The organism is Kribbella speibonae (assembly GCF_004331375.1).
GTDB lineage: Bacteria > Actinomycetota > Actinomycetes > Propionibacteriales > Kribbellaceae > Kribbella > Kribbella sindirgiensis.
The window spans coordinates 1-112,467 of the sequence record NZ_SJKC01000007.1; the positions used below are offsets into that span (position 1 = coordinate 1).

The window sequence follows — 112,467 nt, forward strand, 5'->3', positions numbered from 1 at the left end:
GATCCACACCGCCCGACCGGACCTGACAACAACCCAGCAGCAACGCCAAACGTCGAGCACCGATGATTGGCGACAGTCGAATAGGACTGGCTACCGGTCTTCTGTCGCCATTTGCAACGGGTACTCGGCTCTGTCGGGGCACGCACGTTGAGCCTATATGAACGATCTCCCACCTCCGTTCGGGCGGGATCTGAGTGCGCGCCAACACGTCTGCGAGTACTGTGCCGACACCTACACGGCGTCCAGATCCGACCAGCGCTTCTGCTCGGATCACTGCCGTCTTCGCAACTGGCGCAGCCGAAAACGCGTGCGTTCAGCAGAGGCAATCGAGACCGAACACGTCACCGTGGTACTCGCGGAAGTCGACCGACTGCAGCACCAGGTCACCGAACTTCAGCGTGCCAATGCGGCCCTCCGCGACGCCCTAAGCCGCGCGCAAGCGCGCCTGATAGCAGCTCGAAACCCGTGCCGCCGTTGGGATCAGATGTAGACACACAGCGCGCATTCTGTGTTCGAGGTCCGGCGTAGGCGGAGCTCAGGTGACCGCTTTTGCTGGATTGGTCCGCGAGAGATGCACCGGTTCGGTCGGCGCTGACAGATGTCAGCACCAACCGAACCGGGCTCAGACCCTCGACCGCGATCCGTGAGGAAGATCCGGCGGTCAGGCTCTGATGGAGGGCGGAACGGGCGCGGAGTGCAGGGCCATCGAGGAGGACAAACCTTGTCAGCACACTCGCCCCGACGACCACGATGACGGTCATCGCATAGGTACGCTCACGCTCCGTCGCAGTCGACCGCTCCAAGTCACGGCGGCGCGCACGCAGGCTCTTGTACGGGTTGTGCCGCGTGTAAAGCGCTCGCGTCGAGGAACTCCGGCTGCCCCGTGAGCCGTTCGAGAACCATCAGCAACATCAAACCGGGCCAGCAACCGGTCGAGCGCCGGTGGACCCGATTGCTCCGAGGTTCTCGAGACGTACGGCGCCCCACGCCGGCGCGTCAGGATCCTCCAGCTTCTCGCAGGCGCCCACGAGCTGGACCTCGCGCATGCCGGCGATGAACATCGGGATGAAGCTCGCGCTGGTCGTCGAGACCGACTGCCAGGTCGCTATCAACGCCGATGCCCCGGGCCAACTCGACTGGCAACCTTCGGCTGCGAACACGCCGAGGAATGCGGCGTCGCCCCGAAACGTCATCAACATCCGGGACGTGAATGTCAGGCTGGAGTGGACGGCAGCTAGCCGGCTTCCAGGGTGCGCAGGACACCGCGAGCGAGCCGGTCGTTCTGGCGGAATGATCGGCCGTTCGTTCCCGGGCTCGTGAACGTCGAGAACTGGCGGGTGCTGGTGAACGGACCGATCGCATAACGGTGGCGGTGGGCGGCCCCTCGCCGGTCGATCATCTCGAATGTCTCCCCCGAAACCTGGATCAAGCCGGTCCGGTAGGCAAATCCATCGGCGTCGGACCTGACGAATTCGGTCGCCTCGCCGGCCGCGATTAGCCTAGTCAGGAGCTTGTCGGTCGTGAGGCGGAGATCGAAACGCGGGATCCAGCCGTCGACTAAGGCCGTGAAGCGCAACGCTGACGGCATCGTGGCCGACGTGGCGCTAAAGACGCGCTCGGTTTCGTCGGCGACGACCGACACCTTCGAGCCCAGGAACTTCAACACTCCAGCTTCGGACAGTGCAAGAAGCTGGCGGGTCCGCAACGGCGGAGGCCCGCTGCAGAAATGCTCGTACAGCCGACGCCACCGGGCACCGATTGCTGCTTCCGACCGAGCAGTCAGTCGATCATTGCCGAGAAGCTCCGAAATCTGATGGGCGGCTGAGCGAAAACCCAGGAAGGCGCCCAACTCCGCACTCTGCCCAGAGCTGGTACGGCGGGTCAGATCGGCTCGCAGCAGCGATCGGACATACGGCTGCAACCTTTCTAGGGACGCTCGTCCGGCGCGTGCGAGCGGATCACGCACGGAGTCGAGGTCCCACCGGTCCGCAGGGTTCGGTACGGCGGCAGCGATGTGTCGGGACAGAGTCTCGGATCCCCACGGATCAGCACTGTAGAGGCGGGCGAAATCGTTCCAACCTGTCCGGACCCGTTTGGGGTGTGCACGGAAGAACTCGTGGTAGTAGGACCAGCCAATCTCCTTCGCCACCGCAGGCCATACGTCGTGGACGAAGTCCACGGCCCATGAAGTCGAGCCGGTGTAGTTCTCGGCGTCCAGGAACCGTGGCAGTGCCGCAGGGTCGTCCAGCACATAGGTGAACTTGGTCCGGTGCGGTACGCCGCGTCTCGAGGTGGCGTAAATGGTTGGCTCGGCGCCACTTCGGACATAGCGAAGGCCGCCCGCGGTCGTCTGGTAACGGCCACCGCGGCCCTCGGTGAGCAGAACGGTCAGGTCGACGAAGGCAAGACCCATCCCACGGATCAGGACGTCTTCCGCGGGCCGAACCATTCCCAGGTCCAGGTCTGCGGAGTATCCACTCGGGATGTAGCTCAGTCGATGACGGCTCGCGAACTCGGCGAAGCCGAACGCCTGGTGGTCGGGCAACACGTCCAGGTGGCCCATAGCAAGGATCACCGCGTCGGCTGTCACGTCCGGCTCGCCGTTCGCGAGGCGGACCTGCTGTCGGCCGCCGTGGTGGTCCAGGAGCTCCACCGCCCGCGTGGTGTGCACAACAACGGTCACGGTGGTGGGCCGTTGCGCCACGACACTCTCGAAAAACCACTCCAGATAGCGCCCCTGGGTCAAGCGACTGACGAATCCGTCATGGCTGTGTACATCTCCCCCGTGGCGTGCCGTCCAGCTGTGCAAGGACAGGCCGGGACGGATCGCGCCGTCGCAGTCCACGCTGGAGTCGGTGAACATGGTGACGCTCTGGAGAGGGACGTTGAGCCACATCAGCGCCGATTGGTTCTGCCGCCAGATCCGCCCGGATCCCGGGGAGTACGGGTCAACAACATGAATCTCCAGAGTTCGTCCACCCAGCAGCTCGGCCACGTTCGCGATCAGTCGCTCCACGATCCCGGCGCCTCGAGGGCCGGCGCCGACGACAACGATCACGGCCGGTCGCACACCGGCCGCCCGAACTGGTTCTCAATCTGCCAGACGAGATCGAGCAGGTCCCGGTCGGTTCCCATCGCCGACAGTTGCTCGTGGCTGTAGCAGTAGCGCGGCCTGTCGATCCTTGAACGAACCGCGGCGAGCTCGGTGCGGAGATCCGAGCTGCCGTCTGAGAGGGCGACGGCGAAGATGTCGATCAGGTCATCGATCTCTCGGGCGGTGCCGCCCCTGCGAGTCGTCTCCGCCAGGGAGATCCTGAAGGCCGGTCCGGTGACCCCGGGGAGCTCGTTGAACAGGTTCGCCATGATTCCGAGGTCGTACAACCGACGGTTGACGGTTATGGCGTCGACGCCGGGGACCGGCTGTACCCAGGTCTGATGACACCCGGTGAACCCTTCAGCGGTTCGGATGACCGGGATACCTCGGTCGAACAGTCCGGCCGCGAACCGGGCGGTGTTGGTCAGGACCAGCTTCGCGTAGCGCTCACCGCCGCAGTCCCGCATCTCCAGCAATGTGATGGCCAGAGAGATCACCGACGCCAACTGGCTCTGGCTGACGAAGTGATACGCGACCGCATCGACGCGGTCCCGAAGGTCCGAACTATTCGTTGCCACGAATCCCTTGTGTGGCCCGGGCAGCGTCTTGTGGGTTGATCCGCCGAAGATGTGCGCGCCGCGATCCAGCGGGTTGGGCAGCGCACCGCCCAGGATGAGTCCGTTCGTGTGGCTGGCATCGAGGTGGAGAACGGTTTTGGGTGATCGAGCGTCGATGATCCGGCGAATCGGCAGCGGGTCGATCGGAAAGAGCAGACTCGACTGATCGAGGTAGATCAGATCCGGCATCTGTGCTGCGACGATCTCGTCGAGCTGGTCCAGATCGACGAAATGTGTGTCACGCATGGGGACGGGGGTCAGCCGCAACCCCAAGCGGGCGGCGATGGCATCGGTACTAGTGTGGCCGCCGCCGTCGACGGGGATGGTCATCGCCGTACCGCCGGCCGGGCACAGTGCCGCCATCACGATGGCGGCACAATGCATCCCGGACAGCGGCCGCACGTCGACGTACTCCGCACGAGCCATCTGCCGCAGTATCGGTTCCAAGACCTCCAACTGAATCCGCCCGGCGTCCAGGGCACTGGCGAAGGATTGTCGGAACCAGTCGAAGAAATAGCGGGCATGAAGGTCCGACGTGAAGGGCACCCGAGCAAGCGGTGAGAGGACATTTTCGCTGGGCGTGAAATTGATCGAGGCGTGGGCCTTGGCTTCGTGGCTGCCGATCAATTTCAGTACCGTCGAAATTTCCAGACCATCGACAACGGGCAAGCTGCACCCCCGGGCTTCGTGATCGATTGTTTGATTCGCTGGGACTGCGGGCGAGCCAGAACAGACTAGCGGCCGACTGGCGCTTTCGACAGAGGTTCGATGGGATGAACTGGGAACAAGCCCTCGGTGGGGTTGCCGGCGCGCGGACGATCTGGGACATTCCAGTTTATCGGTCGTCAAGTGTCTGGACATGTCGTGCTGAACAAACCGGCGGAACTCGACGAACGCAACCTTCAAGCGATGCTGCGCGAGCGCTGGGGCATCGCTGGACAAGACCTGAACTATGTGCCGCTCGGCGCCGGCAGCCATCACTGGAGCCTTAGTGCGGACAGCGGGCAGAAGTGGTTCGTGACGGTCGATGACCTCGGTGCGGATCCAACGGAGCGCGACGCTCGCTACTCGCGTCTGAGGCGAGCCTTCGAGGCGGCAGTGCTGCTACGCCGCGAAGCCGATCTCGGGTTCGTGCTCTGCCCTGCGCCGGACTGCACCGGACAAATCGTGCACCGTCTTGGCGACAGGTTCGCCATATCGGTGCGGCTCATGCTCGAGGGCAGAGCGGGAGCCTTCGGTCCGTATCGAGCTGCAGAAGCGGCACCGGTGATCGACATGCTGCGGCGACTGCACCGGGCCACCTCGACAGTGGCGACTGTGGCCGATGCAGACGACCTCGCCCTGCCTGGTGAGGACCGGCTGCGCTGTCATCTCGCCGAGAGTGGCGAACGATGGCGCGACGGCCCACTGTCAGACCCCGCACGAGCGATGCTGACAAGCTGCGCCGAGCAGGTGGATCGTCTCCTGATTAGCAGGGCGCAATTGGTGGAGCAGGTCGGCGACCTGCCGTTCGTCGTCACTCATGGCGAGCCTCACCCCGGCAACGTTCTGCAGGGCCTAGAGCGTTTGTGGCTGCTCGACTGGGACACCTGTCTGCTGGCGCCGCTCGAGCGAGACCTTTGGATGGTAGGTGATGGCGGGTTCGAGGCCTACCGTCGCTACGAAGCCGCCGGCGGGTACCGGATCAGCCAACCTGCGTTGAAGTTCTACCGGTTGTCCTGGAGTTTGAAGAACATCTCCGTCAGTCTGACGGCGCTTCGCCGGCCGCACTCGAGGACAGCTGAGGCGAGCCGCTCCTGGAACGTCCTCAAGCACTACCTACACGGACTCGAGAGTTTTTCGGCCTTCTGGCGCTGACGTTCGCTGAGTGAGGGCAGATCGATCAGTCGGGGAAGCAGGTCACGGTCTCCGGTCAAGGCGCGGAACGCCACTGCGGACGTTATGCCGTGCGTGGGCCGGTGAATCACCTCGATGCGGTCCCCAGCCGTGATTTCGCCAGGCGTGATCACCCGCAGGTAGGCCCCGGGCAATCCCTGGTGGGTGAACCGCTTGACCCACTCCGCCTCTCCGATCCACTCGGCGAAGCCCCTGCACGGCATGCGGGTCGCACTGATCTCCAGGACCAGCAGATCGCCGATCCGCCAGCGTTCGCCGATCAGAGCGTCGCTCACCGCGAGACCTTCGATCGTCAGGTTCTCGCCGAAGCTCCCGTTCGGAAGGGTACGGCCGAGTTGTCGCTGCCAGAGATCGAGATCCTCCCGGCCGTAGGCGCAGATGGCTTGGTCGGGGCCTCCGTGATTTCGCAGGTCGGCGGTCCAGTCGCCGGCAAGTCCGCTCCCCGAACTGCCGGGCGCTCCTCTGGGGGCAGGCGGCGTAACCGCCAACCGGTGTGCTACCGGGCGTTTTCCGATCGCGGTTCGCCGAGCATTCGTTTGTTTCGGAGACCTTGGATCCGCGATGTTGAGCGACAGCAATTTTCCCATCTCGGAACAATACCGGACTCTTGCCAACTCGGCACGTTGCGCTGAAGATGGTGCGGGGGCCTGCTCGCCGCGCAGGTATTCGTTCAGATCGACCTGGGGGTTCATATGTTCATGATTCCGATACCGCCCGGTGAAGAGGTGGTGAAAACGATCGGCGCCGCCCTGAATTCCGCTGGAGTGGAAAACGGTGCTGTGGTCTCGCTGATCGGGATGGTGCTCGACTGCACCATTTCGACGATGGAACCCGATGACCCCACCAACGACATTCCGTCCACCCATACCCAAGCGCTTGAGCTGTCCGGGAACGGTGAAATCAGGAATGGTGTCGTTCATCTTCATGTCGTACTCGGTGCCACTGACGGCCAGGCCATCTCCGGCCATCTGATCTCGGCAACGACTGGGAATGCGACCACCAATGCCTATGTGCTGCCCCTCGACCGGATCACACCGCTGTGAGCTCGGGCCCGGCGGGAAGCCCGGCAGCGGAGGATCCGCTGATGACGTCCGGCGCATCGCTACCGAGCTGCGTACCGCTGAACAACGGCACACAAATGCCGCGGATCGGGCTGGGCACCTGGCGGCTCGATGGCCGAGCCGGCGAGAAGGCGGTCGAGCAGGCCCTCGACATCGGCTACCGCTCGATCGACACCGCAGCCCAGTACGGCAACGAGGAGGCTGTCGGACGGGCCGCACGCAGATCTGGCGTGCCACGTGAGGACCTCTTCGTCACGACAAAACTGGGCAACGGGGAGCACCGATTCGCCGACGCTCTTCGCGCGTTCGACGCCAGCCTGCAACGGTTACAGATGGACTACGTGGATCTCTACCTGATCCACTGGCCGCTGCCGGCCCAGGGACGCACGTCCGAAGCGTGGCATGCGCTGGAGGACATTCATGGGACTGGACGGGCTCGGGCAATCGGGGTGTCGAACTTCACGATTGACCTGCTGGACCGACTGCTGACCTCTGCACAGATTGTTCCGGCGATCAACCAGGTCGAACTCCATCCCGGGTTCCAGCAAGGCGGCATGCGGTCGTTCGCTGCCGCCCGAGGGATCGTCGTCGAGGCTTGGCGACCGCTTGGCGAGCGGGACAGGCTCTTCCAGACTCCCGCGGTGCAAGAGCTGGCCCGCAAACATTCCCGCACGCCGGCCCAGATCGTACTCCGATGGCATCTGCAACTGGGGCACCTGGTGATTCCGAAGACCGTCCACCCCGAGCGGATGAGATCGAACCTAGACGTGTTCGACTTCCGACTCGACGACAACGATCTGAAGATCCTCGGAGCCTTCGAATCCGGCCGTCGTCTGGGGGAGGATCCTGATGTCGTCAACGAATGAGCCGACCTCCGAGGCCGAGGACAGGCCGCCGACCAAGGACGCGGCACGGTGGGTCCCGCCGGTCGTGGTGTTGCCGGAGTCGCCGAGGGTTGGCTCCGCGTTGCAGTCTGACCACGCCCGGCTCGCGGGTTGCGCCATGACGGAGCTGGACCGGCTCGCAGCGTTCAGTGGACCGTGGCGCCGTACTCAGCAGCTCGCCGCGATCTTCCGGCTGCTCGATGCGATCGATAGCGCATTGGGATTCGTCGGCCGCACCGGCGACGAGCCCGCACCGCGATCGCCGGTCCAGGAGTATTTCAGGATCCGGACAGCCGATGTCAGCGTGGAGGTCGGCACGGCGCACATGATTGGTGTCCTGACCCAATCGGTAGGCGATCTGCGTGACGCGCCGGTGTCGGGAGCAATGTTGCTGCGCGAAGCCGCAGCGATCCGACAGGTCCTTGCAGACCTTGGTGGCGAACCTGCCGTGGGGGTTGCCGAGGCGGACATCGCTGACATCTTTCTGGAACGGCCGAACGATGTGGACCGTCGCCGATGGTACGGCCGATGGATCATCGCTCACCAGTTGCATGCACTGCTTAATTTGTCGGCTGCCGGAGCGGTCGAATCTGCTGTGGATGCTCTCGACGAAGGGGACTGCGCGGCATCCGTCGGGCATCTGCGTCGCGCGGTTGTCTACGTGGAGGGCTTCACACCAGCCCGCGCTCACGCTCTAGCCGTCCCCGCGTGGTTCTACAACGACGTGCTTCGTCCGTCGATGGCTCCGCCGTTGTCCACAGCCCCGCTCAGTGGCGCGATGCATCTGGAGTACAAGTCGTACCGTAGGCAGGTGTCGAGGCTGCTGGCCGCACTTCCGGAGGACATCCGCGAGCTGGCGAAGGACGAACCCGAGCTGGCGCTGATGCGGGAAGCGTTGCTGGAGGCTGACCTGATGGATGCCGAGAACCACGTCTGTCTGATCGAGCCGGTCGTCGGAAGCACCAAATCGTTGGTCCAGAGTGCGAAGAGCAGCGGTAGTGCCGTGACGATGCTGCGCCGGATCCGCGATCGCAGAGCTGCTTCCTTCGAGCCCTATCTGCGCGGCGACAACCGCGGACGCTTGACGGGCACCGCTTCGCATCCTTCGCGATGAAGACGGACACCAGCTTCTGAGCCGACCGCATCGATCGACGCCTCGTTCGGCTCCTTCGAGGGCGCGTCGTGCTGAGACCCCGAAGAGCGTCTGCGGTGAGGGGCGAGAACGACCGTGGATCCTGAATCCATTCCGTCGAGCTCAGCCGTCGCACGCCGCAGACGCAACATCACCGAGTCCGCGAACGACCAGCACGACACACAGGCACCGAATGGCGCGGCCGCGCGGCGCCCACGAGCACCGGGTCCGCGATCGTCACCTCAGTCTTCCACCGCAATGACGAGGCCTTCGCCGAACCCGCCATTTGGCTCGAGGCCCGCGCGAACGGCCCGTGGCCGATCATCCCGTTCAGCGCCGACCGGGCCGAGCGCCCCGGCCGCAACGTAGTCCTCCAGCCACACTCCTTCGACGTTATCTGGAAGCTCGTCTCACCCGCCGGATCCCCGCTAGCAGCAAGTCGCCCGAGTTCGGCAACGTCGACAACTGTGGAGTTTCGCCGGCGCGTAGAACCTCGATCGGGAGCTGGCTCAGCGCCCATCGCACACCTCGAGTTACTCGCTTCGCCCGTCGTCTCGCTGGTCTGATGAGACTCGAGCGGCGTTCATCCGCGGTAAACGCTCATCTCGGGGCCGACGCACAGCCGAGGGCTAGAGCATGGAGGCCATGCTCATGCGATGGACCTGGATGCCGCTAAGCTTGTAATACAGGGCGAGACAATGCTGATCCGTGAACCCACATATGTAGTCGAGGATGGCGCGGTTCGCATCGCCACGTGGACCTGATGAGTCGCCTCCATATCCGAGTCTGAGCTTGCGAGAGCCGAGCTCCTCGGCAATCTGGACTTCACGGCGGAGCCGTGGCGGCAGACGATCACGGTCTTTTCGGACCCAGTCGTGCAGCATCTGCACCAGGTTCTCGATCACGGTCTGCTGCCCACGTTGGAGTAGAGCGATGTCTGGCCGCTGCACTACGTACGAGCGGGTAATCTCCTTGAGGATCTGGACCTCGTGCCACTCAGCTGGCTTGAGGCCGATGTGTGGCCCACCTGGCCAAAGAGGCTCGGCGGCCTGCATAGTGACCGCCGCGATGTAGGACCCGATGAGATCCGAGCCCTTCCCTCGAGCGCGGGCTTCGACTTCGCTCAGGTCCGCGCGGTGCCGCTCGAATCCGATCTTCAACGAGCCCTCCACTTTGCCGGCGGCTTCCTTCAGCGCCTCGCGAGAGAACCACCCCGGATAGTCGATCGCCAGGCGATCACCGAGACTCTTAAACGGTGTCGATGCGGCGTCCCGATCGCCGAATTCATCGAGATCCTCTCGGATCGCCGACACGTCCAACACGCCGGCGATGTAGAAGTCTTCAAGGTCATGCACCGCGTATGTAATGTCGTCCGCCACGTCCATGACGGACGCTTCCAATGTCTGGATCTCCGCGCCGATACCATCAGCGAAATCTCGACAGGTTGCGAGCAACTCACCTTGGGGCTCGTACGCGCTGAACTTGTTCCAGTGCCTGCGGTAGTCGGAGTCTGCCTTTAAGCCATCTTCGTGATCGGCGCCAGAGCGTCGGGAAACACGCATCCAAGGATACTTTGCTGTTGCTGCGAGTGTTGCGTACGTCTGATCGAGCCCCTCGTACTTCAGGCTTCGAACCTTGCCAATCGTCAGCAGACGGAACGTCTGGGCGTTCCCCTCGAAACCATCGGGGAGGCGGAGAATCTCTCGGGCGACTTCGTCGAGTATCTGCTCGCCGATGTGGCCGAACGGAGGATGTCCAAGATCGTGCGCCAATGCTGCAGCCTCGCAAACCTCAACATCGAATCCGCCAAGCTTCTCCATCGCGGCCCAGTTGTCCCGATTCTGGACAAGTCGCTCCGCAATACTCCGCGCAACCTGTGCGACCTTCTCCGAGTGCGTCAAGCGATTGTGCATCAGTGGGAGATCGTCAAAGGGTGTGATCACCTGCGTCACGCCGGTCAAGCGACGCCATGCAGCTGAATAGAGAATCCGATCTCGATCACGCTGCGCCTGCGAACGGACGTCCGGTTCCTCCGGCCTCCGCGATCGCCCACTCGGACGGGTTATCCGCCCAGCAGCAGTCGAGTTGACGCCATAGACTCGCTCATCCGCGCGAGGCTTCGGAGGCAACGTCAGTCCCGCACGATGCGTAGCGAGTCGTCGCCTCGCACCTCAACGTCGAGCCTGGACAATGCGAGGTACACGTCCTGCGGCGTGCAGTGCATCGTCTGCGAGAGTTCATCGACCAACTCATCCAGCTTGACCCTGCTTTCGTTCCGTCCAATCACCTGGACGATCCGCTCGACTAGAGTCGCGAGCACACGCTCGCCCTCGGCCGGTCGCATCTCAAGAGCTGACGCTGTCATCGTTCCCCACTCCCCACGCTTCGCATCGTTCATGGAACCTCCGGTCACCCCTACGCATCAGGCACCACTGCGGCCGATTGGCAATTGGGTCCTCTGCAATGGTGCAACAGATGCGGCCTCGCGGCGCGGCAAGCACGCCATGCGTGTTGCTCCGGCCTGGAGACGGTGTCTTGGAGGGGGATGACTCAAATGCGTTGGAACGCGAGACCGTGCAAGTCAAGCGATTGTTCATGCCTTCAGCAAGCACGGGCAGAGCGAGCTGCACCACGGTGTGGGCCCGCAGGTTGCCAGTTCGCTCGCTGTCCAGTTCGGTTGCGATCCCGAACTCACTACAGGCAGACAGCCTCCGTTGCCGAAACGGCCGACGCGGGCTGCTCACATGTGCAACGGCCAACGAGCTAAGCCAGTGCTCCCCCAGGTGCATCTTGAATCCCCCCAGCCCAGGACTATGCCGCAATTCCTACCCGTTGCCAAGATGGTGGTTGCAGATTGTGAGCAATGGGTCCCTCGCGGGAGAGGTCCGGCGAAGAGAGGCGAGCCCGAGCCAGGAAAGTTGGGTTGCGTTTCGCGGGTATCGCCCACCTGGCTCTCCACACAAATTACCGATCTGGCATCCGGCCGGCTGCGTCAGAGGCGAGTTCGAGGCGTGTGGTTAAGGTGCGTGTTCGTCCGCAGTCGCCGAATTACCTAACATCGGTCGGGTGGAGAAGCTGGACGATGTTGGTACCTTCTGGCTCGCGACCGAGCCTGAGAGAAAGGTCCACGGTGCGCTCACCTACGACTCGGCCACGATCGGACGTCTGCGGCTGGACGGTGTCCTCGGCCTTACCCGCAGACCCTCGGGATACGTCAGACTCTTGGGCCAGTCGCAGGAGCGGGCATATACGCTTGAGCGATGCTTCGAGAAGAGCCGGAAGGGCTCAGTCTTCGGACCAGCCGGCCCCGGGACGTCGATCTGGAGTGTCGGCGAGGTCTTTACGAACGTGCACTTCTCGGCGGACGAGGATCTCGTCTTCGACCGGATGATGTTCGAGCTGGAGGATCTCGCCTCCTGGCTTGGCAGAAGCGGGATCTCCACCGATGGGATGGAGGCCGTGGATGGGGCCCTCGTCGCCCAGATCGAGCATCGCTGGCTCCGTCGAGACGCACTGGCCACGGACTTCGGCGAGCTGGAGATCGTACACAACCTCGGTCAGCGGAACTACCTTCCCCGCGAGCTGACGCTGTGGCAGTCGTTCGGCATGCGGATCAAGCTCAGCAGCACGGTGCCGAAGTCTGAACTTCTCGACATCGCCAGCGATCTGCAGGACATCGTGTCGATCGGCATCGATCGGCCGAGCGCCTACACCCAGGTTCAGTTCAGCCACCCCGATGCAGTTCAGGACCCCGACGACCCGCAGGCGGAGCGTGTTGATATCGAGCACTATGGCCGCTGGATCGTGAAGGAAGGTGCATACGACCGGCCCCCAGCAGATGTCGCGTTCAGCTACGCCGACATCGGCGATGCTCCGGGACTGCGTGCGTGGCTGGCGCTGGCAGCCGATCACAGGAGCACGTTGGCGAGAATCATGGCGGCCCGGCGTCCGACCGGTATGTACTCCGAGGATCGGCTGCTCAATGCGGTCGCAGCGGCCGAAGGCTTACACCGCGACCTGACCGGCAACCGCGCCGAGGTACTGAAGGCTCGACTCATTCAGCTCGCTCAGCTTGCCGGCCCCCGTTTCGAGGCCGCAGTGGTCGACGTCGACAAGTGGAGCGAGTTCCTGAAAGAGGAACGGCACGGGCATGCTCACAACCGCAGCCAGCGACCCTCGTCGAATGTGGATCACTACCGGCAGATGGCTGACTCCGTGTACTGGCTGATCGTGCTCTGCATGCTCTCGCAGATCCCGACGGCATGGGCCGCGATCGAACATGCCGAGCGGAGCTCAGGCTTCGAGGCCATGGCTGACGCAATAGGCGAGATCATGGCGCGCCTTTGAGCGCTCACCTCGTATGGACCATGGCGCAGTCGCGACACGGAGCACCGGCGTGGTCCCGAACGGCCCGGTAGATGAGGCAGCAGCTGCGGCCGCCGGTTTGGCGGTGTGAGCCTCGCGCACGGCGGGGACGCGGAGGACGTGCACGCAGCCAGGCAGTGAGTGGGTTCGGCGAGGTGTCGCGAGGCGCTCACTCCTCATTCAGGCCGCAGCAGCACCACCGGCCTACTTGCGATCTCTCTTGACCGCCCACTCCTCGATTTCGTGACAGATCGCACCATCGAACTCCCAGGAGTCAATGCTGCGGACAGCTTCCGGGTTGGCCAGCTGTCCGACTCGATCCTCCCTCCGTAGGCTGTTCCTATGCTCAATGAAAGACCACCGCTGCGGCTGGCCTACGAGCCCGACGACTACCTCTGTACATGGTCGGTGCCAGATCACGCCGGAGGGTGGGTCGAGCTGCCCGGGAATCTTGAGGCCAAGGCCAACAGGCCACCGCAGGGATCGATCTATGGTTCCGTCCCGCTACGGATCAACACCGGGCCGGCCGGAGGCTACTCGGCGTCGTTTCCACAGACAGTGCGCCTACCAGTCCTCCGCGGCTTATTGGCCAACGGAGGAACCGTCTTCCTGCTCGACGCCACACTCCGGTACGTATCGAGTGGAGAGGGGCATCTTTCCGGCAGTGCGGCACTCGCCGGCCATGGAGACGCGTTCTCGGGCTTCTTGGGCCGGCGCAAGACGGCCCAGCCGAACCGGGAGAACGAGAAGGCCCCGCTCATCTCGTCGGTGAGGTTTCAGATCGACGGTCTCGATGCGGTCCTTGGCGCCTCTCCCATCAAGCAGATAAAGGCACCTTTCATCAATCCTGACAATCCGCGAGACGAGTGGGCCGCCTACCTGGACCCCGACGCAAGTGGCGACTGGAACTCGAACTCCGTATCGCTGTCGCTCCGCTACGACGCTCGGATGCGCGCAGCGGACGCCTACGAGTTCCGCCTGGCATTCAGCCCAGTGGCCAGCTTCATCTTCAACGAGAGCGTGACTCTGCGCACAGCCGTTGACGATTTCGTTGAGCCTCTCAGGCGAATCATCTCGATCTCGACCGGAGCATCGTGCGACCTCACCTACGCTTCGGTCGAACTCGAGGGCAGACAGGGCCAATTTCAGGTCTTCGGCTCGGGCATCACACAGGCGCCGTTCGGCAGCTCGTACGAGCGGCTGAGAAGGCAGAAGAGCGCGATCCACGCGAAGCCCGACCAACTGTCGATGCTCGACTTGGTCCTAAAATGGCGGGACTTCGCCGCCGAGCACCACCCGTTGGTCGAGACGTATGGCTCGATGCTGCACGCGCGGGACCAGCACCCCAGGTCGCGGTTCTTGCTCCTGATCCAGGCACTGGAAGGAATGTATGGGTACGAGACTCGGGAGGAGTACGAAACTCGACGAGCAGCACACATTGAAGAGCGAACGCGGATCTTGGATCTCGTTCTTGCAGACGACCTCGATTCTGCAGCCAGGAAGTTCCTCAAGGCGTTCCTCCTCAAGAATCCGCCGTCCAGCCTCGAAGCGGCGTTGACCTCCATGGTTCAGAAGCTTCCGGTGAACATGATGGACCGCCTGGCTGCAACGTCCTTGGTCCAACAGGTCGTCGCTGCCGCGAATCCGGGTACGACGACACCGAACGCTCTTCGCATCGTCCGCAACGATCTGGCGCACGGCAAGCGCGGATATGACGCCAACGCGCTGGACGACACCGTCGATGTACTCGAACTGATCGTGCGCGGACACGCTCTGCGAATCCTCGGATGTCCTGACGCGGTCGTCGAGAGAATCCTCGACACCGACTGAGTCCTCTGCCCTGCCCCGAGGGGCGCGGGATTCCGCCGCGCGCGCTTTGCAGAGCGAAGGGAGTACTGAGACTGTGCGGCCCGCGTAACTCATGCCCAGGTTCCGGAGGTGGCCCGCGCTGGTCCTCGACTCCACCGCCATCGACATCGAGAGAGGTACCACCATCCCCGACAGAGTCGATCTGATATCGCCCCGATCACTCGCCAAAATGCCACTGATGGCCGACTGGCCCTCATCTCCAGCACCCCAAACGACGTTTCGCGTACCACGTCCGGACACAGCCAGTGGGCAGGTCACGCGGCGCCGGCGCTTGTGAGCCCGGCCGCAGCGCGCCCAAGCGTCGGGAACTGCCGTGCCCTACAGAACGGTCACAGCCGACGATGGACAGCGGCACCACCGACTATTGTTCCGCCCGGCAGCATCCTGTAACGATGTTGGTCCCAAGCCGACGAGCGCGGGACGCCGAGCTACGGCACTCGACCTGATTGACCCAGCTCAAGCTCCAGGCGTGTGGTTAAGGTGCGTGTCCCGCCTCGGACACGCAACTTATCCACACGGTCCCCTATCGGGTCGACCTCCACATCGACGATCTGCTCGGTGTGGTTGTACGTCAGCGACAATCTGAAGGACGCGTACAGCTCAGCGAGGTCCTCCGGCTCGGCTCTGTCCAGGGCCGTCATGTCGCCCAGCTGGTCGAGGTAGGCCTCCAGTTCGGCGCGACTGATGCCTGTCTGGTCCCGCGCTGCAGCGAGCGCCGACTCCGCCGCCCGTTTGTCGGACGCAGCCGAGTTGTACTGCTCGCGCAACTCCACCGGATCCCAGCCGGCTTCCAATGCCTTCCGCAACTTCTTCATAACGGTCTCAGCTGCGGCGACCCTGTCGCGGAGCCTCTCGCTCTGCTCTCGGGCCCGCTCGGCAGAATCATCCGCTTCCAGCAAAGTCTGAACGGTCTGCGCCCGATGGATCGGATCGAACAGACTGCCGATCCAGCGATTGATCTTCGGTGCCATCAGATCTTCACGCAGATAGATCTGCTGCGGGTGCGCCAGCGCCGTCGCAGACCCGGGCAAGCCCCGACGAGCAGCGCCTTCCATCTTCCGTACACAGATCGCACACCTGATCCGGCCCCGGAAACGCGTACACACGCTTCTTCCACACACGTCGCCGGTCCACCAACGACCAGGCGGCCTTCCCGCCGGCCCTCCGCCTGCGCTGCTCGAGCTGAACTGCCGTGAACATCTCCACCGGGACGATCGCCGGGTGAGCGGGCTGCCTCGACCGCACGATCTTCGCCTGCGGCGACCGGCGGAACTTCACCACGTAACCCGCGGCCACATCGTCGGGATCCAGCAACTCCTCGACCTTCTGCCAACGACCGTAAACGGCATAGCCGGTGTATCGCGGATTGTCCAAGATCGTCACGATCGTCGAGTGCTGCCAACCATCCATCTTGCGATGCCGGTTCTGCTGCGGCGCGTGCGCCGACGGGCACGGCACACCTTCACGATTCAGCAACTCTGCAATCGCCTTCTTCCCCCCGCCTCGAGGTACAGCTCGAAGATCCGGCGGACAACTCCCGCAGCGAACTCGTCGATCGCCAGGCACCGCAGCCGGTGCCCTTCCTGCGCCTTCCGAGGATGCGGATGCGGCCCGTGACCCGATGGTGGTATCGCACGTTCAAGGCACGTTCGCGTTGTTCATGCGAGAACATGGTCCTCGCCGAGGAGGACTGGCTGTATCTGCCGGCGTTCGAACGTCTATCTCAAGCCACCATCCGCGACCATGTCCGACACCATTCTCCTGCCGAGCATGCTGCACTTCACGGTCCATCAAAGCCCGCGGAGGAGGAAGGTCTGCATGGGGCCCTTTCCCTTGATGTCGATGGTGCCGCGAGGAAGTACGGCGAACTCTGGTCCGAGGGCGGCTGCCACCCGGGCAGTTACCTGAATCGCGCCGGGTACGCCGTGGGACTCCATCCGGCTGGCGGTGTTCACAGTGTCGCCCCAGAGGTCGTAGATGAACTTGCGCCGGCCGATCACGCCGGCCACCACTGGCCCCGAGTCGATCCCGATCCGGACCGCGAGCCATTCCTGACCGGGCAACGCGGCGAGACGGTCGACCTCGTCGCGCAGCGCGAGCGCCGTACGGGCGACTGCTGCTAGATGGTCCGGCCGCGGCGTCGGCAGTCCGCCGACAAGCATGTAGGCGTCGCCGATCGTCTTGATCTTCTCGACTCCCTCGGCGTCGGCGATGCGGTCGAACGCGGAGAACACCTGGTCCAGCAGGGTCACAACGTCCGCCGCGGCCATCACTGCCGACCGGGCCGTGAAACCGACCAGATCGGCGAAGAGGACGCTGACCGCGTCGTAGTGCTCGGCGATGACTCCCGGCTCTGTCTTGAGGCGCTCCGCGATCGGCCCCGGCAGGACATTCAGCAGGAGCCGCTCCGAACGTTCCCGTTCGGTTTCGAGGGCCCGATGGGCCCGCTCTCGCTGTTCAACGAAGTAGCTGAGCATCACGTACGCGCTCACCATGACTCCCGCGATATTCAGCACCAGGAACGTGACCACGAAGCCGGGCGGCAGCGCCGATGGGGGTTGCGGGAGCGAGGAATCGACCAGCGCGAGCACGAACAACTCGACGAAGAACGCCGCCAGCCACGGGAGAGAACGCCGGATTCCGAGCAACGCGAGCGCGGCCAGTGGTGTGAACGTCGCCCAGAGGATCATTGCGCTTGATGCGACGAACCCGCCGAGCGAGACCTGCAGCAACGCCGGCAGGACCATGAACGCCAGGAGTTGCGTGGTGCGGAAGATCGCGAACCGTCGCGTCCGGGACAGTACGGCCAGGCCGATGATGTTGACGACCTGGTAGAACGCCGGGATCGCCGCCGAGACCGGGTCGCCGTACGCCAGGTACGTCGTCACCCAGATCGTGGACAGCACCGTGATCAGCAAGGAGGAGAAGATCAGCGTGCCTTGGCGGAGCCGCTCGTCGCGGGTGTCCTCCGGCCGGCCACCGAGCTCGGCCAGCCGCTCCAGCCAGCGGGCGACACCCCGCCCAGGCCGACGCCCCCGGGCACCAACCTCACGAGACGGCCCAGTCACCTCACGATCGTAGGCTCGCAATCCGTCGCTGACATCCCCTGAGACAGCCCGGTCCAGGAAATTGCCTATAGCAACTTCGCGCCGGAGATCAGCCGGGCCGTGCCCTGGCGTTCGAAGACGGCGCTGCGCATCATGAGGCCATGGACAGACAGTCGGTGCACGACGAGCTCGAGCGTGCCCGCGCGGACTTCCGGCAGTTGGTCGAGTCGGCCGACGACACGGTACTGCGGAAGCCCTCGAGCGGCACGCGCTGGAACAACCGGCAACTGCTATTTCACATGCTTCTCGGCTACCTCATCATTCGCGCTCTGCTACGGCTTGTGCGGCTGTTCGGCCGGCTGCCGCGCGGTGCCAGTCGCGGGTACGCACGGCTCCTCAACGCGGCTACGCGGCCGTTCGACGAGGTGAATTTCCTTGGTTCGTACGCCGCGGGCCACACGGTCAGCCCGGCCCGCATGGTTGTCATGTTCGACCGCGTCATCGACAAGCTCCACCGGCGGCTCGACGCTGAGACCGAAGCGAGTCTCGCCCGCGGCATGCACTATCCAACGCGTTGGGATCCGTTCTTCAAGGAGTACATGACCTTGGCTGACGTCTACCGCTTCCCGACGCAGCACTACGACTTTCATCGTCGTCAGCTGACCCTGGACGGATGAGTCAGCAGCAGGTCTTGAGGTACGCCTGGAGGTCAGCCAGGGCGGCCGCGGCGCCGTCGCGGTCGGCGCGGTAGAGGGTGTTCTTGCCTTCGCGGCGGGCGGTCAGGATGCCTCCGCGACGCAGCAGGTCGAGCTGCTGGGATGCCGTGGACTGGCCGATGCCGGCCTGTTCGGCGACTTCGTTGACCGAGAGTTCGGCGCCGCGGGCGAACAGGAGCATGATCCGCTGCCGGGTCGGGCTGGACAGCGCCTTGAGGAAGTCGTGCGTGGCCGCGCGGAGCTCCACCAGATCACCCACGAGCCGAGGGTCTGCCTGCTCCGCCATGAAGTCCAGACTAGCCAATATCGTCGTTTCGTCATATCGGGATATTGCGATATGTTGATGGGCATGACTTCCACAGATGTCGTGATCATCGGCGGTGGCCAGTCAGGGCTGGCCGGAGCCTTCGCGGCGCGCGACGCCGGCTTGCGCCCAGTGCTGCTCGAAGCCGGCGACCGAACGGTCGGATCCTGGACCAAGTACTACGACACCCTCACGCTGTTCTCCCCCGCCCGCTACAGCGGCTTCCCAGGCGCGCCATTCCCCGGCGACCCGGATCACTACCCCACCAGGGACGAGGTCGTCGCCTACCTCGAACGGCTCTCACTCGGCCTCGACGCCGAAATCCACACCAACACCCGCGCAACGACTGTCGCCCAACAGGGCGCGGGCTACGTCGTCCGCACCGGCACCGGCGAGGAGTTCCCAGCAGCCAGCGTCATCTGCGCCAGCGGATCCTTCACGAACCCGTACATCCCCAAGATCCCCGGGACCTTCACCGGACAGCTCCTGCATGTGGCGGACTACCGCAGCCCCAAGCCGTACGCCGATCAGCGCGTCGTCGTGGTCGGCGCCGGGAACTCAGCGATCCAAATCGCCTACGAGCTGGCCGAGGTCGCACAGGTGACCATGGCCGTACGGCGCCCCGTACAGTTCGTACCGCAGATCCGCGGCGGCCGTGACATGCACTACTGGCTGCACGCCCTCCGAATAGACCTCCTGCCGCCGGCCGTCCTCCGCAGACTCATCCACGGCACCCCTGTCTTCGACACGGGCATCTACAGCAACGCACTGAAGGCCGGTCAACTCGACCAGCGCCCCATGTTCACCCGCTTCGACGGCGACCGCGTGCAATGGCCGGACGGCAACGAGGAGCACGTCGACACGGTCATTTTCGCGACCGGCTACCGCCCCAATCTCCCCTACCTGGATAGCCTCGGAGCACTGGACAACACCGGAATGCCCCTCCACAGACGCGGCATCTCACTGACCCACCCAGGCTTGGCCTACCTCGGGGTGGAGTTCCAGCGATCCTTCTCGTCGAACACGCTCCGTGGCGTTTCGCGCGACGCCCGGTACGTCGTCAAAGGTAGCGCTCGTTCTGCGGGAAGGTAGGACCGGGATCAGGAATATCGGGCGGCAGGAACTTCTCCGTCTGCGGCATCCCGTACCACCTGTCCGGCGAGGTGGCCGACCGGCGCGATCTGGCCCAGATCGTACGGCGGACGACACATCGCGGCGGCCAGGATCGACGTACGCACCAACCACATCGCCACCGCGATCGACCCACCAGTCATTCTCCTGGAACGCCTCCCCGGCGTCCTCCCCCCCGACACTCGACCAGCAACTCGCCGATGAGATCAGCGCCGAGCTCGAGGCACACGATGTCGAGGTCAGATGCACCACGACCGTGGCCGAGGTAGGTCGAGACGCCGACGCCGTCCTGGTCGTCAGCGGTGTCGCGCCGGACAGCAGGCTCGCCGCCGCGACCGGACTGCGCGACGCAGAGGCGCAGAGCTGGCTCACAGCACAACTTACAGCGCGGTAACGGCCCTGGGAGGGGTCCCGCGCATCGTCGACATCGGCACTCTTCCCGGTCAGGGGCCAGATGCCGGCCGCTCCGTAGGCAGCCGCTGCACAAGCAGCAGAAGTACGCCGGCCAGTACGCACACCGCGGCTACCAGCGTGACCAGCACCCGGTACCCAGCGGCGGCTGCCAGCACCGCACCGCCGAGCGGCGCCGATGCCTTGGCAACGAGCACCGGCGCCGCCAATGTGCCCGCGATCGTGCCGTACCCGTTCGCGCCGTACCGGTCGAGCAGGATCGCGGGTGTCGCGATGGACGCGATGCCGAAGCCCAGGCCGAACACCACCAGACATCCCACCGCACCAGCGACACTCCGGCCAACCACCGGCAGCAGCGACAGCGCCGCTCCTTGCGCGACGAAGATCACCGCGGCGATGGTGGCCATCGGCAACCATCGCGATGACAGCGTGCTGACGACCCGGCCGGTGACCGACAACAATCCGAGGAGGCCGGCCAGGGTCGCGGCGAGTGCCGCAGGGTGACCGAGGCTGATCAGATACAGCACCAGGTGTACGGCGATCACCGCGAGCGCCGCCCCGTGCAGGACGAACGTTGCGGCGAGCAACCAGAACGCCGGATCCCGAAGCACTCGGCCCGGTGAACGCGCCCTGCTCCGCCGATCATGGCGACCCGAGGACCCTGCGTGCCTCAGCGCCACACCGTGCAGTGGGATTGTTACTCCCGCGAGGAGGACCGCGAGTACGACGAGCGCCGTCCGCCAGCCCAGACGCGCGACCAGTTGCCCGGTCAGCGGAATGAAGATCGAGCTGGCGAACCCGGCCACCAATGTGATCCCCAACAGTGCCTTTCGGCGCCGCTGCGGATCGGTCACCGCCACGACGACGGCGAACGCCGGCTCGTACAGAACCATCGCCGACGCCACGCCCATCAGCACAAACACCACGTACAACTGCGCAGGACTCCGGACCTGAGACCAGCCCAGCACGGCCACGGCACCCAGCACCGACCCAGTGGTCATCAATCCGTGGCCACCGCGGGCGTCCAGCCAGCGGCCGACCGGGATCGACAGCACGCCTGAGATCAGGACCGCGGCGGTGAGCGCACCCGCCGCGGTCACAGTCGCAATCCCCAACTCACGGCTCATCGGCCCGAGGATCACGCTGAACGCGTAGTACAGAACGCCGTACCCGACCGTCTGCGTGACCGCGAGCGCGCTGACCAGCCGACGCGGTCCGGGTCTGACCGCCGTCGCCGAAGGACGAACGATCAGACCCGGATCGGTTGGCATCAGCCGCAGCAGCTGGACTGCGTGCTGGGCTTGGCTTCCACGACCGTCAGCAGACCGCCACTGATGCCCGTAGCCAGCCCACGGCCGGCCTCGACAGCCTGCGGCGCCGGGCCGCAGCAGCCGCCGGCGGATTCGTCGGCCGAGTCGCCGTACGCGAGGTTCGACGAGCACACCCCGGTCTCGGGCAGGTTGAGCTGAACGTCGCGTGCGGCCTCCCAATCACCTGCAAGCGCGGCGACGACCGAACGGGCCTGCTCGTATCCGGTCGCCAGCAGGAACGTCGGCGCCCGGCCGTACGACTTCGCACCAACCGCGTAGTACCCCGGCTCCGGGTGCGTCAACTCGTCGACACCGTGCGGCGGGACGGTCCCACACGAGTGCTGGTTCGGGTCGATCAACGGCGCCAGCGCCCGCGTCGAGCCCAGGATCGGGTCCAGGTCAAGGCGCAGCTCCCCGACCATCTCGTGGTCCGGACGGAAGCCCGTCGAGTTGACCACTGTGTCCGCGACGACCCGACGGTCTCCCGCGGCAAGCTCGACCCGGCCGTCCGCCGTGCGCGAGATCGCCTCGATCCGGAAGCTGCTCACCAGCTCGACGTGCCCCGACTGCACCAGCTTCTTCAGCCGGGCACCCAGCGCACCACGCGCGGGCAGTTCGTCGGCCTCACCGCCGCCGTACGTTCGGGCCTGGTCGGTGCCCCTCACGACCCACAGCACCTCGGTCCCCGGCACCTGCTCGGCCAGCTCGCCGAGCTCCAGCAGAGTCGTGGCCGAGGAGTGACCGGCGCCGACAACCGCCGTACGACGACCCGCGAAGCGCTCACGGTCACGCCCGAGTACGTCGGGCAGAGCGTGCGCGATCCCGCCGGCCTCTGCCTCGCCACGCGCCGGGATGCCCGAACCGCCGAGCACGTTCGGCCGCCGCCAGGTACCGGCTGCGTCGATCACCGCGCTCGCCAGGATCTCCGTGCCGTCGCTGAGCCGTACCAGGAACGGCGCGTCCTCGCGGCCCGCCGTACGGATCCGGTCGAAGCCGACCCGAGTCACCGCGGTCACAGCCGCGTTGTAGCGAATGCGGTCGTTGAGCTGCGGCGTCTTCGCCAGCGGAGCAAGGTAGGCGTCGATCAGGTCCCCGCCCGTCGGCAACAGGTCGAGGTCCGGCTCTTCCCAGCCCGCCGTCTCGAGCAGACGGCGCGCTGCGCCGTCGATGTCGTACCGCCACGGGCTGAACAACTTCACATGGCGCCACTCGTCGATCGCCGCAGCCACACTCGGCCCCGATTCCAGCACCAGGAACTCGATCCCACGCTCGGCCAGGTGTGCCGACGCGGCCAGCCCGACCGGCCCCGCACCGATGACGACGACGGGCAGTTCAGAGGATGTGACACTCACGATTCTTCTCCAGGTCCCTAAGTTGATGTTCATCTAATCAACGATGCCCACCTTGCCTCTTGATTCGACATAAGTCAAGATAGACACATGTCGAAACAGGAGCTCACTGTCCTCACCGGGTGCTGCACGCCGATCTCCGAGGCTGCGCTCCAGCCTGCTCAGGCCGCAGACGGGGCTGCCGTGTTCAAGGCGCTGGCCGATCCGGTCCGGTTGCGGCTCATGTCGATCATCGCGTCGGCCGGCGACGAGGTATGCGTCTGCGACATCACGCCCCACTTCGAGGTCAGCGGGCCGACCATCTCCCACCACCTGAAGGTCCTTCGCGAAGCCGGCCTCGTCGACTGCGAGCGCCGCGGCACCTGGGTCTACTACTGGGCGCTCCCCGAGCGCCTGGCTTGGCTGTCAACGCTGCTTGCCGCCCCGACACGCACCGCGGTATGACCCAGCCGCGCTCCCCCACGGTGTCCGGCCGATGACGTCGCAACACGCTGCGAGGATGGTGGTGATCGGCGGCGGACAGGCTGGACTCGCGACAGGGTTCTACCTGCGCCGCTCGGGTCTGGTCCCAGGCGCGGACTTCGTGATTCTCGATGCGGCCGACCGGCCCGGCGGCGCCTGGGCGCAGATGTGGCCGACGCTGCGGACCTTCTCCCCCACGCAGTACTCCTCGCTACCAGGCTGGATGATGCCGCCGTGGACCGGCGACAGCGGCTATCCCCTGGCAGCTCATGTCGTCGACTACCTGACCCGGTACGAGCAGCGCTACGAACTCGACGTACGGCGCTCCACCGCGGTCACCGCCGTCAGCCGCGGAGATCACCAACGGCTCGTCGTCCACACCGACGACGGCGATTGGTCGGCCGAACAGGTCATCTCGGCGACCGGAACGTGGTCCCGGCCGTTCGTCCCGACGTACCCGGGCTCGTTCGCGGGACGTCAGCTGCACACTGCCGACTATCGGCAGGCATCCGCCTTCACCGGCCAACGGGTGCTGATCGTCGGCGGTGGCAACTCCGCCGCGCAGATTCTCGCCGAGGTGTCGACGGTCGCCGAGACCACCTGGGTGACACTTCGTCCGCCGCGCTTCCTGCCCGACGACGTTGACGGGCGAGCGTTGTTCGAGATCGCCACCCGCCGGCACCGGGCGCGGGAACTCGGCGAACCTGACACCGGCGGCGTCGTGGGTCTCGGCGACATCGTGATGGTTCAGAGCGTTCGCGAAGCCCGCGACCGCGACGTACTCCACGCCCGCGAGCCGTTCACACGACTGGTCGAGGACGGTGTGCGCTGGCGTGACGGCACCAAGTCGTCGTACGACGCGATCATCTGGTGCACCGGCTTCCGCCCGGCACTCGGCCACCTGTCGCGCCTTGGGCTCCGCGGACCGGACGGCCACATCCCGACGGACGGCACTCAGGCAGTCAAGGAACCGCGTCTGCACCTGATCGGGTACGGCGACTGGACGGGACCGGCGTCCGCGACGCTGATCGGCGCCGGCCGCACGGCCCGCACGCTCGTCGCCGAACTCTGATCAGGTGCCGAGTTCCGTCAACCAAGCATAGGAGTCGTGCTCATGACGCCTGCAGTTCGCCGATCAGCTTCTCGACCCGGCCGCGGATCTCGTCGCGGACCTGGCGGACCACCTCGATCGACTGACCCGCCGGGTCGGTCAGCTCCCAGTCCTCGTACCGCTTGCCGGGAAAGATCGGGCACGCATCTCCGCAGCCCATCGTGATGACGGCGTCGCTGGCGCGGACGTCCTCGGTGTCCAGCAGGTGCGGGACGTTGCCGGTGATGTCGATGCCGACCTCACGCATCGCCTCGACCGCGACCGGGTTGATCTGGTCCTTCGGCGCGGAACCGGCCGAACGGACATCGACGGCGTCCCCGGCCAGGTGCCGCAACCACCCGGCGGCCATCTGGGACCGGCCGGCGTTGTGCACGCAGACGAACAGAACGACGGGCTTGTTCACGAAGTAGCTCCAGCATCTTTGTGGGGTACGACGACCTCGTCCGAGTCGCCGAAGTTCGGATACAGCACAGCCACCAGGCCGGCGCCGACAATCGCACCGAACACCTGGAAGAACACAAATCCCAGCACCGACCCCGGAGCGATCCCGGCAAACGTATCGCTGAACGCCCGGCCGATCGTGACCGCTGGATTGGCGAAGGACGTCGACGAGGTGAACCAGTACGCCGACCCGATGTACGCACCGACCGCGGCCGGCGCCACCGCCGCTCGGCCGGACCAGGCGAGCGAGAAGATCAACATGATCAACCCGGCGGTCGCGACCGTCTCACCGATCCACAAATGCCCCGCCGACCGATCTGTCGTCGACCACGACACCGCCGCCTCGCCGAACATCAGGTTGGCGAGCACCGCGCCAGCAATCGCACCGAGAACCTGCGCCGGCACGTAAGCGGCCAACTCCCGTCCCGTGATCCCAGTCCCGTTGCGGCGACCGAGCCACCAGTCGGCCGCGGACACAACGGGGTTGAAGTGCGCGCCGGACACCGGCCCCAGCATCAGGATCAGCACCGCGAGGCCGAGGGCGGTCGCAAAGGCGTTCTCGAGCAACTGCAGGCCGACGTCGTCCGGGGACAGCTTCGCGGCCGCGATGCCCGAGCCGATCACAACGGCGACGAGGAGCCCGGTTCCGATGCCTTCGGCAAGCGCCCGCCGCCACAGTGATGTAGTCACCGGCCGCTCGCAGTAGGCACGGCGAGTTCTGCGAGCAACTGACGTACCCGACGTTCGATCTCGTCCCGGATCGGGCGGATCTCGCTCACGTCCAACCCGTTGGGGTCGTCGAGGATCCAGTTCTCGTACCGCTTACCCGGGAAGATCGGGCACGCGTCACCGCAGCCCATCGTCACCACCGCATCCGCGGCCCGCACGATCTCGTCGGTCCACGGCTTCGGGTACTCCGTCGAGATGTCGATGCCACGCTCGGCCATCGCCACGACCGCCGCCTCGTTCACCTCGATGCCCGGCTCCGAACCGCCCGACCATCCGACCGCCTGCTCTCCCGCGAGGTGCGCGAAGAAGCCGAGCGCCATCTGGCTGCGCCCGGCATTGTGCACGCACAGGAACAGCACGACCGGACGGCCGTCATCGTGATGACCCTCGACCTTCGCGAGCGCCGTCAGCCGCTGCCGCGCAAAACGCTCCGCCAGCAACGGCAGGAAGTTCGGCACCGTGCTGCCCGTCGCGAACTGGTCGTAGCTCGAATGCAGGAACCGCTCGATCGTCTCCCGGCCGTAGATCTGCCCGAACTGCTCAGTCAGCCGCGACGCCGCCGTCCGCAACGCGAGGTGCTGATCGATGGACAAGTCTTCCCGGTGGAGCCTCGTGACTTCGGTCATGCTCCACTCCTCGAACGGTTCTCCCCCGCGGGGGACACCAACGGCGCCAGCCGATCGATCCGGCCGGCGATCTCGTCGTACGCGGCCTCGAAAGCCGCATCAGTGTCCGCCGGTGCCGGATCCGGCACCGACCAGTGCACCCGCGGCCGGGCATCAGCCGGCAGGTGCTCGTACGCGATATCGCACACCGCGATCACCAAGTCGTTCGGCTGCGCGATCTCCGCGACCTGCGCCGTACGCCATGCACTCGGATCAAGGCCGTGCCGCCGCGCGACCTTCACAGCCCGCGGGTGCACACGGTCCGCAGGGCGCGTACCGCCCGACACCGCCGGCACATGACTCCGCCGCGACCAGATCGCGGCCGCCAACTGCGACCGCGCCGAGTTCTGCGTGCACACGAACACGACTCGCGGCACATCGTCCAGCGGCGAACTCGACACTGTCGCCAGCGTCTCCGGAACCAGCCTCACATAGGTACGGCGATGATCACCCTCCGACCGCCCGCGCACCACCAGCCCCGCCTCCTGCAGCACCTTCAAGTGATGCGCCACCAGATTCGTCGGCATCTCCAACAGCGCACCCAACTCCCCCGGCGCCGCATCTCCCACCAGCAACGCGTCCACGATCGCCAGCCGCGCCGGATCCCCTAACGCCGCATGCACCCGCGCCCGCTCACCCAGAGACTTCCGCTCAACGTTCATTGCCTCAATGGTCACTGAGTCATTATCCGGTGTCAAGCTCGGAGTTGCTGATCGACAACACATTGGCCAGGCTCTGGATCGCCTTCACACAGGAGCCGGTGCCGCCCGGGCCGTAGATGTTCTGCCGGCAGGAGGCGGTAGCCGCCGAGGCCGGTCCGACGACGACGGAACCGCCGAACAGGACCGTGACCGCGACCAGGATGCCGCCGAGCTTCTTGCGCACACGACTTGCGTGCGATGACTCGCTACCGCGTGCGCGATCGAAGTGCCGTTCGGCGATGCCGAGGTCGCCGAGCAACCCATCGCCATACAGGCCGTCGCCGTGCTCGACACCGGACATCACGAGCTTGAATGCCCGTACCCGCAGTGCCGACGGTTCCCGCAGGCAGGCGACAATTCGGCCATGAGAGTCCTGCTTCGGGTCAGGCCGGGTGCGTCCCGGACCGCGGTCGGCGGCCAGTACGGCGGACCGGGCGGCCCGGCCCTGGTGGTCGCCGTGGCGGCCCGCGCGGTGGAGGGACAGGCAACGCAGGCTGCTCTGCGGGCGGTCGCGGCGGCGTTCGGCGTACGACCCTCGGCCGTAACCCTGGTGCATGGCGCGACCAGCCGCGACAAGCTGGTCGATGTCCAGGGAGATGAGAGCAAGATCCGGTCGAAGCTCGAAGAACTTCTCAGCTGAAGCTTCCACAGCCAGGCTGGATGCCGCCGGCGGCGCACGTGCGGAGGCCGGTTCGTGACGGGCGCCATCTCATCATCCGCACCGCCTGCCTACCGGCGTTTGCCGACGCCATCGGAATGGTCGTCGCCTACGAGGCCACGCCGTCAACGACCCTGAGCACATCGCCCTCGTCATCGGCTACCGCTGCACCGCAACACCTTGAATACCTGGCGAAATCAAGCGCCCGACACTCTGGGGTCGTCAGAACGACCCGGAGATCCATGACCAGGCGAGTTCGAACTTCGTTTCGAGGCGGATCCGGATGGCCTCGGTGACGAGCGCCTCGAGGTGGGGGCCGGCGGCTGGGGTGGACGCGACGATGTGGAGGTCGAACGTTTGGGTCGTGGCGTCGCCGGTCGGGATGATCGAGGTGTGGCCGGTCAGTGTGATCCGGCCGGCGACGGCCTCGCCCTCGATATCTCCTTCGCGGGCACCGTGATCGTGCGCCGGATGCCAGATCTTCGTTTGCGCCAGCACGAGCTTCTCGCCGGCGAACCGGCGCACGTCGGTCGAGACGTCGCCGGATCGGGTCTCCCACCTCAGCCGCAGTACGACGTCCTCACCGGAGTCGAGCGTCGAGACGTCGTACGTGCTCACCCGGAGCCGCTCGTACACCTGCTCCTGGAAGGTCCGGTCCGTGATGATCGCGAACACCTCCTCCGGAGCAGCGGCGTACGACGTGCTCAGACGTAGGTCCATGGCGCGCTGTTCACACCCCGTCAGAATCCGGTGACGAGCATGTCGTCGATGTCGTAGGTCAGATCGCCGCGAACGGCAACGGCGCCCGCGACCCTGGACGCGGCCGAGATCGCATGCTCGACCTGGCTGCGGTAGACCAGCTTCCCTTGCAGCGTGACGACCCCGTCCTTGACCTCGATTGTCATCTCCGCGTCGCTCCGCAACGGCCGACGCCGGTCGGTCTCGATGGCGGCGCGCACGTCGGCCGCGATCTCTGCGTCCGTACGCCGATAGACCGCGAGCAACTCGCGCCGTGTCAGCAGTCCGACCAAGTGCTGTGTCTCATCGACCACACACAAGGCAACTGACGACGGGGCGACCAGCCAACGCACCGCAGTGCTGATCGGCGTCATCAAGCCGACCGTTGCCACAGGCGACGTCATCAGCTCGCGGGCCACGCCGGACCGCGCCTTGCGTCGACGCCGACGCGCCGCGGTACCGCCCAAGATCGGCGGCGGATCCAGACCGCCGTGATACTCGAGATTCGCCAGCAGGTCGACCTCGGTGATCAAACCGATCGGACGCTGGTCCTCCGTCACAACAGGGACCGCCGGCGCATCGGAGACCAGGAGCGCGCAGGCGATCTGTTTGAACGACGTATTCGGACCCACGGTGATGGGCGAGCGGGTCATGTATGTGGCGACGACAGGCTCGAGCATCACACCCACCTCGCTTCGGACTTGCTAAGATTAGCAAGTCCGCAACTCCTGGGTGAAGAGGATCTTCGTGAACAGGCCGCTGTACCAGGTGAAGGCAGAGTTCTTCAAAACACTGGGACACCCTGCCCGGATCCGTGTCCTCGAGCTGCTCAGCGAGCGCGACCACACCGTGGCGGAGATGGTTCTGGAAGTCGGTATCGAGCCCGCGAACCTCTCCCAGCACCTCGCCGTACTGCGCCGTTCGGGCCTGGTGACATCGCGCAAGGACGGTGCCACCGTGATCTACTCGCCGACCTCCCCGTACGTCGCGGAGCTACTGAGCGTTGCGCGCCGGATACTGGCCGGGGTACTCAGCGACCAGGTCGGCCTCCTCGACGACCTCCGCGAACCCGCCGGCCGGCGCCGCACCCCCTGAACTACGGTCGCTCCGCTGATTGTTGGCTGAGTGGTCGCGTTCGCGTGATTCAACCGCTCAGCCGGCCGGAGCCGCGGAGCAGACCGGCGCACAGGGCGAACTCGTACAGAGCAGCACCCGCCGCAGCCTGCCGACTGAACGCCGAGACGTCGCCCCGAGCGATCGAATCCCAGCACATGGCATCGGCCAGCAACACCGCACGTGTGACGACCGCGGGCAGACCGGGCAACGGCGTCGTCTCCGCCTCACGACGCAACTGCGCCGCTCCGCACGCATGCGTCTCGTCGGTCGCGGCCGCTCGCAGCTGTGCGAGCAGCAACGACAGCTCACCGGCCAGGTACTGCTGCGTCATCACGATCACCGGCGTCAGAACATCGGTACGCCACCTTGCGACCCCGGCGACCGATGATGACGTGCCATCGCCGCTCGGTGCCGGCGCTCCGCCCGAGGCGGATCGGGCACAACCACCACCGGGCATGGTGCGTTCCGAATGACGTGCAGGCTCGTCGAGCCCACCAGGGCATCGTGGAAGGCGCCGTGGCCGTGGCTACCTAGGACGATCAGCTCCGCGTCGAGGGCGGCGTCACAGATCTGCTCACTCGGCCGGCCCTCCATGACGAGCCGCTCCACGCCTGGCTCCCGGCGCTCGCCGACCATCTTCTCCAACACCCTGTTCTGAAGGTCGACCGCACGGTTTCGGGCTTCCTCGGCACTGTTGAGCGTCGTGCCGTAGTCGGGCCCGTTCCATGACCAGACCGTCACCGCTCGTAGCCCGCACCCCCGGCGGAGAGCCTCGTCGACCGCCCATTCCACCGCCCGCTCCCCCGCTGCCGATCCGTCGACCCCACACACCACGACACAGTCATGCGTATCCATGCCGCACCTCCGAGCCTCTCCTCCCAGCGTGCTCCGCGCCCAGCGCGGAGTCCAGCCTGAGACACCCGCCGCGGAGTCAGAAGAGGTAGAAGCCGGTGACGATCGTGGGGAGGGCGCCGAGAAGGAGCCAGGGGGTGAGGGGTGAGCGCTGGTGGATGAGGCGCATGCCGGCGACGGTGATCAGGCCGATGACGCCGGACATGAGCCAGAGGCCGATGCCGCGGCCCTGGTCGGTCTTGGCGATGCCGAGGCTGTAGACGGCGAGAGAGACGGCAGGGACGCTGCCGACGTGGAACAGGATGACCGAGGCGACCCATTTCTGGACGGTCTCGATGTTCATCGGCTTCGGTTGACGGCGGCGGATCATAGGTCGTTCCCAGCGTAGGAGAGGTTGAAGCTCTTGTTGGTCAGGGGGAAGTCGGGGACGATCGTGTCCGCCAGCGCGACCGGCAGAGCGGGCCAGTTGAAGAACGACGGATCGACGATCTTCAGCCGGGACACGGTCCCGTCCGGTGCGAACTCGACGCGGTGCGCGATCGTGCCGCGCCACCCCTCGACCAGACCGACACCGGACGTGCGACCGCGGGCGAGCCAGGTCGGCTTGGTGGTCTCGGCCCCGAGTGCGGCGCGCCCGGACAGGAGTTCGGTGATGAGGGCAACGGAGTTGTGAATCTCGGCGGCTCGGGTGAGGAGACGCGACAAGACGTCTCCCCCGGTGTACGCCGGGGCGGCGACGCCCGCGGTCAGCGGCGTGAACGGGTGGTCGCGCCGCGCGTCGTGATCGATGCCGCTCGCGCGGGCGACGTACCCGAGGGTGCCGATGTCGCGCGCCTGCTCCGCCGACAAGACGGCGGTACCCGCCATCCGGTCCATGACGACGCTGTTGTCGAGTGCGATGTCGACGATCTGCTGGGTGTCGGTTGCGATGCCGGCGAGTACGCCGGGTTCAGGGAGCGCTCGTACGTAGGTCGAGCCGGGTGCGATCGCGCCGCGGAGCAGGCGGTGCCCGGTGACGTGTTTGTTGATCCTGAGCAGCTGTTCGCGGATCCGCTGGGCGTGGGCGTTCGCGATGCCGTATCCGACGTCGTTGCAGAGCGCGCCGATGTCGGTGACGTGGTTGTAGAGCCGTTCGAGTTCGAGCAGCACGGCGCGTAGGACCTGTGCCTGCTCAGGCACCTGCCAGTCCCGTGCTTCCTCGACAGCGAGGCAGAAAGCGAGCGCGTGCCCGGCCGTCGTGTCCCCGGAGACACGTTCGGCCAGCGGGAGCACGTCGGCAAGGACCTTGCCCTCGGCAAGTTTCTCGATGCCCTTGTGGACGAACCACAGGCGGGCCTTCAGTTTGAGGATCGTCTCGCCGACGACCGAGAACCGGAAATGCCCCGGCTCGATCAGGCCGGCGTGGATCGGCCCGACCGGGATCTCGTAGACGCCGGTCCCGTCGACGGTGAGGAACGGGTACGGTTCGTCGATGTCTCCGAAGGGCGGTGGCGGTCCGGCGTCTTGCCGCATCGGGTGCCAGCCTTCGGGCCAATGCTGGTGCAGGACGAGCCTGCGCGGCAGGGGGTGGTTGGTCGCTGCGATACCGAAGAGGTCGCCGATCTCGCGCTCGAACCGTCCCGCGGGGAACGAGAGGGCTGCCAGGCTGGGGATCGCGCGGTCGGTGCGCAGGATGAGCTCGACGCGCCGATCCGGACTCCCCGCCACGAACAGGTACACGACCCGGAAGCCTTCACCGTCGTCGTGGGCGGCTACCAGCGCGAGCCGGTAGCCCTCGGCGAACAGGGCCATCGCTCGCTCGCTCAGGCCGTGAGCAGTCACACCGATCTGCCGACGGCTCGCGTAGGTCCTCGGATCGGGGCTCATCGGGTCCCCACGATCTGACCGGCCGCGCGCAGCAGGCCCCCGAGCGGCCAGTCCACGATCCCCAACACAGCAACCGCAACCAGCGCACCCGCCAGCGGCACCACAGTCGAGACCCGCAGCCCCGCCACTGTTGGGACAGTGCCCACAGCACCCGGCGAGCCCGCTGCCGGTGCGCTGGCTCCCGGATCGCGAGACGGTGGGCCACCCAGCAGGAAGCCGGCTGCCTTTCCGGAGATCGCGACGAAGACGACGAGCAGCAGGAGAAGAACGACGGCTGCGACCCACCAGGCTCCGGCACCGCCCACTGCCCGGATCAGGCCGATCTCGCTCACGAACAGGCTGAACGGCGGGAGTCCGAGCAATGCGACCAGACCGGCTCCGAACAGTCCTGCGAGGACCGGCGTACGGGCGAACAACCCGCGGACGGCGTCGATCCGCGTGGTGCCCTCACGGGCGAGGATCTCGCCGGCGCTGCAGAACAGTACGGCCTTGCCGAGACCGTGACCGACGATGTGGAGCAGCGTGGCCGCGATCGCGAGCGGTGTGCCGATGGCGAGACCGACGACGGCGAGCGCCATGTGCTCGATGCTCGAGTATGCGAGCAGCCGCTTGTAGTCCTGCTGCGCCAGCAGCAACCCGGCCGCCAGCAACAGCGAGGCGACTGCGACCGCGAGAAGCAGACCGCGGACGAAGCTGGGGTCGATACTGGCGACGGCGATCACGCGATAGCGGGCGAGGGCGTAGATTGCGACGGGCAGGAGTACGCCGGACATCAGCGCGGACACCGGTGCGGGTGCTTGGCTGTGGGCGTCGGGCAGCCAGCTGTGGAGTGGTACAAGGCCGGCCTTGGTTCCGAACCCGACAACGAGCAGCGCGAACGCGAGCCGCATCACGCCCGGATCCAGCTCTCCGGCGTGCGCGACGAGCTGGGTCCAGTCGAGCGATCCCTCGACGCCGGCGTGCTCGGCCGCGTAATTGACCAGCACGGTGCCCAGATACGCCAGCGCGATCCCGACAGAGCAGATCATCACGTACTTCCAACTCGCCTCGACCGACCGCCTGCTCCGGCGATGGCCGACGAGGAACGCAGTGACGATCGTGGTGCCTTCGACGGCTGCCCAGAGCAGGCCGAGGTTGTTCGCGAGTACTGCGACCACCATCGCGGCGAGGAACAGCGGCACGAGTACGCCGTACCGCCGGGCGCCTTCCACGTCCGTGTGACCGGTCGCGAGTTCGTCGTCCAGATAGCCGATGCCGGCCCAGGTCGCGACGACACCGACGGCGCCGATCACGATCAGCATCACACCGGACAGCGCATCGATCCGCAACCAGTTGCCAGCAGCAACCTCGCCGCCGTCTGCGGTCCAGGTGGCGCTCCACGCGCCGGCGATGAGCACGATCGCAGCAGCCGCGACAGTGGCGATGGCCACCGGACGCCGCCAGCCCATGAGGTACGCCGCAGCGGCGGCGGCGATCGGTGCGACGATCGGCGCCAAGGTCAGCAGCAGGGCAGGAGTACCGGTCATCAGTCGTGCAACTCCCGCAACTCGTCGATGTCGGTGCCGCCGAACGTCGTACGCAGCCGTGCGGTCAGCACCTGCAGCACCAGCACGACCAGCAACACGTCCAGCGACACCGCCAACTCGACAATCCCCGGAACACCACCCGTGATCAGGAACGCAGTAGCCGCGATCCCGTTGTCCAGCAGCAGGAATCCGACGATCTGCGACAACGCCCGCCGCCGCGTTACCAGCACGAAGAACCCCAGCAGCACCATCGCCAACCCGACTGGCACGGCCTGCGTCTCGGCCGACGGCGACAACCGCACCAGCGGGCGACTCGCCGCGTACGCGAGCAAGATCAGAAACGCCGCCGCAACGATCGACGCAGTCACGTTGACCAGCGGCTCGGTCTCACGAGCCTCGTTGCCGTCCCGCAGCACGCGCCGAAGAATGCGCGGTACGAGAACCGCCTTCAACGCGACGACACCGATCGCGACGACCACCAACTCGACGCTGTCCAGACGCCCGGCGAGCACCAACGCGAGCGCCCCTAGCAGGACCCCTTGGACGACGAGCAGGCGCACGATCGCCGACAGCTCGCGCCGCCACAGCACCATCACCGACGACAGCAGCAGCCCGCCGCAGATCAGATACAGCAACTGGGTCATCACGATCACGCCAGGAAGAAGGACGACGACACGGCCAGTACGCCGAACAGGAACGACCCGGCCAGCAGCTCCGGCACCCGGAACAACCGCAACTTCGCCATGAACACCTCACCCGCGGCCAGCACCGCTCCCAGTACGGCGACCTTCGCGACGAAGGCCACGACACCGAGCAGCAACGCCGGTGCCGACGCCGTCGTGGCAATGCCCCACGGCAGGAACAGATTCGCCCACAACCCGAGCAGGACGGTGAGCCGCAGCGCGGAGGCGAACTCGACCAGCGCGAGGTCGCGCCCGGCGTACTCGAGCACCATCGCCTCGTGAATCATCGTCAGCTCGAGATGCGTCGACGGATTGTCCACCGGCAACCGACCAGCCTCCGCGACCACGACGACCGCGAGCGCCACAGCAGCGAGCAGGGTCGCCGGCGAAAGCACGGCACCCGGCGACTGCTGCCCGCGCTCGACAATCGCGGACAGGTTCGTCGACCCGACGCGGGCTGACAACGCGAACCCGGCCAGCAGGATCGTCGGCTCGGCGAGCGCGGCCACCGTCATCTCGCGGCTCGCGCCCATCCCACCGAACGCCGTACCGGTGTCCAACCCAGCCAACGCCAGCGCCACGGTCCCCAGCAGCAACAACGCCACCACCGCGAACAGATCCGCCGTACCGTCCAACGGCGACACCGTGGCGACGAACGGCGAGACGGCGGCGATCACCAGCGTCGAAGCGACCAGTACCGCGGGCGCCGCGACGAACACCCAACTCGAACCGGCCGGGCTCATCGGCTCCTTGCGGAACAGCTTCCGCAGATCCCGCCACGGCTGCCCAACACCCGCTCCGGCACGACCCTCCAGCCGCGCCCGCACCTGCCGCATCACACCGACCAGGTAGGGCGCCACCACGATCAGCAGCACGACCTGGACGACAACCCCGAGAGTACTCATGCGGTCAGCCCCACAACGACAAGCACAACGATCAGACCGCCCAGCCCGAGCGCGAGGTACCGGTGCACACTGCCGTTCTGCAACCGGCTCAGGACCGCACCCAGCTTGTTGCCCGCCGCAAGAACCGGCGGATAGAGAGCGGCCTCTACCCGATCGTCGACTCGCTGCCGATAGCTCACGCTCTCGATCAGGTACTGCGATTCCGCGTGGTGCGTCACGTCGACGTCGTGCTCCGGACGCAGTACGTCGTCGAACACCCGCGTCAACGGCTCCGCGAACGACGTGGCCGTGTACTCCATCCGCGGATCCAGCCTCGTACCGCCGCAACCCCACACCAACGACTCACGCCGCGGCAACCCTCGTCGCACCAACACCACCACCAGCAGCCCGGCCACGAACAGACCGGCGAGAATGAGCACCGGCGAGATCGACCCCGCGATCCCGGTCAACCGCAACGTCACACCGCCCTCGAGCGGCGAACCATCGCGCACAGTCGGCAGCGCCTCGAGCACCCTGGTCAGCGCAGGCCCCAGCGACGCCGGAGAGATCGCCAAACCGGCGCACACCGCGGCCGCAACCAGCATGGCGAACCGCATCGTCCTCGGCGACTCCTTCGCCCCGGCAGCCTCTTCACTGCGGGGCCGCGCCAGGAAGCCCGTCCCGAAAGCCTTCACGAACGTCGCCACTCCAAGCCCGGCCGTCAGCGCAACGACTCCGACCGCCAACGGCATCGCGACCGCCACCACAGCATCCGCTCCCGGCAGACCGTGAATCAGCCCCTGTAGCAGAAGCCACTCCGACACAAACCCGTTGCCCGGCGGCAGCGCCGCGGCGGCGAGCGCACCCACTCCGAACAGCGCTGTAGTCGCCGGCATCCGCGACACCAACCCGCCCAGGCGGTCCAGATCTCGCAGACCGGTCGCACGAAGGACAGACCCTGCGCCGAGGAACAGCAAGGTCTTGAAGCCGGCGTGGTTGAGGGCGTGCAGCAGGCCGGCCGCGATCAGCAGGCTGCCGAGGGTCCTGTTGCCATCAGCGGCGAACATGCCTCCCGCACCGACACCGAGCAGGATCAGGCCCATGTTCTCGGTCGTCGAATAGCCGAGCAAGCGCTTCAGATCGACCGCGACACTGGCCTGCAGTACGCCGAACAGCGCGGACACCCCACCCGCGACCAGGACCAGCAGCCACCACCAGCGAGGACCGCCGCCCAGAAGATCGAGCCCGACCCGCAGCAGTCCGTACAGGCCGAGCTTCACCATTGCCGCCGACATCAACGCCGACACCGGGCTCGGCGCCTCCGGATGCGCCCGCGGCAGCCAGACGTGCAGCGGGACCATGCCCGCCTTGGAGCCGAATCCGAGGAACACCAGGACGAAGATGACGGATCGTGTCGTGGTCGACAGGTCCGCGTCGCGCAGCGCCGCGAACGACTCGCCACCGGCCTTCGACGCGAACAGCACCAGCCCGAGCAAGATCGCGACCAGGCCCGCGTGCGTCATCGCGGCGTACCAGACACCTGCGTCACGTACTGACGGCCGGAGCCTGTGCTCAGCCAATACCAGCATCAGTGACACCAGGGCCATCGCTTCCCACAACACCAGGAAGGTCGTCACGTTCCCGGCGGCCGGCACCAGGATCATCGCCGCCACGAACAACGGCAGCAGACTCTGCTCTGTGCGCGAACCGTGGCCGGCGGAGTAGCCGATGTTGTACAGCCCGGCGATGACCGCAACACCGCCGATCAGCGCGCAGAACAAGCCGGACAACGCATCAACCGCGACGGTCACCTCGCTCAACGGCAGCAACTGCGGGATGGTCTTCGAGAACGCCTGGCCGCCCAGCGCCGACACACCGGCCAGCACACCGAAGACTCCGACCCCGGCCGTCGACACCCCGGCGACCAGCGCACGCCCTCGCGACCCCGTGGCGACCGCACCCAACGCACCAAGCCCGGCGATCACCAGGACGCCGACCAGCGCCCAACCAATGCTCATCGGCCGGTCAGACCCCGCAACGCCTCGATGATCTCCGGCGGCTCCGGCGGACAACCCCGCACGACGACGTCGACGGGGATCACATCACCGACCGCGCCCTCGACGCCATACCCACCCTTGAACACACCACAGTCCCGCGCACAGTCCCCCACCGCCACTACCCGCTTCGGCGCCGGCGTCGCGTCGTACGCCTTCCGCAGCGGCTCGGCCATGTTCCGCGTCACCGGGCCAGTCACCAGCAACACGTCCGCGTGCCGCGGCGAGGCGACCAGGCGGGCGCCGTACCGCTCCCCGTCGTACACCGGACCGAACACCGACCCGATCTCGATCTCACAGCCGTTGCACGACCCGGCATCCACATGCCGCACCTGCACCGAGCCCCGCAGCACGGCGTCCCCGTCGCCCGCCCGCTCCGGCGCCGGCTCGGCAACCCGACCGGTCGATCGGATCTTCTTGAACAGCTGCCTCATCGCACGGCCCGGCGGACGCGCGCCCGGCCCGACGTCTTCGCATCGGCCTTCAACCCGTCCAGGAGCTCGGTCTGTTCGGTCAGCACCGTCGTCAGGATTGTGCGCGCGACCGCGAGGAGCTCCGCGACGTGCTCGCTCGTCAGCGAGTAGTAGACCTGGGAGCCTTCCTTGCGCGTCGCTACCAAGCCGGATCGGCGCAGCACTGCGAGCTGCTGCGAGAGATTCGAGGCCTCGAGCCTCATCTCGCTCAGCAACTCTCCCACGGACATCTCGCGCTGGCTCAGCAACTCCAACGCCCTGATCCGGGCCGGGTGCCCCAGCGTCTTGAAGAACTCTGCCTTCAGCTGGTGCAGCGGTGTCGTCATCCGCCTGCCTTCCGTCACTTCACGCCTTGCTGAAAGCATGCGATCATGAATTGAAGAATTCTGCAACTCGTGTACGGTGTGCTGAGTCCGCCCGCCGAAGCTGAGGACAGGAGACCATGAACACCTTCGCCGACGAACTGCTCCGCCGGATCACCGGCGCCCGCGAAGCCCTCCGCACCGCCCAGGACGACGGCGACCTCGACGCCGAACGCGTGTACGCCGGCGAACTCGAAAGCCTCCTCCGCCTCGCCCACGAACACGACCTGGTCCTGAACGCCGACCGCCCACACGACCTTGCCTGAGCCACCCGCGCTGTACGAAGTCACGATCCCCAGCGAGGACGGCCCCACCACGACAGTGACCGACGCCGCCGGCGTTGCCGCGCTGGTCCGCCAAGCAGCCGCAACCGGCAGACGCGTACACATCGCCCCCTCACCGACGACACCTGACGCGGCCTCAGGCCCGGCATCGAAACCTTCGTCGAGAGCGAGATCAGTAGGCACCTCTGACCTTACGAGGTAGCGCTCACGGCCTCGCCGCCGCTCTCGTCGTCGGCTTGTCCCCGTAGTGTTCGGTACGGCGCCAGACGCCGTCGGCGCGCCAGAGGAGGATTAGGGCGGCTGCCATCGGGGTTGACCAGGCCAGGTAGACCCAGCCGAACGAGAGGAGTGCGACGTTGAACCCGATCAGCAATACCAGTGCTGTTTGACGTAGCCGGCCTTCGATGAGTACGAGGGCGCCGGCCGCGGTCTCGAAGGCGATCAGTAGGCCGATGAACAGGGTGTGGTGCGGCACCACCACCGACTCCCACGTGTCTCGTACGAACGACGTCGAAGCTCCGTCGGCGAAGCCTGAGTAGTCGGCGCCGCGGGCCAGCAAGTACGCGTTGACCGCAGCTCCGGCCGCCACCCACAGCACGCTGACCGCTGTCACGCCGATCAGGTAGGCGCGCCGGCTCTGGGCGGCGCGGAGGCTGCATGCGACGATCACGACCCCGAGACCGACCCACACGACCGGTAGCACCCATCCGATGTTCATGACACCCTCCCCACAATCCTCCTCGGCCGATCCTGGAGTCGCTGCCACCGCGATGCCAGCCGACCTGTGCCAGCCACGGCCCATGGACCGACCTCCTCGATCCCAGCCTCCGCCGTACGACGACGGCTTCGCAGGGCCGAACGTCCGCGCTGCCGGGTACCAAGGACCTGATGAGTCGACGACGCGGTTTGGCAGGGCTGTGTCACTGGACGCGGTCCCAGCCGCGGCGGGGGCGGTGGGTGCCTAGTTGGGGGTCGCGGGTGCGGTAGACGATGTAGGGGCGGGTGAGGTAGCCGAGGGGTGCGCTGAAGACGTGGACCAGGCGGGTGAACGGCCAGAGGGCGAAGAGGGCGAAGGCCACGAGTGCGTGCAGTTGGAAGCCGATGGGCGCGTCGGCCATCAACTCCGGCTGGGGCTGGACGGCGAGGAACGAGCGGTACCAGACCGACACGCCCTCGCGGTAGTCGTAGTGCCCGCCCACAGACAGGATGGAGCCGGCGATGGTGTTCCACATGCCGAGGACGATCGCTGCGGCGAGGAAGGCGTACATCACCTTGTCCATCCGGGTGGTCGCCGAGAACACCGGCCCGACGGTCCGGCGGCGGTAGATGAGGATCGCCAGGCCGGCCAGTGCCAGGAGGCCGGCGATCATTCCACCGACGACCGCGATGACGTGGTAGATCTCCTTGGTGACGCCGACGGCCGCGGTCCACGATTCCGGGACCAGCAGGCCGATGACGTGGCCGCCGACCACGCCGAGCAGGCCGAAGTGGAACAGCGGGCTGCCGATCCGCAGCAGCCGGTTCTCGTACAGCTGCGACGACCGCGTGGTCCAGCCGAACTTGTCGTACCGATATCTCCAGACGTGGCCCACCACGAACACCGTCAAGCAGATGTACGGCACGACGACCCACAAGAACGTGTCCATGCTCAGCGACCTCCCGGGAACGTCGGCATCGGCAGCGGAATCGGCTGCGCGGGGCCGGTGTCGAACGCGGCGCCGTACGGCGTGAGTCCGACCTCCTCGTCCGGTGGACCTTCGGCGATCAACCGCTGAACTGCTTCCATCTCGTCGCCGCGCAGGGGTGGGAAGGTGGCAGTGACCGCCTCGACGGCTCCGGCCCACCGTGAACCGCTGTCGGTCAGCCCGCGCCGGAGCAGTTCCAGGCCGGCTCGGTGCTCGAGCAGCAGTCGTCTGCCCGCGTCGCGGTCGATGGTGGCCGCGTATTCGAGGACGACGCACAGGTGATCGGGCAGTTCGGTCTCGTCGAGCTCGAAGCCCGAGGCGAGGTACGTCTGCTTGAACCGCAGCAATGCGCCGCCGCGCTTGCGGGTGTCGCCGTACGCGAAGTAGGTGAGGAACAGGTTGTGCCGACGGCGACTGTCGAACGTCTCGACGTACTCGGCCTCAAGTTCGGCGAGCGGAGTGCCGGCGAGGTTTCCGGCGGTCGCCCGCAGCAACTCCCCCAACCGAGGCGGGAGTTCATGAGAGGCACGGACGATCAGGTCGAGCTGGTCGATCAGTTGCTGATCGGGGTAGCCGAGCAGAAGAGAGGCCGACTGCCAGGCCACCGTGAGCTGCGTGGCGTCGAGACCACGATCGGACTTGCGCAGGAGTGGGCTCATCGCTGATCCGGACCTTTCGCCTTCGGCGGGAACAGCCCGCTGGGAGCGCCCTTGCCATCCCAGTTCAGCAAGTTGACGCGGGCGCTCTTGTCGTCAGGAGCGGCGAGTGTGTCCGAGGTCTGACGGTCCTGCAGCATCTGGAAGTTCTCGACCGCGATCGGCGTCGGTACGCCGGAACCCTCGCCGAACGGACCCGATCCACCCATCCCCGGACCACCGTCGTAGTCCAGCGAACAGGCGAGCTCCTCCAACGCATGAGCCTGCTCGGCGTGCGCAGGTGGGATGACGTACCGCTCGTCGTACTTGGCGAGAGCCAGCAACCGGTACATGTCGTACAGGTCCTCCTCGCCCATACCGACAGCCGCGGGGATGGCGCTGTCCGGATCCCGGCCCATGTTGATGTCCCGCATGTACGAACGCATCGCGGCGAGCTTGCGCAGTACCCGGTCGACGGGAGCGACGTCGCCCGCGGTGAAGAGCTCGGCGAGATACTCGATCGGGATCCGCAGCGCGTCGATCGCCGCGAACAGGTTCTCCCGACGCTCCGCGTCCTCGCCGGTCTCGCGCACCACGTCGACGACCGGTGACAGCGGCGGGATGTACCAGACCATCGGCATCGTGCGGTACTCCGGATGCAGCGGCAGCGCGACCTGGTACTTGTTGATCAGCGCGTGCACCGGCGATCGTTGCGCGGCGTCGATCCAGTCCCGGGGGATGCCGTCCCGTTCGGCCGCGCGGATCACGTCAGGGTCGTTCGGATCGAGCAGGATCGACCGCTGCGCCTCGTACAGATCGTGGTCATCGGGTACCGACGCCGCCTCGAGAACGCGGTCCGCGTCGTACAGCACCAGACCGAGGTAGCGGAGCCGGCCGACGCAGGTCTCGGAACAGACAGTGGGCAGACCCACCTCGATCCGCGGGAAGCAGAAGGTGCACTTCTCCGCCTTGCCGGTGCGGTGGTTGAAGTACACCTTCTTGTACGGGCATCCCGAGATGCACATCCGCCAGCCCCGGCATCGGTCCTGGTCGACCAGCACGATGCCGTCCTCGGTGCGCTTGTAGATCGCGCCGCTCGGGCAGGACGCCGCGCACGACGGGTTGAGGCAGTGCTCGCAGATCCGCGGCAGGTAGAACATGAAGGTCTGCTCGAACTCGAACTTGACCTTGTCACCGACCTTCTTCAGTACCGGGTCCCGCTCCGCGGTCGCAGCCGATCCGCCCAGGTTGTCGTCCCAGTTCGACGACCAGGAGATCTTCATGTCCTTGCCCGAGATCAGCGACTTCGGCCGCGCGACCGGCGTGTGCTCCTGCGCCGGCGCATCGGTCAGGTTGGCGTAGTCGTACGTCCAGGGCTCGTAGTAGTCGTTGATCGAGGGCATCTTGGGGTTCGAGAAGATCGTCAGCAGCTTCTTCAGCCGGCCACCGGCCTTCAGCGTGAGCCGACCGCGTTTGTTGAGGGTCCAACCACCCTTCCAGGTCTCCTGGTCCTCGTAGGTGCGTGGGTAGCCCTGGCCCGGCCGGGTCTCGACGTTGTTGAACCACACGTACTCGGTGCCTGTCCGGTTGGTCCAGGCCTGTTTGCAGGTGACCGAGCAGGTGTGGCACCCGATGCACTTGTCGAGGTTCATCACCATCGCCATCTGCGCCATGACCTTCATCAGTAGGTCACCTCCTGGGAGCGCCTGCGGATCACGGTGACCTCGTCTCTCTGGTTGCCGGTCGGCCCGAGGTAGTTGAAGGCGAAGGACAGTTGTGCGTACCCGCCGATGACGTGGCTGGGTTTGATCAGGATCCGGGTCAGCGAGTTGTGGATGCCTCCGCGCTTGCCGGAAGCCTCGGCCAGCGGTACGTCGATCAGCCGGTCCTGCGCGTGATGCATGTAGACCGTGCCCTCGGGCATCCGGTGCGAGACGATCGCCCGCGCGACCACCACGCCGTTGCGGTTCACGGCCTCGATCCAGTCGTTGTCCGCGACACCGATCTTCGCGGCGTCCCGCTCGCTCATCCAGATCGTCTGCCCGCCCCGGCTCAGCGACAGCATGAACAGGTTGTCCTGGTACTCCGAGTGGATCGACCACTTGTTGTGCGGCGTCAGGTACCGGACCGTCACTCCCCCGACCGCCTCCTGCAGATCACCCACCGACGGCTCCGCGAACAACGCGGCCATGTTCAGCGGCGGCCGGTACACCGGAAGGCCTTCGCCGAGCTCGGCCATCCAGTCGTGGTCGAGGAAGAAGTGCTGCCGGCCGGTGAGCGTGTGCCACGGCTTGAGCCGCTCGACATTGATCGTGAACGGCGAGTACCGGCGACCACCGGTCTCCGAGCCGGACCACTCCGGCGACGTGACGACCGGGACCGGTGCCGCTTGCGTGTCGGCGAAGGTGATCTGTTTGCCCTCGTGCTCGGCCGCCAGATCGTGCAGCAGCGTACCGGTGCGCTTCTCCAGCGTCTTGAATCCCTGCGTTGCGAGGTGTCCGTTGGTAGTGCCGGACAGCGCCAGGATCGCCTCGCAGGCGTGAACGTCCCGCTTGAGCGACGGCCGCCCGTCGGCCGGACCGCCGCGGATCGCGCCGTTCTTGTGGCGGAGGTAGTCGATCGAGGCGCTGACGTCGTACGTGACGCCCTTGGTCGTCGTACCGAGCTTGTCGAGTACCGGGCCGAGTGCCTGTATCCGTGCGCCGACCGCGGCGTAGTCGCGCTCCACCTCGACGAGTTTCGGCATCGTTGCCCCTGGCACCGGTTCGCACTCGCCGGCCTTCCAGTCCCGAACGACGCCGTGCGGGTTGGCCATCGCGTCCGGCGTGTCGTGCAGCAGCGGTACGGCGACCACGTCGCGGCGGGTCCCGAGACGGGTCGCAGCCAGCTCGCTGAACTTCTCAGCGATCGTCTGCCACGCGTCCCAGTCTGTGCGGGTCTGCCAGGGTGGTGCGATTGCCGGGTTGAACGAGTGCACGAACGGGTGCATGTCGGTGGTGTTGAGGTCGTGCTTCTCGTACCACGTTGCCGCCGGCAACACCACGTCGGAGAACAACGTCGTACTCGTCTGCCGGAAATCCAGCGTCAGCAGTAGATCGAGCTTTCCCTCCGGCGCCTGCTCGTGCCACTCCACATCGCGCGGACGCTGGCCCTCGCCGGCCTCGGTGGCTCGCAGCGAATTGTCGGTGCCCAGCAGGTGTTTCAGAAAGTATTCGTTGCCCTTGCCCGACGATCCGAGCAGGTTCGCCCGCCAGACAGCGAGCACCCGCGGGAAGTTCTCCGGCGAGTCCGGGTCCTCGGCCGCGAACCGCAGCTCGCCCGACTGCAACTGGTCGACCACGTGCTCCCCGACCGGCCGGCCCGTGGCGGCGGCATCGTCGGCGAGGTCGAGCGGGTTGCGGTTGAAGGTCGGGTACGACGGCATCCACCCCATCCGCGCGCTCTTGGCGATCACGTCGGCGGTGCTGAGCCCGGCGAGCAGCCCGCTGCCGGTCGCGGCCGACACCGTGTCGGCGGAGAACGTGTCGTACCGGAACTGGTCGGTGTGCAGGTACCAATAGGCGGTGTGGATCATCTGGCGCGGCGGCCGGGCCCAGTCGAGCCCGAACGCCAGCTGCGCCCAGCCCGTGATCGGCCGGCACTTCTCCTGGCCGACGTAGTGCGCCCAGCCGCCACCGTTGACGCCCTGGCAGCCGGTCAGCGTGGTCAGCGCGAGGAATCCGCGGTAGATCGTGTCGGAGTGGAACCAGTGATTGGTTCCCGCGCCCATCAGGATCATCGAACGCCCGCGCGATTCCTCGGCGTTGGCCGCGAACTCGCGGGCGATTCTCGCCGCAGCGGCGGCCGGCACGCCGGTGATCGGCTCCTGCCAGGCGGGCGTGTACGGCGCGGTCGCATCGTCGTACGACGTGGCGTAGTCACCCTCGAGCCCATCGCGCGCGACGCCGTACTGCGCCAGCATCAGGTCGAAGACCGTGGCGACGAGGTGCTCGCCGATCCGGCGGACCGGCACTCCTCGCGACACGGACCCCGGCGCACCGTCGACGGTGTCGAACCGCGGCAGCTCCACCGCCACGGACGCACCGCCTGGTTCATGCAGCGTCAGTCGCGGATCCACCTCGCCCAGGTCGAGGTTCCAGCGGCCGGCGCCGGAGCCGCCGAACCGGTGACCGAGCGAACCGTTCGGGACCACCGGCTGATCGGTGACCGAGTCCAGGAGCACGGTCTTGAAGTGCGCGTTCTCCTCGTCCTGGCCCAGGTCCGCCGCGGTCAAGAACTTCCCCGCCCGATACGCTCCTCCGTCCGTCGGCTCGAGCGCCACCAGGTACGGCAGGTCCGTGTACTTCTTCGTGTAGTCCCGGAAGTACGGCGTTTCGCGATCGACGAAGAACTCCTTCAGGATCACGTGCCCCATCGCCATCGCCAGCGCGCCGTCCGTCCCCGGCCTGACGGCCAGCCACTCGTCGGCGAACTTCACGTTGTCCGCGTAGTCGGGCGACACCACCACGACCTTCTGCCCGCGGTACCGCGCCTCGGTCATCCAATGCGCATCCGGCGTCCGGGTCACCGGGACGTTCGAGCCCCACATCATCAGATAGCCCGCGTCCCACCAGTCCCCCGACTCCGGTACGTCGGTCTGATCCCCGAACATCTGCGGTGACGCCACCGGCAAGTCGGCGTACCAGTCGTAGAAGGACAGCATCGAGCCACCGATCAACGACGTGAACCGGGCGCCCGACGCATGCGACACCATCGACATCGCGGGGATCGGCGAGAACCCCGCGACCCGGTCCGGTCCCCACTTCTGGATCGTGTGCACGTACGCCGCCGCGACCAGTTCGGTGGCCTCCTCCCAGGTCGCGCGGACCAGCCCGCCCTTGCCGCGGGCGGACTTGTAGGCCTTCGCCCGCTGCGGGTTGTCGACGACATGCGCCCACGCCTTCACCGGGTCCCCGCCGTACTGGCTCTTGGCCTCGCGGTACATCTGCAGCAACACACCACGTACGTAGGGATAGCGGACCCGCGTCGGCGAGTACGTGTACCAGGAGAAGGCGGCGCCCCGCGGGCATCCGCGGGGCTCGTACTCCGGCTTGTCGGGTCCGACCGACGGGTAGTCGGTCTGCTGGGTCTCCCAGGTGATGATGCCGTCCTTGACGTACACCTTCCACGAACACGATCCGGTGCAGTTGACACCGTGGGTCGAGCGGACCACCTTGTCGTGGCTCCAACGATCGCGGTAGAAGTCGTCGGCCTGGCGTCCGCCCTGCTTGGTCAGGGTTCTGAGGTCGTCCGACACGGTGCCTCTGGTGAAGAAGCGCCGGGTGCGGACCAGAGCTTCGGTAAGTTCGTTGTCCAGGCTCATGCAGGCTCCTCGCTCGTCTGACGTTGCTCCTGGAGGGTTGGCTGAGCGGTCTTCCTTACGATGGTCAAGGTGAGCAGCAGGGTCAACGCCGCGGTCGCCGAGAGCAGCCAGAGGCCGATCGCGTAGGAATCGGTACGGCCGTACACGTACCCCATGACCAGCGGAGGTACGAACCCGCCGAGGCCTCCCGCGGCGCCGACCAGGCCGGTGACTCCACCGACCCGGGCCGGGTCCGTGACCTTGGCGATCAGGGCGAACGTAGCGCCGCTGCCCGAGCCGAGCGCGGCGGCCATGCCCAGGAACGCGATCGTGCCGATGTGCTCGAGCAGCGGATGAGTCGCGGCCACACCGGCGCCGGCCACCACTACGGCGTACCCCGCGGCCAGGACCGGGATCGGGCCGAACTTGTCCGACAGCCAGCCGCCGATCGGACGCATGATCACGGCGACGACGACGAAGCCGGCCATCCGGTTCGCCGCATCCGCCGGGGTCAGGCCGTAGTCGGTCTTGAGGTACGCGGGCAGGTACACCGAGAACGCGACGTACCCGCCGAAGGCCACCGCGTACAAGGCGCAGGCCTGCCAGGTGATCGGGAGCCGCGCGTTGGACGACAGCCGCTTCACCAGGGACGTGGTCGGCGCGGTGCGTCCCGGAGCATCGCGCAGGACCGACCACGCGACGACCGCGTAGACCGCCAGCACCCCCGCCGTGATCAGGAAGGGCGTCCGCGATCCCAGTCCGTCGTACAACTTCACGGTCGTGAGCGCGCTGATCGCCGTACCACCCATGCCGGCGCCGAAGACACCTACGGCCAGGCCGCGGCGCTCGGGCGGGAACCACGCGTTCACGAACGGTACGCCGACCGCGAAGGTCGTCCCCGCGATACCGAGGAAGAAGCCACCCACCAGCAGCAAGGCGTACGAGTCGAGCGCGACGAACGCGATGAACAGGATCGGCACGATCGTCACCGCCGACACGATCGGGAACATCACCCGGCCGCCGACCTTGTCGGTCAGCGCGCCGACCACGATGCGCCCCAGCGAACCGACGATCACCGGGACCGCGACCAGCAACGCGACGTCCGACTCGGTCAGCGTCCCGAGGGCCCCGTTCTGCCGGAACAGCGGCCCGAGCGGACTGATCAGCGCCCAGGCCCAGAAGTTGACGGCGAAACCAACCGTCGCCAGGGCAAGCATCAGCCCCGGCGAGCCCGCCTTGGTCCTGTCTGTCGACCGCCCCGACGGGGTCATCCGCGGTCACGCTCCGAAATCATCATGGTCATCACCATTTCCGACATTCGGTACGTTGCCTATGGGACCAAAGTCCCGCGTCGGTCCGCAACAGCCCCTGTCCTCGCGCGGCCCGATGCTCAGAGCATGTTCCGGATCTCCTCCAGGGTGATGCCTTCGACCTCGGGCACGAACAGACCGGGGAGCAGATAGCAGCGCGCGGACTGAACCGGCTCGTATCCACCGGCCCTGATCTGCGCCGCCGTCGGCAGGTAGCCGATGATGCCGTTCGCGTAGGCGACGGGCAGACAGCGGTTGCCCGTGGCGGCGCGGACGGCGAGCCCGTACTCGACGCAGGCCTCGGCGTTGAGGGCGAGCAGCGACAGGCCTTCGAGCAGGTCGAGCCGTTGGAGAACGAGGGTCGCGGTGGGCCGGAGCCGCTCCGGGTGGGCGAGGTAGAAGCGTCCCCACTCGCCCTCGACGCCGGGCCGGGTGCTTGCCGCCCGCAACTCGTACTCGGTCGGCACGGACCGGAACGGCAGCTCGACCGTCGACCACGAGGCCTTGATCGCCGTGGGTGTGAGTTCGCGTCCCTCGTCGGCCAGGGTCTTCCGAATCGTGTCGGCCAGCCGCGCACCCTCGCGCCGGGCTGCGGCCAAGCCCGTGGACGCCAACGACCCTGGATCCTGGTCACCGCAGCATCCCTGAAGGTACGTGATCACCCCGCCGGTCTCGGCCTCCAGCGACGTACAGGCAAGCCCGGCGAAATCGGGCGTCACCGCGTTGGCCGCGTTGATCACCGGATGGCAGGTGTAGTGCACCCAGGCGGCGAGCAGTGAACCGTCGGCCCGGCGGAACGTCACGGTCGTCAACTCGTTGTCCCGAGGCCCGTCCTCGACGTCGGCACGGCGATAGCTGCCGAGATCGTGCAGCCTGCTGGTCCGTCGGACCGTGACCGGCTCGAGCGCTGCCGATGCCGCAGCCGAGGCCGCGACAACCCGATCGGTCAAGAGCTCGATGTAGCGCGGATCCAGCGGACCGAGGATCGGCGCGTGCCACTGCGCAGTCTGTGGCGCGGAGTGCGTGTGCGTCGCGGTGAACGTGATGCAGCCGGCAGGTACGCCGAGGGCATCGGCGACCAGGGGCCGGAGCCGTTCGACCAGTTCCGGGCCCCAGCTGAGCAGATCAGCGGCGACCACGGCCCCCGCTGTGTCGCCCGACTCCACGACCGTGACGCGCAGGAACAGCGGATCGGCGACCTCGGTGGTCACGGTTCCCTGCCGAGACCCGAAGCCGGCGAGTGGGATCGGCAGTTCCGGAGTGATGTCGATCGCCGCCGCGCCGGCCTGCATCATGCGGTGCTCCTTCTGGGAGGCCTTGGCCCTCAATCATCGCCTGCCTACTGATCCGTCAGTGAGATGCTGACACCTGGCGGTGCGATGAGCGAGTTGTGCACGGTGCAGTGGTTGGCGATCGCGAGCAGGGCTTCGCGACGCCCGGCCGGGAAGCCGTCCGGGAGGCGGATGCTGATCCCGATCTCGTCGACCCGGGCCGGCTCGCGACGAACAGTTCCGTCGGCGGTTCAGGGAAGCTGGACGTAGCCGTGGCGCATCTTCCACAGGAAGTACTTCTCGAAGCCGAGTTTCATCAGGTGGGCCTGCGGGCCGGGGATGAGTACGCCGTGCTTGCGCGGCGGCAGCATCTTGTCAGCGAGGATGATCACACCGTTGTTGCCGGCATCCATCACGCAGACGGCCTTGATGTCCCCGAACGACTTCGTGTTCACCGGCTCCTCGCCCCGGATCTGCGCCGCGATGTTCGACGCCGCCGTGTGCGCCATCACCTCGGTCGGGAAGCCCGTCTTCGGAATCCCCACCGGCGTCGGCGTCTGCCACGGTACGGCGACCGCGGCCGCCACACCGACCGCGTACACGTCGTCGTACTTCTCACTCTGGTACGTGTCCCGCACCACGACGTACCCCTTGTCGTCGGCCAGGCCGTTCGACTCCTTCAGGAAGCTCTGCCCGAGGAACGGCGGGATCACCATGCCGAACGAGAACGGCACCGCCTCGCCGTCGGCCAGCACGAGCGCGCCGTCCTCGACGTAGTCGATCCCGACCGAGATCCGCGCGCTGATCCCCTCTTTCTTGAGGAACATGCCCAGCAACTGCTCGCCGTGCGGCAGTCCGCCGATCCCGAAATGCCCGAGGAACGGCTCCGCGGTGACGTAGGTCAGCCTCACCTGCTTGTGCAGACCGGCCTTCCGGAGCTGGTACGCCGTGTTGAACAAGAACTCGTACGCCGCCCCAAAACACCCCGCGCCCTGCGTCGCCGCGACGACCACGTCACCGGGATCGTCCAGGAACCGGTGCCACGCCCCTGCCGTTCGCTCCGCCTCGGGGAGCGTCGTGATCGTGTTCGCGTGTTCCTTGAAACCGGGCACGACGTCGTCCTTGTTGCGGTAGCCCGTCGCGATGACCAGGTAGTCGTAGGCCAGCTCCCGCCCGCCCTCGATCGTGACCTGCTTGCCGACCGGATCGACCTTGGTCGCGGCCGCGTGCACGAACTCGATGCCGTGCGCATCCAGTGTCGGCGCCACCGGAAACGTGATGTCCTCGCGGTCCCGCTTGCCGAACGGCAGCCAGATCAGGCTCGGATTGAAGAGAAACTGGTCACTCGCGGACGCCACGGTCACGTCCACGTCGCCGTCGAGCTCGTGCTTCACCGCCAGCGCCGCGGTCAAGCCACCGAAGTTGGCTCCCAGTACCAGAACCTTCTTACGCATGCTCCAGCCTCCTCGATCGAGTCCCTCCTGTGACTCAACCTCGCCGACCGGCGCCTACGAGAGAGCTGATCGGCCCTGATCCACCGGGTCTCAGGTCCCCGGGATCACGCCAAGGCGAGGAGGAAGGGGCGTCGTACCCCCGCGGGCGGGACCTCTCGCCCTACACCGTCTGCTCCGTCAGGTGGACCGTGACAACAAGAGCGGGAACTCCAGAGCGAGGTGAGGACGATGCTGATCCGGGACCTGATGACCACGCCGGTGATGACGGTGAGCCCCGTCACGACGATCTCCGCGGCGCTTCAGATGCTGGACGGCGCGAAGATCACCTCGCTGCCGGTCGTCGACCGGCACGGCACGCTGGTCGGGATCGTCAGCGAGGCGGACCTCGTGGAGGACGAGAACCTGATCGGCGACCGCGTGCCGGCCACCGTCCTGCGGCTCCCCGGTCCGACCCCACCGCGCCGGGTCGCCGACGTCATGACCCACCTCGTCGTGAGCGTCGGGCCGGACGAGGAGCTGGAAGCGGCGATCGACCTGATGCGGTCCACGATGGTGAAGAGCCTGCCGGTCGTCGAGCACGGCCGGGTGGTCGGAGTGATCAGTCGCAGCGACGTGATCCATCTGCTCGCCAACCGCGACCGCCGTGTCCAGGCCGAGGTGACCGAGTTGCTCCAGGCCGAAGGACCGGACTGGAGCGTCCAGGTGCAGGACGGCATCGTCACCATCACCGGCCCGGCCGATCCCCGCGAACGCCACCTCGCCGAAGTCCTCGCCGGCACCGTCCGCGGCGTCATCGGCGTACAGGTCAGCCGCCTGAGCACGCTCTGACGGAGCGTCGCCTGGCCGGCCGGCGTGTCAGGCCGGCTGCTGGCGCAACAGCCCGATGGTGTTCCCGTCGGGATCCGCGAACAGGGCGAACCAGCCGATGCCGGGGATCTCCGTCGGCTCGACGACGGTCTTCGCGCCGAGCGCAACGGCCCGGTCGAGCATTGCCCGGAGATCGTCGACCGCGACGTACACGGTCACGTACGGCGGCATCTCGCCGCTCGTCTGCAGCAGGCCGCCGCCGATACCGTCCGCGCCCGCCGGCACCAGCGAGTACTCGGGACCCGCCGGCTGCAGCTGCCACCCGAACAGGTCGCCGTAGAACGATGCCATCCGCCCGAGATCGGGACCGCCGATCTCGAAATGGATCACCGGATTCGTCATCAGGACTCACCCCCCACACGCAGGAACCTCAGTGCCGACCACTCGACCCTGGGAACGCCCGCCGGCACAGGGCCGAAATCCTCCCGTTCGATGGCCGAACGACCCTTTCCGGCGGGGTTTCCTGCACGACCCACAGGATTCGCATAGGCGGGACCTTCGGCCCTATCGCGCGCCACGCGGCCTGACCACAGTGGGGGCTACGCAGCCGGAAGGAACGCCGATGGCCAAGACGCACGACTTCGATCACTCACGACTCAGGATCTTGAGCCGTCCCGAGTGTCTGCGCCTGCTCGGCTCGGTTCCGGTCGGCCGGCTCATCTACACCACCGGTGGACTGCCCGCCGTTCGGCTCGTCAACTTCGTCTCGGATGCGGAAGCCGTCGTGTTCAGCTCAGGTCCGGGAGACAAGCTCCGGGCCGCGGAACGTGCCGATGTGGTGGCGTTCGAGGCCGACGACGTGGACCTGGAACGGCATACCGGCTGGACGGTCACCGTGATCGGCCGGCTGTCGGTGGTCACCGCCGCCGAGGCCGCGGACCTGCGGCGAACGTTGCCTGCACACTCCTGGCTCCCCATGGAGGACCCACAACTGGTCCGGATCAGCATCGAATCCGCCAACGGACGTCGCCTGGTCCCCTGGGGCGAGCGCCCGCGGCAAGGTTAGAGAGGGCGACACCAGATGTCCGCGATCTCGGTGACCGGTCTGGTCAAGACCTTCGGGCCGTCCAGGGCCCTGGACGGACTCGACCTCGACGTACGAACCGGCGAGGTCCACGGCTTCCTCGGGCCGAACGGCTCGGGCAAGACCACCACGATCCGGGTCCTGCTCGGACTGCTGCGCGCCGATGCCGGAACGGTCCGCCTGCTCGGCGGCGATCCGTGGGCCGACGGCGTCTCACTACGCGCCCGCCTCGCCTACGTGCCGGGCGACGTCACCCTGTGGCCGGGCATCACCGGAGGTGAGGTCATCGATCTGATGGGCCGGTTGCGCGGCGGACTCGACCGGCGTCGTCGCGACGACCTGCTGGAGCGGTTCGACCTCGACCCGCGGAAGAAGGCGTCGACGTACTCCAAGGGCAACCGGCAGAAGGTCGGCCTGATCGCTGCGCTCACCTCCGACGCGGAGCTGCTGCTTCTCGACGAGCCGACGTCGGGACTGGACCCGCTGATGGAATCCGAGTTCCAGCGGTGCATCGAGGACGTCAAGGCCGAGGGCCGGACCGTGCTGCTGTCCAGCCACATCCTCGCCGAGGTCGAAGCGCTGTGCGACCGGGTCAGCATCATCCGGCTCGGCAAGACCGTCGAGTCCGGCACGCTGACCGAGCTCCGGCACCTGACCCGGACCTCGATCTCGGTCGAGACCACACACCCGCTCGACGGAATCACCACGCTGCCGGGCATTCACGACCCGAGCGTCGACGGCAACCGCGGCATGTTCGACGTCGACACCGCGCATCTCGACGAAACGATGCGGCACCTGTCCGCCCTCGGCGTACGAAGCCTCACCAGTACTCCGCCGACCTTGGAGGAGTTGTTCCTGCGCCACTACGACACCGCGGACGAGTCATGAGCACCGCTGCCGGTACCGGCGTACTGCTGCGCTTCATGCTCCGGCAGGAGCGTCGCGGCCTGCCCTGGTGGCTGATCGGCTCCGGGCTGCTCGTCGGCTACCAGTCGGTCGGCAGCCAGAACCTGTACGACACCCCCGAGGCCCTCGCCGAGCTTCGGGAGACCATGACCGGCAACGCGGCCATGCTCGCGATGAGCGGCCCCGAACGCCTCCTCGACACGATCGGCGGCGAGGTCGTCTTCGAGATCTTCGGGTTCCTCGCGATCGTGGTCGGCCTGATGAACATGTTCCTGGTCGGCCGGCACACCCGCACCGACGAGGAGACCGGCCGCGGCGAGTTGATCCGCTCGACGCGCACGGGCCGGCACGCTCCCCTGATCGCCGCCCTGCTGCTGGCCGGTATCGCCGATCTCGCCGTCGCGGTCGTGGTCTTCGGTGCGGCAGCGGGCACCGGTCTGCCGGTCGGCGGCTCTGTCCTGCTGGGTGCCGCCACGGCGAGCGTCGGAGTCGCGTTCGCCTGCTTGACCGGGGTGGCGGTGCAGGTGTTCGAGAACCCCCGATCGGTGTACGGCGCCGTCGGGATCGCGATCGGTACGGCGTTCGTGCTGCGCGCGGCCGGGGACATCGGCAACGCCGCCTGGTCGTGGCTGTCGCCGATCGGATGGGGGCAGCGCACCTTCCCGTACGCCGGAGACCGGTGGTGGCCGCTGCTGCTCCCGCTCGCGGCCGGCGTCCTCCTCGTCGGCCTTGCCCTGATCCTGCTGGACCGGCGCGACTTCGGCGACGGCCTGCTGCCGTACCGGGCCGGCCGGGCGACCGCCTCCTGGGCTTTGGGATCGCCGCTCGGACTCGCCTGGCGTCTCCAGCGCGGTTCGATCATCGGCTGGGCCGCCGGACTCCTGGTCCTCGGTATCGCGTACGGGTCGTTCGCCGACTCCGTCGAGGAATACGTCACCGACAACCCAGAAGTCGCGCAGTACTTCCCCGGGGGCGCGGCCGATGTCGTCAATTCGTACCTCGCTCTGGTCATCGTGATCTGTGCGCTGCTGGCCGCGGCGTCCGCCGTCGCCGGCGCGATGCGCGCTCGGCACGAGGAAACCTCCGGGCGGGCCGAACCGGTGCTGGCCACCAAGGTCAGCCGCCGGGCCTGGCTCGGGGGCCACGTGACCGTCACGCTCGCCGGAAGCGCGGTGGCCGTCGCCGCGGCCGGGCTCGGGCACGGCCTCGCCTACGGCATCGCGATCTCCGACCCGGACCAGGCCCTCCGCCTGACCGGTGTCGCCCTCGTCCAGCTACCCGCGGTATGGCTCGTCGTCGCGGTCGCCGTACTCGCCATCGGCTGGTTGCCACGCGCCGCCGCCGCCGTGACCTGGACACTCATCGGCTACTGCGCGGTCATCACCATGTTCGCCGATTCCTTCGACCTCCCCGGCTGGGTCCGGCAGGCCTCACCCTTCATCCACCTCCCGCAAGCCCCGCTGGACACGGTCACGGCCGCGCCGCTGCTGATCACGACCGCAGTCGCGGCAGCTCTCCTCGCCACCGGCTTCGCCGGCCTCGCCCACCGCGACTTCGGCTACTGACAACGACGTCGAAGCCGACGTAGCCGACCGCGGTCGCACGAACGGCATCGCCGTACCGATGCCACAGCAGGTGGTGCCGAACTGTCCGGGCCGACGGGACCTTCGGCCCTGTGGGGACGCCGGAGGGCGGCGCACAGTCAGGGCATGAGCGCCGTGTCCGCAGCGACGGCTGCCGAACACCGGCCGGCTCGCGGGACCGTGGCCGGCTGGATTCTCGCGTTCAGCGGCTACGACCCGGCGGACGAGCGGCGGCGCGAGGCGCTCTGCACGACCGGCAACGGGTGCTTCGCCACCCGCGGGGCCTGGGCCGGATCAGTGGCCGGAGACCATCACTATCCGGGGACGTATCTCGCCGGGTACTACAACCGTTTGCCGGACACGATCGCCGAGACCCGCGTCGAGAACGAGAGCCTGGTCAACGTCCCCGACTGGCTGCCGCTGACGTTCGCCGTCGGGACCGGCGCGTGGTGGACGCCGGACACCACCCAGATCGACGAGTACGAGCTCGAGCTCGACACCCGGCGTGGAGTCGTGACCCGCCGGTTCCTGCTCCGGGACGCGAGCGGCCGGCAGATCCGCGGGGTCGAACGTCGCTTCGCCAGCATGGCCGACCCGCACCTCGCCGGACAATCCCTCGCCGTCACCGCCGTGAACTGGTCCGGCCGGCTCCGGATCGGTTCCGCGGTGCACGGCGCCGTGACGAACTCGGGTGTCGAGCGCTACCGCAAGCTCGCCGGGCATCATCTCGACGAGCTCACCCCATTCGTTGCCGATGGCAACCTCATCGTCACCGCGACCACCAGCCAGTCGCGGCACCGGATCGCCGTCGGATCTCGAACCGTTGCTGCCCACAACGGATGGACCACCCGCACCGACGACACGTCGGCGTACGGCGAACTCACGGCCGACGTGACGGCGGGCGAGGTCGTCACCGTCGAGAAGGTGGCCGCGATCCACGGCTCGCGCGACGACGGCATCTCCGAACCCGGGCTCGCGACCCAGCTCGCCCTGACCAACGCGCCCTGCTTCGCCGACCTGCTGGAAGCGCACGTGCTCGCCTGGTCGCAGCTGTGGCGCCGCTTCGCCATCGATCTCGAGGAGTCGTACGACGGAACGCTGCCCGCGGTCCGCCTGAACATCTTCCACCTGCTGCAGTCGATCTCGCCGCACACCGCCGACGTGGATGCCGGCGTACCCGCCCGCGGCCTGCACGGCGAGGCGTACCGCGGTCACGTCTTCTGGGACGAGCTCTTCGTCTTCCCGGTGCTGACGTTCCGGATGCCGGACCTGGCTCGCTCACTCCTGCTGTACCGGTGTCGCCGTCTCCCCGCCGCCCGCCTCGCAGCCAGACAACTCGGCCTCCGTGGCGCGAGGTTCCCGTGGCAATCAGGAAGCGACGGACGCGAAGAGAGCCAGCGCCTCCACCTCAACCCGCTCTCCGGCCACTGGACCGAGGACGGGACCGACCTCCAACGGCACGTCGGCCTCGCCGTCGCCTACACGATGTGGCAGTACGTCGAGACGACCGGCGACACCGAGTTCCTCTCCAGCCACGGCGCCGAGGTGATCGTCGAGGTCGCCAGGTTCTTCGCCGGTCTGTCCGAGTACGACGCCGGCCGCGACCGCTACGTGATCCGGGGCGTGGTGGGTCCCGACGAGTTCCACACGGCGTACCCGGGCCGCGCGCAGCCGGGCATCGACAACAACGCGTACACCAACGTGATGGCCGCCTGGCTCTTCGACGTCGCCGCTCGTGCTCTCGACCGGCTGCCGGCGTGGCGGCGTACCGAACTCGTCGATTCGCTCGGGCTTCACCAGGAGGAACTCAACCACTGGGACGAGCTCACCCGCCGCCTGTACGTACCCTTCCACGACGGCGTCATCAGCCAGTTCGAAGGCTACGAGCAGCTGACCGAGCTGGACTGGCCGCGGTACCGGCAGCAGTACGGCGACATCCGGCGGCTGGATCGCATCCTCGAAGCCGAAGGCCGCGACGTGACGTCGTACCAAGTCTCCAAGCAGGCCGACGTCCTGATGCTCCTGTACCTGCTCCCGCTCCAGGACCTCCACGCGCTGATGGCACGGCTCGGCTACCCGTTGTCCGCCGAAACCGTCCGCAGGACCGTCGAGTACTACCTCGCACGCACCTGCCACGGCTCGTCGCTCAGCGCGATCGTGCACGCCTGGGGACTCGCGACACTCGACCCGGACCAGGCGCTCGCGTTCCTCGAGCAGGCTCTGCACAGCGACGCGGGCGACGCACTACGCACCGGCACGACCGCCGAAGGCATCCACCTCGGCGCGATGGCGGGCAGCGCCGACCTGATCCAGCGCTGCTTCACCGGCCTGACCACGACCAACGACGTACTGCGCTTCGGCCCGCACTGGCCCGCCAGACTCGGGAGGCTGCAGATGGTGCTGCGCTACCGAGGTCACCGCATGACAGCCGAGATCTCGAGCACGACGGTCACTGTCACGGTGGATCCCGAGCCGGGCTCCGCGGTCGCCGTCCGCTGCTACGGACACACCCGGCAACTAGAGCCGGGCGACAGCAACACCTGGACAGCCCCGAGCTTCGGACACCTCCGCCACCAGCGTCCCGGCGCGAGCAGTTGTCCAGTAATCTCCGGGTGAGGTCCGATCAGGGCCGAAGGTCATGCCGGCCAGGGTCTCTCGGACCTCCCGCCGGTCCGTGCGGCCGGACCAGGCTTGAGAGCATGCGATCCACAGTCAGCATGGTTCCCTTCCCCGGGTTCAGCACGTATCCGACCCACCACTCCGTGACCGGGTCGCTCAAGCACGTCTACGACTTCCACGGGTACCCGATCTCGGAGGAGCTGTTGCTGGCCTCGGTCGTGGGCTCGGGTTCGGTGCTCGTGTACCTCGACATGGGGTTTCTGCCGTACTTCGATCTGCCGCCCGGGTACCACTTCGGCGGACATGTCGTCGTCGTGGCCGGCTACGACGCAGAGACCGGGCAGGTGCTGATCGCCGACCGGGACCGGGTGCTGCATCCCGTGGACTGGAATGTGCTCGAGAAGGCGCGTGGGTCGACGTACAAGCCGTTCCCGCCCCGGCACACCTGGTACACGTTCGACTTCGCCGCAGCACGTGAGCCTCGCGCGGCCGACGTCCGCGCGGCGATCGGCGAGGTCTGCGACGGCATGCTGAACCCGCCGATCGCGAACCTCGGCGTAGCGGGGATCCGCAAGGCGATCCGCGAGACGCTGCGGTGGCCGGAAGCCCTCGACGAGGCCGCGGTCATCACCGGCGAGGCCCGCCTCAGCGAACTCGGCAGCGAACTGACCGCGATCGGCGACCTCTGGGAGGACGTCGCCGCGACGTTCACCCTCGCTGCGGAGGCCGACGACCCGGCCGGCCTGCTGCCGCCCGCGACCGCGCCCCTGCACGAGATCGCCGACCGCGAGCAACTTCTGTGGGAACGCCTGCACGCCCTGATCACCAGTTGACCGGGAGGGACCGATGAGCGGCGAGATCGTGGTGTCCGGTTTGACGAAGATGTTCGGCCCGGTGCGGGCCGTGCACGACCTGAGCTTCACCGTGGAGCCGGGTACTGTCACTGGGTTCCTCGGACCGAACGGGGCCGGAAAGACCACGACGCTCCGCTGCCTGCTCGGTCTGGTTGCGCCGACCGCCGGAAGCGCGACCATCGGCGGCCTGCGGTACGTCGACCTGCCGCAGCCGTCCTCGTCCGTGGGCGCGGTACTCGAAGCATCGAGCTTCCACCCCGCGCGCTCGGCCCGGAACCACCTCCGTGTGCTCTGCGTGGTCAACGGGTACCCGGCGAGCCGGGCCGACGAGGTTCTCGACCAGGTCGGGCTGACCAGGGACGCGGACCGGAAACTGCGGGGCTACTCCACCGGCATGCGGCAGCGCCTCGGTCTCGCCGCGGCCCTGCTCGGCGATCCCGGCGTACTCGTACTCGACGAGCCCGCCAACGGGCTGGACCCCGAAGGCATCGCGTGGCTGCGGGCGTTCCTGCGCCGGCTGGCCGCCGACGGCCGCACCGTCCTGATCTCGAGCCACGTGCTGAGCGAGGTCGAGCAGACGGTCGACGACATCGTCATCATCGACAAGGGCACCCTCGTCCGGCAGGGCAACCTCACGGATCTCGCACGCCAGCAGGGCAGCACGATGGTCGTCCGTACGCCGGATCCGGACCGGCTCCTGACGGTACTGCGGCAGCACGCCCGCCGGCCCGGCGTCAAGCGACGGGACGGCGCGGTCATGGTCGACGGTCTGCAACCCGCGGAGATCGGTCACCTCGCGTTCCTGGAAGGGATCGAACTCCACGAACTGACGTCGCAGCGCAGCGACCTCGAAGACATCTTCTTCACGCTCACCGGTGAAGGTGCGGACCGATGACCAGACTGCTGAAAGCCGAATTCACCAAGCTCTTCACGACCAGGCTGTGGCTGTGGCTGCTCCTCGGCGCGACCGGGATGGTTGCGCTGGTCGTTGGCCTGACCATCGGTTTGGCGGACTCCCCCGGTAACCCGAGCCCGCCGCTGACCACACCCGAAGGGCAACGGAACCTGTTCGGCGTGGCGGGCTCCGCGTCCGCGCTGGCGATCGTGCTGGGCATCATCGCCATGACCGGTGAGTTCCGCCACGAGACGGTCACCCCGACGTTCCTCGCCACCCCACGCCGCGGCCGCGTCGTCACTGCGAAGGTCATCGCCTACGCGATCGCCGGCGTCGGCTTCGGGACGGTGTGCATCCTGGCCGAGCTCGCCGTGGCCCTGCCCTGGCTGGCAGCGAAAGGCATCGACGTCTCCCTCACCGGCAACGGGATCCCGCGGACGCTGATCGGCGTCCTGCTGGGGCTCGCCGTCACCACGGTCCTCGGCGTCGGCATCGGTGCGCTGATCCGCAACCAGGTCGCCGCGATCGTGGGGACGCTGGTCTACTTCTTCGTGATCGAGAGTCTGGTCTCCGCCCTGCCGAAGATCCGCGACTACTACAAGTTCTTCCCCGGCGGCGCGTCCAGCGGGCTCGCCAACACCTATCAGCCGAACGTCGAGTTCCTCGCCGGGTGGCAGGCCGGCCTGTTGCTGATCGGGTACGGCGTGGTGTTCGCCGCGCTCGGGACCGCGCTGACCATCCGCCGGGACGTGACCTGAGAATGCTGACCGGACCACGCGGGCTGTCCTCGACCGAAGCGGCCCGGCGGCTGGCGCACGACGGGCCGAACGAGCTGCCGGTACCGCGGCAACGGGCGGCATGGAAGCTGCTCGTCGACCAGTTGACGCATCTCTTCGCGCTGATGCTGTGGGCGGCGGCGTTGCTCGCGCTGCTCACCGGCATGGCTCCGCTGGCGGTGGCGATCGTCGTGATCATCGTGCTGAACGGCGGTTTCGCGTTCGCGCAGGAGTACCGCGCGGACCGGGCCGCGGAGCGCTTGCGCGATCTGCTTCCCGCCCGGGTCCAGGTGATCCGCGACGGCGAACTGATGAGCATCGACGCCCCGGGTCTGGTCGTCGGCGACCGGGTGCTGCTCGCCGCGGGCGACAAGGTCAGCGCCGATCTCCAACTCGCCACGGTGCATGCCCTGGCCGTCGACGAGTCCACGCTCACCGGCGAGTCCGTCCCGGTCCGGCCCGCGTCCACCGACCAGGTGTACGCCGGTACGTACGTCGTCCAGGGTGAGGCGGAGGCCGTCGTGACCGGGGTGGCCGGCGCCACCCGGCTGGCGGGAATCCAGTCGCTGACCGAGAGCGCGGACCGGCCGGACAGCCCGCTCACGGTCGAGTTGCACCGGCTGATCCGGATCATCGCGATCATCGCGACCACGGTCGGGTTGTCGCTGGCCGCCGTGTCCCTCGCCCTCGGTCTGGATTTCACCGATGCGTTCCTGTTCGGCGTCGGCGTGATGGTCGCCCTGGTGCCGGAAGGTCTGCTGCCGACCGTGACGCTGGCACTGGCTCGCGGTGCGCAACGGATGGCGCACGGCAACGCTCTCGTACGGCGTCTGGACGCCGTCGAGACCCTCGGCGCGACGACGTACATCTGCACCGACAAAACCGGAACACTGACGCTGAACCAGATGGAGGTCCAGGAGGTCTGGACCCCTCACGGCATCGTCACGATGACCGGCTCCGGCTACGACCCGACCGGCTCCGCGGCCGGCGACCCACTCGCGATCGAGGCCGCGGCACGCGCGGCGGCGTCGGCGATCGCCTGTATCCGCGGCCACGCCGTCCGGAAGAAGAACCGATGGGTGGCGGAGGGCGATCCGATGGAGGTCGCTCTCGACGTCCTCGCCCGGCGGCTCGGCGTCCCCGCCTTCGATCAGGCGAGCGTGCGGCATCGGGTCGCCTTCAGCAGCGAGACCAGATACAGCGCGGTAGTTGCCAACGGCAACACGTTCGTGATCGGCGCGCCCGATGCGCTGCTGCGGTTCTGCCGCGACGGTGCTGCGGCCGACGCCGCGAGCGCCGTCGACGAGCTGGCGAGCCGTGGTCACCGGGTGCTGGCGGTGGCCTGTGCGACCGGCGTACGCGTGTCGGATGGAGCGCTCGATCTGGGGCCGTGCAGCCTGGAACTGCAGGCGGTCGTCGGGCTGGAGGATCCACCCCGCCAGGACGTGCGCGCCGCACTCGACACCTGCCGGCGGGCCGGGATCCGGATCGCGATCGTGACCGGTGATCACGCCGCGACCGCCGCGGTGATCGCGCGCGAGGTCGGTCTGCTCGGTCCCGGCGGTCTCGTCGTCACCGGCGCGGACCTGCCGGCCGACGACGAGCGGCTCGGCCGGCTGCTCGATCGCGACGAGGGTGTCGTGGTGGCCCGGGTCACCCCGGCGGACAAGCTCCGGATCGCCCGGGCTCTCCGCGCCCGCGGGCACGTGGTCGCGATGACCGGCGACGGTGTCAACGACGCGCCGGCGCTCCGCGAGGCCGACGTCGGCGTCGCCATGGGCGCCTCCGGCAGCGACGTCGCCCGTGCCGCGGCGGATCTGGTCCTGCTCGACGACCACTTCGCGAGCATCGTGCGGGCGGTCGAGCTCGGGCGTGCCACGTTCTCGAACGTACGGCGGTTCCTGACCTACCACCTGACCGACAACGTTGCGGAGCTGGCGCCGTTCGCGGTCTGGGCGCTGACCGGTGGATCGATACCGCTCGCGATCGGCGTCCTGCAGGTGCTTGCGCTGGACATCGGCACCGACATGCTGCCCGCGATCGCGCTCGGCATCGAAGGACCCAGCAAGCGCACCCTCGACGGTCCGGCACGGCATCGCCGGATCGTCGACCGCGGCCTGCTGGCCAGGGCCTTCGGGATCCTCGGGCCGACCGAGGCCGTGGTCTCGATGGGTGTCTTCGTGGCGATCCTGATCGGTTCGGGATGGCACTGGGGCGCCGAACCCGCGTCCGCCGATCTCGTCGTCGCATCCGGTACGACGTTCACGGTGATCGCCCTGATGCAGCTGGCCAATGCGTTCGCGTGCCGCAGCGGACGGCGTACGGTCTTCGAACTCCCGCTGCTCGGGAACCGCGCGCTGCTCGTCGCGGTTCTCGCCGAGCTCGCACTGATCATGCTGTTCGTCGGGCAGCCCGCACTCGCCGACCTCCTGGGCGGTGCGTGGCCGTCGTACCGAGGCTGGTTGCTCGCGATCGCGGCCGCCGTCGTGCTCCTGCTCGTCGACACCGCGGCCAAGCTGGTACGGCGAGCACACTCCCCGGGGCTGTGAGCTATCGGCGGCCGGCCCCGACGGGCACGAGCTCGAAGGGCTGGACCACCTCGGTGCGATAACCCGCCCGGTCGCCGCCCGCGCCGTGGTAGACCTCCCACGCGTCACCCGAGCGGACCGCATGCTCCGCCTTCAGCCAATCGTCGACCGCCTGGTAGGCATCCGCGACGTCTTCGTACGACCCGACATGCCGAGCGACGACGACCTGACCACCCGGCAGGCTCGACGGCAGAACCTCGCCGTCTCCTTCGATCTCTGAACGCACCGGGAACCCGGCCTCGACCCGGTAGGTGCCATCGGGACACAGGTGATCGCGGGAGAACGGGAACCCGCACGCCGCGACGCCGTGCCGGTGCAGGTACCCGGCGACGCACGAGAACGCGACGTCGAACCGGTCGCGGATCTCGTCACGCCGCAGCGTCGCCCGCAGTACGGCGGCCGGTTGCTCACGAATTGTCCGGAACTCGGTGTGCATGTCTCCCCCACCACTCTCGCTGGGTATCAGCTCCACCTTCGCTCCAGAACCAGCACTTCGTCGTGAGCCGAACTGCCCATAGGTTCGGGACCCTTGGCGGTGGAGGGGACGGTTCGGCTGTTGCAGGCTGAGGGGAACAGAAGCGGTCCGCGCCGAGGAGGTTGTCATGCCGGCCGAACAACTGACCACCCCCAACGGTAGCGGCGGGCCGGCGAGCGCGGTGCTGACCGCGGACGAGGTCGAGATCCTGCTGAACGCCGCCGTACACGCGCCGTCGCAGCACAACACGCAGCCGTGGCGTTTCGAGGTGCACGGCCCGGTGGTCGACGTACTGATCGACGAGGAACGAGTCCTCCCGGTCGAGGATCCGGCCGGCCGCGCCGCACGGATCGGCATCGGCGCCGCCGCGTTCAACATCCGCGTGGCCGCCGCGATGCTCGGCCACGAGTCACGCATCGCACTGAACCCGGACCCGGCGCGTTCCGAGGTCGCGGCCCGGATCTTCCTCGCCGCGCGCAGCACCCCGGTGCCCGAGCTCGGCAGCCTGTACGGCGTACTCCGCCGGAGGCACACGTACCGCGGGCCTTTGCTCAGCCACCCCATCGCGCACAAGCTGCTGCACCGGCTCGACGACGCGGCCGAGGCGGAAGGCGCCCAACTGCACTGGCTCGACCCAGCCGCCGCGGCGCGGCTCCACCGACTGCTCGACAGCATCAACGCCGAAGAGCTGCGCGACGAGGACCGCATCGACGAACGCCGGCAGTGGATCGGTTCCGACCGCTCCGACGACGGGGTCCAGGAAGGTGCACTCGGGGCGATGCCCGACCTGCCGGCCTTCGTGCGGGACCTGTCCGCCGGGTTCGGCGACAAGCGTGACCATGTCCAGTACGAGACGTTCCCGATGATCGCCGTACTCAGCACACCGGAAGAGGACGGCGTCGCGTGGATCCGGGCCGGCCTGGCGCTGGAGCGCGTCCTGCTGGTGGCGACGTCGTACGACCTGGCCACCTCGTTCCTCAACCAGGTCCTCGAGCACGTCGCGACCCGCTACGAGGTTCGCGGCCTGATCGGCGGCCAGGCCTGGCCGCAGATGATCATCCGGATCGGCTACCCCGCGGACACTACTCCCCGGACCCCACGCCGGGACTGGCACGCCTCCTTCGACCACTGGTTCTAGGCATCCCTCGCCGGCTCAGCCGGGTGGCGGCGAACAGGCCGAGCAGGGCGAGCGCCCCGCCGGCCACGCCGTCGAAGATGTAGTGGTTGGCGGTCAGAACGATCGCCGCGAACATCAGCACCGGCATCAGCCAGCCGAACAGCCGGATCGACCAGTGCGCCCCCAGACCGGAGCCGCGATCCCCATCAGCAGGTTCCAGCCGAAGTGCAGGCTCGGCACCGCGGCGTACTGGTTCACGAACGCCGGCGGCTGCAGAACCCGGTACGCCGACGTCCGCTCAGTCACCGTGTCGACGAATCCGTACGCCGTCAGGAACCGCGGCGGCGCCACCGGGAACAGCGCGAAGATCACCAGCCCGGCCCCGCCCGACAGCAGCATCGCGTTGCGGAATCTGCGGTACGCCTCGCGGTGCCGGATCAGCAACCAGACCAGCGTGATCAGCAGCACCGGCCAATGACCGTAGATGTAGACGTAGCCGGCGACTTCGGCCAGCCAGCCGCGATCGATCACGACCTGCTGCAGCCGCGGCTCGACGAAGGTCCCGGTCGAACGCTCCAGGCCGACGATGGACTCGGCGTTGCGGTACGCGACGTCGATCCGCGTCGTGATCAGTCCCCGGACACCGAAGTACAAGACGATCCCACCGGCGATGACGGCCAGTTCCCGGACCATCTGGCGGGCGTGCCTGGACAGCCCGGCGACCGCTTCCTGGCTCTCGGCGACCATCGGTCACCCCCTCGGCGATGCGTCAGCTGTGCAGATGGACGCGTTTGTGGGTGATCGCCTCGATGTCGGAGGCAGCGGTCTGCAGCAGGTTGTGCGCCAGGTCCGACAGGGCCCGAGCGACAGCCAGCTCGTCGCCGATCTCGGCGATCTCGGTGTCGTCCGGGTTGCGGCGGGCGCCGCCCCGGCCGACGAGCTGCGTCTTGTCGTTGGTGTGCAGCCGGGCCTCGGCGTGCGTGATCCGCTCGTCCTCGTGCTCGTCGATGAAGATGTCGATGCGCCACCGCCTGCTGGTGTTCATGATCCTGTCCTTCCGCTCGAAGCCTTCCAATCCATCGTCGGCGGCGCGTCCGTCGTCCGGCCAGGGATGAACGGCCCTGATCTACCTGACTTCCGGCCGGTTGCGTGGGCGGGTCAGGCGGTGGACGAGCTCGACCGGGCCGGCGCCGGCCAGGCCCATCGCCAGGGCGCCGAGCAGCCGGTACGGCGTGACGTCGAGCAGGAAGATGCCGCGCGCGATCGGTGGGACGAGGACGGCGGTCGCTCCGAGGACCACCATCACCGCCAGCAGCGCGACCTTCCACGGTCGCAGGGGCCGCGCGAGGATCGACAGCGTCCACAGGGACACGATGAGAACGACGACGAGCGTGACGGTCCGCGCACCGTCCACGCCGGCGCCGGGTTCGAGCACGCGCACCAGGCGGTACCCCGCGAACGCACAGACCGCGGTCACCAGGCCGACGGGAACGGCGAAACGCAGTACCCGGCCCAGGAATCCGGGCAGGTAGCGACGGGTGTTGGGACCGAGCGCCAAGAAGAAGGCGGGCATCCCGATCGTGAGTGCCGAGATCAAGGTCAACTGGATCGGCTCCAGCGGGTACGCGACCATCGTGGTCGCCGTGATCAGCGACAGCACGAGCGAGTACACGTTCTTCACCAGGAACAGGTTCGCGGCCCGCTCGATGTTCGCGATCACCCGCCGGCCCTCGGCGACCACATCGGGCAGATGCGCGAACCGCCCGTCGAGCAGGACGAGCTGCGCGACCGCCCGGGTCGCGGGCGATCCATTGCCCATGGCAACACCGATGTCGGCGTCCTTGAGCGCGAGGGCGTCGTTCACGCCGTCGCCCGTCATCGCCACCACATGACCGCGACGCTGCAGCGCGGCGACGAACGCCCGCTTCTGATGCGGGCTGACCCGCCCGAACGCCGACGCGCGGTCGAGTACGTCGGCCAGCGCGTCGAGCTCATCGTCCGGGTCGTCGGGCAGCGTTCGGGCATCGACCGCGTCATCGGCGCCGCTGACACCTGGTACGCCGACAGCCGCCGCCACTGCGCCGACCGTCCGCGGGTTGTCCCCCGACAACACCTTCAGCGCCACGCCCTGCGCAGTGAAGTACTCCATCGTCGCCGCGGCGTCGTCGCGGATGTTCTCGGCCAGCACCACCAACGCAACCGGCACCAGCCCCGTCGGCAGCACCCGCGCACGGTCCTCCTGCTCACCATCCGCGGCACCGTCGCCGAGCTGGACTACACCGCGTGCCAGTACCAGCACGCGCTCTCCCCGGGTCGCCAACTCGTTCGCGCGGTCCCGGGCTGCCACTGCTGCGTCCGTCCCGTCGAGCAGCACCATCTCCGGTGCGCCCAGGACCCACGTCGTACCGTCGACGGTCACCGACTGCCACTTGCGGCCCGACGAGAACGGCACCCGTGCGGACGCGCTCGACGTCGGCGGGCCGAAGGCGGCCCGGAGGGCGTCCGAGGTCGCGTTGGAGTCGCCGCCGCCGGCGATCAGGGCGAGCACCTCGTCAACCCGCTCGTCCGTCAGCGGGACCACGCGGTCGAAGACGATGTTGCCGTGGGTCAGCGTGCCGGTCTTGTCCAGGCAGACGACGTCGACACGGGCCAGGCCCTCGACCGCCGGGAGCTCCTGGACGAGCGTCTGCCGGCGCGCCAGCGTGACGATCGCGAGCATGAACGCCAGCGACGTCAGCAGTACCAGCCCTTCGGGGATCATCCCCACGACCGCGGCGACCGTGCCGGTGACCGCGTCCTGCCAGTCCTGGTTGTCCGCGCTCCGGAACTGCGACCACAGCAGTACCGGCGCGACGACGAGCAGGACCAGCGAGATCCAGCGCAGCAAACGCGTCGTACCGGCGACCAACTCCGAACGCGTGATCTGAAACCGCCGTGCCTCGGCGGCCAGTTTGGCGGCGTACGTCGCGGCGCCGACCGCTCGCGCCACGAACTCCCCCGTGCCGGCGACGACGATCGACCCCGAGCGCACCTCGTCGCCCGGCGCCTTGTGCACCGGCTCGGACTCCCCGGTGAGCAGCGACTCGTCGATCTCCAGACCGTCGGCGTTCGTGACCACACCGTCGGCCAGCACCTGGTCGCCGGCCCGCAGCCGTACCAGATCGTCCTGGACGACATCGGTCGCGTCGATCTCGGTCGCCGTACCGTCACGCACCACCCACGCGCGGGTGACGTTGAGCAGCGCGAGCCGGTCCAGCGTCCGCTTGGCCCGGATCTCCTGCACGATGCCGATGCCGGCGTTGGTGATGATCACCAGCCCGAACAGCGCGTTCGTCCACCTCCCGGTCGCGAGCACCGCCACGAACAGGACGCCCAGCAGGCCGTTGAAGAAGGTGAACACGTTGGCCCGGACGATCTGCCCGTACGTGCGACTCGTCCGGACCTGCACCGCATTGGTCCGTCCGTCCGCCACCCGCTCGGCGACCTCGGCCGCACTCAAACCATTCCTGGACGCGAGCGCGATCGAACCGCCGTCAGCAGACATGTCACCAGGTTCGCGCATCAGGCCAAACCGTCGCCAGGGACCTAGGTCCCGGCAACCAGATCACGATCGGCCGCGGTCTTGGCAGAGTTCGGTCCCGCTTCGCGGCTCTGATCGCGCAGCCGCCCGGCTCTGAACCACTTTGTGCACCGGATCCGCAGGCTGAGCCCCTGACGGCACGGATCCCGTGCACAAAGTGGTCGGCGCGGGCGCACCTGCTCCGCCTTCGATTCACGGGGTGGAGCGGGTTGTCACGCGGAAGACTGGGAAGTCGGCGGCGATCTGTTCGAAGTCGGCGAGTGGAGCCTTGCGGTCGACGGGGATGTGAGCGCGGCCGCCCGGGGCCAGTTCCAGGAAGTGGCGGAGGATCGGTGCTCGGGCGCCTGGTTTCACTTCCTCCAGCAGCACCGGCTCGCGGCGGCCGTGAAGGAGGACAGCGTGGCCGTCGTCCGCGCGGACGTTCCGGACCCAGTTGGCCTGTTGGCCGAGCATCGCGACCAGGTAGCGCTCGCCCTGGTACCGCGTGAGCACCAACGGGAACGTGATCGTGCGTCCGCTGCGCCGGCCGATTACCTCCAGCGTGACTGCTCTCCTCGGCGCGGCGATCCGGTGGGCGTACTGGAACGCGCCGATCCGGTTCAGTACTCGCGCCGTCCGATTCGGCCGGCCACTCCGATACATCCACCGATCGAACCGGTGCAGCAAGGTCGGCATCTGTGATCACCTGACCTCTGCCAGCACGGCCTCGACGAGCTCCGGAAACGCGAGCTGGACCGGATCCGACAGACCCGTCCCGAAGCCGACGTCGTCAGCCTCCACCGCGTACACCACGAGCCGTTCCGGCGCCCGGTCGAGTGCCTCGGCCAAGCGCAAAGCGTCCGGGACGCCGAGCGCGTGTGTACTCGCCGAACCCGAGTGACTCGGCACCTCGCCGGTCTCGTAGCGATGGATGGTCCCCGGACTCGACGGCTCACACTGCACGGCGTCGACCACGACCGCCAGCGGTACGCCCGCCCAGGTGTCGAGCAGCGTCGCCGGCTCACCGTCGCACAGGACCGCACGCACGCCGTTCGGCAGGCACGACTCGATGGCGGCCACGAGGGCCGGCCCGACGCCGTCGTCGCGCCGGTACTCGTTGCCGATGCCAATGATCACCGCCGTCATCGCCCCTCCACGGTCAGATCGAGGAAATGCGCCGAACACGAGATGCACGGGTCGTAGTTGCGGATGGTCTGCTCGCACAACGCGGTCAGCCGCGCGTCATCGAGGGCCAGGTTCGCGGCGACCACGCGGCGCAGGTCGTCCTCGATCGCCGCCTGGTTCTGCGACGTCGGCGGCACGATCACCGCCGACCGGATCAGCCCGTCCTCGTCGAGCTCGTACCGGTGGTACAGCAGCCCCCGCGGCGCCTCACTCACTCCGTGCCCCACACCGGCCCGGGGTACGACGTCGGCGTACGGGCGATCGGGTACGACGTACGCGTCGATCAACCGCAACGCCTCTTCGAGCGCGTGGATAACCTCGACGGCCCGGACGACGATGCTCCGGAACGGGTTGCGGCACTCGGCACCGAGTCCCGCCTCGACGGCCGCGGCGCGGGCGAGCGGCGACAACCACCTGCGGTTCAGGGTGTACCTGGCCAGCGGGCCGGTCAGATACAGGTGATCGTCCAGGGCGGTGTGCAGGGCGGTCGAATGCTCGACCTGTCGCTCGACGACGTGCGCGCTGAAGTCGTCCACCGCGAACGACGCGCCGCCGGTGGAGTGCAGGTCGCCGCGTTCGATCGCGTATCTGTCCGGCGCCCGCACCGCGAGCAGGTCGTGATCGAGTTCCAGATCCGGGAAGGTGAAACCGGACACCAGCCGCACCGTCGCCACCGCGTCCCGCAGCGCCTGGCTCAGCTGGGGACGAAGACTTTGCAGCTCGGCGCGGGACGGAGCGCGGTAGAAGCCGCCGACCCGGACGTTGATCGGATGGATCGCCCGGCCGCCGACCAGCTCCATCAGCGCGTTGCCGGCCTTCTTCAGCCGCAGCCCCCGTTCGACCACGTCGCGATGGTCCTTGGCCAGCTCGATCGCGTCCGGGTAGCCGAGGAAGTCCGGCGCGTGCAGGAGGTAGATGTGCAGCGCGTGGCTCTGGATCCACTCCCCGCAGTACAGCAGCCGGCGCAGATCGGCGACGCCCGGCTCGATCTCGACCCCGCACGCGTCCTCGATCGCGAGGCAGGCACTGGTCTGGTAGGCGACCGGACAGATACCGCAGATCCGCGCGGTGATGTCCGGCGGTTCGGAGTACTTGCGGCCACGCAGGAAGGCCTCGAAGAACCGCGGTGGCTCGTAGATCTGCAGGTCGGCGCGCTCCACGACACCGTCGTTGACCACCACGTGCAAGGCGCCCTCGCCCTCGACCCGGGCGAGCGAGCTGACCTTCAGTTGCCGGCTCCGATGGCTCATCGTTCCCCCGCGAAGCTGCTCACCGTGAAGGTCCGGTACACCCGCTCGATGTCGTCCTCGGCCATGCCGCAGACCCGTAGCTGCGCGGTCAGAGCCGGCACGTTGGGCTTGGTCATCGGCCCGAAGCAGCCGAAGCACCCGCGGCCGTACGCCGGGCACAACGCACCGCATCCGGCGTGCGTCACCGGCCCGAGACACGGCGTACCGTGGGCGACCATCACGCAGGTCAGGCCCCGGCGCTTGCACTCGGTGCACACGCTGGTGTCCGGCAGATCAGGCTTGCGCCCGGCCAGGTACGCCGTCAGCACCTCGAGCAGCTGACGCCGGTCGATGGGGCAGCCGCGCAGCTCGAAGTCGACGTGCACGTGCTCCGAGATCGCCGTCGACGTGGTCAACGTGTCGATGTACTGCGGAGCGGCGTACACCACGGACCGGAACTCGTCGACGTCACCGAAGTTCCGCAGCGCCTGGATCCCGCCCGCGGTGGCACAGGCCCCGATCGCGACGAGCACCCGCGACTCCGCCCGGATCCGCCGGATCCGCTCCGCCTCGTCCGGTGTCGTGATCGAGCCCTCGACGAGCGACACGTCGTACGGACCGTCCACGACGGCGCTCGAGGCCTCGAGGAACTGCGCGATCCGGACCTGACCGGCGAGGGCGAGCAAATCGTCCTCACAGTCCAGCAGGGTCAGCTGGCACCCGTCGCAGGACGTGAACTTCCAGACTCCCAGCGTCGGTGGGCTCATCACAACTCCTTCACGCTCAGCAGCGGTTCGGCGTACGCGTAGTCGACGACCGGACCGTCCCGGCAGACCAGGGCCGGACCGAGCTGACAGTGGCCGCACAGCCCCACTCCGCATTTCATGTTCCGTTCCAGTGACACCAGGATGCGGAAGGCCGGAACCCCCTTGTCCAGCAGGAGATTCGCGCTGAACCGCATCATCGGCTCCGGTCCGCACAAGAACGCGGCCGTCCGCAGCGGATCCACCGCGACGCCGGCCAGCGGCTCGGTCACGAAGCCGACCGGACCGTCCCACCCCGGCGCGGGGCGATCGACCGTGAGCCGCAGGTCGAGGTCGTCGCGCTTCGCCCATTCGTCGAGCTCGTCGCGGAAGAGAAACTCGTCCGGGGTCCGGGCACCGGCGACCACCGTGACACCGGCGAACGACGGCCGCTCGTCGAGCGCCACCGCGACCACCGGGCGCAGCGGCGCCAGACCGATGCCGCCGGCAACGATCACGAGATCCGAACCGATCGCGCCGGCGAGTCTCCAGGTGGTACCGAAGGGCCCGCGAGCACCGACCACGGTCCCCGGCCGGGCGTCGTGCAGCGCCCGGCTCACCGCGCCGACCGCCCGGATCGTGTGGACGAGCGTGCCGTCCTCGATGCCGCTGATCGAGATCGGGATCTCCCCGACGCCGAACGCGTACAGCATCGTGAACTGCCCGGGCGCGACCGGCGGCAGCGGCTCGTCGACGGGATCGAGCCACAAGGTCGCCGAGTCGCCGGTCTCGGCGCGGCGATCGGTCACCCGGTAGCGGACCGGCAGCATCGGCTCAGCCGTCCACATCGAGGCGCTCCTTCGCCGCGCCGGACAGGCGTGCGGCCTCCGCCGTCAGATCGATCCCGACCGGGCACCAGGCGATGCAGCGACCGCAGCCGACGCAGCCCGACCCGCCGAACTGCTCGTGCCAGGTGCCGAGTTTGTGGCTGAGCCACTGCCGGTAGCGGCTCGCACCCGACGACCTGACCTCGCCGCCGTGCAGGTACGAGAAGTCGAGCTCGAAGCAGGACGACCAGCGCTGCCAGCGTTCGGCGTGTTCGCCGGTCAGATCGGTGACGTCCTCGGTGGTGGTACAGAAGCAGGTCGGGCAGACCAGGGTGCAGTTCGCACAGTTCAGGCAGCGCGTCGCGATGTCGTCCCAGAGCGGTGACTCCCGGCTCTCCCGCATGACCTCCGCAAGATCCGTCGCCGGCATCTCCCGGCCCATCCGGTCCGCGGCTGCCGTCACCTTGCCCTGCGCCAGCTCGGCCTCGTCCGCCGCGGTGGGGCGTGCCGGTATCCGGTCGAGGATCCGGCGGCCCTGCGCGCTGCCGACGTCGACCACGAACCGGTGACCGTCGTCGTCCACGAGTTCGGTCAGCACCAGGTCGTACCCGGGCCCCACGGCCGGGCCGGTGCCCATCGACGCGCAGAAGCAGACGCCGCCCGGCTCGGTGCAGTTCACGCCGACGACGAACAGCGGCCGACGCCGCAGGAACGACCCGTCCGGATGCTCGCCACCCGCCAAGACGCCGCCGAGGACGCCGATCGCCGCCAGGTCACACCCGCGGACGCCGAGGAACGCGTACTTCGGCACCTCGTCCGCGGCCGGGACGAATCCGTTGCCCTCGGCATCGGTCGACCAGAGCTTGCGGCGGGCCGGATGCAGGAACTGCTTCCAGGACTGCGGCCCGGCCGAGTGCGCGAACATCGCGGTGTCGGCCCGCTTCCGCAGCCGGTACTCCGCGGGCGCGACCTCCACACCCCACCCGGACGGCAGCTGGTCGACGCTGTCGAGCTCCGCGAGCACGATCGCGCCGTCCCGCACCGTCGGGCCGATCACGCGGTAGCCGTCGTCGGCCAGCGCATCGATCAGCCGCCCGAGACCGTTGACGTCGATCGTCGCGGTACGCATGCGCCGCTCGTCCATCACCGCAATCAGCTCCCCTCAGGTCACGGGCGGCGTCTGAGTTCTGGTGACGCCGGGATCTTCGGGGTGGCCATCGCGTCGTTGTAGACCCAGGTCAGGTGATTGACGACAGCGACGACGCCGTCGACGTCCGCGGTCAGCTTCTCGGCGATTTCCGCCGTGCTGTGCCGGTCGACCTCACCGGACAGCGTCACGACTCCGTCCTGGACGGCCAGCTCGAGGCCGAACGGGTCGTCCCACAGGGCGTGGACGACGACCTCGCGCCGGACCCGCTGCAGGATGCGGTCGTCCGGCTCCAGGAAGGCCTTCAGCAGATCGGAGCGCGTCACGATGCCGGTCAGCACCTCGCCGTCGGTGACGACCAGTCTGGTGATGCCGCGGGCCGCCATCAGCTTGGCGGCGTCGGGGATGGTCGCGTCCTGGTGGATCGTGATCGCCGGATGCGACATCACGTCCGCGGCGCGCACACCAGCAGCCCTCGCACGGGCCTGGTGCTGCCGCCACCGCAGCACCGACGGCTTCCGCCGCGAGCCCTGGAACTCCTCCTTGCGCACGAGATCGGTCTCGGAAACCACCCCGCCCACACCGCCGTAGACGTTGATCACCGGCACGGCGCTGATGTGGTGCGCGGCCAGCACCGACACGATCTCCTTGTACGGCGTGAACTCGTTTACCGTGATCACGTCGCGCGTCATCACGTCCGACACTTTCAACGGATGCCTCATGGCTCCTCCAGCACACTCGGTCGACACCTCAACCGAACGCCAACGAGTCTCGCCCTGGCAGGGCCGGTGTTCTCCGCTGAACGGTCCCTAGGACCCTCGAAGCTCGGGACTCTTGCCCGCAGCGCGATCGCCCGCCGGCAGCGACTCTGGAAGCGAAAGGTAGTGGGAGGAGTCGTCATGACCACGTTGCGCGCCGAGATCGACCGCTGGGAAGCCGACCTCGAGAACATCGCCGATACCAGCAACACCGAGAACTGGTTCCTGGAAGAACGCCGGCTGGCCGAGGCGCAGCACACGCTCCTCGCCTTCCGCGCGCGGATCGTGCCGGCGCTGACCGCCCTGGATTCGCAGGATGTGGTCGTCACCGAGATCGAGCACCTGCTCGGTCGCCTCGAAGAGCTGCGCTGCGACCTGCTGAGGACCGTTCACCCGACCGAGTCCCACCGGGCGATCGCGGAGACTGTGGCCGCGCTGCGCGCCCTGACCCGGGTGGCCGTCCGCTTCGAGCGAACCCCTGAAGACGTCCGATGAGCACGCTCACCTTCCTCGGCGGCGCCGGGACGGTGACCGGCAGCAAGTTCCTGGTCGAGCAGGACCGGCAACGGATCCTGCTCGACTGCGGTCTGTTCCAGGGCGAGGCCCGCTGGCGGCGCCGTAACTGGGATCCCTTTCCCGTCGATCCGGCCTCGCTGGACGCCGTCGTCCTCACCCACGCCCACCTGGATCACTGCGGCTATCTGCCGAGCCTGGTCCGGGAGGGCTTCCACGGCCCGGTGATCTGCACACCTGGTACGGCGGACGTCGCGGCGATCGTGCTCCGCGACGCCGCGCACCTCCAGGTCGAGGACGCGCAGCACGCCCGCGCAGGCGGCTACTCGAAACACGATCCGCCGCAGCCACTGTTCGACGGCGAGGACGCGGAACTGGCGATCCGCCTCTTCCGTCCGGCCACCGGCCGCGTCGAGCTCGCCGATGCGTCCGTGACCTTGCACCGAGCGGGGCACATCCTCGGCTCGTCCTTCGCCGAGGTCGAGTTCGACGATCACCGGCTCCTGGTCAGCGGCGATCTCGGCCGGCAGCAGCACCCGTTGCTCCGTCCGCCGGAGCCTCCGCCGGCGGTCGGCACGGTCCTCGTCGAGGCGACGTACGGCGACCGTCACCACCAGCCACTCGACCATGCACAGCTCGGACACCTGATCAGCGCGACAGCCGCCCGTGGCGGTGTCGTCCTGATGCCGGCGTTCGCGATCGACCGTACGGCGGTTCTCCTGCACGAGATCGCCGGTCTGATGCGGGACGGCCTGATTCCCCGGCTGCCCGTCTACGTGAACAGTCCGATGGCGCTGGCCGCGTTGAACGTCTACCGCGCGGCGGTCACGAACAAGTCTCCGGAGCTCCGTCCCGAGATCATCGGCGGCCCGGATCCGTTCGACCCCGGCACGCTGCGCCTGGTGCACTCAGTCGAGGAGTCGATGCGGATCAGCGATCCCGGCCGGCCCTCGATCGTGATCTCGGCCTCCGGTATGGCGACCGGCGGCCGCGTCCTGCACCACCTGGCGCGGCTCCTGCCCGGCAAACGGAACACCGTGATCCTGCCCGGCTTCCAGGTCCCCGGTACCCGCGGACGCGCGCTGCTCGACGGCGCCCGGACGGTCAAGATCCACGGCCGCTACGTGCCGGTTCGCGCCCAGGTCGTCGGGCTGTCCGAGTTCTCGGCGCACGCCGACTCCGACGAACTGGTCAGCTGGCTCTCCTCCGCGCCGCGGCCCCCGGAGACCGTGTACGTCGTCCACGGAGAAGACCATGCCCGCGCCGAACTCGCTCGCCGGATCCAGGACGAACTCGACTGGACCGCCGTGACACCGTCCTACCTCGAACGCGTCCGCCTCTGACTCAGATCTGGTCGCCGCGCAGGTGCCGGGCGTACCAGTCGGGCTCGGGGGCAGCCGGTGTCAGGCGGACCCGGACGTCGACGGCGAACGCCCCGCCCGGGGCCGCGACCAGCGGGTTGATGTCCAGTTCGGCCAGCTCGGGAACCAGGTCCGCCAGCCAGGCGATCCGGTGGATGACGTCAAGGACGGCGGCCTGGTCGGCGGCCTGAGCGCCGCGATAGCCGGCGAGCACCGGGGCGCAGCGCAACGAGTGGAGCATCTCGAGAGCGTCCAGGTCGGTCAGCGGCAACCCGCGCCACTGACGGTCCGCGAGTACGTCGGTCAGCACGCCGCCACTGCCCGCCATCAGCAGCGGCCCGAACAGCCGGTCGCGTACGACGCCGATCGCCAGCTCGGTCCCGCTCGGCGCCATCGCCTGCACCACGACCTGTGGATCGCCGGCCGCGTTGGTGACCTCTTCGTACGCCCTGCCCAGCTGGACCGCGTTGGCCAGTCCGACCCGCACGCCACCGACGTCGGTCTTGTGCAGGACGCCGCGCGCAGCGGTCTTGAGCGCGACCGGGTAGCGGGCCGCCTCCGCGGCGGCCAGCGCCTCCGAACGCGTCAGCGCGGTCGCGACCTTGATCACCGGTACGCCGGCCCGCCGGACCAGCTGAGTCGCCTGATGCGGATCGAGCCAGCCGCCCTCGGGCGATTCCTTCAAGAACCGTTGGACGACCGCACGGGCGCCGGCCGCGTCGACGCGAGCCAGCTCCGGTACGGCGCCTTGCGGCCGCGCGCGCCACTCGGCGTACCGTACGGCGTGATACAGCGAGCGGACGGCGCTCTCCGGGAACGGGAACACGGGCAGCCGCCGCCCGTCCGGCAGCGCGATCTCCGAACCCGCGTGCGCGGACCCGACGCAGTTCACCACGATCGGAACCTCCGCCTGATCGGCGGCACCGGCGATCGCGGCATAGATGTCCGCGACGTTGCCCGCGCGCGTGGCCGCATAGTTCACCACGACACAGTCGACCTCGCCGCTGCGCACGATGATCTTCACCGCGCGCTCGAGACTCGCCGGGGACGCCGCGGCGCCGAGGTCGACCGGGTTCCCAGTCCCTACGGCACCTACCTCGGCCAACTGCTGCTGAACCGCCGTACTCAGCTCAGGCACGTCCAGCCCGAGGCGCCCGCCGGTGTCCGCGGCGAGAATCCCAGCACCACCAGCGTTTCCGACCACCGCGAGCCGGCGTCCGCGCGGCAGCGGTGGTACGGCCAGGACCCGGGCTGTCTCCACCAGTTCCTCGACGGTGTCCATCCGCAGTACGCCGGACTGCGCGAACAGCGCGTCCACCGCGGTCTCCGGGGTCGCCGCCGCGGCGGTGTGCGAGGTCCCTGCCCGGCGGCCCCCGGCCGAGCGGCCACCCTTGACGACCAGGATCGGCTTCGTCCGCCCGATCATCCGGGCCAGGCCGCCGAACTTGCGCGGGTTGCCGAAAGACTCCAGATACAAACCGATGACAGCGGTTCGTTGGTCACCCCACCAGTGCAGCAGGATGTCGTTGCCGCTGACATCGACCTTGTTGCCCAGCGAAACGAACTCGGAGATGCCCAATCCGGTCCGGCCCGCGTGCTCCAGGACGGCGATCCCGACCGCGCCCGACTGGGCCGCGATCGCGAGCGATCCGGGACGCGGTGCGACCTCCGCGAACGTCGCGTTCAGGCTCACTTCCGGGGCCGTGTTGACGAGGCCCAGACAGTTCGGGCCGATCAGCCGCATGCTGTGCCGGCGAGCGATCGCCAGCAGCTCGCGCTGCAGCTCCCGGCCGGGTGCTCCCAGCTCGGAGAACCCCGCCGTCAGTACCACCGCGCCACCGACGCCGCACTCCCCGCACTCGGCGACGACCTGCAGCGCCCGCTCCGCCGGAACGGCGATCACCGCGAGGTCGACCGGGCCCGGCACCCCTGCGATCGACGGGTACGCCGGTACGCCCGCGATCTCGCCTGCGCCCGGGTCGCCGGCGTGCGGGTTCACGGCGTACACGGATCCGGTGAAACCGCCGTTCACGATGTTCCGCAGCAGCTCGTGCCCGATGCCGCCGGGCTGCCGCCCGGCGCCGACGACCGCGACCGACCGGGGCCAGAACAGCCGGTGCAGCGAGCGGTTCTCGGCCGCGCGCTCACGGTCGGCCATCTTCTCCAGCGTCACTGGGTGGTACGCGGTGTCGAGCACCAGCTCGACCACTCCGCTCCCGAGTTTGCGGACCTGCTCGAACCCCGAGTCCACGAGCACCCGCAGCATCTTCGCGTTCTCGCCCAGCGTGTCGGCACGCAACCGCTCGATACCGTTCTCCCGGGCGGTCCCGGCGAGCTGCTCGAGCAACAGCGTCCCGATTCCCTTGCCATGAACCGAGTCCTGCAGCAGGAACGCCATCTCGGCCTCGCCCGCGCGCATCGTCTCGTAGCTCGCGATCCCGATCACGTCACCGTCGTACTCCGCGACCAGCGCGACATGACCGTCGCGGTCTGCCGCCAGATGGTGGGTGTACTCGTCGGCCATGTGGCGGCTGATGCCGAAGAAGCGCAGGTACATCGACTCGTCCGACACCCGGTCGTTCATGGCCGCCAGCGCCGGTTCGTCGTCCGCGCGCACCGGCCGGATCCGTACCACCGACCCGTCCGAGGCCAGTACATCCCAACCCGTTCCCGGCTGTTCACCCGAGGCCGTACCCGGCCGCTCGATCGCCGTCATGTGGCAGCTCCTTCCGACACCCCTCCAGCCCATCGCGCGCGGCCCCTCCCACGACAGAGCCGTTGGGTCCCGGGGCACCGGGACCTTTGCCTCTAGGTCGGCACGGGCGCCGGCCGGGACGCTGAGGACCATGGATGCGATCGACCTTGCCCGGTGGCAGTTCGGGATCACCACCGTCTACCACTTCCTGTTCGTGCCGATCACCATCGGCCTGTCGGCACTCGTGGCCGGCCTGCACACCGCCTGGTACCGGACCGGCAAGGTCAAGTACCGGCGGCTCACCCAGTTCTGGGGGAAGTTGTTCCTGATCAACTTCGCGATCGGTGTCGTCACCGGCATCGTGCAGGAGTTCCAGTTCGGCATGAACTGGAGCGCCTACTCGAAGTTCGTCGGCGACATCTTCGGCGCCCCGCTGGCGATCGAGGGGCTGCTCGCGTTCTTCCTGGAATCGACGTTCCTCGGCCTGTGGATCTTCGGCTGGGACCGGTTGCCGAAGAAGGTGCACCTGGCCTCGATCTGGCTCGTCGCGATCGGCACGCAACTGTCGGCGTACTTCATCCTGGCCGCCAACTCGTGGATGCAGTGGCCGGTCGGCTACAGCTACGACAAGGCGAGCGGACGGGCCGAACTGCACGACTTCGGCGCCGTGCTGACCAACAAGGTCGCGCTGGTCACCTTCCCGCACACGATCGCCGCCTGCTTCCTGACCGGCGGCGCCTTCATGCTCGGCATCGCGCTCTGGCACGTGCTGCGCGGCGGCGAGGAACGGAAGGAGCTGTTCCGTCCGACGGTCAAGCTCGGCGCGATCACCGTGCTGATCGCCGCCGTCGCGGTCTTCGTGACCGGTGACATCCAGGGCAAGATCATGACCGAGACCCAGCCGATGAAGATGGCCGCGGCCGAGGCGCTGTACGAGACCTCGCAGCCGGCCGGTTTCTCGCTGCTCACGATCGGATCGCTCGACGGCCAGCGCGAAGTCTGGTCGGTGACCGTGCCGCACGGGCTGTCCTTCCTCGCCACCGGCACCTGGAACGGCAAGGTCGAAGGCATCAACGACCTGCAGGCCGCCTACGAGCAACGCTTCGGACCCGGCAGCTACAAACCCAACATCCCGGTGACCTACTGGACCTTCCGGCTGATGATCCTGTTCGGGCTGCTGTCCGCGCTCGTCGCGGTGATCGCGCTCTGGTACCTCCGCAGACGGGACCGCCGGCCCTCGCCCTGGCTGGTGCGGTCGGCGATCGTGCTGCCGCTGCTGCCGCTGGCCGCGAACAGCTTCGGCTGGATCTTCACCGAGATGGGCCGCCAGCCGTGGATCGTGTTCGGCCTGATGCAGACCCGCGACGGCGTCTCGCCGACCGTCGGCGCCGGATCCGTCCTGACCTCGATGGTCACCTTCACCCTCCTGTACGGCGTCCTCGCCGTGATCGAGGTCATGCTGCTGCTCCGCTTCGCCCGCACCGTGCCGGCCGAGCCCTCTCCCGACACCCAAGATTCCGGCGAGCCCGACGCCGCCTTCCTGTACTGAGGAGTCCTCCAGTGGAACTCACCGACATCTGGTTCCTGCTGATCGCGGTCCTGTGGACCGGTTACCTCGTGCTCGAGGGTTTCGACTTCGGCGTCGGCATGCTGCTGCCCGCGGTCGCCAAAGACCCGGTCGACCGTCAGGTCGCGCTGCGGACCATCGGCCCGGTCTGGGACGGCAACGAGGTCTGGCTGCTGGTCGCCGGCGGCGCGACCTTCGCGGCGTTCCCGTTCTGGTACGCGAGTCTGTTCTCCGGCTTCTACCTCGCGCTGCTGGTCATCCTCGTCGCGCTCATCGTGCGCGGCCTCGCCCTGGAGTACCGCAACAAGCTCCACGACGAGGCCTGGCACCGGCGCTGGGACCTCGCCATCGTGATCGGCAGCGCCGTACCGGCCTTGCTCTGGGGCGTGGCGCTGGCCAACATCGTCCGCGGCGTACCGCTGAACGAGAACCACGACTACACCGGCAACTTCTTCACCCTGCTGAACCCGTACGCCCTGCTCGGCGGGCTGACCACCCTGGTCCTGTTCGCCCTGCACGGCGCGATCTTCCTCGCACTCAAGACGCACGGACCGGTCCGCGACCGCGCCCGCGCACTGGTTCTGCCGCTCGGCGCCGCAACCGTGCCGCTCGCGGCAGCCTTCCTGCTCTGGACCCAGACGTACGACGGGTCGTGGATCACCTGGGTCCTGGCGGTGCTGGCGGCGGTCTGCCTGCTCGGCGGAATCCTCGCCTCGCGCGCCGGACGCGACGGTCTCGGCTTCCTCGGTACGGCGGCCACCATCGTGCTCGCGGCCGCGACACTGTTCGTCACGCTGTACCCGAACGTCCTGCCGTCGACGACCGATGCTGCCTTCAGCCTTACCACGACGAACGCCGCGTCCACGCCGTACACGCTCAAGATCATGACCTGGGTAGCGGTGAGCTTCACGCCGATCGTGCTGTTGTACCAGGGCTACACCTACTGGGTCTTCCGCCGGCGGCTCACCCGCGACGACATCCCTCAGGTCACGGTCTCCTGATGCCGGCCGTCGATCGCAGGCTGCTTCGTCACACCCGCGGCACCAGGATCTTCCTGGTGCTGTCGGCCGTGACCGGCACCGCACAGGCCGCGCTGATCCTGATCCAGGCCTGGCTGCTGGCCGGCATCATCGCCGACGCCTTCCTCGGTGGTCTCGCGCTCGACCGCCTGCGCGCTCCGGTCCTTGCCCTGGCCGCCACATTGCTCGGCCGGGCCGTGCTCGCCTGGGTCGCCGAGGTGGTCGCGCAACGGTGCTCCGCCGCGGTCAAGTCCGAGCTGCGGATGCGGTTCCTCGACAAGATCGTTGCCCTGGGCCCACGCTGGCTGACCGGCGAGCGCAGTGGCGAGCTCACCACGCTGGCCACCCGTGGCATCGACGCCCTGGACGACTACTTCGCCCGCTACCTGCCGCAGCTCGTGCTCGTCGGCATCGTCCCGCTGGTCGTCGCCGCCAGGATGCTGGCCGCGGACTGGCTCAGTGCGGTGATCGTCGTGGTCACACTGCCGCTGATCCCGGTGTTCATGGTTCTCGTCGGGCTCACCACCAAGGCAGCGACCGCGCGTCACTGGGAGACGATCCAGACACTCGCGCATCACGTCCTCGACGTCCTCGCCGGGATCGGCACGTTGAAGGTGTTCGGCCGGTCCCGCGCACAGGTCGCGACGATCCGCCGGCTCGCCGACCGCCAACGCCGTACGACGCTCGCCACGTTACGGATCGCCTTTCTGTCTTCTCTCGTTCTCGAACTCGTCGCGACGCTGTCCGTCGCACTGGTCGCCGTCTCCGTCGGCCTCCGATTGGTCGACGGCCGGCTGGACCTGCGGACCGCGTTGCTCGTCCTCATCCTCGCTCCCGAGGCCTACCTGCCGCTGCGGCTCCTCGGCGCCCACTACCACGCCAGCGCCGAAGGCCTCGCCGCGGCCGACGAGCTCTTCACCGTCATCGACCACGCCGCGCCGCCGCCTGGTGAGCTGATCGCCGATCCCGCCGCCGCGATCGTTCTGCGGGAGGTCACGGTTGACGGGCGGGAGACGAACCCTTCGACCACACCCGCGCTCTCGACGCACAGTGCGCCGGTGCTCGACCGTGTCTCGGTTGTGATCGAGCCCGGGCAGGTGACCGGCGTGGTCGGTGCCAGCGGCGGCGGGAAGTCCACACTGCTCGGCCTGCTCCTCGGCACCGTCCGCCCGGACGCCGGCCAGGTCCTTGCCGGCGGCATCGATCTCGCCCAGGCAGACCTCGACCGCTGGCGGCGCGGCGTCGCCTGGATGAGCCAGGATCCGGTCCTGTTCGCCGGCACCGTGGCGGACAACATCCAGCTCGGGACCGTCGTCGCGGACAGCGGACGGAGTGCGCGCGAGGCGTGGGTCGACGTACGGCGGGCGGCTCGTGCGGCGCGGGTCGACGTACCGCTCGATCTTGTGCTTGGCGAGCGGGGTGCAGGGGTGTCGGCTGGGCAGCGGCGGCGGATCGCGCTCGCCAGGGCGATCTTGCGCGACGCTCCGCTGCTGCTGCTCGACGAGCCGACCGAGAGCGTCGACCCGGCCACCGAACAGGCCCTCCTCGAGTCGCTCCCGGGCGCCTTCGCGGGCCGTACCGTCGTCCTCGTCACCCACCGCCCCGCGCTCCTGCAACTGTGCGACCGCGTCGTCCACTTGGACCGTACGGCGGTACCGGCATGACCACCTTCCGTTGGCTGAGCGTCGTCGTACGGCCAGAGCTCAAGCGCCTGATTGCGGCCGCAGTCCTTGGCGTTCTCGCCATGACCTGCTCGATCGGGCTGATGGCGACCTCGGCCTGGCTGATCTCGCGCGCCGCCGAGCATCCGCCGGTGCTCTACCTGACGGTCACGATCGTCGCGGTCCGTGCCTTCGGCATCGGGCGTGGCGTCCTGTGGTACGCCGAACGACTCGTCGGCCACGACGCCGCGTTCCGTGTGCTCGGCCGGACCCGCGTCCAAGCCTGGATCGATCTCGACCGCGCCGCGCCAGCCGGGCTCGGCGGTTCCCGGGCCGGCGACCTGCTCACGCGGGTCACCCAGGACGTCGACGCCATCCAGGACCTGCTCGTCCGCGCCCTGCTCCCGATCGCGATCAGCCTGCTCACCGGCATCGCCACGGTCGCGCTGCTCACCGCGCTCTTGCCGGCCGCCGGAGTGGTCCTGCTGGTCGGATTGGCCGCCGCAGGCCTTGGCGCGCCCGCCGCTTCGCTCCTGCTGTCCGCCCGGGCCGAACGCCGCTTCGCCCCGGTCAGGTCGACACTGACCACTGGCGTCCACGAGTTGCTCACCGGCCTCGCGGACCTGACCGCGTACGGCGCGACCGACCAGCGACTGCACCAGATCCGGCGGCAGGACGCCCGCCTGACCGGGATCCTGCGGCGTTCCGCGTTCTCCACCGGTGTGGGCGCGGCGATCACGAACACCGCACTCGCCTGCACCGTGACCGGCGAGATCCTCGTCGGCGTCCCCGCGGTGCGCGACGGTCGGCTCGCGGGCGTCGTCCTCGCCGTCCTGATCCTCACTCCGCTGGCGGCGTTCGAACTCGTCACCCCGCTCCCCGCCGCGGCACGGCACCTGATCCGCGGCCGGCAGGCCGCCGACCGGCTGCGGGCCCTGGCCGACCTCCCCGCACCATCAGTTGCCTGGGACACCGAACCGGCTCCACCCGGCCACCAGACCACTGCGCCTGCGGAGGCCGGCGTGCTGTCCGTGCGACAACTGACCGTCCGCTGGCCGGGGGCGGCCGATCCGGCGCTGGCCGGGATCGACCTCGACCTGCGCCCCGGGCAACGAGTCGGGTTGATCGGGCCGAGCGGGTCCGGGAAGAGCACGCTGGCGGCGACGGTGATGGGGTTCCTGACGCCCGAGTCCGGCCGGGTCACCTTCGGCGGTATGGACCTCGCCGCCCTCGACGAAGCGTCGTACCGCCGGCAGGTCGTGCTGTGCGGGCAGGACGACCACGTCTTCGACGCCACCGTCCGCGAGAACCTCCTGATCGGCAAGCCGGACGCCACCGACGAACAACTCCTCGACGTCCTCGACCAGGTCCGCCTCGGCGCCTGGGTACGGCGGCAACCCGACGGGCTCGCCACCACCGTCGGAGAACGCGGCGCGCGCATCTCCGGCGGCGAACGCCAGCGCCTGGTGCTCGCCCGCGCCCTGCTCGCGGACCCCGCCGTACTCGTCCTCGACGAACCCACCGCCCACCTCGACGGCCCGACCGCCGACGACCTCATCCACGACATCACCCGAGCCACCGAGGGCCGTACGACGCTCCTCATCACCCACCGCCACCGCGATCTCGAGGCCGTCGACGACGTACTCGACCTCTCCGTCGGTGTCCTGACAACCTACGAACGCACGCTGTCCCAGGCACTGCGACAGATCTCCACCGGTCGGACGGTGAGCTGTGGTGCTGCTTGTCACCTTCTACCGCCTGCAGTATTGTAGGTACGTACCTACGCAGGAGGTGATCGCGATGACGGCAATGAGTGCACGGGACTTCAACCGGGATGTCAGTGCGGCGAAGCGAGCGGCTTCCGAAGGGCCTGTCGTGATCACCGACCGCGGAGAACCGGCGTACGTGCTGCTGTCCTTCGAGGAGTACCGGCGGCTGCGTGAGGACGGGAAAGACCTCGTTGACCGGTTGAGCATGGACGAAGAGATCGACTTCGAGCCTGAGCCGGTCCGGATCGAGCTGAAGATCCCCGACCTGTGACCTTTCTGCTCGACACCAACGTCATCAGTGAACTGCGCAAGCCGATCCGCGTGGCCGACGGCAACGTGCGGTCGTGGGCGGCCGCCTGCCGCCCCTCGGACCTGCACCTCAGCGTCGTCACCGTCCTGGAGCTCGAGATCGGTATCGGGCGACTCGAACGGAAGGACCGGGCGCAAGGACAGCGCCTTCGCCTCTGGCTGGAGGGCAGCGTCCTGGCCGAGTTCGCCGGCCGGATCCTCCCCGTGGATCTGGCCGTGGCGCGGAGGGCGGCACGGCTGCACGTTCCAGATCCGCGACCCGACCGCGACACGCTGATCGCCGCGACGGCGGAAGAGCACGGCATGACCGTGGTGACCCGCAACCTCGCCGACTTCGAGCCCCTGAACATCCCTCTGATCAACCCGTGGCTACCGGCCTGAGACGCTTCACCGGCACACTGCCGATAGGTCCTCGAAGTGCCGGGACCTTCGCCTCTGGTTGCGCGGACGGGCGTCGACCAGGCTGAAGGCCATGCATGAACTCACCGGAAAGCCCTTGTCCGACGAGGAACTCGCCGATCTCGACGCGTACTGGCGCGCCGCCAACTATTTGTCCGCCGGCCAGATCTATCTCCTCGGCAATCCGCTCCTGACCGAGCCGCTGCGACCCGAGCACATCAAGCCGCGGCTGCTCGGCCACTGGGGAACGACGCCGGGCCTGAACATGGTGTACACGCACCTCAACCGGGTCATCCGCCGCCGCGACCTGACCATGATGTACGTCATCGGTCCCGGCCACGGCGGGCCCGCGATCGCGGCCAACACCTGGCTCGAGGGCAGCTACAGCGACACCTACCCGGACGTCTCCCGGGACGCGGGCGGCATGGCCCGGCTGTTCCGTCAGTTCTCGTTCCCCGGCGGCATCCCGAGCCACGTCGCGCCGGAGCTGCCCGGTTCGATCCACGAGGGCGGCGAGCTGGGGTACTCGCTGAGCCACGCGTACGGCGCCGTACTCGACAACCCGGACCTCGTGGTGGCGTGTGTGATCGGCGACGGCGAGGCCGAGACCGGGCCCCTGGCGGCCTCATGGCACTCGAACAAGTTCCTCGACCCGAAGACCGACGGCGCTGTACTGCCGATCCTGCACCTGAACGGCTACAAGATCGCGAACCCGGCGGTCCTCGCGCGGATCGGCGACGACGAACTGACCCGGTTGCTGGAGGGGTACGGCTACCGGCCGTACCTGGTCGACGGTTCGGAACCCGAGCACGTCCACCAGGCGCTCGCGCTCACGCTCGAACAGGTCCTCGACGACATCGCCACGATCCAGGCCGAGGCACGCTCACAGACCGACGTGTCCCGCCGGCCGTGGCCGATGATCGTGCTGCGGACACCGAAAGGCTGGACCGGCCCGAGCGAGGTCGACGGCGTGCCGGTGGAAGGCACCTGGAGGTCGCATCAAGTGCCGCTGGCGGGTGTCCGGACGTCTCCGGAGCACCTGCGGATGCTGGAGGACTGGCTGCGCAGCTACCGCCCGGACGAACTGTTCGACGCCGAGGGCCGGCCGGTGGAGCGCCTGCTGCGGCAGGTGCCGGCGTCCGAGCGGCGGATGGGGTCGAGCCCGCACAGCAACGGCGGCCTGCTCCGGCGTGACCTCGAACTGCCCGACGTCGAGGACTACGCCGTACCGGTCGAAACACCAGGCGGAGCCGAACACGAGCCGACCCGCGTGCTCGGCGACTACCTTCGGGACGTGATGCGGGCCAACCTGCCGCACCGCAACTTCCGGGTCTTCGGGCCCGACGAGACCGCCTCGAACCGGCTCGACGCCCTCTACGACGTCACCGGTAAGGCATGGAACGCCGAGGTGCTGCCGACCGACGAACACCTCGCGGTCGACGGCCGGGTGATGGAGATCCTCAGTGAACACACCTGTCAAGGCTGGCTCGAGGGCTACCTGCTGACCGGGCGGCACGGCTGGTTCTCCTGCTACGAGGCGTTCGTGCACCTCGTCGACTCGATGGTCAACCAGCACGCGAAGTGGCTCAAGGTCACCCGCGCACTCCCCTGGCGCCGGCCGCTCGCGTCACTCAACTACCTGCTCACCTCACACGTCTGGCGGCAGGACCACAACGGCTTCTCCCACCAGGACCCCGGCTTCATCGACCACGTCGTCAACAAGAAGGCCGAGGTCATCCGCGTCTACCTCCCGCCGGACACCAACACGCTGCTGGCCACCGCAGACCACTGCCTGCGCAGCAAGGACTACATCAACGTCATCGTCGCCGGGAAACAGCCGCAGGCCGATTGGCTCGGGCCCGAAGCCGCCGCGCTGCACTGCGCCCGCGGGCTCGGGGTCTGGGAGTTCGCGAGCAACGACGACGGCGACCCCGACGTGGTCATGGCCTGCGCGGGCGACGTACCGACCCTGGAAACCCTCGCCGCGGTCAGCCTGCTGCGCGAACATCTGCCGGCGCTGAAGATCCGCGTCGTCAACGTCGTCGACCTGATGCGCCTGCAACCCGCCAGCGAACACCCGCACGGGCTGCCGGAGGCGGACTTCGACGCGCTGTTCACGCAGGACAAGCCGATCATCTTCGCCTACCACGGCTACCCCTGGCTGATCCACCGCCTCACCTACCGGCGGTCGAATCACGAGAACCTGCATGTGCGCGGCTACAAGGAAGAGGGCACCACGACGACCCCCTTCGACATGGTGGTGCGCAACGATCTCGACCGGTTCCACCTTGCACTCGACGTCATCGACCGGGTGCCCGGCCTCGGCCAGCGCGCCGCCGAGGTCCGCCAGTGGCTGATCGACCAGCGCGCCCGGCACCACGCCTACATCCTCGAGCACGGCGAGGACCTGCCCGAGATCCGGAACTGGCAATGGAGGACACCATGAGCACCACGAAGGTTGTCGTCGGCATCGACGGCCGTCCCGACTGCGAGAACGCGATCCGCTGGGGCGCCGCCGAGGCCGCGTCGCGCGGCGCGGAACTGCACCTCGTGCACGCGTTCATCTGGGCGGAGTTCCGCGGGGTCCCGCTCGGCGCGAGCGACATGGCGCCGGGGCTCCGCGCACAGGCCGACCGGATCGTCGCGGACGCGGTCGAGCTGGCGCGGAAGTTCGAGCCGGGCGTGCCGGTCACCGGCGAGCGCGTCGACGGTTTCCCGGCCGCCGTACTGCTCGCGGAGTCGTGGCAGGCCGAGCTGATCGTGATCGGCAGCCGGCTCACCGGACGCTTGCTCGGGCTCGTCGTCAGCTCAGCCGGGACCGAGCTGGCCGCGCACGCGCACTGCCCGGTGGTCGTCGTACGACCGACCGAGGACTCGCTCGCCGGCAGTCAGGTCGTCATCGGGTACGACGGATCGCGGCCGGCCGATGCCGCGGTCGACTTCGGCCTCGGCTACGCGCGACGGCACGGGCTGACGGCCCGGATCGTCGCGGTCCTGGGCGAGGACGAGGACGACGACCACGACCTGCTGGCCGGCGTTCGCGCGCATGCCCTCGCGGACGACACCGAGCTCATCGAGGTCACCGGCCATCCGTCGGAGCTGCTCCTCGAATGGTCCGCCGACGCCCAGCTGCTCGTCGTCGGATCACGCGGCCGCGGCGGCTTCGCCGGTCTCGTGCTCGGCTCGGTCAGCCAGACGATGCTGCACCAGTCCCCCTGCCCGGTCGCCGTCATCCCGCACGCGGCCCTTCAAAGCCCCCAGTAACCGGATCCTCCGGCACCACCCCCTTCCGAAGTGCCGAACGGCCCGCCGGACCCGGGACGTATGCCGGTTCCGCACGCGCACCGACGAGCAGACCCTGGAAGCGGGGAGACAGATCGGCTCAGGGAGGCGCACAGTGCTCACCGACCAGCTGACGTCCACGGCGCTCGGCGTCCTGCTGCACGCCGCCGAGGCCGCGCCCGGGCTGCATGTCCCCCGCCCCTGGCGTATCGAGGTCGACGGTCACCTCGTCGACTTCCGCCTCGACGCCGCCGCGTCCGACCCGGTGGCGCGGGTCCAGCGCATCGCGACCGGTGCGGCCGTGTTCAACCTGCGGTGCGCCGCCGCGTCGATGAACTTCGACAGCTGGATCAGCCGCTTCCCGTACCCGCACGACCCGACCCTCGCCGCCCGGATCGTCGTCGAGCCGACCGGCCTGCCGGACCAGGAGCTGCAGGAGCTGTACGCCGCGATCCTGTCGCGGAATCTCACCCGCCCGGCAACAGCTCCGGACCAGCAGGTACGCCGCGTGCTCGAGCGGGCCGCGGCGATCGAGGACGCCCATCTGACCTGGCTTCCGCTGGACGCGCTGGCCGTCGTCGTGACCCACGGCGCCGAGCCCGCGGACCAGCTCCAGGCCGGCGTCGCCCTCGAACGTGTCCTGCTCACCGCCACCTCGCACGACCTCCGGGCGGACTGCCTCAACTACACGTTGATCCGCTTCGGCGGAGCACCGAGCCATGCCTCTGACCAAGGGAGATCGCAATGACCACACAACCCGCCCCGATCGTCGTCGGGTACGACGGTTCCACCGGCAGCCAGAGCGCCCTGCGCTGGGCGACCACCGAGGCCGTCCGTACGAGGGCGCCGCTGCGACTCGTCGAAGCCTTCGAGCTCGTCATCGTCACGCGGCCCGCGCCCGGGTACGTCGTACCGCTCGAGGCGGTCCGCACCGCGCGCCAGAAAGGGCTCGACGCGGTGGCCGAAGGGATCCGTCTGCACCACCCGGATCTCACGGTCGAGAGCAGCCTGGCCGGAGGCCCCGCCTCGCAGATCCTGGTCGAGGCGGCAGAGGACGCCCGGATGGTCGTCCTGGGATCTCGTGGCCTCGGCGGCTGGAGCGGCCTCCTGGTCGGCTCGGTCGCGGTCCAGGTCACCACGCACGCGCGGTGCCCGGTGGTCGTGATCCCGCCCGACCTGCGGGCGCACGCACACGAAGGCGCCACTGTCGTCGTCGGCGTCGACGGCTCGAAGACGTCGGCGAAGGCGATCGACTTCGCCTTCGACCAGGCCGACGCCCGGCACGCCCAGGTCGTCGCCCTGCATACGTGGACCTCACCGTTCCTCACCTACGCCGACGGCGCGTCGATGCTGCAGTTCGACGAGGAGAAGATCCGCGACGAGGCGCGGCTGCTGGTCGCGGAGTCCGTCGCCGGCGCGGCCGCCGACCATCCGGACGTCAAGTGGACGACCGAGCTCGTCACCGGCTCGGCAGCGCAGGCCCTGGTCCGGCGCTCCGAGTCCGCCGACCTCCTGGTCGTCGGCTCCCGCGGCCGGGGCGGGTTCACCGGTCTCCTCCTCGGTTCGGTCAGCCAGAGCGCGCTGCACCACGCTCACTGCCCGATCGCCATCGTCCACTGAGCCGGCCCGACGTTCGGAAGGTGGGACCCGATGACCAGCGGACTGCCCGTCCTGGTGGGGATCGACGGCTCCCGGGACGGAATCATCGCGCTGACGTGGGCAGCGGCGTACGCCGGATTGCGGCAGGCGCCGCTGCATGCGGTGTACGTCGTCGACGAGGACCGGCAACTGCCCGTCGGCACGCCTCCGCCCGGACCCGATGACGGCAGTGAGGTGCTCGACGACGCCGGCGAGGCGCTCGACAGGATCGGCTTCTCGGCCGCGACGCTCGAAGTCCGCCACGGGCACCCGGCACAGGTCCTGCTCGACCTGTCCGAAAGCTCGCAGGCTCTGGTCGTCGGGCGCCGCGGGATGGGTGGCTTCGCCGAACTGGTCCTCGGCTCCACCTCCCAGGTGTGTACGGCGCTGGCCACGAAGGTCCCGTTGATCGTCGTCCCGGACACCTGGGACCCCGCAGCGCCCGCGCGCGGACGGGTCGTCGTCGGTGTCGACGGCTCCGTCGAGGGCCAGGAAGCGGTCCGCTTCGCGTTCGAGCTGGCGAGCGCGACCGGCGCGGAGCTCTTCGGCGTACACGCGATCCAGCTCCGGGAAGCCTGGCCCGATCCCAGCACCTGGCAGGACCCGGCACGGCAGCTGTGGATCCAGAACGCCGACGAGTTGCTGTCCGAGACCCTCGACGGCTGGACGGCGAAGTACCCCGGCACCGTCGTCCGGCAGCACGCCGTCACCGACCACCCGGTCCGCGTCCTGGCCCGCGAGTCCCAGGACGCGGATCTCGTGGTGGTCGGTGGCGTCGGACGGACCGCGTTCTCCGAACTCCGGATGGGATCCGTGGCCCGCGGCCTCCTTCACCACTCCCACTGCCCGGTCGCCGTCGTGCACCACCCGGACCCTTGAGCTGGAGATCACCTGACGGCGTCAGGGGCGCGCAGCCCAGTTGTTCCAGCTGGCCTTGGCGCCGGAGTCGCCGATGCGGACGACGTCGTACACAGCGGCGCCCGAGACGAGCACAGCGACCACGGTCAGGCCCGTGGTGAGGGCCTTCGAGGCAGGTGCGAGGAAGGTTCGCTGCGCCGCTCGAGCCACTCGCCCGCTTCGGTGGTGATCGGCACGAGCACGACGACGAGCGCGGCCAGGGGAGCGGGAGGAGGACGACTACGGCGTGCACGAGGAGTACGTGTGCGGGAAGGCCGTTGACAGTCTGCATTCGGGTTCCTTCTGTCCAAGTGTCCGGTGGTTCCGGCTCGTCGGGTAAAGCATCAGCAGGACGAGGAGTACGGCGGTGACTCCGCCGACCACGAGGTTGCGCCGCAATCGCTTCGAATGCGTCGTCATCGCGCACCGGCCTGGTGGGCGGCGTCGAGTGCCGACTGCAGCGACTGGCGATACCCCTCTGAAGTGAACGTGGCCCCGGAGACCGTGTCGATCCGGGCGCTCTGTGCCGCCATCGCCTCGCGGTCGAGCTGCGGGACCGCGAAGCTGTTGATCTCGTCGGACCGCCCGTCACCGCTCGGGTGCTGCAGCGTGTGTGTCCTGGTGATCCGCCCACCGCGCACGGTGATCTCCACCTGGACCGGCCCGTACTGCGTGTCGACGACACCGCCGGCTACCACGACCGACGACGGTCGCGCCGAGCCGGCGGCTGGAGTGGGCGACGCCGGCGTACGGCGCCCTGTGGCCGGCGGCCGCCTGGACGACGGCGTTGCCGGCGGTGCGGGGCTGACCACGGCGGCACTTCCGACGGTCGAGTGCGGCTGCATACTCGCGCGGAACGACGCCGCGATCACCGCCGCGGTAGCCACCGTCATCAACAGCCTGAGTCCGCGCCTCACGCTCCCACTCCTCTCACCACGAGAACCGCTCCTGGTGCAACTGGTTCGGCGGCAGCCCGGTCGCACGCAGCGCAGCACACATCGCATCCATCCACCGGTCGGGCCCGCAGACATACACGTCGTACCGCGCGATTCCAGGCACCAGGCGCCGTACGGCGTCCTCGTCGGACCAGGACCGGGCGCCTTCCGGCAACCACGACTCCCGGCCCCGCAGACGGGGACCGAGCAGGTAATGCAGAGCGACCCCGTAACGCCGGGACAGTTGCTCGAGCTCTTCGCGGAAGACCACGTCCGCCAGGCTGCGTGCGCGGTAGACGAGGACCTCCGCACCCGGCCGGTCCTCCAGCAACGCGCGCAGCGGGGTGATACCGATGCCGCAGGCAAACATCGCGACGCGATCGGTGACCTGGCTCTCCGCGGTCAGTCGGCCGTAAGGGCCCTCGACCGCGACCCGCGTACCAGGCCGCAACCGCGCAAGCCGGCTGCTGCCGTCGCCGGCGGCCTTCGCGGTCACACGGAGCCGGTCCGGCGCCGGCGAGGCCGACAACGAGTACGGGTTGCCCCGTGACCATCCCGGACCGTCGAGGAACCGGAACACGAAGTACTGCCCGGCCCGGACCGGCATCCTGTGCAGCTTCCGCCCACCGAGCAGAACGGTCACCACACCGGGCGCCTCGCGGATCACCTCACGCACGGTGAGCCCGTGCCGCAGCGTCCGCCAGACCGGCAGTGCGATCCGGTACAGCAGGGTCGCGCCGAGAGCAACGCCGTACGACGACCACCAGTACAGCCGCGCAACCCGGGAAGTCGTGAAGTCGGCACCGGTCCAGATCTCGTGGGGAACGGACAACCCGACTCCGACGTAGGCATACAGGTGCAGCAGATGCCACGACTCGTAGCGCAGCGTCTTCCGCGCGGCCTTGACCGATGTGAGGACCACCAGCGCCAGCGCGAGACTCGCCGCGACGGCGAGCAGCATCCCGCCGTACGTCGTGACGACGGACCACGTCTCGCGCAGCAGGTTGCGGTGATCGCGCAGCGTGTACCCGGCGAGGATCAAGGCGATGTGCGCCAGCAGGAGGTTGAACGACCAGAAGCCGACCAGCCGGTGACGGCGGGTCAACTCGTCCTGGCCGTAGCTGCGCTCGATCATCGGCACCCGGGCCATCAGGAACACCTGGACCAGCAACAGGTTCGCCGCGATCAGGCCCGACAGCCTCCCCAGCGACGTGAGAAGGCCGGCCGGCCCGTCCGCCACGGTTTGCAGGCCACGCCCGGACACCCAGAGCGCGACCACCACCAGCACGCTCACCCAGCACAGGACACCGACAGCGTCGCGCCACCACGCCGGCGTCGGACGCGGCCGTCGCCGGACGTGCATGGTCCGCGGGCGGTTCGCCGCCGGCGCGGGTACGCGGTACGTCATGCGACGACGATGACCGCGGATTCTTAGCCCTTCCTTGGACCGTCTTCCGCGATCGCGGGCAGGACGAGTTCGAAGGTCGCCCCGACCTCGCTCGGCACGAGCCGGAGCTGACCGCCGAGCCGGTTGGCCACGTCGTGCGCGAGCGCCAGCCCCAGCCCGTAGTGGGCCCGTCCGGCCCGGTGACCACCGGAGTCGAACCGCCGCAGGACGCGCTGCGCGGCCTCCGGGCCGATTCCCGGACCGGTGTCGCTGACCGCCAGGATCACGTCACCGCGATGCCGCCGTACGGCGATCCGCACGTCACCACCAGGTGGTGTGTGATCGATCGCGTTGTCGACCAGCGCGATCGTCGCCCGCCGGATCGCGCTCGGCGAACCGAGAGCCAGCGCGGTGTCGCGGTCGGCCTGCCACTGCAGCAGCACCCCGGCCTGCTCGGCATGGGCGTGCGCGGTCTCGGTGAGATCCCGCGCGATCCGGACCAGGTCGACCGGCTCGTGATCCTCGGCGCCGCGAGGATCGGCCGCGGCCAGCAGGTCGTCGACGACGTCGGCCAGCCGGCGGGTGTCGTCGACGACGCCGTCCGCGTCGCCCAGGATCTCGTCGTCGGCACCGCTGCGGCGCAGAGACCGCACCAGCACCTGGGCCCGGGTGCTCAGCAACGTCAACGGCGTCCGCAACTCATGACCGGCATCGGCCACGAACGCCCGCTGCAGCGTCAGCGCCTGCGCCAGCGGCCGTACGGCGCGACGCCCGATCAGCACGCCCAGCAACCCGGCCAGTGCCAGGCCGAGCGCGGTCGCGAACCCCATCGTCTGCACCAGCCGTGCACGCTCCCGGTGCGCCGTCGCGAGATCCAGCACGGCCTGGACCGGCCGGCCCTTGGCGAGACCGCTGGCGATGCGGTACTCGCCGTCGTCGTCGCCGCCGATCGTCGTCAACCGGATCTGTCCTCCGGCCTGAGCGCGCAGCGCCGCCAACTCCGGAAGAAGCTCCGTGGGCAGACCGGGTGACGTGGTCACGCCGGAGGAATCGGCGATCACCAGCCAGGTTCCGGCGGGCGGATCGCCGACATCGTCGGCCGTCACGACGGCGGACCGGAGCAGGTCGTCCGCCGCGCCGGCCTGCCCACGCACGACGACCAGTGTCACCAGGGTGATCAGCAGCAGCATCGCCAACGCGACCAGCGCGGCGGCCTGGACGGCGACGTCACGGGCAGCGCGGCGAACCAGCACTTCGTCACCGATCGGCCGGCCACTCACAGCTTGCCCAGCCGGTAGCCGAGACCGCGCACCGTGCTGATCACGCCACGCCCGAGCTTCCGTCGGCAGTAGTGCACGTAGGTGTCGACGACCGTCTCCGACTCCGCACCGCCGAACACCCGGTCGAGAAGCTCGGCACGGCTGAACACGATCCCCGGTCTGGCCGCCAGGAGCGCGAGCAACGCGGCCTCGCGCTCGGACAGCTCCACCGGCCTGCCGTCGGTACGCCGTACCGTCCGAGTGGCCAGGTCGAGCGAGCCATCGGGTACGGCGAGCTCGACGGCGTGATCCAGGTGACGGCGAAGCAGGGCACGAACCCTGGCCAGCAACTCGGTGAGCTCGAACGGCTTGGTCAGATAGTCCTCGGCGCCGGCGTCGAGGCCTTCGACCCGGTCCGCCGTGCTGTTCCGTGCGGAGAGCACCAAGATCGGTGTGCCGACACCGCGACCCCGCAGCCGTGCGATCAGGTCCAGCCCTTCGACGGCGGGCAGGCCGCGGTCGACGATCATCGCGTCCACGTCCCGCGTCAAGGCCAGGTGCAGTCCGGTGTGGCCGTCACCCGCGCGCGTCACGGCGTACCCCTCGTCGGTCAGCACACGGTCGAGCAGCCGGGCCAGATCGGCGTCGTCCTCGACCACCAGGATCCGCGAACTCATGCCTGTCCCCAGCCGGCGGTCGCGGACAAGGTGCCGTCGGCAAGCACTCCGAGCCCTTCGTACCCGGGAAGCAGGACCTTGCGCCAGTCGTCCCCCGCCACGAACGCGGCCGTGGCGAGCACATCGGCGTACTCCAGCGACGGACCGGTCACCGAAACCGACAGCCACCGCGTGTCCACCGGACCGCCGGACCGCGGGTCGTACAGGTGCTTGCCGCGCGCCGCGGTCCCGCTCGTCGCCACCGCGCCGCCGGTCCGCGGCAGGCCGGCGACGACGCCACCCGGGTCGCGCGGATCCTGGATGCCGACCGTGAAGGGCTCGTTGCTCGGGCACACCACGAGTACGTCACCGCCGGCGTTCAGGCACCAGTCCACGTCCTCGACCGCCCGCAGCAGCTCACCCGCCTGCTCGACAGCCCAGCCCTTGACCAATCCCGAAGGATCCCATGCGCCGCCGGGCACTTGCGCGTCGAACAGGCCGCCGGTCAGCTCGCGCGCGGCAACACACCGCTCGGCCACGGTGCGCACCACCGGATCGACACCGTCCCAGGTCAGCGCACCACGCGCCAGCAGGCTCACGGCGCTGTCGGCCTTGTACGGCGAGAACACCCGATCGACCTCGGTCAGCTCGGCGAACACCTCCCGCACCACGGCCTCCACCCGCCGGGTCCTCGCGCCCGGCCCGCGCGCGAGGACACTGATGGGCAGACCCATGATCTGCTCGACCCAGCTCCGCCGCAGCACCATGCCGCAACGGTACGTCGCGCCTCCTCAGTAGAACGTGGCGCCTGTGGAACGCGTCGTGTCGTCGACCCTCCAGGTCAGCCCGTTGTGCACGCCGACCACACCGTCCACGCCGGCGATCAGATGCTCGGCGAAGGCGACCGTGCTGCGCTTCTCCACCTGTCCGCTCAGCATCACGACGCCTTCCTGTACGGAGACCTCCACCGCCAACGGGTCGTCCCACAGGTGGCGGTCGACGACGTCGCGCCGTACCCGGGCCAGGAGATCCTCGTCGGAGCCGAGGAAGGCCCGGAGCAGGTCCGAGCGCGCCACAATCCCGATCAGCTCGTCCCCGTCCGTCACCACCAGACGGGTGAGGCCACGGGCCGCCATCAGCCGAGCCGCCTCGTCCAATGTGCAGCCGCCTTCCACGGTGACTGCCGGGCTGGTCATCAACGCTCCGGCAGTCAGCGCCCGTGCCTTCGAGCGGGCCGTGCGACGCGACCAGGACAGCACACGCCGCGGCGTCCGCTGGAACTCCTCCTTGCGGAGCAGATCCGTCTCGGACACCACGCCCACCACGCCACCGGACCGGGACCGGACCGGGACCGCGCTGATGCGGTGCTCTGCCAGGAGAGCGGCGACAACCTTGAACGGCGTGTCCTCGGTGACCGTGACGACGCCTTTCGTCATCACGTCGGAGACTGTCATGAAGTGCCTCATCAGGACTCCTTGTGCCGCCGGACGATCGCCACGGGCGAGTGCGCGTGATGCAGCAGGTTCTGGCTGACCGAGCCGAGGAGCAGACCGGCGACACCGCCGCGGCCGCGCGACCCGACGACGACGAGCGACGCCTTCTTCGACATCTTCACGAGCCGTGAGCCGGCCCGCCCTGCGGCCACGGAGGCGCGCACCGCGACCGTGGGGTACTTGTCCCGGTAGGGTCGCAGGCTGTCGGCAAGCCAGGTCTTCAGCAGTGCCTCCGTACTGTCGATCGCCGCGGCATTCTCCACCTGCGGTTGCCAGCAATACACGACCCGCAGCGGCTCGCCGCTCCGCGCCGCCTCCTCGAACGCGAACCTCAGCGCGTCCTCGGAGTCCGGAGACCCATCGGTGCCCACGACAACCGGTCCGGTACGGCGTTCGCCGCGCACCACGACCACCGGGCAGGGCGCCTTGGCCGCCACCGACGTCGCGACCGAACCGAGCACGGCGGCCGACATCTTGTTCCGCGACCGGGTCCCGACCACGACCATCTCGGCGTCCACCGCCTCGGCGAGGATCGCGTGCGCCGGATCCTCGTTCGCCAGCCAGCCGGACCCGCCCTTGTACCCGAGACGATCGCGGGCGTACTGCACCGCGTGATCGAGCTGGCGCTCGTACTTGTCGAGCGGCATCGGCGGCGGGACATAGCCCTCGACCCCGAGCGCCGGCCAGCGGCTCAGCTCGTTCAGGTACGCGCGGATCACCCGCACCGGCGCCTCCCGCGCCCCGGCCGCCTCCACTGCCCACCGCAGCGCGAGCTGTGCCTCGGGCGTCTCGTCGATCCCCACCAGGATGTACTTCTTCATCACCGGGATTCCTTTCACTCACTCGGATGCTGGACGAGGATTTCCTTGAGGCCGTCGACGAACGCCAGCGACTCGTCGTACCCGCGCTGCCACACATTCCGCCCGAAGATGCACCCGAGCCCGCCGGCGTCCATCGCCTGCTCGGCCTTGCGATACATGGCGTCGTCACCGGCCCGCTCACCACCGGAGACCAGCACCAGCGTCCGGTTCGCCGACCGCACGACACCGTCGATCGCCTGCTGCGGAGTGAAGATCTCCTCGTACGGCGCCTTGACTCCTGCGCGCTTGTCCGGGTGCGGGAAGTTCACCTTCACCACGTCCGCGCCGAGCTCGCTGGCCACCCGTGCGGCGTAGTCGACCGCGTAGAACGAGTCCTTGCCGCCCTTCGCCTCGATCGCCTCGCCCCGCGGGTACGCCCACACGACCAGCGGCATCCCGAACCGCTCGGCGTCGGTGCGGATCTGCCGGTACTGCGCGAAATCCGCTTCCTGCGCCGGCGAACCGACGTACAACGTGTACCCGACCGCGTCCGCCCCGAGCCGGACCGCGTCCTCGACACTGGCGTGCACGGGCGACAGCGCGGCCGCATCCGACGGGATGTCGGTCTTGCCGTTCAGCTTCAGGATCAGCGGGATCTCACCGGCGTAGTCCCAGAAGAACTTCTCCGCCAGCCCGATCTGGATCGCGATCCCGTTGAACTCCCCAGCGATCGCGAGCTTCATGATGTACTTCGGGTCCGACGCCTCCGGGTTCGCGAAGAAGTCCCGCGGACCGTGCTCGAGACCTTGGTCGTACGGCAGGAACAACGCCGTACCGTTCTGCAGCCCGTGGCCGAACAGGATCCTGCGCAGCCGCGCCTTCTTCCCCGCGCTCAGCCCGAGCTCGTTCAGTGCTGCCCGCTTCGACATGGTCACCCTCCCCTTCGTCCGAAACTCAATCGATGGACCGGATCGCCGTGACGGCGAACGCCTCGACACCCTGGTAGTGGCCGCCGGTCGACGCCACGATCACGACGGCGGGATCGGTCGGAGTGCGGAACGAGACCCGCGCGGACCACGGCTGGTTCTGGCCACCGGCCGGCACGCAGCAGAAGGACCCGATCCGGTCCGACGACGAAACCTGCCGTACGTCGATACGGATCGACTCGTCGACGCCCGTGATCCGTCCACCGACCGTCAACGGTGACCCCGCCGCCGCCCCGTACCGGGGCTGCGTCAGCGTCAGCGAGCTGTCCCTGCTGCCGACGACCTCCCACGGCGCGTCGCTCCCCTGCCCCAGCCGGGCAAGGTGCAGGACCGCGGCCACCGACGGCCGGTTTCCGTCCGCCTGGTAGCCCACCGACACGTAGGCCTCGTCGGCACGAACCGATCGGGACACGACCAGGTCGATCTCGCCGAAGCCGAGGAACCCGGTGGTGAACGCGAGCGCAGTCTGTCCCGCGTCGAGATGCCACGGCTGCGTGCCCTGCGAGCGGTACACACGCTGCCAGTCGGCCGCCTCGGCCTCGGAGCGGAACGGCCACATCGGCTGGTACCGGAACACCCGCGGACCCGGGCTGGTCGTGGTCGGCGTCGGGCTCTGGGCCGGGTTCTGGGTCGTCGTCACGGTCACGGTCGGACCTGGCTGCGTGACGGTCGCACTCGGCGCCGGCGACGTACCGGTAGGTTCGTCCGGCTTGTTGATCACGACAACCATCGCGACGGCGAGCGCAATGATCGCGAGACAGGCGATCGCGATCGCCCAGCGCGCCCGAATGTCCGTCACCATCCGCTCCGGACCCGGATCGTTCTCAGTCATCTCCGTCCTCCTCGCTCTCCACCGGGACCGTGATCCTGGGAGCGCCGATTCGCCGCTGCGAACGTGAACGGTCGTGGACGTCGCTGAGCTGCCGCCGCAGTCGATCCGCTGCCTCGTCGACGGCCTCGGCCGGGGTCGCGGCCGTGGCGTGCACGTGCAGCGGCGATCCGTCCAGCACCACCTCGACCTCGACAGCAGCCGGCCGCTCGTTCGCGGGGTTCGTCCCGAGACTCACCACGACATGGACGTGCTGGACCCGCGTCGACAGGCGGTTCAAGGCCTGCGTGACTTTGCCGGCCGCGTACTTGGCGTCCGGTTCGGGCACCTGTCCGCGTACGGTCAGCTGCACGGGTGTGTTCATGGCCGCCTCCTTCGGGCTGTGTAGAGAGCTGCGGCGACCAGTAGTCCGCCGAAGACGAGCAGCACCAGCGGGGGCGCCAGGTCTCCGGGGAACCACTCGGTGACCACCGCAGGCAGAATGTTCAGCGCGCCCAGCGCGCCGACGCCGAGGAGCATCAGGTCGCGGAAACGCACCGCGAGAACGACGATCGCCACGACGGTGACCAGCGCGAGCACCATGCCCGCGTCGGTGGGCAGCGTCATGACGGCTCCGACCAGGATGCCCAGCGCGCTGAGCGCCAGCACCGGCCGCCGCGGTGTCGTCACGCCGACCACACCGAGCAGGAACCAGACAACGCCGACACCCCAGACCGCGAGACCTGGCAGGTGCGCGTCATCGGTCACCTTCGCGACCACCGCCGCGGTCGTGACCATCAGCGCCACGAAGACCGCGGCTTGCTGCGCGACGGTCCGGAGCCGCGACCACAGTCCGGCCGCGACGACCGTCGCTGTGACGCCCGAGACGATCGCGATGTCCACACCGTGCAGCTCGAGAACGATGTCGGCGAACAGCGCGGCGAACCCGGCGGCGGCCGCTGTCGCCAGCAACCACAGGACGGACCGCAGGCGGACGCTCGCCTCACCCAGCCGGCGTGGGACCACGGAACCAGCAACGACGAGCAATGCCGACGCACCACCCACGAGCGCCAGTCGACCCAGGTCCGGCAACGCGTCCCAGTACTGGGCGCCGAGCAGGCCGGCGGCAATCAGAACGATCGTTCCGCCCAAGTAGGCGAGCGCCTCGACCAGCACCGCGCTACGCTCCCGCTGCGGTGCGGCGGGGATTACCGCTTTCTGCTCCACGTCGGCGCGCAAGCGGACTGCCTGATCCGCGCTGATCAGCCCGGCATCGGCCCAGTGCGCGATGAGCCGTGGCAGATCCTGACGCCGGCTGGCCGATGACCTCCTCATGGCTCCACGATCTGCCGCCACACCAGGCACCGGCAGGGCCGAACGTCACATCCACGCCAGGACTCTCACCAACTCCTGTCAGCGCCCCGGCAGGAGGGACCAATGGCCCGGATTCAGGGCCCAACAGTCCTCCCCGGAGCCACGCCCGAGGTGCGACCGTGGGACGGACGTAAGGAAAGAGAGTTCTCCATGGTCGCGGAGCTTCACAGGGCGTCGCCGATTCTCGTTACCGCGCAGGGCATTCTGCCGACCGACACCGTGGCGGTGATTCACCAGCACCTGCGACCGATCCTCGGCGCAGCTGCCGCGCACAGCCGGGTCCGCATCACCAGGCTCGTCGAGCCGACCCTGACCCGGCCCATCGTGGCGCAGGTCGACATACAGCTGGCCGGCCACCGCATTCGCGCGCAGGTCACCGCCTCGACGGCGCCCGACGCCGTCGACCGGCTCGCGGCTCGCACGATCGACCAGCTGCGCCTGATCCCGCGGGCACTCGCCGACTGCCTCCGGGATCGCGCGACGAACCACTCGCAACCGTCGTTCCCGGAACTGCTGCCGCCTGGCGAACGCCGTATCGCCCGCCGCAAGACCAGCGCACCGGTCACGATGTCCGTCCGCGAAGCCATCGCCCAACTGCAGGCCATGGACTACCGCTTCCACCTCTTCCGCGAACGCTACAGCCGCCAAGAGGCGGTGGTCCTCCGCAACGTCTCGGGCGGCTACCGCATCCTCCAGACCCGGCCCAACCCGATCGGTCTCGAGGTCGCGACACCGCCACTCGTCCTCGCCGCGGCGGAGCGCCTGACCCTGGCCGAGGCCATCGACCGCCTCGACCTGACCGGCGCGCCGGTCGTGGTCTTCGCCATCAGGACGACCGGTCGCCTGCACGCCCTCTATTCCCGCTACGACGGCAACTACGGCCTTCTGGGCCCCACCCCGTTCAGTCGGGAATCAGTACGTCGTTGATCGCGCGTCGCGGTGTCGGCGGGACCGGCGTACCGTAGCCGAACCGGATCACGGCCTGTGGCCGCTGCCACGGACCAAGCGGGTCGTTGATCTGTGTCCGGAGTTCCTCGTGCTCGATCGCCTGGTTGAGCAGCGAGGTCGAGATCCCGCGGGCCGTGGCCTCCAGCAGCACGTGTTCCAGCGCCTGTCCCGCGCGCAGCCACTCGATCGGGCCGTCGTACCGGGTCGCGAGGACGGCGAGCTGTGGGTGCGCCTCGAAGTCGGCCACCGGCCGCTGCGCATCCGCCTCGGTGGCGGCCAGGTCCCGGACCACCGGATCGCCACCGGCGGCCCGTGACCCCAGCGCGCTCGACGGGACGCCGTCGGCCGCCCGGTCGCCACCGACCCAGTGCCGGCGCTCGGCCGTCCGGGCCCGGTCCTCGTCGTCCGCGGTCGTCGCCTCATTCGTTGCTATCCGCAACCACCAGCGCCGGGTCGGCTTGTCGATCCACTGCAGTACGGCGCCCTCCACGCGGGCGCACAGGTCGAGCTCGGCCCGCAGCTGCGGGGACAGCGGCTCGTCGGTGAACGGCTCCCGGTTCGTCCGCCGCTTGGTCAGGTACGGCGCGAGGCCCGCGATCGATGGCGTGGGCGGTCCGTCGAGCTCGATGACGGCGACCAGATCGGGACGCCGCCGATCCATCAGGTGCCGCACCGCCGACCCCGTGCCACGTGCCGCGGCGGCCACCCGCAGGTTGAAGATCGCCGCTCCCAAGGAGAGGAACAGCATCCGTCGCGACGGGTCCTCGGCCGGCAACTCGCGCTCCCGGTCCCGGTGCACCTCCACCGTCGACTCCACGAACCGGAACCGCCACGGCTGGGTGTTGTGCACCGACGGCGCCGCGACCGCCGCGCTGAGCAGTCTCTCCCGATCGGCCTCGGTCAGCTTGTTCATCGCCATCACCTCAGTGCACGTAGGCCTGCAACTCGTTGATCAGCGCCGCCAGCACCGTCTTCGCGTCGCCGAACAGCATCGCGGTCCGCGGATTCGTGTAGAGCTCGTTGTCGATCCCGGCGTACCCGTGCCCGAGCGAACGTTTGACGACGATCACGCTCCGGGCCTTGTCCACGTCCAGGATCGGCATCCCGGACACCGCGTTCCCCGGACGGCGCGCGGCCGGGTTCGTGACGTCGTTCGCCCCGACGACCAGCACGACGTCGGTGGCCGCGAACTGCGGGTTGATCTCGTCCAGATCCTTCAGCTGCAGGTACGACGCGTTCGCCTCCGCCAGCAGCACGTTCATATGACCCGGCATCCGGCCGGCTACCGGATGGATGCCGTAGCTGACGTCAACACCGTGCTCGGTCAGGCCCTGCGCGAGTTCGACCACCTCGTGCTGCGCCTGGGCCGCGGCCAGCCCGTACCCGGGCACGATGACCACCTTTCCGGCGTACGCGAGCTGCAGTGCCGCGTCGTCGGCCGTTACCGTGCGGACGGTGCCGGCCGCCGCGATGGCAGGTGTGGTCTGTTCGTCGCCGGTACCGAAGCCGCCCGCGATGATGTTCAGCAGCGAGCGGTTCATCGCCACGGCCATCAGCTTCGTCAGGATGCCACCGGCTGCGCCGACGAGCGCGCCCGCGATGATCAACGGCGTACTACCGATCACGAAGCCGGCCATCGCGACCGCCGTACCGGTGCAGGCGTTCAGAAGAGAGATCACGACCGGCATGTCGGCGCCGCCGATCGGCAGCGTCATCAGAACGCCGACGACCAGGGCCGCGCCGGTCAGGACGCCGAGCGATCCGAGCCCGCCGATGCCTGCTGTGTAAAGGACTCCGGCGCCGAGCGCGGTCAGTGCGAGCAGCAGATTGAGCGCGCGGCCGCCGGTGAAGGTCAACGGCCGTCCCGGTACGACGCCCGCCAGCTTGCCCGCGGCGATCAGGGATCCGGAGAACGTGATGGCACCGATCAGTACGTCGAGAAAAGTGGTGAGCGTCGTACTCACGGGCTCATCCACCGTGGAGCGGAGTGCCTCGGCGAACGCGATCAATGCGGCCGCCCCACCGCCGACCGCGTTGAACAGGCTGACGAGCTGCGGCATCGCGGTCATCTGCACTCGCCGTGCCGCGACCAGACCGACACCCGCCCCGGCCACGACACCCACGGCGAGGACGACGGCCGAGGTGGCCGTGATGACGCCGTCGTCGATCAGCACGACGACGGTCAGCACGATCGCAACCGCCATCCCGAAGGCGGACAGCTGGTTGCCGCGGCGCGCGGTCGCGGGCGAGTTCATCAGGTGCAGACCCAGCACGAAGCAGACCGCCGTCGCCAGGTAGAGGAGATGCGTCGTGGTGTTCATCGGCGGAACATCTCCAGCATCCGGTCGGTGACGACGTACCCGCCGACCACGTTGGCGGCGGCGAACGCCGCGGCGACGAACAGCAGTAGGTAGCCGACCGTGGTGTCGATGCTCGCGGCAACGATCATCACACCGACCACCACCACGCCGTGGATCGCGTTCGCGCCGGACATCAGCGGCGTGTGCAGCGTGGCCGGAACCTTCGAGATGACCTCGAACCCGACCAGCACGCTCAGCACGAAGACGGTGATGTCCGCGAGCAGCACAGGGGTCATGACACTGTCTCCTTCGGATGCACGAGTAGACCGGCCGTGATCTCGTCGTCCGGATCGAGTACGACGGCACCGTCGCGGATCAGGTACTCGAGCAAGGCCGTGAGGTTGCGCGCCCACGCCGACGACGCGGCCCGCGGGACCTGGGCGGGGAGCGCACCCGCTCCGAGGACGACGACGCCGTTCTCCGTCACGGTCCGGGCTTCAGGCACCGATCCCGCGACATTACCGCCGAGCGGCCCCGCGGCGAGATCGACCACCACGGATCCGGCCGCCATGCCGGCGAGTGCCGCGGCCGAGACCAGTTCCGGCGGCCGGTGTCCCGGCACCTGAGCGGTCGTAACGACCACATCGAAGGCCCGGATCGCCTCGGCCATCGCCTGTTGCTGGACCACCTGTTCCTCGGCGGTCAGGGCGCGGGCGTAACCGCCCTCCCCGCTCGCCGAGACACCGAGGTCCAGCACAGCGGCACCGGTCGACGCGATATCGGCCTGCGCCGCCTCCCGGACGTCGTACCCGGTGACGAGCGCCCCCAGGCGTCGCGCCGTACCCATCGCCTGCAGTCCCGCGACTCCGCCGCCCAGGACGAGGACCTTGGCCGGGCGCACGGTCCCGGCCGCGGTCATCATCATCGGGAAGAACCCGCCGAACGTGTCAGCCGCCAGTACGGCGGCCTTGTAGCCGGCCACGTTGGCCTGCGAGGTGAGCACGTCCATCGACTGCGCCCGGCTGAGCGTCCGCGGCAACCCCTCGAAGCTGAGTGCAGTGACGTCGGCCAGCTCTTCGGGAGCGTCGTCCGGGCGCAGGAGACCGATCATGATCTGCCCGGCCCGCAGACGCTGCACGTCGGGCCGGTGAACGACCGCGAGGATGTCCGCCTGGGCGAAGACCTCGGACCGATCGGCGATGCGGGCGCCGGACGCGACGTACTCCTCGTCCGGAAAGCCCGCAGCGCGGCCCGCACCGGCCTCGACCATGACGTCGAGGCCGGCCCTGCCGAGCCGCGCCACCACCTCGGGGGTGATCGCGACCCGGTTCTCGTGCCACTCGGTCTCCGCCGGGCAGCCGACCAACAGGCTCATCTCGGATCCCTCTCAGAACTGGAACACCACGCGGGCCGGGATGTCGCCGGCCAGGACGTCGGCGATCGACTGGTTGACGTCGTCGAGCTTGCGGTCGACGGCGATGACCTTGGTCCGCCCCGCGGCGTGCAGCGCGAACACATCGGCCAGATCGTTGCGAGTGCCAACGATCGAGCCGATCACGGTCTTGCCGTTCAGCACCGTGTCGAAGATCGGCAGACTGAGCGCACCGTTGTCGGCCGGCAATGCCACGCACACCAGCCGCCCGCCGCGCCGCAGCGACCGGAACGCCTGGTCGAACGACTGCGGGTTCGCGGCCAGCGCGACCGCGACGTCGGCGCCACCGAGCGCCTGGATCGCCTCGACCGGGTCGGTTGTCGCCGCGTTGACGACATGATCCGCACCGAGTTCCTTGGCCATCTCCAGCTTGCTCTCCTCGATGTCGACGGCGATCGTCACGCCGCCGGCGATCCGCGCGTACTGCAGTGCCAGGTGTCCCAGCCCGCCGACGCCGAAGATCGCCACCGTCTCGGCCGGCACCACGCCCGCGACCCGGATCGCCTTGTACGTCGTCACTCCGGCGCACGTCAGCGGTGCGGCGTCCCGGGACGAGACCTCGTCCGGCACCGGGTTCGCGAACGCGGCGGGCAGTACGGCGTACTCGGCGAAGCTGCCGTTCACGGAGTACCCGGAGTTGCGCTGCTCGAGGCAGAGCGTCTCCCAGCCTCCGATGCAGTAACGGCACTTCCCGCAGGCGTATCCGAGCCACGCGATGGCGACCCGGTCACCGACGGCGCAGTCGGTCACGCCTTCGCCGAGCTTCTCGACGATCCCGATCCCTTCGTGGCCGGGGACGAACGGCGGCGCCGGCTTGACCGGCCAGTCACCGTGCGCGGCGTGGATGTCGGTGTGGCAGAGACCGCTGGTCTCCATCCGCACCAGCACCTCCCCCGCCCCCGGCTCGGGAACCGGCATCTCCTGGATCTCGAGCGGCTTGGTGAAGTCGGTGACGACTGCTGCTTTCATGACTGTCCTTTCATGGAACAGGTTGCGGATCGCGTGATGAAATGGATGCCGGGCCCGGCCGCGAGGGAGAAGCCCTCCGGTTCACCGGGCGCAACGTCGAGCTGGAACGAGTCCTCGCCCCAGGCCTGATCCAGGGCGTAGTCGATGTAGAACGGACAGCCCTGGATGGTGCCGAGGAGTACGTCGCCTGCGCCGATCAGGAACTCGCCGGCCGGATAGCACATCGGCGTGCTGCCGGCGCAACAGCCACCGGACTGGACGAACATGACCGGGCCGCGGTCCGCGCACAGGCGAAGGATCGCCGAGTGCGCGGCCGCGGTGGCCGTGATACGCGAGATCGGCATCGGACTCAGAACAGGCCGAGGGGCTCGTCGCTGTAGCTGACGAGCAGGTTCTTGGTCTGGCTGTAGTGGTCGAGCATCATCCGGTGGTTCTCCCGGCCGATGCCGGAGATCTTGTAGCCGCCGAACGCTGCGCCTGCCGGGTACTGGTGGTAGCAGTTCGTCCAGACCCGGCCGGCCTTGATCGCCCGGCCCATCCGGTACGCGCGGTTCCCGTCACGGGTCCAGACGCCGGCGCCCAGGCCGTACAGCGTGTCGTTGGCGATCTCGAGCGCCTCGGCCTCGTCCTTGAACGTCGTGACCGCGAGCACGGGCCCGAAGATCTCCTCCTGGAACACGCGCATCTGGTTGTGGCCGCGCAGCACGGTCGGCTCGAAGTAGTAGCCCTCGGCGAAGTCGCCGTCGATCTTCGCCCGCTCGCCGCCGATCAGGAGTTCGGCGCCTTCCTCGCGGCCGATCTGGACGTACGAGGTGATCTTGTCGAGCTGCGACTGCGACACCTGGGCGCCGATCTGGGTCTCGGTGTCGAGCGGGTTGCCCTGCTTGATCGAGCCGATCCGGTCCAGGGCGCGCTCGATGAACGCGTCGTAGATGTCCTCCTGGATCAGCGCCCGCGACGGACAGGTGCAGACCTCGCCCTTGTTGAACGCGTACAGCACCAGTCCCTCGATCGCCTTGTCCAGGAACTTGTCGGGACGCTGCATCACGTCGTTGAAGAAGATGTTCGGGCTCTTGCCGCCGAGCTCGACCGTCGACGGGATCAGGTTCTGCGCGGCGTACTGCATGATCAGCCGGCCGGTGACGGTCTCACCGGTGAAGCCGATCTTCGCGATCCGCGGGCTGGTGGCGAGCGCCTTGCCGATCTCCGCGCCGGGGCCGGTGATGATGTTCAGCACGCCCGGCGGTACGACGTCGCCGATCACCTCGGCCAGCTTGAGGATGGACCACGGCGTCGGCGAGGCAGGCTTCATCACCGAGCAGTTGCCGGCGGCCCACGCCGGCGCAAGCTTCCAGGCCGCCATCAGCAGCGGGAAGTTGAAGGGAATGATCTGACCGACGACGCCGAGCGGCTCCCGGAAGTGGTACGCCACCAGGTCCTTGTCGATCTCCGTCGTCCGCCCCTCCTCGGCGCGCGCCGCGGAGGCGAAGTAGCGGAAGTGGTCGACGACCAGCGGGATATCCGCGTTCAGCGTCTCGCGGACCGGCTTGCCGTTCTCCCAGCTCTCGGCGACGGCCAGCATCTCCTTGTTGGCCTCGACCGCATCGGCGACGGCGTTGAGTACTTCGGCACGCTCGGCCGCGGACTTCTCACCCCAGGCGTCCTTGGCGGCGTGCGCGGCGTCCAGCGCCAGCTCGACGTCCTGTTCGGTCGAGTGCGCGACCTCCGTGATCGGCTCGGCCGTGGCCGGTGTGAGGTCGACCCGATAGCGCCCCTCCGACGGCGCCACCCACTCGCCGCCGATGAAGTTCTCGTACCGCGGCTTGACCTCGACCGGACTCCCCTGCTTTCCGGGTGCGACGTACTGCATGATCCTTCTCCTTCGACTCGACGAGCCCGTGCTCTTCGAGACAACCCCGGTCCGCGTGACACTCGTAGGGCCGAAAGACCCGTCCGGCGTGTGACCGCTGTGATGTGGGCGACAGATGCGGCATGGTGCTGGGATGGAGAAGTTGCCGAAGAAGGCCTACGAGCGGGAGCTGTTGCGGCTGCAGGCGGAGCTGGTGAAGCTTCAGGAATGGGTCCGTGCGGAGGGGGCGCGGCTCGTGATCGTCTTCGAGGGGCGTGACGCCGCCGGGAAGGGCAGCACGATCAAACGCGTCACGGAGTACCTCAATCCCCGCGTCGCCCGGATCGTGGCGCTGCCCGCGCCGACCGAGCGGCAACGCACCGAGTGGTACTTCCAGCGGTACGTCGAACACCTGCCGGCGGCCGGCGAGATCGCCCTGTTCGACCGCAGCTGGTACAACCGCGCCGGAGTCGAACGCGTGATGGGGTTCTGCACCAACCAGGACTACGCGCGGTTCCTGCACCAGTGCCCGATCTTCGAACGGCTGCTCGTCGAGGACGGCGTACTGCTGCGCAAGTACTGGTTCTCGGTCAGCGACACCGAGCAGGAGAACCGTTTCCGCAGCCGCCTCGAGGACCCGATGCGGCGCTGGAAACTGTCACCGATGGACCTGGAGTCGATCACCCGCTGGGAGGACTACTCGCGCGCGAAGGACGAGATGTTCGTGCACACCGACATCCCCGAGGCGCCCTGGTACGTCGTGGAGAGCGAGGACAAACGCTCCGCCCGGATCAACATGATCGCGCACCTGCTGTCGACGATCCCGTACCACGAGGTCCAGCGCCCGCCGCTCGGTCTGCCGCCGCGGCCGCCGTCCAAGGGCTACGAGCGGACACCGCGCGACATGCAGACCCAGGTCCCCGACCACGCGGCGAGCCTGCGCGGCTGAGAGGCCAAGGTCCCGCGCGGAAGGGACCGATCGGCCGGTGCGGACGGCGGCCCGGTCAGCCGATGCTGAGGTCAGATCGGCTCCAGGAGGTGGACCGTGGGCGTACAGATCAAGTCAGTGCCGTGGGTACGGCAGCTGGTGATCGACACCGGTCGTGCCGCCCGGCGCAGGCATGCCGTCCACGGGCTCTTCGAAGCCGACGTGACCTCGGCCCGCGCCGCCCTCGACCGCGGGCATGCCTCCGAGCAGTTCACGGCCTTCGTGATCCATTGCGTCGCCGCTGCGGTGGCCGCGGATCCCACAGTCCAGGCGTACCGTGACCTGCGCGGCAGGGAGATCGTTTTCGACCAGGTCGACGTGGGACTGCCGGTCGAGGTGGAGGTGGACGGGAAGCCGTTCGCGTTCACGCACGTACTCCGTGACGCCGGCCGCCGCACGATCGAGGACCTCCACCGGGAGATCCACGCGGTCAAGACCGATCCGCAGCTCAGCCCGTCGGTGCGCAAGGCTCGGTGGGCGCACGCGTACCTGTTGCTCCCCGGCTTCCTCCGCGTCGCGTTGCTCGGAGCGCTGCACCGACTGCCCCGCCGTCAGCAGGCTCTCGCCGGGACGATCGGCGTCACCGCGGTCGGAATGTTCGGCGCCGGCGCGGGCTGGGGCATCGCGTTCCAGCTGCACACCCTGAGCATCGTCGTCGGCGGTATCGCCCGTCGGCCCGTGTTCTTCCAGGGCGTCCTCGTCGAGCGCGAGTTCCTGCAGCTGACGATCAGCGTCGACCACGACATCGTCGACGGCGCCCCGGCCGCCCGGTTCGTGGCCCGGCTGCGCGAACTGCTGACGATCGGCGACGGGATCCCCGTACCGGACAGCGCACCCGTTCACTCCAGGAGACTCGTATGAAACACCGGCCCGTGGTCGTCGGCATCGACGGCTCCCCCGCGGCGGACGCTGCGATCAAGTGGGGCACGACGGAGGCCGCCGCGCTGCGGAGTCCACTGCACCTGGTGTACGCCGTCACTGCGGGCAGTCCCCCGTCGCAAGCCGGCGAGGTCGTCTACAAGGCGGTCGCTCAGGCGCGCGGACTGATGCCGGGGATCACCATCGACTCCCGGATCGAGACCGGCTCGCCCTCGGCGGCGCTGGTGAAGGCGTCCGGATCCGCGGCCGTCGTGGTGATCGGCAGCCGCGGTCTCGGTGTGATGATCGGCGCGCTCGTCGGCTCCACGGGCCTCGACCTGGCCGCGAACGCCCGCTGCCCGGTGGTCGTCGTACGGCCTGATCTCGGCGCGATGGAGGGCTCCCGGGTCGTCATCGGGTACGACGGGTCACCGGCCGGCGACAGCGCCCTGGACTTCGGGATCGAGCACGCGCGCCGGCACGACCTCGCCGTCCGCGTTGTCGCCGCGCAGCCCACCGGTACCGAACTGCACCGGATCACTGAAGAAGAACTCCGCGAGGCCGTTCGCGCCCGCGGGGCGCAGGAAGCCGAGCTCATCCACATCACCGGCCACCCGGCGGAACATCTTCTGCGCCTGTCGTCGGACGCCGCGCTGATCGTGCTGGGCGCCCGCGGCCGCGGCGGCTTCGCGGGCATGCTCATCGGCTCGGTCAGCCAAACCGTCCTGCACCACGCCGACTGCCCCGTCGCCATCATCCCCGCGGCCGCGATCGGAGGCTGACATGACCACCCCGGCGACACAGATCCCCTCGGAAACCATCTGGCGAGCAATTCTCTGGGGATTCACCACCCTCTTCGCCTCCGGCGCCGCCATCCACGTCACCTTGGCTCTCGCGACCCCGAGCTCGTACGACGGCTTCGCCGATGCCGCCCTGTTCGGCTGGGTTGAGCGAGGCTGGGACACCATCTTCATGGCCCACCCCACCATCTGGGCCCTCCTGCTCGCGGCCGCCGAGGCGACCATCGCGGTTCTCCTGGTCAGGGCGCGCCGGGCCGGCTACCTGGCGGTCGTTCTCTTCCACCTCGGCCTGATGCTCTTCGGCTGGGGCTTCTTGCTCTGGTGCGTCCCAGCCCTGGCCTTCGCCGTTCCGGCGGCGTACCACGAGTTCCAGAACCGCTGATGTTCCTGTGCGGTCGCGGGATCGCGGACATCACCGGTGAGCCGGCCGACACCGGCATGCTCGGCTACGGCAAGTCGTGGCAGCGCAGTGACGGCATTCACCTGCGGTTGCGGTCCCGTGCCTTCGTCATCGCCGACCAGGCCGGCGACCGACGGGTGCTACTCGTCGTGAACGACCTTCCCATGGTGTTCGACAGCGTGTGGCGCGCGCTGCTCGACCGGCTGCGGCGTTCGTACGGGACGCTCTACACCGAGCACAACACGATGGTCACGGCCACGCACACCCACTGCGGGCCCGGCGGCTACTCGCATCACCGGCTGTATCACTCGAACACCGGTGGGTTCCGCCCGAAGACGTTCGCGGCGATCGTCGACGGGATGACCGAGGCCGTCGTCCGGGCGCACGACGATCTCGCACCCGCCGTCCTCACGCTCTCGCACGGCGAGCTCCACGACGCGAGCGCCAATCGCTCGAAAGTGGCCTTCGACAACAATCCGGAGGCGGACCGGCGCTGCTTCCCGGACGCCGTCGACGCGCAGACGACGCTGCTGCGGATCGAGCGCGACGGCACACCGGTCGGCGCGATCAACTGGTTCGGCGTGCACAACACCAGCATGACCAACACGAACACTTTGATCAGCGGCGACAACAAGGGGTACGCCGCCTATCACTGGGAACGTCTCGTGGCCGGGGTCGACTACCGGGACCGTCGGCGCCAGGACTTCGTGGCGGCGTTCGCGCAGACCAACGCGGGCGACCTCACCCCGAATCTCGACCTGCGACCCGGCCGGGGCCCGACCGCCGACGAGATCGAGAACACGCGGATCATCGGACTGCGGCAGTACGAAGCCGCCGCCCGGCTGATGACCGTGCCGGGGTCTGTGCTGGAGGGCGGCGTCGACCATCGGCTGACGCACGTGGACCTGGGCTCGGCCACCGCGGCCCCGGAGCACACCGGCGACGGCCGCGAGCACCGGACCGGTCCTCCCATCGGTGGTGCTTCGGCGCTGGCCGGCAGCGAGGAGGACGGACCCGCGTTCCGCGGCTTCCACGAGGGCCGGAACCCGGTGTGGGACACGATCTCGCGCGGGATCTACCGCCGGAGTCCAGGGCTGCGCGACGTTCAGGCACCCAAGGCACTGGTCGTCGGCGGCCTGCGAGGGCACTACGTCGCGCGGCACGCGCCGGTCCAGCTGTTGCGGATCGGGCAGCTGTACCTTCTCGGCGTACCCGCCGAAGTCACGATCGTCGCCGGTCTCCGGCTGCGTCGTACCGTCGCCTCGATCGTCGGCGCGGACCTGGCCGACGTGCTGGTCGCCGGCTACAGCAACGGCTACCTGCACTACGTCACGACACCCGAGGAGTACGACACCCAGCAGTACGAAGGCGGCAGCACCTTGTTCGGCCGCTGGACGCTGCCCGCGCTGCAACAGGTCGCGAGCGAGCTGGCCGAGGCACTGCGTGACGGCCGGCCGATGCCGTACGGCGAAGCGG

General features: G+C 68.4%; 114 protein-coding genes (1 of these 114 only partly in view). 43 read left to right on the forward strand and 71 right to left on the reverse strand.

From position 1 onward, the window contains the following. Positions 1-911: 911 nt before the first annotated feature. Genes E0H92_RS44820 through E0H92_RS36755 form a run of 3 tightly spaced genes read right to left on the reverse strand, consistent with a single transcriptional unit; the run spans position 912 to position 4,380 of the window. Complete coding sequence (locus E0H92_RS44820) at positions 912-1,193, reverse strand: hypothetical protein (protein WP_202874004.1); 282 nt, start codon at positions 1,191-1,193, stop codon at positions 912-914. Between the two features lie 41 nt (positions 1,194-1,234). Then, positions 1,235-3,070 (reverse strand): FAD/NAD(P)-binding protein, encoded by a 1,836-nt coding sequence (locus E0H92_RS36750; RefSeq protein ID WP_131499489.1) that lies wholly within the window; start codon positions 3,068-3,070, stop codon positions 1,235-1,237. Then, entirely contained in the window at positions 3,055-4,380 is a 1,326-nt protein-coding gene (locus E0H92_RS36755; RefSeq protein WP_165550200.1) for a PLP-dependent aminotransferase family protein, read from the reverse strand. The genes E0H92_RS36750 and E0H92_RS36755 overlap by 16 nt, the downstream gene beginning before the upstream one ends. A 195-nt stretch (positions 4,381-4,575) precedes the next feature. Here E0H92_RS36755 and E0H92_RS36760 point away from each other — a divergent pair, with 195 nt between their 5' ends. Continuing rightward, entirely contained in the window at positions 4,576-5,568 is a 993-nt protein-coding gene (locus E0H92_RS36760; protein ID WP_165550201.1) for a phosphotransferase, read from the forward strand. On the opposite strand, the gene E0H92_RS36765 is transcribed toward E0H92_RS36760, so the two are convergent. Continuing rightward, on the reverse strand, positions 5,526-6,299 hold the full coding sequence (locus tag E0H92_RS36765; RefSeq protein ID WP_202874005.1) for an MOSC domain-containing protein: 774 nt from the start codon (positions 6,297-6,299) through the stop codon (positions 5,526-5,528). The two genes, E0H92_RS36760 and E0H92_RS36765, sit on opposite strands and share 43 nt — an antisense overlap. A 6-nt stretch (positions 6,300-6,305) precedes the next feature. On the opposite strand from E0H92_RS36765, the gene E0H92_RS36770 reads away from it, so the two are divergent. The 3 genes from E0H92_RS36770 to E0H92_RS36780 all read left to right on the forward strand — a co-directional run bounded on the left by E0H92_RS36770 (position 6,306) and on the right by E0H92_RS36780 (position 8,666). Continuing rightward, entirely contained in the window at positions 6,306-6,650 is a 345-nt protein-coding gene (locus E0H92_RS36770) for a PCC domain-containing protein (protein ID WP_202874006.1), read from the forward strand. Between the two features lie 41 nt (positions 6,651-6,691). Then, positions 6,692-7,534: an aldo/keto reductase gene (locus E0H92_RS36775; RefSeq protein WP_131499493.1), complete on the forward strand. Its 843-nt coding sequence runs from the start codon at positions 6,692-6,694 to the stop codon at positions 7,532-7,534. A gap of 136 nt (positions 7,535-7,670) precedes the next feature. After that, positions 7,671-8,666, forward strand: a complete 996-nt coding sequence (locus E0H92_RS36780; RefSeq protein ID WP_131499494.1) for a hypothetical protein — start codon at positions 7,671-7,673, stop codon at positions 8,664-8,666. A 260-nt stretch (positions 8,667-8,926) separates the two neighbouring features. On the opposite strand, the gene E0H92_RS44460 is transcribed toward E0H92_RS36780, so the two are convergent. The 3 genes from E0H92_RS44460 to E0H92_RS36790 form a co-directional block, all read right to left on the reverse strand. Then, on the reverse strand, positions 8,927-9,067 hold the full coding sequence (locus E0H92_RS44460; protein ID WP_165550202.1) for a hypothetical protein: 141 nt from the start codon (positions 9,065-9,067) through the stop codon (positions 8,927-8,929). Between the two features lie 246 nt (positions 9,068-9,313). After that, positions 9,314-10,813, reverse strand: coding sequence for a deoxyguanosinetriphosphate triphosphohydrolase family protein (locus E0H92_RS36785; protein WP_165550203.1), 1,500 nt, complete (start codon positions 10,811-10,813; stop codon positions 9,314-9,316). Between the two features lie 2 nt (positions 10,814-10,815). Then, positions 10,816-11,082: a hypothetical protein gene (locus E0H92_RS36790; protein ID WP_131499496.1), complete on the reverse strand. Its 267-nt coding sequence runs from the start codon at positions 11,080-11,082 to the stop codon at positions 10,816-10,818. 668 nt (positions 11,083-11,750) lie between these two features. On the opposite strand from E0H92_RS36790, the gene E0H92_RS36795 reads away from it, so the two are divergent. Both E0H92_RS36795 and E0H92_RS36800 read left to right on the forward strand, forming a co-directional pair. Further along, a complete protein-coding gene (locus E0H92_RS36795) occupies positions 11,751-13,031 on the forward strand; it encodes an ApeA N-terminal domain 1-containing protein (protein ID WP_131499497.1) in 1,281 nt (426 codons plus the stop codon). 360 nt (positions 13,032-13,391) lie between these two features. Further along, positions 13,392-14,879 carry an ApeA N-terminal domain 1-containing protein gene (locus E0H92_RS36800; protein ID WP_131499498.1) on the forward strand — a complete coding sequence of 496 codons (1,488 nt, stop codon included), beginning with the start codon at positions 13,392-13,394 and terminating at the stop codon, positions 14,877-14,879. A 467-nt stretch (positions 14,880-15,346) separates the two neighbouring features. Here E0H92_RS36800 and E0H92_RS36805 read toward each other — a convergent pair whose 3' ends face one another. The 3 genes from E0H92_RS36805 to E0H92_RS36815 all read right to left on the reverse strand — a co-directional run bounded on the left by E0H92_RS36805 (position 15,347) and on the right by E0H92_RS36815 (position 17,986). Beyond that, entirely contained in the window at positions 15,347-15,889 is a 543-nt protein-coding gene (locus E0H92_RS36805; protein ID WP_131499499.1) for a hypothetical protein, read from the reverse strand. A gap of 7 nt (positions 15,890-15,896) precedes the next feature. After that, positions 15,897-16,484, reverse strand: a complete 588-nt coding sequence (locus tag E0H92_RS36810) for a recombinase family protein (protein ID WP_275670129.1) — start codon at positions 16,482-16,484, stop codon at positions 15,897-15,899. A 224-nt stretch (positions 16,485-16,708) separates the two neighbouring features. Further along, positions 16,709-17,986, reverse strand: a complete 1,278-nt coding sequence (locus E0H92_RS36815) for an adenylate/guanylate cyclase domain-containing protein (RefSeq protein ID WP_131499501.1) — start codon at positions 17,984-17,986, stop codon at positions 16,709-16,711. A 140-nt stretch (positions 17,987-18,126) separates the two neighbouring features. Between E0H92_RS36815 and E0H92_RS36820 the strand changes: the two genes are divergently transcribed. Further along, entirely contained in the window at positions 18,127-18,642 is a 516-nt protein-coding gene (locus E0H92_RS36820) for a DinB family protein (RefSeq protein ID WP_131499502.1), read from the forward strand. A 1-nt stretch (position 18,643) separates the two neighbouring features. Here the strand turns inward: E0H92_RS36820 and E0H92_RS36825 are convergent, their stop codons facing one another. Beyond that, positions 18,644-18,967 (reverse strand): ArsR/SmtB family transcription factor, encoded by a 324-nt coding sequence (locus E0H92_RS36825; RefSeq protein ID WP_131499503.1) that lies wholly within the window; start codon positions 18,965-18,967, stop codon positions 18,644-18,646. 63 nt (positions 18,968-19,030) lie between these two features. Between E0H92_RS36825 and E0H92_RS36830 the strand changes: the two genes are divergently transcribed. Together E0H92_RS36830 and E0H92_RS44465 are read left to right on the forward strand one after the other, a co-directional pair. Continuing rightward, positions 19,031-20,077: a flavin-containing monooxygenase gene (locus E0H92_RS36830; RefSeq protein ID WP_131499504.1), complete on the forward strand. Its 1,047-nt coding sequence runs from the start codon at positions 19,031-19,033 to the stop codon at positions 20,075-20,077. Between the two features lie 295 nt (positions 20,078-20,372). After that, complete coding sequence (locus E0H92_RS44465) at positions 20,373-20,510, forward strand: hypothetical protein (protein ID WP_165550205.1); 138 nt, start codon at positions 20,373-20,375, stop codon at positions 20,508-20,510. 49 nt (positions 20,511-20,559) lie between these two features. On the opposite strand, the gene E0H92_RS36835 is transcribed toward E0H92_RS44465, so the two are convergent. Next, a complete protein-coding gene (locus tag E0H92_RS36835; protein ID WP_131499505.1) occupies positions 20,560-21,798 on the reverse strand; it encodes an MFS transporter in 1,239 nt (412 codons plus the stop codon). Next, on the reverse strand, positions 21,798-23,189 hold the full coding sequence (locus E0H92_RS36840; protein ID WP_131499506.1) for an NAD(P)-binding domain-containing protein: 1,392 nt from the start codon (positions 23,187-23,189) through the stop codon (positions 21,798-21,800). The genes E0H92_RS36835 and E0H92_RS36840 overlap by 1 nt, the downstream gene beginning before the upstream one ends. Positions 23,190-23,276: 87 nt before the next feature. Here E0H92_RS36840 and E0H92_RS36845 point away from each other — a divergent pair, with 87 nt between their 5' ends. Together E0H92_RS36845 and E0H92_RS36850 are read left to right on the forward strand one after the other, a co-directional pair. Next, a complete protein-coding gene (locus tag E0H92_RS36845; RefSeq protein WP_131499508.1) occupies positions 23,277-23,630 on the forward strand; it encodes an ArsR/SmtB family transcription factor in 354 nt (117 codons plus the stop codon). Between the two features lie 31 nt (positions 23,631-23,661). Continuing rightward, positions 23,662-24,720: an ArsO family NAD(P)H-dependent flavin-containing monooxygenase gene (locus E0H92_RS36850; RefSeq protein WP_131499509.1), complete on the forward strand. Its 1,059-nt coding sequence runs from the start codon at positions 23,662-23,664 to the stop codon at positions 24,718-24,720. A 40-nt stretch (positions 24,721-24,760) separates the two neighbouring features. On the opposite strand, the gene E0H92_RS36855 is transcribed toward E0H92_RS36850, so the two are convergent. From E0H92_RS36855 to E0H92_RS36875, 5 genes are read right to left on the reverse strand one after another with little or no spacing between them, the layout of a single operon-like run. Beyond that, positions 24,761-25,162 carry an arsenate reductase ArsC gene (locus E0H92_RS36855; protein ID WP_165550206.1) on the reverse strand — a complete coding sequence of 134 codons (402 nt, stop codon included), beginning with the start codon at positions 25,160-25,162 and terminating at the stop codon, positions 24,761-24,763. Beyond that, the gene (locus E0H92_RS36860) at positions 25,159-25,890 is read right to left on the reverse strand and encodes an aquaporin (RefSeq protein WP_131499511.1); all 732 of its coding nucleotides are present in this window, start codon (positions 25,888-25,890) and stop codon (positions 25,159-25,161) included. The genes E0H92_RS36855 and E0H92_RS36860 overlap by 4 nt, the downstream gene beginning before the upstream one ends. Then, on the reverse strand, positions 25,887-26,555 hold the full coding sequence (locus E0H92_RS36865; RefSeq protein ID WP_131499512.1) for an arsenate reductase ArsC: 669 nt from the start codon (positions 26,553-26,555) through the stop codon (positions 25,887-25,889). The genes E0H92_RS36860 and E0H92_RS36865 overlap by 4 nt, the downstream gene beginning before the upstream one ends. After that, complete coding sequence (locus E0H92_RS36870) at positions 26,552-27,256, reverse strand: arsenate reductase/protein-tyrosine-phosphatase family protein (RefSeq protein WP_131499514.1); 705 nt, start codon at positions 27,254-27,256, stop codon at positions 26,552-26,554. The genes E0H92_RS36865 and E0H92_RS36870 overlap by 4 nt, the downstream gene beginning before the upstream one ends. Positions 27,257-27,278: 22 nt before the next feature. Beyond that, the gene (locus E0H92_RS36875; protein ID WP_131499515.1) at positions 27,279-27,596 is read right to left on the reverse strand and encodes a hypothetical protein; all 318 of its coding nucleotides are present in this window, start codon (positions 27,594-27,596) and stop codon (positions 27,279-27,281) included. Positions 27,597-27,659: 63 nt separating this feature from the next. On the opposite strand from E0H92_RS36875, the gene E0H92_RS36880 reads away from it, so the two are divergent. After that, on the forward strand, positions 27,660-27,935 hold the full coding sequence (locus tag E0H92_RS36880) for a DUF167 domain-containing protein (RefSeq protein WP_131499516.1): 276 nt from the start codon (positions 27,660-27,662) through the stop codon (positions 27,933-27,935). Between the two features lie 240 nt (positions 27,936-28,175). Here the strand turns inward: E0H92_RS36880 and E0H92_RS36885 are convergent, their stop codons facing one another. Together E0H92_RS36885 and E0H92_RS36890 are read right to left on the reverse strand one after the other, a co-directional pair. After that, on the reverse strand, positions 28,176-28,673 hold the full coding sequence (locus tag E0H92_RS36885; RefSeq protein ID WP_131499517.1) for a DUF2505 domain-containing protein: 498 nt from the start codon (positions 28,671-28,673) through the stop codon (positions 28,176-28,178). Positions 28,674-28,693: 20 nt separating this feature from the next. Then, positions 28,694-29,371, reverse strand: coding sequence for a CBS domain-containing protein (locus E0H92_RS36890; RefSeq protein ID WP_131499519.1), 678 nt, complete (start codon positions 29,369-29,371; stop codon positions 28,694-28,696). A 67-nt stretch (positions 29,372-29,438) separates the two neighbouring features. On the opposite strand from E0H92_RS36890, the gene E0H92_RS36895 reads away from it, so the two are divergent. Beyond that, complete coding sequence (locus E0H92_RS36895; protein ID WP_131499521.1) at positions 29,439-29,786, forward strand: ArsR/SmtB family transcription factor; 348 nt, start codon at positions 29,439-29,441, stop codon at positions 29,784-29,786. Positions 29,787-29,835: 49 nt separating this feature from the next. On the opposite strand, the gene E0H92_RS36900 is transcribed toward E0H92_RS36895, so the two are convergent. From E0H92_RS36900 to E0H92_RS36945, 10 genes are all read right to left on the reverse strand, one after another. Then, entirely contained in the window at positions 29,836-30,138 is a 303-nt protein-coding gene (locus tag E0H92_RS36900) for a hypothetical protein (RefSeq protein ID WP_131499523.1), read from the reverse strand. Positions 30,139-30,152: 14 nt separating this feature from the next. Next, positions 30,153-30,662, reverse strand: coding sequence for a universal stress protein (locus tag E0H92_RS36905; protein WP_131499524.1), 510 nt, complete (start codon positions 30,660-30,662; stop codon positions 30,153-30,155). A gap of 76 nt (positions 30,663-30,738) precedes the next feature. After that, positions 30,739-31,029: a hypothetical protein gene (locus tag E0H92_RS44470; protein ID WP_165550207.1), complete on the reverse strand. Its 291-nt coding sequence runs from the start codon at positions 31,027-31,029 to the stop codon at positions 30,739-30,741. After that, entirely contained in the window at positions 31,026-32,525 is a 1,500-nt protein-coding gene (locus E0H92_RS36915) for a hydrogenase large subunit (RefSeq protein WP_131461323.1), read from the reverse strand. Before E0H92_RS36915 ends, E0H92_RS44470 begins: the two co-directional genes overlap by 4 nt. After that, a complete protein-coding gene (locus E0H92_RS36920) occupies positions 32,522-34,051 on the reverse strand; it encodes a proton-conducting transporter transmembrane domain-containing protein (RefSeq protein WP_131499526.1) in 1,530 nt (509 codons plus the stop codon). Before E0H92_RS36920 ends, E0H92_RS36915 begins: the two co-directional genes overlap by 4 nt. Then, complete coding sequence (locus E0H92_RS36925; protein ID WP_131295430.1) at positions 34,051-34,695, reverse strand: hypothetical protein; 645 nt, start codon at positions 34,693-34,695, stop codon at positions 34,051-34,053. Before E0H92_RS36925 ends, E0H92_RS36920 begins: the two co-directional genes overlap by 1 nt. A gap of 5 nt (positions 34,696-34,700) precedes the next feature. Then, positions 34,701-35,639 carry a respiratory chain complex I subunit 1 family protein gene (locus E0H92_RS36930; protein ID WP_131461321.1) on the reverse strand — a complete coding sequence of 313 codons (939 nt, stop codon included), beginning with the start codon at positions 35,637-35,639 and terminating at the stop codon, positions 34,701-34,703. Continuing rightward, positions 35,636-37,636 (reverse strand): proton-conducting transporter transmembrane domain-containing protein, encoded by a 2,001-nt coding sequence (locus tag E0H92_RS36935; protein ID WP_131499528.1) that lies wholly within the window; start codon positions 37,634-37,636, stop codon positions 35,636-35,638. The genes E0H92_RS36930 and E0H92_RS36935 overlap by 4 nt, the downstream gene beginning before the upstream one ends. Next, a complete protein-coding gene (locus tag E0H92_RS36940; RefSeq protein ID WP_131461319.1) occupies positions 37,633-38,106 on the reverse strand; it encodes an NADH-quinone oxidoreductase subunit B family protein in 474 nt (157 codons plus the stop codon). The genes E0H92_RS36935 and E0H92_RS36940 overlap by 4 nt, the downstream gene beginning before the upstream one ends. Beyond that, positions 38,103-38,471 carry an ArsR/SmtB family transcription factor gene (locus E0H92_RS36945; RefSeq protein WP_131295426.1) on the reverse strand — a complete coding sequence of 123 codons (369 nt, stop codon included), beginning with the start codon at positions 38,469-38,471 and terminating at the stop codon, positions 38,103-38,105. Before E0H92_RS36945 ends, E0H92_RS36940 begins: the two co-directional genes overlap by 4 nt. 116 nt (positions 38,472-38,587) lie before the next feature. Between E0H92_RS36945 and E0H92_RS36950 the strand changes: the two genes are divergently transcribed. Further along, a complete protein-coding gene (locus E0H92_RS36950) occupies positions 38,588-38,773 on the forward strand; it encodes a hypothetical protein (protein ID WP_131461318.1) in 186 nt (61 codons plus the stop codon). A gap of 223 nt (positions 38,774-38,996) precedes the next feature. On the opposite strand, the gene E0H92_RS36960 is transcribed toward E0H92_RS36950, so the two are convergent. The 8 genes from E0H92_RS36960 to E0H92_RS36995 form a co-directional block, all read right to left on the reverse strand. Further along, positions 38,997-39,509: a hypothetical protein gene (locus E0H92_RS36960; protein WP_131461316.1), complete on the reverse strand. Its 513-nt coding sequence runs from the start codon at positions 39,507-39,509 to the stop codon at positions 38,997-38,999. Between the two features lie 202 nt (positions 39,510-39,711). Next, on the reverse strand, positions 39,712-40,437 hold the full coding sequence (gene narI / locus E0H92_RS36965; RefSeq protein WP_131461315.1) for a respiratory nitrate reductase subunit gamma: 726 nt from the start codon (positions 40,435-40,437) through the stop codon (positions 39,712-39,714). A gap of 2 nt (positions 40,438-40,439) precedes the next feature. After that, positions 40,440-41,135 carry a nitrate reductase molybdenum cofactor assembly chaperone gene (gene narJ, locus E0H92_RS36970; protein WP_131461314.1) on the reverse strand — a complete coding sequence of 232 codons (696 nt, stop codon included), beginning with the start codon at positions 41,133-41,135 and terminating at the stop codon, positions 40,440-40,442. Further along, a complete protein-coding gene (gene narH / locus E0H92_RS36975; RefSeq protein WP_131499529.1) occupies positions 41,132-42,793 on the reverse strand; it encodes a nitrate reductase subunit beta in 1,662 nt (553 codons plus the stop codon). The genes narJ and narH overlap by 4 nt, the downstream gene beginning before the upstream one ends. Next, positions 42,793-46,473 carry a nitrate reductase subunit alpha gene (locus tag E0H92_RS36980; RefSeq protein ID WP_131499531.1) on the reverse strand — a complete coding sequence of 1,227 codons (3,681 nt, stop codon included), beginning with the start codon at positions 46,471-46,473 and terminating at the stop codon, positions 42,793-42,795. The genes narH and E0H92_RS36980 overlap by 1 nt, the downstream gene beginning before the upstream one ends. Further along, a complete protein-coding gene (locus tag E0H92_RS36985; RefSeq protein WP_165550208.1) occupies positions 46,470-47,723 on the reverse strand; it encodes a nitrate/nitrite transporter in 1,254 nt (417 codons plus the stop codon). The genes E0H92_RS36980 and E0H92_RS36985 overlap by 4 nt, the downstream gene beginning before the upstream one ends. A 119-nt stretch (positions 47,724-47,842) precedes the next feature. After that, positions 47,843-49,057, reverse strand: coding sequence for a hypothetical protein (locus E0H92_RS36990; protein WP_131499533.1), 1,215 nt, complete (start codon positions 49,055-49,057; stop codon positions 47,843-47,845). 227 nt (positions 49,058-49,284) lie between these two features. Further along, positions 49,285-50,487 (reverse strand): NAD(P)/FAD-dependent oxidoreductase, encoded by a 1,203-nt coding sequence (locus E0H92_RS36995; RefSeq protein ID WP_131499534.1) that lies wholly within the window; start codon positions 50,485-50,487, stop codon positions 49,285-49,287. A 228-nt stretch (positions 50,488-50,715) separates the two neighbouring features. Here E0H92_RS36995 and E0H92_RS37000 point away from each other — a divergent pair, with 228 nt between their 5' ends. After that, positions 50,716-51,315 (forward strand): CBS domain-containing protein, encoded by a 600-nt coding sequence (locus tag E0H92_RS37000; protein ID WP_131499536.1) that lies wholly within the window; start codon positions 50,716-50,718, stop codon positions 51,313-51,315. 27 nt (positions 51,316-51,342) lie between these two features. Here E0H92_RS37000 and E0H92_RS37005 read toward each other — a convergent pair whose 3' ends face one another. After that, a complete protein-coding gene (locus E0H92_RS37005) occupies positions 51,343-51,696 on the reverse strand; it encodes a VOC family protein (RefSeq protein WP_131499538.1) in 354 nt (117 codons plus the stop codon). Between the two features lie 220 nt (positions 51,697-51,916). On the opposite strand from E0H92_RS37005, the gene E0H92_RS37010 reads away from it, so the two are divergent. From E0H92_RS37010 to E0H92_RS37045, 8 genes are all read left to right on the forward strand, one after another. Then, positions 51,917-52,360 carry a pyridoxamine 5'-phosphate oxidase family protein gene (locus E0H92_RS37010; protein WP_131499539.1) on the forward strand — a complete coding sequence of 148 codons (444 nt, stop codon included), beginning with the start codon at positions 51,917-51,919 and terminating at the stop codon, positions 52,358-52,360. Between the two features lie 15 nt (positions 52,361-52,375). Beyond that, positions 52,376-53,266, forward strand: coding sequence for an ABC transporter ATP-binding protein (locus tag E0H92_RS37015; protein ID WP_131499540.1), 891 nt, complete (start codon positions 52,376-52,378; stop codon positions 53,264-53,266). Then, positions 53,263-54,849: an ABC transporter permease gene (locus tag E0H92_RS37020; protein WP_131499542.1), complete on the forward strand. Its 1,587-nt coding sequence runs from the start codon at positions 53,263-53,265 to the stop codon at positions 54,847-54,849. Before E0H92_RS37015 ends, E0H92_RS37020 begins: the two co-directional genes overlap by 4 nt. A gap of 144 nt (positions 54,850-54,993) precedes the next feature. Beyond that, positions 54,994-57,483, forward strand: a complete 2,490-nt coding sequence (locus tag E0H92_RS37025) for a glycoside hydrolase family 65 protein (RefSeq protein WP_131499544.1) — start codon at positions 54,994-54,996, stop codon at positions 57,481-57,483. A gap of 83 nt (positions 57,484-57,566) precedes the next feature. Next, entirely contained in the window at positions 57,567-58,319 is a 753-nt protein-coding gene (locus tag E0H92_RS37030) for a DUF4872 domain-containing protein (protein WP_131499546.1), read from the forward strand. A gap of 13 nt (positions 58,320-58,332) precedes the next feature. After that, on the forward strand, positions 58,333-59,235 hold the full coding sequence (locus tag E0H92_RS37035) for an ABC transporter ATP-binding protein (protein WP_131499548.1): 903 nt from the start codon (positions 58,333-58,335) through the stop codon (positions 59,233-59,235). Beyond that, the gene (locus tag E0H92_RS37040; protein ID WP_131499550.1) at positions 59,232-59,993 is read left to right on the forward strand and encodes an ABC transporter permease; all 762 of its coding nucleotides are present in this window, start codon (positions 59,232-59,234) and stop codon (positions 59,991-59,993) included. Before E0H92_RS37035 ends, E0H92_RS37040 begins: the two co-directional genes overlap by 4 nt. Before the next feature lie 2 nt (positions 59,994-59,995). Further along, positions 59,996-62,560: a cation-translocating P-type ATPase gene (locus tag E0H92_RS37045; protein WP_131499551.1), complete on the forward strand. Its 2,565-nt coding sequence runs from the start codon at positions 59,996-59,998 to the stop codon at positions 62,558-62,560. A gap of 1 nt (position 62,561) precedes the next feature. Here the strand turns inward: E0H92_RS37045 and E0H92_RS44475 are convergent, their stop codons facing one another. Then, positions 62,562-63,035 (reverse strand): GyrI-like domain-containing protein, encoded by a 474-nt coding sequence (locus tag E0H92_RS44475; RefSeq protein ID WP_165550209.1) that lies wholly within the window; start codon positions 63,033-63,035, stop codon positions 62,562-62,564. A gap of 166 nt (positions 63,036-63,201) precedes the next feature. On the opposite strand from E0H92_RS44475, the gene E0H92_RS37055 reads away from it, so the two are divergent. After that, positions 63,202-64,212 carry an Acg family FMN-binding oxidoreductase gene (locus E0H92_RS37055; protein ID WP_131499553.1) on the forward strand — a complete coding sequence of 337 codons (1,011 nt, stop codon included), beginning with the start codon at positions 63,202-63,204 and terminating at the stop codon, positions 64,210-64,212. Here the strand turns inward: E0H92_RS37055 and E0H92_RS45835 are convergent. The 11 genes from E0H92_RS45835 to E0H92_RS37110 all read right to left on the reverse strand — a co-directional run bounded on the left by E0H92_RS45835 (position 64,157) and on the right by E0H92_RS37110 (position 73,603). After that, positions 64,157-64,339, reverse strand: a complete 183-nt coding sequence (locus tag E0H92_RS45835) for a phosphatase PAP2 family protein (RefSeq protein ID WP_131499555.1) — start codon at positions 64,337-64,339, stop codon at positions 64,157-64,159. The genes E0H92_RS37055 and E0H92_RS45835 overlap by 56 nt on opposite strands. Further along, positions 64,339-64,938, reverse strand: coding sequence for a phosphatase PAP2 family protein (locus E0H92_RS37065; RefSeq protein ID WP_131499557.1), 600 nt, complete (start codon positions 64,936-64,938; stop codon positions 64,339-64,341). The genes E0H92_RS45835 and E0H92_RS37065 overlap by 1 nt, the downstream gene beginning before the upstream one ends. 22 nt (positions 64,939-64,960) lie before the next feature. Beyond that, positions 64,961-65,236, reverse strand: coding sequence for a DUF1876 domain-containing protein (locus E0H92_RS37070; protein ID WP_131499558.1), 276 nt, complete (start codon positions 65,234-65,236; stop codon positions 64,961-64,963). A gap of 81 nt (positions 65,237-65,317) precedes the next feature. Beyond that, positions 65,318-67,735 carry an HAD-IC family P-type ATPase gene (locus tag E0H92_RS37075; RefSeq protein WP_131499559.1) on the reverse strand — a complete coding sequence of 806 codons (2,418 nt, stop codon included), beginning with the start codon at positions 67,733-67,735 and terminating at the stop codon, positions 65,318-65,320. 228 nt (positions 67,736-67,963) lie between these two features. Further along, positions 67,964-68,446 carry a nitroreductase/quinone reductase family protein gene (locus E0H92_RS37080; RefSeq protein ID WP_202874007.1) on the reverse strand — a complete coding sequence of 161 codons (483 nt, stop codon included), beginning with the start codon at positions 68,444-68,446 and terminating at the stop codon, positions 67,964-67,966. Between the two features lie 6 nt (positions 68,447-68,452). After that, positions 68,453-68,896, reverse strand: a complete 444-nt coding sequence (locus E0H92_RS37085) for a hydrogenase maturation protease (RefSeq protein ID WP_131499560.1) — start codon at positions 68,894-68,896, stop codon at positions 68,453-68,455. Then, complete coding sequence (locus tag E0H92_RS37090) at positions 68,893-70,185, reverse strand: Ni/Fe hydrogenase subunit alpha (protein WP_131499561.1); 1,293 nt, start codon at positions 70,183-70,185, stop codon at positions 68,893-68,895. The genes E0H92_RS37085 and E0H92_RS37090 overlap by 4 nt, the downstream gene beginning before the upstream one ends. Then, the gene (locus tag E0H92_RS37095; protein ID WP_131499562.1) at positions 70,182-70,931 is read right to left on the reverse strand and encodes an NADH-quinone oxidoreductase subunit B family protein; all 750 of its coding nucleotides are present in this window, start codon (positions 70,929-70,931) and stop codon (positions 70,182-70,184) included. Before E0H92_RS37095 ends, E0H92_RS37090 begins: the two co-directional genes overlap by 4 nt. Then, positions 70,931-71,755, reverse strand: a complete 825-nt coding sequence (locus tag E0H92_RS37100) for an FAD/NAD(P)-binding protein (protein WP_202874008.1) — start codon at positions 71,753-71,755, stop codon at positions 70,931-70,933. The genes E0H92_RS37095 and E0H92_RS37100 overlap by 1 nt, the downstream gene beginning before the upstream one ends. After that, positions 71,742-72,863 carry a 4Fe-4S dicluster domain-containing protein gene (locus E0H92_RS37105; RefSeq protein ID WP_202874009.1) on the reverse strand — a complete coding sequence of 374 codons (1,122 nt, stop codon included), beginning with the start codon at positions 72,861-72,863 and terminating at the stop codon, positions 71,742-71,744. The genes E0H92_RS37100 and E0H92_RS37105 overlap by 14 nt, the downstream gene beginning before the upstream one ends. A gap of 38 nt (positions 72,864-72,901) precedes the next feature. After that, complete coding sequence (locus E0H92_RS37110) at positions 72,902-73,603, reverse strand: CBS domain-containing protein (RefSeq protein WP_131499564.1); 702 nt, start codon at positions 73,601-73,603, stop codon at positions 72,902-72,904. A 177-nt stretch (positions 73,604-73,780) separates the two neighbouring features. On the opposite strand from E0H92_RS37110, the gene E0H92_RS37115 reads away from it, so the two are divergent. Together E0H92_RS37115 and E0H92_RS37120 are read left to right on the forward strand one after the other, a co-directional pair. Beyond that, entirely contained in the window at positions 73,781-74,134 is a 354-nt protein-coding gene (locus E0H92_RS37115) for a hypothetical protein (protein WP_131499565.1), read from the forward strand. After that, positions 74,131-75,495, forward strand: a complete 1,365-nt coding sequence (locus E0H92_RS37120) for an MBL fold metallo-hydrolase RNA specificity domain-containing protein (protein WP_131499566.1) — start codon at positions 74,131-74,133, stop codon at positions 75,493-75,495. The genes E0H92_RS37115 and E0H92_RS37120 overlap by 4 nt, the downstream gene beginning before the upstream one ends. A gap of 1 nt (position 75,496) precedes the next feature. Here E0H92_RS37120 and E0H92_RS37125 read toward each other — a convergent pair whose 3' ends face one another. Next, positions 75,497-78,229 carry a bifunctional acetate--CoA ligase family protein/GNAT family N-acetyltransferase gene (locus tag E0H92_RS37125; protein ID WP_165550210.1) on the reverse strand — a complete coding sequence of 911 codons (2,733 nt, stop codon included), beginning with the start codon at positions 78,227-78,229 and terminating at the stop codon, positions 75,497-75,499. 130 nt (positions 78,230-78,359) lie between these two features. On the opposite strand from E0H92_RS37125, the gene E0H92_RS37130 reads away from it, so the two are divergent. The 11 genes from E0H92_RS37130 to E0H92_RS37180 all read left to right on the forward strand — a co-directional run bounded on the left by E0H92_RS37130 (position 78,360) and on the right by E0H92_RS37180 (position 90,731). Continuing rightward, entirely contained in the window at positions 78,360-79,757 is a 1,398-nt protein-coding gene (locus E0H92_RS37130) for a cytochrome ubiquinol oxidase subunit I (RefSeq protein ID WP_131499568.1), read from the forward strand. A gap of 11 nt (positions 79,758-79,768) precedes the next feature. Beyond that, complete coding sequence (gene cydB / locus E0H92_RS37135) at positions 79,769-80,776, forward strand: cytochrome d ubiquinol oxidase subunit II (protein WP_131499569.1); 1,008 nt, start codon at positions 79,769-79,771, stop codon at positions 80,774-80,776. Continuing rightward, positions 80,776-82,458 carry a thiol reductant ABC exporter subunit CydD gene (cydD, locus tag E0H92_RS37140; RefSeq protein WP_131499570.1) on the forward strand — a complete coding sequence of 561 codons (1,683 nt, stop codon included), beginning with the start codon at positions 80,776-80,778 and terminating at the stop codon, positions 82,456-82,458. Before cydB ends, cydD begins: the two co-directional genes overlap by 1 nt. After that, positions 82,455-84,227: a thiol reductant ABC exporter subunit CydC gene (cydC, locus tag E0H92_RS37145; protein WP_131499571.1), complete on the forward strand. Its 1,773-nt coding sequence runs from the start codon at positions 82,455-82,457 to the stop codon at positions 84,225-84,227. Before cydD ends, cydC begins: the two co-directional genes overlap by 4 nt. 28 nt (positions 84,228-84,255) lie before the next feature. Then, positions 84,256-84,495: a type II toxin-antitoxin system Phd/YefM family antitoxin gene (locus E0H92_RS37150; protein WP_131499572.1), complete on the forward strand. Its 240-nt coding sequence runs from the start codon at positions 84,256-84,258 to the stop codon at positions 84,493-84,495. Beyond that, the gene (locus E0H92_RS37155; RefSeq protein WP_131499573.1) at positions 84,492-84,914 is read left to right on the forward strand and encodes a type II toxin-antitoxin system VapC family toxin; all 423 of its coding nucleotides are present in this window, start codon (positions 84,492-84,494) and stop codon (positions 84,912-84,914) included. The genes E0H92_RS37150 and E0H92_RS37155 overlap by 4 nt, the downstream gene beginning before the upstream one ends. A gap of 91 nt (positions 84,915-85,005) precedes the next feature. Then, on the forward strand, positions 85,006-87,378 hold the full coding sequence (locus E0H92_RS37160; protein WP_131499574.1) for a phosphoketolase family protein: 2,373 nt from the start codon (positions 85,006-85,008) through the stop codon (positions 87,376-87,378). Next, positions 87,375-88,196, forward strand: a complete 822-nt coding sequence (locus E0H92_RS37165; protein WP_165550211.1) for a universal stress protein — start codon at positions 87,375-87,377, stop codon at positions 88,194-88,196. The genes E0H92_RS37160 and E0H92_RS37165 overlap by 4 nt, the downstream gene beginning before the upstream one ends. 133 nt (positions 88,197-88,329) lie before the next feature. After that, positions 88,330-88,962, forward strand: coding sequence for a hypothetical protein (locus E0H92_RS37170; RefSeq protein ID WP_131499576.1), 633 nt, complete (start codon positions 88,330-88,332; stop codon positions 88,960-88,962). Next, positions 88,959-89,834 carry a universal stress protein gene (locus tag E0H92_RS37175; protein WP_131499577.1) on the forward strand — a complete coding sequence of 292 codons (876 nt, stop codon included), beginning with the start codon at positions 88,959-88,961 and terminating at the stop codon, positions 89,832-89,834. Before E0H92_RS37170 ends, E0H92_RS37175 begins: the two co-directional genes overlap by 4 nt. Before the next feature lie 30 nt (positions 89,835-89,864). After that, complete coding sequence (locus E0H92_RS37180) at positions 89,865-90,731, forward strand: universal stress protein (RefSeq protein ID WP_131499578.1); 867 nt, start codon at positions 89,865-89,867, stop codon at positions 90,729-90,731. 21 nt (positions 90,732-90,752) lie between these two features. On the opposite strand, the gene E0H92_RS44825 is transcribed toward E0H92_RS37180, so the two are convergent. The 12 genes from E0H92_RS44825 to E0H92_RS37240 all read right to left on the reverse strand — a co-directional run bounded on the left by E0H92_RS44825 (position 90,753) and on the right by E0H92_RS37240 (position 100,408). Continuing rightward, on the reverse strand, positions 90,753-90,920 hold the full coding sequence (locus E0H92_RS44825) for a hypothetical protein (RefSeq protein ID WP_202874010.1): 168 nt from the start codon (positions 90,918-90,920) through the stop codon (positions 90,753-90,755). Between the two features lie 245 nt (positions 90,921-91,165). Beyond that, complete coding sequence (locus tag E0H92_RS37190; RefSeq protein WP_238173761.1) at positions 91,166-91,666, reverse strand: FMN-binding protein; 501 nt, start codon at positions 91,664-91,666, stop codon at positions 91,166-91,168. Positions 91,667-91,679: 13 nt separating this feature from the next. Further along, entirely contained in the window at positions 91,680-93,092 is a 1,413-nt protein-coding gene (locus E0H92_RS37195) for a ferredoxin reductase family protein (protein ID WP_202874011.1), read from the reverse strand. Between the two features lie 23 nt (positions 93,093-93,115). Then, positions 93,116-94,324, reverse strand: a complete 1,209-nt coding sequence (locus E0H92_RS37200) for a sensor histidine kinase (protein WP_131499579.1) — start codon at positions 94,322-94,324, stop codon at positions 93,116-93,118. Between the two features lie 23 nt (positions 94,325-94,347). Beyond that, positions 94,348-95,007 carry a response regulator transcription factor gene (locus E0H92_RS37205; RefSeq protein WP_131499580.1) on the reverse strand — a complete coding sequence of 220 codons (660 nt, stop codon included), beginning with the start codon at positions 95,005-95,007 and terminating at the stop codon, positions 94,348-94,350. After that, positions 95,004-95,753: an FAD:protein FMN transferase gene (locus E0H92_RS37210; protein ID WP_131499581.1), complete on the reverse strand. Its 750-nt coding sequence runs from the start codon at positions 95,751-95,753 to the stop codon at positions 95,004-95,006. The genes E0H92_RS37205 and E0H92_RS37210 overlap by 4 nt, the downstream gene beginning before the upstream one ends. 24 nt (positions 95,754-95,777) lie before the next feature. Then, the gene (locus E0H92_RS37215) at positions 95,778-96,452 is read right to left on the reverse strand and encodes a CBS domain-containing protein (protein WP_202874012.1); all 675 of its coding nucleotides are present in this window, start codon (positions 96,450-96,452) and stop codon (positions 95,778-95,780) included. After that, entirely contained in the window at positions 96,452-97,300 is an 849-nt protein-coding gene (locus E0H92_RS37220) for a universal stress protein (RefSeq protein ID WP_131499582.1), read from the reverse strand. The genes E0H92_RS37215 and E0H92_RS37220 overlap by 1 nt, the downstream gene beginning before the upstream one ends. A gap of 14 nt (positions 97,301-97,314) precedes the next feature. Further along, the gene (locus E0H92_RS37225; RefSeq protein ID WP_131499583.1) at positions 97,315-98,208 is read right to left on the reverse strand and encodes a class I fructose-bisphosphate aldolase; all 894 of its coding nucleotides are present in this window, start codon (positions 98,206-98,208) and stop codon (positions 97,315-97,317) included. Positions 98,209-98,233: 25 nt separating this feature from the next. After that, a complete protein-coding gene (locus E0H92_RS37230; RefSeq protein ID WP_202874013.1) occupies positions 98,234-99,097 on the reverse strand; it encodes a hypothetical protein in 864 nt (287 codons plus the stop codon). Then, a complete protein-coding gene (locus tag E0H92_RS37235; RefSeq protein WP_131499584.1) occupies positions 99,090-99,458 on the reverse strand; it encodes an HPF/RaiA family ribosome-associated protein in 369 nt (122 codons plus the stop codon). The genes E0H92_RS37230 and E0H92_RS37235 overlap by 8 nt, the downstream gene beginning before the upstream one ends. Beyond that, positions 99,455-100,408, reverse strand: a complete 954-nt coding sequence (locus E0H92_RS37240) for a DUF2157 domain-containing protein (protein ID WP_131499585.1) — start codon at positions 100,406-100,408, stop codon at positions 99,455-99,457. The genes E0H92_RS37235 and E0H92_RS37240 overlap by 4 nt, the downstream gene beginning before the upstream one ends. A gap of 189 nt (positions 100,409-100,597) precedes the next feature. On the opposite strand from E0H92_RS37240, the gene E0H92_RS37245 reads away from it, so the two are divergent. Then, positions 100,598-101,374, forward strand: a complete 777-nt coding sequence (locus E0H92_RS37245; protein ID WP_165550212.1) for a sigma 54 modulation/S30EA ribosomal C-terminal domain-containing protein — start codon at positions 100,598-100,600, stop codon at positions 101,372-101,374. On the opposite strand, the gene E0H92_RS37250 is transcribed toward E0H92_RS37245, so the two are convergent. The 7 genes from E0H92_RS37250 to E0H92_RS37280 are packed head-to-tail and all read right to left on the reverse strand — an operon-like array spanning position 101,349 to position 107,969. Continuing rightward, complete coding sequence (locus E0H92_RS37250) at positions 101,349-102,308, reverse strand: Acg family FMN-binding oxidoreductase (protein ID WP_165550213.1); 960 nt, start codon at positions 102,306-102,308, stop codon at positions 101,349-101,351. The genes E0H92_RS37245 and E0H92_RS37250 overlap by 26 nt on opposite strands. A 10-nt stretch (positions 102,309-102,318) precedes the next feature. Beyond that, entirely contained in the window at positions 102,319-103,716 is a 1,398-nt protein-coding gene (locus E0H92_RS37255) for an NAD(P)(+) transhydrogenase (Re/Si-specific) subunit beta (protein WP_131499588.1), read from the reverse strand. Continuing rightward, entirely contained in the window at positions 103,713-103,991 is a 279-nt protein-coding gene (locus E0H92_RS37260) for an NAD(P) transhydrogenase subunit alpha part 2 (protein WP_131499589.1), read from the reverse strand. Before E0H92_RS37260 ends, E0H92_RS37255 begins: the two co-directional genes overlap by 4 nt. After that, positions 103,988-105,070: a Rossmann-fold NAD(P)-binding domain-containing protein gene (locus E0H92_RS37265; RefSeq protein ID WP_131499590.1), complete on the reverse strand. Its 1,083-nt coding sequence runs from the start codon at positions 105,068-105,070 to the stop codon at positions 103,988-103,990. The genes E0H92_RS37260 and E0H92_RS37265 overlap by 4 nt, the downstream gene beginning before the upstream one ends. A 12-nt stretch (positions 105,071-105,082) precedes the next feature. Then, positions 105,083-106,096, reverse strand: a complete 1,014-nt coding sequence (locus E0H92_RS37270) for a zinc-dependent alcohol dehydrogenase (protein ID WP_131499591.1) — start codon at positions 106,094-106,096, stop codon at positions 105,083-105,085. After that, entirely contained in the window at positions 106,093-106,440 is a 348-nt protein-coding gene (locus E0H92_RS37275; RefSeq protein WP_131499592.1) for a DUF779 domain-containing protein, read from the reverse strand. The genes E0H92_RS37270 and E0H92_RS37275 overlap by 4 nt, the downstream gene beginning before the upstream one ends. Positions 106,441-106,445: 5 nt before the next feature. Next, entirely contained in the window at positions 106,446-107,969 is a 1,524-nt protein-coding gene (locus E0H92_RS37280; protein WP_476737464.1) for an aldehyde dehydrogenase family protein, read from the reverse strand. Between the two features lie 130 nt (positions 107,970-108,099). Here E0H92_RS37280 and ppk2 point away from each other — a divergent pair, with 130 nt between their 5' ends. From ppk2 to E0H92_RS37305, 5 genes are all read left to right on the forward strand, one after another. Continuing rightward, positions 108,100-108,894, forward strand: coding sequence for a polyphosphate kinase 2 (gene ppk2, locus E0H92_RS37285; protein ID WP_131499594.1), 795 nt, complete (start codon positions 108,100-108,102; stop codon positions 108,892-108,894). Between the two features lie 96 nt (positions 108,895-108,990). Then, complete coding sequence (locus tag E0H92_RS37290) at positions 108,991-109,794, forward strand: 2-oxo acid dehydrogenase subunit E2 (RefSeq protein ID WP_131499595.1); 804 nt, start codon at positions 108,991-108,993, stop codon at positions 109,792-109,794. Next, a complete protein-coding gene (locus E0H92_RS37295; RefSeq protein ID WP_131499596.1) occupies positions 109,791-110,573 on the forward strand; it encodes a universal stress protein in 783 nt (260 codons plus the stop codon). Before E0H92_RS37290 ends, E0H92_RS37295 begins: the two co-directional genes overlap by 4 nt. 1 nt (position 110,574) lies before the next feature. Beyond that, on the forward strand, positions 110,575-110,973 hold the full coding sequence (locus tag E0H92_RS37300) for a hypothetical protein (RefSeq protein ID WP_131499597.1): 399 nt from the start codon (positions 110,575-110,577) through the stop codon (positions 110,971-110,973). Next, a protein-coding gene (locus E0H92_RS37305) for a neutral/alkaline non-lysosomal ceramidase N-terminal domain-containing protein (protein WP_131499598.1) crosses the window boundary here: on the forward strand, positions 110,973-112,467 show its 5' portion. It continues 452 nt past the right edge of the window; only the first 1,495 of its 1,947 coding nucleotides appear in the window; it begins with the start codon at positions 110,973-110,975; its stop codon lies off the right edge, out of view. The genes E0H92_RS37300 and E0H92_RS37305 overlap by 1 nt, the downstream gene beginning before the upstream one ends.

Bases quoted from the DNA above. Each gene is read 5' to 3' on its own strand.
- E0H92_RS36780 (WP_131499494.1), top strand. From the start codon at position 7,671: ATGACGGAGCTGGACCGGCTCGCAGCGTTCAGTGGACCGTGGCGCCGT.
- narI (WP_131461315.1), bottom strand. From the start codon at position 40,437: ATGGACACGTTCTTGTGGGTCGTCGTGCCGTACATCTGCTTGACGGTG.
- E0H92_RS37025 (WP_131499544.1), top strand. From the start codon at position 54,994: ATGAGCGCCGTGTCCGCAGCGACGGCTGCCGAACACCGGCCGGCTCGC.
- E0H92_RS36995 (WP_131499534.1), bottom strand. From the start codon at position 50,487: ATGCGTAAGAAGGTTCTGGTACTGGGAGCCAACTTCGGTGGCTTGACC.
- E0H92_RS36925 (WP_131295430.1), bottom strand. From the start codon at position 34,695: ATGACCCAGTTGCTGTATCTGATCTGCGGCGGGCTGCTGCTGTCGTCG.
- E0H92_RS36885 (WP_131499517.1), bottom strand. From the start codon at position 28,673: ATGGACCTACGTCTGAGCACGTCGTACGCCGCTGCTCCGGAGGAGGTG.
- E0H92_RS36985 (WP_165550208.1), bottom strand. From the start codon at position 47,723: ATGACCCCGTCGGGGCGGTCGACAGACAGGACCAAGGCGGGCTCGCCG.
- E0H92_RS37260 (WP_131499589.1), bottom strand. From the start codon at position 103,991: ATGACCCCTGTGCTGCTCGCGGACATCACCGTCTTCGTGCTGAGCGTG.
- E0H92_RS44475 (WP_165550209.1), bottom strand. From the start codon at position 63,035: ATGCACACCGAGTTCCGGACAATTCGTGAGCAACCGGCCGCCGTACTG.
- E0H92_RS37250 (WP_165550213.1), bottom strand. From the start codon at position 102,308: ATGAACAAGCTGACCGAGGCCGATCGGGAGAGACTGCTCAGCGCGGCG.
- E0H92_RS36850 (WP_131499509.1), top strand. From the start codon at position 23,662: ATGACGTCGCAACACGCTGCGAGGATGGTGGTGATCGGCGGCGGACAG.
- E0H92_RS37035 (WP_131499548.1), top strand. From the start codon at position 58,333: ATGAGCGGCGAGATCGTGGTGTCCGGTTTGACGAAGATGTTCGGCCCG.
- E0H92_RS36805 (WP_131499499.1), bottom strand. From the start codon at position 15,889: ATGGCACCGAAGATCAATCGCTGGATCGGCAGTCTGTTCGATCCGATC.
- E0H92_RS36820 (WP_131499502.1), top strand. From the start codon at position 18,127: ATGGACAGACAGTCGGTGCACGACGAGCTCGAGCGTGCCCGCGCGGAC.
- E0H92_RS36950 (WP_131461318.1), top strand. From the start codon at position 38,588: ATGAACACCTTCGCCGACGAACTGCTCCGCCGGATCACCGGCGCCCGC.
- E0H92_RS36920 (WP_131499526.1), bottom strand. From the start codon at position 34,051: ATGACCGGTACTCCTGCCCTGCTGCTGACCTTGGCGCCGATCGTCGCA.
- E0H92_RS36775 (WP_131499493.1), top strand. From the start codon at position 6,692: ATGACGTCCGGCGCATCGCTACCGAGCTGCGTACCGCTGAACAACGGC.
- E0H92_RS36790 (WP_131499496.1), bottom strand. From the start codon at position 11,082: ATGAACGATGCGAAGCGTGGGGAGTGGGGAACGATGACAGCGTCAGCT.
- E0H92_RS36930 (WP_131461321.1), bottom strand. From the start codon at position 35,639: ATGAGTACTCTCGGGGTTGTCGTCCAGGTCGTGCTGCTGATCGTGGTG.
- E0H92_RS36800 (WP_131499498.1), top strand. From the start codon at position 13,392: ATGCTCAATGAAAGACCACCGCTGCGGCTGGCCTACGAGCCCGACGAC.
- E0H92_RS37160 (WP_131499574.1), top strand. From the start codon at position 85,006: ATGCATGAACTCACCGGAAAGCCCTTGTCCGACGAGGAACTCGCCGAT.
- narJ (WP_131461314.1), bottom strand. From the start codon at position 41,135: ATGAGCCCACTCCTGCGCAAGTCCGATCGTGGTCTCGACGCCACGCAG.
- E0H92_RS37095 (WP_131499562.1), bottom strand. From the start codon at position 70,931: ATGAGCCCACCGACGCTGGGAGTCTGGAAGTTCACGTCCTGCGACGGG.
- E0H92_RS36825 (WP_131499503.1), bottom strand. From the start codon at position 18,967: ATGGCGGAGCAGGCAGACCCTCGGCTCGTGGGTGATCTGGTGGAGCTC.
- E0H92_RS36900 (WP_131499523.1), bottom strand. From the start codon at position 30,138: ATGACGCAGCAGTACCTGGCCGGTGAGCTGTCGTTGCTGCTCGCACAG.
- E0H92_RS37080 (WP_202874007.1), bottom strand. From the start codon at position 68,446: ATGCCGACCTTGCTGCACCGGTTCGATCGGTGGATGTATCGGAGTGGC.
- E0H92_RS37090 (WP_131499561.1), bottom strand. From the start codon at position 70,185: ATGAGCCATCGGAGCCGGCAACTGAAGGTCAGCTCGCTCGCCCGGGTC.
- E0H92_RS37275 (WP_131499592.1), bottom strand. From the start codon at position 106,440: ATGCCGATCTCGCGTATCACGGCCACCGCGGCCGCGCACTCGGCGATC.
- E0H92_RS37075 (WP_131499559.1), bottom strand. From the start codon at position 67,735: ATGTCTGCTGACGGCGGTTCGATCGCGCTCGCGTCCAGGAATGGTTTG.
- E0H92_RS36905 (WP_131499524.1), bottom strand. From the start codon at position 30,662: ATGGATACGCATGACTGTGTCGTGGTGTGTGGGGTCGACGGATCGGCA.
- E0H92_RS36765 (WP_202874005.1), bottom strand. From the start codon at position 6,299: ATGAACCCCCAGGTCGATCTGAACGAATACCTGCGCGGCGAGCAGGCC.
- E0H92_RS36990 (WP_131499533.1), bottom strand. From the start codon at position 49,057: ATGATGCAGGCCGGCGCGGCGGCGATCGACATCACTCCGGAACTGCCG.
- E0H92_RS37040 (WP_131499550.1), top strand. From the start codon at position 59,232: ATGACCAGACTGCTGAAAGCCGAATTCACCAAGCTCTTCACGACCAGG.
- E0H92_RS37215 (WP_202874012.1), bottom strand. From the start codon at position 96,452: ATGAGGCACTTCATGACAGTCTCCGACGTGATGACGAAAGGCGTCGTC.
- E0H92_RS37245 (WP_165550212.1), top strand. From the start codon at position 100,598: ATGGTCGCGGAGCTTCACAGGGCGTCGCCGATTCTCGTTACCGCGCAG.
- E0H92_RS37165 (WP_165550211.1), top strand. From the start codon at position 87,375: ATGAGCACCACGAAGGTTGTCGTCGGCATCGACGGCCGTCCCGACTGC.
- ppk2 (WP_131499594.1), top strand. From the start codon at position 108,100: ATGGAGAAGTTGCCGAAGAAGGCCTACGAGCGGGAGCTGTTGCGGCTG.
- E0H92_RS37240 (WP_131499585.1), bottom strand. From the start codon at position 100,408: ATGAGGAGGTCATCGGCCAGCCGGCGTCAGGATCTGCCACGGCTCATC.
- E0H92_RS37265 (WP_131499590.1), bottom strand. From the start codon at position 105,070: ATGAGCCTGTTGGTCGGCTGCCCGGCGGAGACCGAGTGGCACGAGAAC.
- E0H92_RS36875 (WP_131499515.1), bottom strand. From the start codon at position 27,596: ATGTCCGGTGTCGAGCACGGCGACGGCCTGTATGGCGATGGGTTGCTC.
- E0H92_RS37015 (WP_131499540.1), top strand. From the start codon at position 52,376: ATGTCCGCGATCTCGGTGACCGGTCTGGTCAAGACCTTCGGGCCGTCC.
- E0H92_RS37120 (WP_131499566.1), top strand. From the start codon at position 74,131: ATGAGCACGCTCACCTTCCTCGGCGGCGCCGGGACGGTGACCGGCAGC.
- cydD (WP_131499570.1), top strand. From the start codon at position 80,776: ATGCCGGCCGTCGATCGCAGGCTGCTTCGTCACACCCGCGGCACCAGG.
- cydC (WP_131499571.1), top strand. From the start codon at position 82,455: ATGACCACCTTCCGTTGGCTGAGCGTCGTCGTACGGCCAGAGCTCAAG.
- E0H92_RS37220 (WP_131499582.1), bottom strand. From the start codon at position 97,300: ATGAAGAAGTACATCCTGGTGGGGATCGACGAGACGCCCGAGGCACAG.
- E0H92_RS37065 (WP_131499557.1), bottom strand. From the start codon at position 64,938: ATGGTCGCCGAGAGCCAGGAAGCGGTCGCCGGGCTGTCCAGGCACGCC.
- E0H92_RS37045 (WP_131499551.1), top strand. From the start codon at position 59,996: ATGCTGACCGGACCACGCGGGCTGTCCTCGACCGAAGCGGCCCGGCGG.
- E0H92_RS37205 (WP_131499580.1), bottom strand. From the start codon at position 95,007: ATGAGTTCGCGGATCCTGGTGGTCGAGGACGACGCCGATCTGGCCCGG.
- E0H92_RS37020 (WP_131499542.1), top strand. From the start codon at position 53,263: ATGAGCACCGCTGCCGGTACCGGCGTACTGCTGCGCTTCATGCTCCGG.
- E0H92_RS36870 (WP_131499514.1), bottom strand. From the start codon at position 27,256: ATGAACGTTGAGCGGAAGTCTCTGGGTGAGCGGGCGCGGGTGCATGCG.
- E0H92_RS37115 (WP_131499565.1), top strand. From the start codon at position 73,781: ATGACCACGTTGCGCGCCGAGATCGACCGCTGGGAAGCCGACCTCGAG.
- narH (WP_131499529.1), bottom strand. From the start codon at position 42,793: ATGAAGGTCATGGCGCAGATGGCGATGGTGATGAACCTCGACAAGTGC.
- E0H92_RS37130 (WP_131499568.1), top strand. From the start codon at position 78,360: ATGGATGCGATCGACCTTGCCCGGTGGCAGTTCGGGATCACCACCGTC.
- E0H92_RS37085 (WP_131499560.1), bottom strand. From the start codon at position 68,896: ATGACGGCGGTGATCATTGGCATCGGCAACGAGTACCGGCGCGACGAC.
- E0H92_RS36960 (WP_131461316.1), bottom strand. From the start codon at position 39,509: ATGAACATCGGATGGGTGCTACCGGTCGTGTGGGTCGGTCTCGGGGTC.
- E0H92_RS37270 (WP_131499591.1), bottom strand. From the start codon at position 106,096: ATGAAAGCAGCAGTCGTCACCGACTTCACCAAGCCGCTCGAGATCCAG.
- E0H92_RS37295 (WP_131499596.1), top strand. From the start codon at position 109,791: ATGAAACACCGGCCCGTGGTCGTCGGCATCGACGGCTCCCCCGCGGCG.
- E0H92_RS37005 (WP_131499538.1), bottom strand. From the start codon at position 51,696: ATGACGAATCCGGTGATCCATTTCGAGATCGGCGGTCCCGATCTCGGG.
- E0H92_RS37150 (WP_131499572.1), top strand. From the start codon at position 84,256: ATGACGGCAATGAGTGCACGGGACTTCAACCGGGATGTCAGTGCGGCG.
- E0H92_RS37030 (WP_131499546.1), top strand. From the start codon at position 57,567: ATGCGATCCACAGTCAGCATGGTTCCCTTCCCCGGGTTCAGCACGTAT.
- E0H92_RS36935 (WP_131499528.1), bottom strand. From the start codon at position 37,636: ATGAGCATTGGTTGGGCGCTGGTCGGCGTCCTGGTGATCGCCGGGCTT.
- E0H92_RS36945 (WP_131295426.1), bottom strand. From the start codon at position 38,471: ATGACGACACCGCTGCACCAGCTGAAGGCAGAGTTCTTCAAGACGCTG.
- E0H92_RS37195 (WP_202874011.1), bottom strand. From the start codon at position 93,092: ATGACGTACCGCGTACCCGCGCCGGCGGCGAACCGCCCGCGGACCATG.
- E0H92_RS37230 (WP_202874013.1), bottom strand. From the start codon at position 99,097: ATGACTGAGAACGATCCGGGTCCGGAGCGGATGGTGACGGACATTCGG.
- E0H92_RS37300 (WP_131499597.1), top strand. From the start codon at position 110,575: ATGACCACCCCGGCGACACAGATCCCCTCGGAAACCATCTGGCGAGCA.
- E0H92_RS37225 (WP_131499583.1), bottom strand. From the start codon at position 98,208: ATGTCGAAGCGGGCAGCACTGAACGAGCTCGGGCTGAGCGCGGGGAAG.
- E0H92_RS37175 (WP_131499577.1), top strand. From the start codon at position 88,959: ATGACCACACAACCCGCCCCGATCGTCGTCGGGTACGACGGTTCCACC.
- E0H92_RS37100 (WP_202874008.1), bottom strand. From the start codon at position 71,755: ATGTGGACGGCTGAGCCGATGCTGCCGGTCCGCTACCGGGTGACCGAT.
- E0H92_RS37055 (WP_131499553.1), top strand. From the start codon at position 63,202: ATGCCGGCCGAACAACTGACCACCCCCAACGGTAGCGGCGGGCCGGCG.
- E0H92_RS36865 (WP_131499512.1), bottom strand. From the start codon at position 26,555: ATGACCGAAGTCACGAGGCTCCACCGGGAAGACTTGTCCATCGATCAG.
- E0H92_RS36915 (WP_131461323.1), bottom strand. From the start codon at position 32,525: ATGAGCCCCGATCCGAGGACCTACGCGAGCCGTCGGCAGATCGGTGTG.
- E0H92_RS36980 (WP_131499531.1), bottom strand. From the start codon at position 46,473: ATGAGCCTGGACAACGAACTTACCGAAGCTCTGGTCCGCACCCGGCGC.
- E0H92_RS37000 (WP_131499536.1), top strand. From the start codon at position 50,716: ATGCTGATCCGGGACCTGATGACCACGCCGGTGATGACGGTGAGCCCC.
- E0H92_RS36770 (WP_202874006.1), top strand. From the start codon at position 6,306: ATGATTCCGATACCGCCCGGTGAAGAGGTGGTGAAAACGATCGGCGCC.
- E0H92_RS37105 (WP_202874009.1), bottom strand. From the start codon at position 72,863: ATGCGTACCGCGACGATCGACGTCAACGGTCTCGGGCGGCTGATCGAT.
- E0H92_RS37235 (WP_131499584.1), bottom strand. From the start codon at position 99,458: ATGAACACACCCGTGCAGCTGACCGTACGCGGACAGGTGCCCGAACCG.
- E0H92_RS36830 (WP_131499504.1), top strand. From the start codon at position 19,031: ATGACTTCCACAGATGTCGTGATCATCGGCGGTGGCCAGTCAGGGCTG.
- E0H92_RS37110 (WP_131499564.1), bottom strand. From the start codon at position 73,603: ATGAGGCATCCGTTGAAAGTGTCGGACGTGATGACGCGCGACGTGATC.
- E0H92_RS36845 (WP_131499508.1), top strand. From the start codon at position 23,277: ATGTCGAAACAGGAGCTCACTGTCCTCACCGGGTGCTGCACGCCGATC.
- E0H92_RS37255 (WP_131499588.1), bottom strand. From the start codon at position 103,716: ATGAACACCACGACGCATCTCCTCTACCTGGCGACGGCGGTCTGCTTC.
- E0H92_RS44820 (WP_202874004.1), bottom strand. From the start codon at position 1,193: ATGACGTTTCGGGGCGACGCCGCATTCCTCGGCGTGTTCGCAGCCGAA.
- E0H92_RS37125 (WP_165550210.1), bottom strand. From the start codon at position 78,229: ATGACGGCGATCGAGCGGCCGGGTACGGCCTCGGGTGAACAGCCGGGA.
- E0H92_RS36890 (WP_131499519.1), bottom strand. From the start codon at position 29,371: ATGCTCGAGCCTGTCGTCGCCACATACATGACCCGCTCGCCCATCACC.
- E0H92_RS45835 (WP_131499555.1), bottom strand. From the start codon at position 64,339: ATGCCGGTGCTGATGTTCGCGGCGATCGTTCTGACCGCCAACCACTAC.
- E0H92_RS37010 (WP_131499539.1), top strand. From the start codon at position 51,917: ATGGCCAAGACGCACGACTTCGATCACTCACGACTCAGGATCTTGAGC.
- E0H92_RS36835 (WP_131499505.1), bottom strand. From the start codon at position 21,798: ATGCCAACCGATCCGGGTCTGATCGTTCGTCCTTCGGCGACGGCGGTC.
- E0H92_RS36940 (WP_131461319.1), bottom strand. From the start codon at position 38,106: ATGAGGCAGCTGTTCAAGAAGATCCGATCGACCGGTCGGGTTGCCGAG.
- E0H92_RS44470 (WP_165550207.1), bottom strand. From the start codon at position 31,029: ATGATCCGCCGCCGTCAACCGAAGCCGATGAACATCGAGACCGTCCAG.
- E0H92_RS36880 (WP_131499516.1), top strand. From the start codon at position 27,660: ATGAGAGTCCTGCTTCGGGTCAGGCCGGGTGCGTCCCGGACCGCGGTC.
- E0H92_RS37070 (WP_131499558.1), bottom strand. From the start codon at position 65,236: ATGAACACCAGCAGGCGGTGGCGCATCGACATCTTCATCGACGAGCAC.
- E0H92_RS37210 (WP_131499581.1), bottom strand. From the start codon at position 95,753: ATGGTGCTGCGGCGGAGCTGGGTCGAGCAGATCATGGGTCTGCCCATC.
- E0H92_RS37180 (WP_131499578.1), top strand. From the start codon at position 89,865: ATGACCAGCGGACTGCCCGTCCTGGTGGGGATCGACGGCTCCCGGGAC.